The organism is Microvirga mediterraneensis (genome assembly GCF_013520865.1).
GTDB classification, from domain to species: Bacteria; Pseudomonadota; Alphaproteobacteria; order Rhizobiales; family Beijerinckiaceae; genus Microvirga; species Microvirga mediterraneensis.
The window spans coordinates 1-115343 of the sequence record NZ_JACDXJ010000003.1 but is presented as its reverse complement, the minus strand read 5'-3'; the positions used below and the strand labels follow the sequence as shown (position 1 = coordinate 115343).

Below are 115343 nucleotides of genomic sequence, written 5' to 3'. Positions count from 1 at the left end.
CGCCGAACGCGCGGCGAGCTCATCCAGGGTAGAGCGATAACGCTCGATGTCCTCGGTAGACGGTAGCGGAGCGGCGGCAAGCGCCTCCAGATTGTCAATCGAAGGCCTCAGACGAGCCGCTTCCTCGCGGAGGGTACGGATATCCCTTGCAAGCGTCTCGGCCGCTGCCCTACCGCTCTCGACCTTCTTGAGGTCGGGTTTCAGGGCGGCCATGCGACTGCGGAATGGAGCCGGATCGACGGGCGCATCAGTTTGGGCGCGGCGTCCGGCGTGGGCCTTAAGTGTGGCTTCCTCCGCGCTCAAAGTGTCTCGAGTTGTGGTCAGCCGTTCCAGCAAGGAGCGGCCTTGATCCATGAGTTCCTGGACCCGGGCCAGCCCGGCATCCGTTGGACGCCCTTCAGCGAGGTCCTTCGCAGGTCCGCAGCCGAGCCTCGCGCCTAGATCAGCGAGATCCGCTTCCAGCCTAGACGCCTCGGCCTGGACCCTCGGGCGGTCGCGCAGCGCCAGGCGATAGGCCTCGATGCGGGAATACAAACCGTCGATCCTGGCTGATTGGGCAACAAGCGCGTCATCGACGCGAATGCTGTCGTGCTCCAGCTCGATCTCCCGCTCTTCAAGGCGTGACTTCTCCAAGTCTCGGATCGCCTCGTCATGCTGGTCGAGAGCCGTCTCGAGCTCCCTCAAGGTGACATTGCTGATCTGCGGGAGTGCTCTGAAGCCCTCCAAACGCTCGATCTCAGTATCAATCTGGCGGATAAGGGGTTGTGCAGCCTTGAGCCGCTTGAGCCGAGCGAGCTCCGCGATGCCGTTGGCCTTTAGCTCACTGATTTCGTGCAGGCGCGCCTCGGCGCTGGCAATTTCCGAGAGGATCGCCTTGTAGTCGCTGCTGCGAAGCTCCTTGTCCTTGATCGTCTTGCGGGCAGCCTCATACTGACCAAGCGCTTGGTGCAGGCGACGGTCCCTGGCGCGAGGGGCGAACAATTTGGCCGCATCTGCGTCCAATTGGGAGCGAATGTCGGAAAATCCGCGCAGGCCGGAAGCCGCTGTAAACAATGCCGTCGCGAGGTCGCCATCGCTGTCGCCCAGTTCCTTCGCGCTTGCGCGGAGGGTCGCCGCGTTTAGGCCGAAAGCGCGCAGGAAGACCTCACGGCCGATGCCTCCAAGGAACGGGGCAAGTGCATCGTCTGCAAGTTCCTCGCCGTGTGCATCAATGAGTGTGCGCTTGTATCCCTTGCGGCGCCTGAACGGCAGCGCAGCACCATCCTCCCGCGCCACGGTGGCGCCGATGAGAAGGTCCTTGCTGTCGTGCAGGAAGCCGAAGGCGGTACTCTTCTGGAAACCAAACAGCAGGTCCGCGATAGCGGACAGGCACGTGCTCTTGCCTGCCTCATTCGGTCCGTAGACGACATGCAGGAGTGCGTCGGTCCTAAAGGTCAAGCGCTTGCTGGTGAAGGAGCCGTAGCGTTCGAGATCAAGACTACGCAGTCGCATCGATCAAGCTGCCTTTCCAGCCATGGCCCGTGCCACGACGAGGCTTTGCGCCTCAGCTATCAGTATGTCCAAGTCGTTCAGTTCCGGAGTCCCCGCGAACGACTGCGGAAGCTTTTCCAGCAATGCGCCCACAATCTCGTGAGCTGACTGCCGCAGTTCCGCGTCATCGGAGAGGCCTGCGAGCATCGCGACGGGGTCCAGACCACCCAACTGGTCCCTCTTCGGCACCGCCGGAGCCGAGGTCCGGATCTCCAGCTTCTCGAACCATATATCCTCGTGAATGTGATGGAGCACCGCCTGCAACTCGTCGCGCAACGTGCCGCCCGCAGCCCTCAGATGGTCATGCAAGGGGGTTTCACCCGTGAGTGTGATGCGCAAGGCGAGAAGGCGCTCACCGAGGTCAGCGGTAGCGCTCTCGGCTTCCCTGCGGATGGCAGCTGCAATTTCGGCATCAGTTGCAAGGCTCGAAACATCGACAGCGATTGCTGCCCACCGGGCGCTGTCCACAATGACCCTTTCGACCGTGCGGACCTCCCCATCCCTGACTTCCACAATCACCGCGCCCTTCGCCCCGCATTCACGGACACTCCTGCCTTGCAGATTCCCCGGGTAGACCATCCAAGGGTTCTGGCTGAGCACTCTGTGCTCATGAATGTGACCGAGCGCCCAGTACTGGTATTCATGGGCCGCCAGTTCCTGAACCGTGCACGGAGCGTAGGTGGCATGCGCCGACTTGCCCTCGCACGAGGAGTGCAGGACACCGATGTTGAACCAGCCCGGCACCGGGGCCGGGTATCTGAGGCTAAAGTCGGCCGCGGTCGCGCGGTCCTCATAGCTCCAGCCATGAACTGCGACCTTCAGGTGCTCAATGCGGTGGGTCTCCGCCTTCCTGGTGCCGAAGACGGTCACCCCCTCGGGTTTCGGCATCGTCTTGGTGACGACACTTTCCGCATCGTGGTTGCCTTTGACGACGTAGACTGGAATCCCTTCGCGGGTCAGCCGGGAGATCTCCCGGTTAAAGAACAGCCCGACAGTATTGTCCTTCCACTCGCCATCGTAGATGTCCCCCGCAATGACGGCGAAAGCCACCTTCGCGCTGATTGCTTGGTCGATCAGGGAACGGAACGCCTCCCGGCTGGCAGAGGCGAAGCGCCGTGCAATCTCGGGATCCTTGACCGAAAGGCCAAGCAGAGGGCTGCCGAGGTGAAGGTCAGCAGCATGCAGAAAGGAGAAGTTCACGCTGGACTCGTGTTGCTCCGGACGGGAGCCAACCTTGGCCGTTCAGCATTCCGCCGAGCAACCCGGGCGCATACTTTTCCCCGGTTTTCACACCCCCGGCCTTAGTCGGGTACATACCCGCCCCGGTCATGCCGACCTCCAAACCGGATTATTCGCTTACGCACTCAGGGTTGAATGTTCTCGGATCAGGTCAGCCAGACATGCTGGCGCCGTTATCGGGATAAGCGACAACGGCGCCAGAACTCTGAATCTTCCTGGACGTTTCACCCCAGCGATTACCCGGGGACAAGTTGTTCGGCTGCTCGCGGGGCTCCCACTTCTGTTGCGGACGACGCCAGGGTCAGCATAACTCCGTCTCGAACCAGCTTCCCCTCAATAAGAAGTCCATCAACCACTTGGCCGATGATCGCTTTGAGTTGTGCGCTAGTCGCTTTGAAGCCGAGAAGGCGCGAGATGCTCAGGGCAATCTCCTCATCGGTCGCTCCGAGGTTCGTCGTCACAACCTGAACGACACCGACAGCAATCTCACTTGGTGAGATCATCTCGGGCTTGCGCAACCCAGGTGACATCACGTTCCGTCGGTCGCGAAGTCTCGTGTCCGCTTCCGGGAGGAACAGGAATGGTCCCTTCCGCTCGATACGTCCCCGTGAGACGGCCAGTTTCACACCCTCTTCGACAGCAGCCTGGATCCTTGCTCCAGCCCGTTGCAGGTTCCAGGCGCCTCTCAGTCGCGTGACCACCTCGTCGATGTGGACAGGAGTTTCCACCTTGACCACCTGATCGACCAGGTCAGCCATGATCCCGACAGGCGTCTCGTGCAGTTCGTATGTCCCGGGTCGGGAAGGCGTTGCCTCGACGTAGAGTCGCTCGGCGAGCCCATCCTCTACAACATCGACCAGACCGATTTCGGTTACGTCTGCCCGCTCGACTGTCACAACCTCCACGGGTACCGCGCGATGGCGACGGGCGCCGAGTTCAATGCGTTCGTCGAGTTCGACTTTGGCAGCCTCGATTGCCGCGATGGTGCGCTCCAACTGCTCCTGTGGCCGCTGGAACCAGTCGGTGCTCCAGATCCGGTGAATGATCCACCCGTGATCCTCCAGGACCGCCTGACGCAATCTGTCGCGGTCCCGGGCCGACCTCGAACTGTGGTAGGCCGCACCATCACATTCGATGCCAATGAGGTATCTGCCGGGACGCTCCGGGTCCGCGATTGCGAGGTCGATGAAGAAGCCGGCAATGCCAACCTGCGGATGGACTTGGTAACCGCGCGCCTGGAGCGCGCTCGCGACCTGCTCCTCGAAGACGCTGTCCGCCTCTCGCCCGCTCGTCTGCGCCACCGAGAGACGGCCGGTACGGGCGTAATGCAGGAAGAGCTTGAACGCGAAGACGCCCTTGCCCTTTGCCCGTTCAAGATCGATGTCCTCGTCCGTAATGGAGGAGAACACCTCGCAGCGCCGCTTCGCACGGCTGATCAGGACGTTCAGCCGGCGCTCGCCTCCGTCGGCACCCAATGGACCGAAGCGCATGGCCATGTAGCCCTGGGCATTCCTGGCATAGCCCACCGAGATCATGATCACATCGCGCTCATCACCCTGCACGTTTTCGAGATTCTTCACGAAGAACGGCTCGCTCGGATGGGCGTGGAAGAAGTCTTCGGTGTCGGGATTGAGCCGCCTGAGGATCTCGAGTTCATCCTGAATGGCTCGGCGCTGAGACACCGAGAAGGTCGCCACGCCGAGGGAAAGGCCGGGATGGCTCTTGGCATGCCGGATGATCGCCTCGGCTACGGTCCGCGCCTCGATCGCATTCGTCCCGGTCCCTCCAGAGTCAAAAATGCCGTTGGGAACGTGGTGGAACCGCAATCCCATCCCAGCTTCCTGGGTGTAGGGGCTGGGCACGATGAAGAGTTTGTTCTCGTAGAACTGGCTGTTTGAGACCGCGATCAGAGACTGATGCCGGCTGCGGTAGTGCCAGCGCAGCATGCGCTGGGGAAGACCTCTTGCCGAGAATAGTCCAAGGATGCTCTCGATGTCCGCGACCTGAGCGCCCTCGCCGTCATCATCCTCAGCCTGCCCCCCGGTCATCTTCGCGAAGAACTTCGTTGGTGGGAGCTGCCGCTCGTCCCCGACGACAACGACTTGCCGGCACCGCGCGATCGCACCGAGTGCGTCGACGGGCTGAATCTGACTGGCCTCGTCCATGACGAGGAGGTCGAAAGTCATGCGCCCGGGTGTCAGGAATTGCGCGACGGACAACGGGCTCATCATCAGGACGGGCTTCAAAGCCTGAACAGCGGGACCGGCCCTTTGCATGAGCTGGCGGATCGGCATGTGGCCGCGCCGGCGGGCCATCTCCGCCCGAAGGACCCCGACGGGGCCTACTCCACCGTCACGCGATGGGATCCGGCGATGATGGGCACGCACGACTTCCAAGCTCGCCGCCTTGATGCGCTCCCGATCGAGGTTCGCGAACTCCCGGGCGAGCCGGCCATGGAGGTTGCCGTCGAACCGGCCGAGATCCGGCTCCTTCGCCACGAACTCCGCCAGTATGGCCTCATAGTACGCCATCTCGAAAGTCGCATGTGCGGCAGCGGTCTCAAGCCTGCCGTCGGCGAGATGGTCGATGATGTTGCCGAGACCCAATGCGTGGCCGCGATCCGCGCGCTCGCGATACGACACCCACTTGGAAAGCTGCTCGGTATTTGCAAGCCAGAGCCCGAGCCGGTCCGATAGGCCCGACAGAGGCATGGCACCGTCGGAAGCCACTCCGAACAGCGGGGTCGGTCCGCTCTTCAAGGAAGAGAGGAGCTCGCGAAGGTCCGACGAGATACTGTTTGCATCCTTCTCGGCGCGCTGGCTCCGATCAGCGATCTCCTGTCGTTCCGGGAGCCGCGCCGCGAGGAAGCGCAGCGATCCGTGCCGAGTGATCCAGTCCACAGCAGCTGATAAGCGCTCCCAATCTGAGAAGATCCCATTCCATGCCTCTCCGAACGCAGAGCGTCCCAAATCACCGCGCTCGGCGAGCGCGCGAGCCACCTGCTGCCAGGCAAACAGCGAGCGGATCAACTCGAGGCGTTCCGGCAACCGCTCGGGCATGGTGCGCAGAACCTGCCGGCTCAGGTCATCGGCCGCCACGAGCGCCCGGACGCGACCATCGACGATCCCGAGGTTCACGTGCTCGATCGATGCCGCACCGTCGAAGGCAGCCGGCGCGACGGACCCGAGATCGGACCAGAGCGACTTCAGCAGGGGCGAGATCTCATCGAGTACCCGCTGAAGCTGAGCCGAGCGCTCCCGCACCTCGGATCGCTCCGCGAGCCGGCCTGCGATCAGACGCGGTTCGGCGCCGAGACCGCGCAGTGTCCTCATCCATGCCACGAGGGCTCCCAAGGGCGCTGACGCCGAACGCTCCCCACGCCAGTCGGCGCCGAAGGCCGAACGGCCGAATGCATCCCCGTCCCTGATGGCTTTCGCTGCGGCTTGGCCCTTCATGAGCTGATCGAGCAGTTCAATCAGTTCAGGCGCTGGCATGTCTGGGGTTCGGACGATCGTCCGGACTAACGCCTTGGCCTTGCGCCAATCGCCGCTGAAGTACCGGAACAGCCCGGTGTGCATCGCGAGCGCCTGCCGTGCGGCAGCGACGTCGGTGTTCCAGGCCACGTCAAGGAGACGGTCACCGACTTGGGCACGAACGGTCTCGAGAACCGCAACAGCGTCAGTAAGATCGCCAGCCTGCTCGACACCCTGATCCCAAATGGCTGCCGCGAAAGCCTCGGGACTGGCGTCCGGCGCAGCGGCAACCCGCTCGCCCATCGACACGAGACGCGAGACCGCAGCGAAGGTGTCGACCTCGCCTGTTGCTCCCAATTCCCGCTTCAGCCGCTCCGCATCGGTCCACAGGCGCGGCAACAGGTCCGCCAGTCTGCGCATCCGGTCAAAGGCGCTAGCCGGAAAATCCTGGGGCAGCCATGCGAGCTGCGCCTCCAAGCCATCGACTGAGGTTTGGAGGGCTTCGGCGGGAACGGATGGCGCAAGCTCTCTTGACCTCCGCTCAAAATCGAAGCCCAAGGCGACGAGCCCTCGAATTCCATCCGCATGTTCGTCCCAGACAGAAGCCGCGAGGGCATCGGCGGACAGGGTTGGTGCGGCCGCCAGGACATCCGCCAGCTCGCGAAGCGGCACGATGTCGTCGAAGGTGCCGGGGTCCGGGTGCTCGAGTGTGCGGGCAAGCTCGCCGATTTCGACGCGCAGTGCATCGGTGCGTGCCTTCAGCCCTTCGATCCGGGGAACCAGCCGCTCGAGCGTGGTCGGGAGGATCATGTCGAGGCCAACCCCGTGCCAGGGATGACGAGCCGGTAACCCGATGTCCTCGACCCGCTGAACCAGCTCATGCAGGATGCGACGACGCTCGCTAAGATCGTCCGGCGACCACGTTGTTGGTCCATCCAGTGTCAGGTCGACGGGACGCTGGCCTGCCTGTCTCAAGCGGACGAGATGCCCAAGCACTTGGTAAGGGCTGAGCTCCGAGGGAGCGTGACGACGGTGCAGCCGCGTGGCGTGTCCGTTCAGTACATCCCGGGCCTCGACCAATCTGCCCGTCAACGATCCGGGGAACTCTCCCCGTGGCGAGCCGAGATCCCATGTCCGGCGCAGCTCCTCAAGGAGGATTCGTTTGTTTGCTTTGTTGCTATGGAGTTCAAGGCATGCGTCGCCGACACCCGCCTGGTCGAGGCGTCGTTTCACGACCTCCAAGGCCGCCATCTTCTCGGCAACGAAGAGGACCGTCTTTCCATCCGCGACGGCGGATGCTATCACGTTCGCGATGGTCTGTGACTTGCCCGTCCCGGGCGGGCCTTGGATGACAAGGTTGCGGCCCTTGCGCACATCGTGGACGGCGAGCGTCTGCGAGCCATCGCTGTCAACAATGTGCAGCATCTCCGATGGTGAGATGTGAGCATCGATGTTCACATCCTCGGAGAGCAGCTCATCGCGCGCTGAGAAACCGTCCGCAAGCAGTCCGCGGATGAGGGGCTGCTCCGTCAGCTTGCTGTCCGCCGGCCAGCTTTCGGGATCAAGATCCCGGTACATCAGGAACTTGGCGAAGGAGAAGAAGCCGAGGACGACATCATCAGGGTTTACTGACCATTCCCGCTTCGTCGAGACCGCATCGGCAACCTCGGCTATGTACGCTGCCGGGTCGAGGTCATCTCCTGGCTCAAACTCCGGGAGCTTCAGGGCGTGCACCCGGTCGAGATAGGCTTCTAGGGAGAGGTTTGAGGCCGGATCCTCCTGCCTCCACCGCAGGCGAAATTTCTCGCCCGCCGTGCCGCGATCAAGGCTGACGGGGAGCAGGATCAGCGGGGCGTACCGGATATTGTCCTTGTTGTTGGGATCTATCCACTTCAGCGTTCCCAGCGCGAGGAAGAGGATATTGACGCCCTGCTCCTCCTCGAGCGTGCGCGCATCGTAGTAGAGATCGAGCAGGCGCTTCTGAAGTCCCTTCGGGGTCATCCGCGTCTGAAGTTTCGTGTCAGCATGGCGCCGCGATACCCCGCGCTCGTCGATCTCGTCTGTCTCTTCCGGCTGCGTCAGCTCGACTGAGGATGGATCCTCCTCCTCCGCTCCGTCGCGATCCTCGCGCCCTGGGACAAAAGTGAAGGCCTTTCCGTCCCGCACCAGCAGCCGGAAAATCTCAGAGGACTTCTCGTCGACGATCTCGATCGTCTTTGCGCTCTTGGAAAACCTCGGAATATTCAAAAGGCGGTTCCTGGCCGAGAGGTCCAGGAGCTCCATCCTTGCCCGATCAAGTTTCGTCTCAAGTGGCAGATTGCTCTGAAAGACGGAAGCCTCTTCTACAAGTGACATTGGAAACCATAATCAGGAGAGAAATCTCCTGAACTAAATCTCAACTTAAGACACCCATCAACTGGAGGCTGCCCTCATAGTGGCAGGAATTCGCTTAGCGTAGATTGTAGGCAACACAGAACGCTTTGCCATTAAGACTGGCTACTTGCCATTGGCCCGATATTCTCGATCCAAGCACTGAGCAGGTTAACGCTCCGCAGCTCGGCGCCACTTCCATGGCGGTCATCTCGCCTTCAGTCGGCTTCTACGAACGCAATAATCTGAATTGAGACAGGGCTTTAACAGCCGATTTCGCTCTTGATTCGCTCGACTTCCGAGCGTGAACTACAGACGTTCTCGCAAGGGATGCCGTCATTGTCGCCATCGGCCCGTCGGTAGCCACCACACCACATCTGGACAGCTTCCCGGCACGTGCTGGCTGCCTTGCAGGATCTGGCTTGAGCGACCTGGAAGGGTCGCAGGTTCTCCAGCCTTTCGAGAAGAGGCGACGAGCCAGGTTGATCGAAGGCGAGCGCGGATCCAAGTTGGCTTCCTACCAACATCAGCCCAAAGATAAGCGACTTCAGCATTGCGTTCTCCCCCTACCCTCTTGGCGCCCGCCAACCGGCGGCCTTGGCTTCATCTTCAGCGCAAAACCAGCGCTCGCCCTTGGCTTCATCGATGGTTGTGCGGGCATAGTGGCGGCTGCCAGGCAAATGGTAGATCCGCTCCGAGCCTGAGATGTTGCCCTTGATGGCGCACTTGCGATCCGATCCTGTTGAGGCCTCGTTGGGCAGCCTCTCACCGCGGCGCCAGTCCCATGGCTTGACGAAGGTGCCCGCCCACAGACCGCGCTTGGCGCGCTGGGCTTCCTTCTCCTCGTCGGAATAGCGGCCGTCGGAATATTGAGTGTACTCGACCGCCCAGCCCTGCCGGATCAACTCACCGGCAATGTCCCGGCCATTGGCCTCGCAGGTGGCGACGATGCGGCCGTAACGATCCCGGTCCTGCTCCTTGCAGGCTACCCGCCCGTTACGGCCGATGATCGACGCAAGCGCATCAGCGGCTTTTGACCCGCAGAGATACCGGGCTCCAGAACCGTCATTGCAGGTCTGCTGGCTTTCCGGACCGTCAACGCCATACAGCCGGATGCGGGTTTTCTCGCCTCGGATGGCAACGGTGTCCACATCGACAACGTCAGCTTGGCCCGAGAGGGGCTGAGCCAAAACCGGCGATGTCAAAGCGATGAAGGCAAGAGCGAGGACAGCGGAATGCAAGCTCATTTCTCCATATGGCATCTTTGAATTGTCAGGAAACGTCGGCTGATCTTCTGCTTCTGATTACTCGCACCGTATCAGCACGCTGACCTGCTTGGCCTGGTCAGCGAGGTCGGCAGGGGCCATGGCCTGGCCCGCCGTGCCCTGCTCAACGACGACCTGATTGCTCTCCAGGAAGCTGACTGCCAATGAACCCTTGATGGCGAAGTTGACGTTCTGAGGAATGTCCCCGTTCGTCGCGACCATGACATTGAGAGCGTTGAGTTTGGCCGAGACAACACCCACGACATTGCCGTTCTGATCAAAGAGCGGACCGCCCGAGTTCCCCGGCTGCACCGGGGCGGAGACCTGGAGGTATCGGCTGTCATCCTTGAGCCCGGAAAGGGCCGTGACATTCCCAAGGGTGAAGTTGCCTGAGCTGGAGAGAAGCGTGGTCAGCGGGAAGCCAAAGGCCGCTACTCCTTCGCCGAGCCGGATACCCAGCCGAACACCGGCGACCTTGCTGGGCCTCAAAGCCGTTCTGAGGAGAGCAAGGTCATTGGTGGTGTCCTTGGCGAGAACCCTCCCGGAGACCACGTCACCGTTTTCAGCCTTGACATTGATGGATGAGCAGCGATCCACGACATGGGCGTTCGTCAGCACATGTCCGTCCCGGGACACGAAGAAGCCGGTACCGGAGGATGGGCCCTTTTCGTCAGGCTCCGACTTCGGAGTTGGCGCGGGAGCTTTGGGCTCTGCGGGACGAGCGACCGCAACTGTCTCTTGGGGCGGGGTCATCGTCGGGGCCTCGGTGAAGGGAGCTCCTGTCATGGTTGCCCAGAAGGACCCGGAGATGAGGGTTGCCACCCGCTCCATGTGGAGGTGGGATTCGCTGCCTTTCCAGAACAGGAAGAAGCCCAGCACCCCACGCCCATCCTCATGGAACCGGATATAGGCGTCGAGACCATTGGCGGTTGACATCGAGACGACGAAGAAGCCCGGCTTCAAGATCTTGTAGTGAACCCTGCCGCCCTCGGACAGGACCTTGTCGAGGACACTCTGGTAGTTTGCGACGAGCGTCGTGCCGCCGAAATACGAGTAGGCCAAGGATGCCCTGCCCTGGGGGTCCGACCAGGCAATGCCGTTCTCGTCTCTCTTGGCAACCAGTCCGAGGCCGAGCGGCACCCAGATCGGACGGCCGCGGGTCGGGTGCGGAATGGCGCGCAAGTTCCACGTCTGCAACAGAGGCATTGCGCTGTTGAGCACCTGCCCGAACAGGTCCGCATCAACGGCCCCGTTCGGGATGCGTCCGTAGTCCCGCTGGTAGTTGGTAATGGCCTCGAAGAGCCGGTTGCTGAAGTTCACGTTCGGAACGGCCGGCCAGTAGCCGTTAGCCGTCAGCAGGATCTGAAGCTTGATCCGCTCGTCGACGGTCAGCTGGGAAAAGCTCTGCTCGGCCTGCTGGTATCCAGGAGGGCGGCGTTGAGCAACCGCTGGTTCCGCCATGGTAAAGAAGGCGATTACCAGAAGAACCCAACGCATCATGAAACTTCCTTGCCCGGCAGAACTTGCCACCAGATTGCCATATTTCGGCTTCGAGGCGCTATAGCTTAAGTGGCACACTCGCTTGTTAGCTTGCAGCCGTAGCGCGATTTGAAGCCTCCTAATTAACTTGGGCATCGCAGCACTTGGAATTTTGCTTACCGAGGATGCGGCACACCCCGTTTATGTTATTTAATTTCGATGGCCGCTTTGGGCTTAATTCAGCCCGAAGCCGATCATCAATCGGGTTGTGCGCTCATTGAAGTGGAGCATCGGGAACCTAAGAAGACTGTATTCACCTGCGAGAGAGGTGCCTCGATGAGCAAGGACAACCCGCTGAGGCCGCGCTCACGCCGGATTCCAAAGCGAATCCTGAGCGAGGCCGAGTTGAAGCGCTACGGGCTTCGCCGGATCCCTGACTCCAGGCGGGGCGTCCCTCCGGGACAGAGGGGTGGAGACAGCAATGCTCTCAAAAAGCATGCTTTGCTGGTGTGGAATGGACCGGCGATGCTCCTGTCCAGACTTGCTCGCTTCATGAGGCCACTGTGAGACTGCCCAACCCCTTTCCTGCCCTTGTTCTCGTGGTGGCTCTCGTCGTCTCCGACGCCGCAGCGGCAGCTTGCCCTCAGCATTTCTTCGGCGGGACCGCTCCTGTTCTCGCCAATCCGAAGCTTACGCCCAAGACCCGGCAAATCTGTTACACGGAGTTTGCGTTGCTCCACTCCGGGCTTACCCGGACACCCCTTTGGGTAGCCGAGCACCTCACCCCCAGGCGAGCAAGCGGCGCTCGTGCCCTGAACCGGGTCAACAACTTCCACGCAGATCCCAATCTTCCTCCCGACGAGAGAGCTGAACTGTCCGACTATGTCCGGAGCGGTTTCGATCGCGGCCACATGGCACCAGCGGGAGACATGACCATCCCTCAAGGAATGGATGAGTCCTTTTCCTTGGCCAACATGGTGCCGCAGAACTCCGACAACAATCGCAATCTATGGGAGAGCATAGAACGCGCCGTGCGCGATTACTCGGAGCGGCAGGAAATCTACGTGGTGACTGGCCCTCTCTTCCAGGGCGAGAACCTTCAGGCTCTTAAGGGACGTGTGCTGGTACCAACCCACATCGCGAAAGCCGTCTTTGATCCGACGCTGAACGCTGGAGCGGCTTATCTCACGCCCAACCAGGAGGGTGACGAGTACAGGATTATCTCGCTTGCTGAGTTGCAGCAGCTGTCTGGCATAGACCCATTCCCTCAGCTGCAACCGGACATCAAGCAAAGCATCCTGAACCTGCCAGCTCCCCAGCTCCGAAGATCAAAAGGACCCGGAAGAAACACCCGTAGACCTCCGCCTCAAGCAGACGCTCAGGAACAGAGCCCTGCCCCATCACAGGACGGGTTCATTGGAGGCATCCTTGAGGCCATTGATCAGTTTGGACGCCGCCCATGACAAAGAAGTTTCAGCCGTTCTCAGATGACAGCGCCTCTCTCAGTATAGGCGAGTTCACCATCGAGAACGGCACCGACAAAGTCGCCCTCTATGGCTCGCTCGATGTGATGCGGGATAAGAACGGCCTCAAGCAAGCGAAGGCACTGAAGACAGCTGTCGACGCTATCGTGAAAGCCCTGGAGCAGGATAAAGCCCTGCCTGATGAAAGTGGTCCCACAGAGGCACCACAGCAGGTCAAGAACCCGTTCGCATAGGTCGATCAAACCGGCATGAAAGAAGGGCTCCAATTTGGAAGAAGACCGATGAACTCAACGTCGCCGGGTTACTCTTGTCCCTACCCGCTTCGCAGCAGGTAGCCGCGGCGTTGCTTTCGCTGGAGCCAGGTCTCGAGGGCTTCTACAGCACGTGACTGGTTTTCGTAGAGCTCGATCCTCCTCTGCCCCGGCTGGCCGAGACGACCCCACTCGCGGATCAAAGTGGCATCACCGAACAGGCTGGGTTCGAGCGACAGGACGTAGTAGCGAGCCATGTTGCGGGTGGGGTCACACCTGTCGAGCACCAGGTACTGGATCGTGTCTTGAAACATGCCTCCATGTTGCGCAACCCATGTGCTGCGGTCCAATCAAAGTCTTGAATCAGTTCAGCAGTACTGATTCACAACAGTGATGCCCGGCCTTTGAAATGTCAGCGTAGTAACTCACAGGTCCAAATCGCTTGTCCAGGAGCTACGTCTCTCCTACCCTCATCCACGTAGTTACTATCTCCCCTGAGGGAGATTCCGTGCAGCCTTTTCGAGCGCCATTAGACGCTCCTCAAGAGCGTCGGTTGCTGTCAGCGCGTAGGCTAGGCTGCCCGCCGCCAGCACCATGGCAGCAATCGCGATCACCAGCGTGCCAATCTCGATAGCTTTGCGCTGGTCATGCGTCCGATGCAGAGCTTTTTTCAGGTGCCGCTCGAAAATCACGTAGAGGAAGAGCCCGCCCACGACGGTTGAAATCAACACCATACCTTTCACTCCTCGTTCTCCATTCCCGCCCTCTCTGACACCCGGCACGCTGACTAGTCGTCATCTCGACGCGCACGGCTCGTTCCTATGACATCCGTCGCCTCCTCATGGCGAGGAGCTCGACGGCGAGGTCGATCTTGCCGGCTTTGACCATGCGCGTGAGGGCGCGGAAGTAGCCGCCTGGGTTCTTGATCCGGCTCTCGCCGCCGTTCTTGGCTACGTCATCCTCGTAGAGCTGCAGCACGTAGATCACCGCAATGGCCGCCCTGACAGTGCCGATGTCCTCCACCGCCTCGGCCCAGGCGCTTTCATGGGCCCCGAGCGCGGCCCGCAGGTAGCGGCCAGCCGAAACGATGTCGGCCAGATCCCGCACGGGCTGGCCGTAGTCGCTCAAGGTGGGGCAGGCCTCCAGGATCAATTCCGGTGATAGCTGCTCCGAGGTTTGTTCGGTTGAACGAACCGCTTCAGCTTTCTTCGGAAAGCCCTTGTTACAAGGCTCACTAGGAGATCCGTTGTTGTTATTAGTGTGACGGACTCCGAGTCCGGCTTTGCCCGCTTCATAGAAGACTTCTTCAACGTCAGTTCTCAACAGCTGCCACGCATCCAGAAGATCGGCCGGCAGCGTAACCCTGGACCGGGTCGGCGTACGTGCCTGGAGCGCTTTCAGCCGGGTCTCGATCTCGGAGCGGTCCACATCCGGGAAGTGCTCGGCCAGGGCACTCAGGGCCTCCTCGGTTGCGCGGCGGCAGATGGTGACCTCGTCGAAGGCCCGCTTCTGCACCTCGCGCAGCTGCTTCTGTTCGATGAGCATCGCCGCCCAATCGCCCCGGCGGGCATAGATCGGGGTCAGGTCGAACCCGAAGGCATCCACCACCTGCCCAGCCAGATCCTTGACGGCATAGCGCTTGCCGTTGGGCGAGTCCTTGGGGGCCAGCAGCTGCAGGTCGACCAGCTGGCGCAGGATGCGCCGGATTGCCCGCTCGGTCAGGCCAGTGCGGCTCATGAGGTAGTCGTTGGAGGGCCAGACCAGCAGCCGCTCCCACTCCTGCTCGCCCCAGCAGGCCACCAGTTCCGAGAGCACCGCCCGCTGGGCTGGCCTGAGGTCAAGCGCCTTGCCGGCGTCCCGGGCAGCGGCCGAGAGTTCTTTACGTGTAACTGTACGCTCGGCTTCGAGCGCAAGTTTTCTTGCGGCCAGAGCGGCATGTCTCAGCCGCCGGCCTCCTGACGATGCAAGCTGCATCAGTCCCTCCATGTTGAGGGCAAAGCGGGAGCGTTCACCGAAAACGATGCTCTTGACAGTCAGTTTGTTGGGATGGCATAAGAATGTTGCGATACAATCTATGCCCACCCCTCGGTGGACTCCAAAGGCCCTCGAAGTTCCCAGCTTCGTGGGCCTTTTGCTTTGCCTAGGTTACGTCACCGTGTTTGGCTCCTTCCGAACAAAGGTGGTCTCAAGGGCGTGGTTGATGGCGTCCTGGCGTGTCTTGAAGCGGCCGCTCTCAACAGCTTGGTCGATTGCAGCCCCAATCAACTGTGGAACCCAGACGTTCATCTCCCGGTCACCCCGCTGGCGGCGGGCTTTCCTGAGGCGCTGAACACGCTCGATCCCTTTCACGTCAGGCATGGCACTCCACCCCATCGCACTTGTGACAGTTACGAGAAATGCCCGATTCTGAGTTGGCTGTGGAGTCGCGCGTCAAGAATCCATTCACAATAGATCGATTCAGCGGTGGGAAACTTCTTTAGCTAGAATCATTTAGCTGAAAAGGCCGAGTCAATTCGCATGTAAAAGTCAGGTTCCGAGTGATTCTGAGTTACGCACTTGATTCGATGCTGCGCAGTAATCGAGCCGAGCTTCGACCTGCAATCCAGCATCACGATTCAGGTATGTGCCGGATGGAAAGGTGGATAACTGCTAACGGAACCTCCGCCAGACCCGGATACTTGAATTAGATTCTCCGGCGCCGGCTGACTGTGGACATTGCGGGTGAGGACCTATCCCTGGTGAACATCCTCGCGAAGGGAGCAGGTGTCACCCGAGCCGAGATGATCATGCGCCTGGCGCTTGCCTCATTGAAGGATGGTGTCGCCGAAGCTCGCCTCCGCCTGGGGAAAGATGCCAAGCCGAAGCGCAAATACAAGTACGCACCCCGGGCCCGCAAAGCTCAGAAGCTGTCTGGTCCATCCGGTGAGGGAGCTTGATTGACGGAGCACCCGTCAATACAGCCTCCCTATGCAATGATGCCTTGGGGGTTGGAAGTGGATCAGTGGGCTGCAACCAAGTTCTGGGGGGTTCTCTGTGCGGCCGCATTGATCCTGGGAGCTGTCGCCATCTACAGCGGCGCGACTGCCTTTTGTTCGGGTGGGGCGGGAGCGGCCGCGATAAAGCAGAGTGGTGCGGCAGGCTGCTTCGAGTACTGGCTCAATCGATACCAAACGCTCCTTACGGGCTTGGCTGCCTTGGCTGCCGCTTGGCTCGCATCTGTCCCGGTTAGGAGACAGCTGACCGAAATGGCTCGGCAGACCGCCGCATCGTCCAGGCCTGCACTCTTGGAAATTTCCCAATCTTATGAAGAGGAAGCGGAGCGTATCGGCGCCGCAGCTGGGCTCGATTATGCAATCCGCTCGGTCGTTAGCCTGTATGACGACCGACACGACTGGCCGAATACTTATACCATGTGGGAAGAGAAGTGCTGGGACACCATTCGAGATCTGAAATCTCTCAACGAGTTCCTGACTGCTATCTCGAACCGACATCCGGAGTATTCCGAACTTAACTCCCGTAGGAATGAGGCTACTGAGGCTCTCAGCCAGCTCATCCACGCTATGGAGGAGTTGGGTCGTGCCTTCAGACTCCAGACTACCGGCCCCGACTATGAAGAAGGGGAAGACGACATCACAGCTGAAGAAGATGCATCGATACGTGCGAATATGACCCCAGCACGGATCCGCTGGGACGGGGCTCGAGCAGCTTTGCGAGAAAGCCTTACGACTGAAATCCGAGAAGCATGGCGAATGCTTAGGCAAACGGAGCAGTTCGCTACAGGGCCACACAAGCACTTCCACGACTAACGAAAACCCCCTGATCATTCCGCAGCCACTACAATAGGTGCAACACCGAAGATCCGCCGCTCAGCGATAGCGGCATATTCCGAGTTCGGTTCGATGAGGGTGGAGTCGAGCCTGAGTTCCTGAGCTGTGCGCCCTTATGGTCGCTCATCTGACCTTCCGATAAAAGCCGGATGATCGGCTTGCCGGCACTATCGCAGACGGCATGGAGCTTGGAGTTCAGCCCGCCTTTGGTGCGCCCGATACGACAGGGAACATCCCCTTTTTGAGCAGGCTCGCCGCGGTGCGGTGCGCCTTCAGGTGGGTAGCATCGATCATGATCCGCTCGGGCTTGGGACCTTCACCGGCCAGAGCGGCGAAGATCCGGTCGAAGACACCCAGCCGGCTCCATCGCATGAACCTGTTGTACAATGTCTTGTGTAGCCCATACGCTTTGGGCGCATCCTTCCACTGCAAGCTGTTGCGGATGACATACACGATCCCGCTGACCACGCGCCGGTCATCCACACGCGGCACGCCATGAGCCAGCGGGAAATGCGGAGAAATCCGCGCCATCTGGTGCTCACTGAGCAAAAACAAATCACCTATTCAGAGCCTCCTCAAACGAGGCTCTGGATCACACCTCAGCCCAAATTAATAGGTCCTGAGCCTAGCTCAGGTCTGACTGAGTTACAGAGCTGGTGGGCCCGGAGGGACTTGCCCCCCAACCAGACCATTATGGGCGGCCCGCTCTAACCTCGAGCTACGGACCCCACCTCTGGCCATTGTGCCCACCCTCGGCCGATTGGCTGTGCCTTCGACGGCACAGCCTGTGAAAAGCGAGGACACGTGAGCATGGTTAACGCTTCTAGCCTTGTTGCTCGCTCTGTCTCTGCGAGGATGTTCCTGCCACCCACAAGGAGAATCGATTGGCGAACAACCTCCACATTACTTATGACCTACAGAGGTATGGTCAAAACTATCCGAAGGTTTCTGAGAGAATTAAGCAACTTGGCAACTGGGCCAAAGTAACTGAATCCTTTTGGTACGTGCAATCGAACTACACGGCTGAGCAGGCTGCTCAATACGTTTGGGGCGCCATGGACGCCAACGATAAGCTCTATGTCGTCGACTCCAAGAACAACACGGCCTTCTGGTACAACATAGATCCAGTCGCCTCCGAAGCGATAAAAGCAAGATGGCAGTATTAGGCACACCAGCCTCTCGGCCGGGCTTATTCACCCAGCCGGCAGATGCCGGTCCAGCGAGTACCGGCTGAGGATAGCCCCCGACCTAGCGGGCCTTGCCGCACACCCCTCCAGCCGTGAAAATGCCACGGTACGCAATCCTACTGTGGTCTCGGAAGGATTCGATCCATGCGCGCTATCCTTGCACTCCTCTGCCTGTTCGGGGGCACTCCAGGCGATGTGACAGCGGAAGGCTTTGACGCGACGCAGGAGCCAAAGCTAGAGAAGTACCAGGCGCTGCTCTCGGAGCTGGGAGCGTCGAGCGGCAATCTTGCCGATACGGCACCAATCGACTTGCCTGCAGGTTTGAGGGAAGCGATCGAGAACTGGACGCGTAACGAAGGCTGATCAACGTAGCCGATCGTGGCGGCCACTCAGCCCTACCACCATCCTGTCACACTCGCCCGGCATCATTCCCGCTCGTGGCAGGGAGAGCACAAATGGCGCCTGAGCGCTTCACGGAAGAGGAGATCACGGCACGGGCCCGGCAGCTCGCCAATGGGCACTTTGGCATGCCCTCACAAGCCTGGTGACCTGCGGCAGAGCAAGCACCGTCGGTCAGGCGGAGCATTCACCGGCTAAGGGTGTCCTCCACGATCCGTGGGTTGCGATCGAGCAGGGCCAGCAGAACCCGCGCCGGTCCTTGAGGGAGCCGCCGGCCCTGCTCCCAATTCCGGATTGTTGCCACGGGGACGCTGGTCCGGCGTGCGAAATCGGCTTGAGACAGACCAGTTTTTTTGCGGATTGCGGCTACGTCAGTGGCGGAGGGCAGCCTCAGGCCACCTCCCAGGCTCTGGCTGTTGTCCGTGCAGGCGAGAACCTCGCCCAAGCTGGCGATCAACTGCTCGAAATCATCATCGTTCATGAGGTGCTTCTCGGAAGCGAGCAGGCTCTTGCGTCATGGGTCGACTGCGCCAGTGGCGGAGGCAGAGATGATATTCGAGCGACAGGCTTTGGGACGGGCGAATGAGCAGGAAGCTTTGCAAGCTCCTATCCCGTTGTTCGTCGGCAATCCTATGCCCTCTCCTTCAAGACCCCCTACCCTCCTTATCGAGCAACTTGCGCACGGTGGCCAGCGACAGACCGAAGTGCTTGGCTACTTGAGTCGGTGCTACGCCGGCGAGAAGGGCGGCTCTGACTGCCTTGCGCTGCCCTTCCTGCAGCACCGAAGAGGTCTTTCGGGAGCGCGAGGAGTTGGTGTGCTTTGCAGGTTCTGGCACAAGCCGACTTAAGGACACTTTGGCCTGTGTTACCGCCGCCTCGAGCTCCGGGCGGTTGCCCCTGCCCTTCTCCAGTCGGCGCGGCACTTCACTGACGACATGGCTCAACTGCTGGGCCAGTTGAGCATCGGACAGGCTGACCAGCCTTGGTGGGTCAGCCGGAACAGGAGCCGGTTCAGCCGAGGGCGTCGGGATGGTCAGAGTGACCTCGAACAGGTCGAGGGTGCGTGGTGAAGAACCCTTGGGCGGCATGAACCATATATGGGCATCAGGCGGGGCCTTCCCAAGGCTCAGCCCCTCGCCCAGCTGCCGGCTTCTAGCGGGCCCCTTGCTCCTGGAGCGAGACACCCGCCGACACCTTCAGGGTCCCCTCCTCTCCATCCAGATCGATGAAGCGGCTGTCTCTGGGGATCACCAACCCCTCCCCGATCTTTGGCAATCTGGATAAGGCCGTGCACGCCGCAGCAGACCCTCCTCCTGGCGAGGTTTCGGTGCCGGTGAGCCGCGCAGCAGGCTGTCCAGGTCCTCGGACGCTCCCCTCAATCCGCATGTCCTGATCCGGAAACGCCCGGGTGAAGCGATGGCCTGTCTGTTCCCACTTGCCTGGCCACTCCCCGGGCTTGGTACGGGAGGCATCGAAGATGTAGGGGCTTACCTCCTCATCCTGCAGTTCGCCGCCGCCTACTCCTCCGCCGGGGTAGAAGGTGATCACGAACTGAGACTGGTCCGAGGCTCGGGTGCATTGCCAGAGGGAGCCGGCGAGACTTGTGCCGTCCGCCGCCGCTCCCATGGACAGGAGAACGAGCATGGTGCTGATGCCAACGAGTGCTCTCATGATCCGAATCTCGCCTGCACCAATGGCAGAGCCAATAGCCGTAGCGGACAGATCTTACCGACCCGCTGTTGCCGATCCCAGATCAGATCGCGGTGCAGGGATCCATCACAATCGATGCCCGGCCGCTGGTGATGTCCATGATCATGTGGACGATCTGCGGGGCACTCGCTTCGGGGAGGCCCACCGTCAGCGTTGCACCTGTCTCGGTGAAGCTCTCCTGGCGGATCTGAACACCGGCACTGCTGGCGAGCCGCGCCTGCACAAGCGCCAGATCGGAAAAGGTTACGGTGATGGTGGCTTCGTGAACGGCTACGATCGCGACCAGCTTGCCTGCCCGCAGACAGGTGGCCGCGGTCCCGCCGTAAGCCCGGATCAGGCCACCGCTGCCGAGAAGAACCCCTCCAAACCAGCGGGTCACGACAACAGCGACATTGTCGAGGGATAGCCGATCAATCGCCTGCAGGATTGGCTTGCCGGCGGTGCCGCTGGGCTCGCCATCATCGCTGCTGCGATAGCTCTGCCCCACCCGCCAAGCCCAGCAGTTGTGATTGGCTCCTGGATCGGCGTGAGCGGCGATGAAGTCCTTGGCGGCCTGCTCGCCCGCAACCGGGCCGCCTGTCGCGACGAACCGGCTCTTCTTGATGATCTGTTCGAGCGAGGTAGGGCGTTCCAAGGTCAACATGGCGTACGCGGGCCTAATCGGCTGAAAGTCGTGTCCTTGAAGAGTGTCTTCGAGAAGCGCCAAAGAACGATCCTCAAGCACGGCTTGTGGGCTGATGCTTGTTCAAGCATCCATCTCCTGATTGCCCTGCCCTATACAGCACAGTGGGATTGGTCGAACAAGGATACCTCAGCCCTCGCCCTGATGCCGGGAAGTCATCGCGAGATGGTGGCCTACGGTGCTTATGGTGGCGTGACAGTGCCGGAGGAGCGGTCTGGCCGCTGGGTCTCCACGGCCGCGAGGAAGTCCTCCACCGCCGCCATCCCGCCCTGCTCGAGATTGCGGCTATGGCTCCCGCCCTCGATGCGGACGAAGTGCTTCGGCTCGGGAGCGGCCGCATACAGCCGCCCGCCGAAGGCAAAGGGAATGGTGCGATCATCCGTGCCGTGCAGGATCAGGATCGGCGCCTTCACCTGCTGGATGATGTCGAGCGAGCGGAACTGGTCCAGCATCAGCCAGGAGACGGGCACATACCAGTAGGTGAGGCTGGCCCCATCGGCGGTGGAGGTGTAGGGCGCGTCGAGGATGAGACCGGCCAGCGGCTGCTCACTCGCCAGGCGCACCGCCACCCCGGTGCCGAGGGACTCGCCATAGGCGACCAGCCGCGAGGCCTCGTAGGATTGCCGCACCCAGTCATAGGCAGTGCGGGCGTCCGTGTGGAGCCCCATTTCCGTGGGCGAGCCGGTCGAGCCGGAGTAGCCGCGATAGCTAACCATGAGCAGCCCGCGGCCGGAGGCCGTCAGCGCCTGAGCGCGCAGGCGTCCGTTCCAGAGACTGCCGCCGTTGCCATGGAAGTACAGGATCAGCGCCTTGCCGGGCTGCGCCGGTTTCCACCATGCGACAAGCCGTTCGCCATCTGGCGTCTGGAGGATCAGATCCTGGAAGTCGGAAAGCCCCGCTTCGGCGGCGGTGCTGCGCCGGTCGGAAGCTGGATAGAGCAGGTTGTGCAGATTCCGACGCAATCCGTCCATGTGTACCGACTTGAAGTCGTCCACGGTTCCGATTTGATCCCGTCCACCCTTCCGAACTGAAGCCGTCCACCCTTCCGATTTGATCCCGTCCAGGGATCAGGCGGAAGAACCGTGCTGCACCGGGTCATCCGATTGGGGCATTTCGACCTCTCCACAGAGAGGAACGCGATGCCGGCAAACAGAGAGATGACCATGCGACAGATGCGGCAAGTTCTGCGTCTTCATGCGAGCGGGACCAGCGATCGGGAGATCGGCCGGACCGTTGGCGCGGCGCGCTCCACCGTGCGAGACGCGATCAAGCGGGCCAAGGCGGCCGGGCTGGCCTGGCCGCTGCCAGAGGACCTGACCGACGCGGCCCTGGAGGAGACGCTGTTCGCCCGGGCGGGCGCCCGGATCGGCACGCGACGTCGTCCCGAGCCGGATTGGGCAAGTCTGGTGCAGGAGTTGAAGCGGCCGGGCGTCAGCATCGCTATCCTGCACGAGGAGTACCTGGCGGACTATCCCAGCGGCTACGGCTACTCGCGGTTCTGCGACCTGTTCCGCTCCTTCGAGCGCCGCCTGACGCCGACCATGCGCCAGCATCACGTCGCCGGCGACAAGGTGTTCGTGGATTACTCGGGCAAGAAGCTGCCCATCGTCGATCCGCTCACCGGCGAGATCCGCCACGCCGAGATCTTCGTCGCCGTGCTCGGCGCCTCCAACCTGACCTATGCCGAAGCCACCTGGACCCAGACCCTGCCGGATTGGATTGAGGCCCATGTGCGGATGTTCCGGTTTCATGGCGGCGTGACCAAGCTCATCGTCCCGGACAACCTGAAGAGCGGCGTCCACAAGGCCTCGTTCTACGATCCCGAGATCAACCGCAGCTACGGCAAGATGGCGGCCCATTACGAGGTCGGAATTCTGCCAGCCCGACCACGTCGCCCGAAGGATAAGGCAAAAGTTGAGTCCGGAGTCCGCTTTGCCCAATTCTACATTCTCGGCCGCCTGCGTAACCGCACCTTCTTCTCGCTCCAGGAAGCCAACGCGGCGATCGCTGAGGCTGTCGAGCGCATGAACAGCGTGCCCATGCGTCGTCTCGGCGTCAGCCGGCGACAGTTGTTCGAGACCATCGAGAAGCCGGTTCTCGCACCACTGCCGGCGGAGGACTACGTCTTCGCGCAATGGCAGCTCGCCCGGGTCGGGCTCGACTATCACATCGAGGTCGAGGGTTTCTTCTATTCGGTGCCGTTTGGCCTCATCGGCCAGCAGGTCGACGTGCGGGTGACCCAGCGCACCGTCGAAGCCTTTCACAAGGGTGGACGCGTCGCTGCCCACGCGCGGCGTTACGCAGGACGGGCGCATGGCACAAGTGCCGAGCACATGCCGAGTTCGCATCGCCGCTATGCCGCCTGGTCGCCCGAGCGCTTCCGCTCCTGGGCCGCCGCGATCGGCCCGAACACCGAGATGCTGATTGCGGCGATCCTGGCCGCGCGGCGTCACCCTGAGCAGGGCTTTCGCACCTGCATTGGCGTGCTCCAGCACATGCGCGGCATCCCGAAGGAGCGCGTCGAGGCAGTCGCCGAACGGGCTCTGACGATCCGGGCGCTAACCTACAAGAGCATCGTCTCGCTCCTCGACACCTACCGCGACCGCGCTCCCGCCAAGGCCGCCGACACTCCCGTCATCACCCACCCCAATGTCCGCGGACCGGGGTATTTCCACTAACAGGAGACCGACCATGTTGACCCATCCCACCCTCGACCAGCTCCATGACCTTGGCCTGCACGGTATGGCCAAGGGGTTCAAGGCGCTCAGCGCCACCCCTGAGGCCGATGCGCTCGGCCATGCGGAATGGCTCGGCCTGATCCTCGATCACGAGGTGACGCAACGCCGGCAGAAGCGCTTCGAGGCTCGCGCCAAGGCGGCCAAACTGCGTCATCCCGCCAGTGTCGAGGATGTCGACTTCCGGACCGCCCGCGGTCTCGACCGAGCGCTCTTTCTCAAGCTGGCATCCTGCGACTGGATCCGGGAGCGGCGCAATCTTCTGATCACCGGACCGTGCGGGGTCGGCAAGAGTTGGCTCGCCTGCGCCCTCGCACACCGCGCCTGTCGGGATGATCTCTCGGTTCTGTATCACCGCGTTCCGCGCCTGTTTGCGGCGCTCGATCTCGCCCGCAACCACGGCCGCTACTCTCGCCTGTTGCGCACGATTGCTCGGGCCAAACTGCTCGTGCTGGACGATTGGGGCCCTGAGCCGCTCACCGGCGAGCAGCAGCGCGACCTGCTCGAGATCGTTGAGGACCGTTACGATGCCGGCTCGCTCCTGATCACCAGTCAGGTGCCGGTCGAGAAATGGTACGAGATGATCGGTAGCATTCCGACCCTTGCCGACGCCATCCTCGACCGGGTCGTCCACAACGCCTATCGCATCAATCTCACAGGCGAGAGCCTGCGAAAGACCCACCGCGCCGAATTCGACGCTTGACCAGGACAAACCCCTAAACCACCATCCATCACCGACCCGGATATCGGCACCAAGGTGGACGACTTCACCTCGGAACCATGGACGGCTTGAAATCGGAATGCCTGGGCGGCTTCAGATTGGAGGAAGTGGACGGCTTCGTCGGAATCCGCAGGTTGCGCTGGTTCACGAACAGCACGGCAAGCGCGCAGACATACAGAGCGAGCACAACGAAGGCGAACAAGCGAAGACGGCGGACCATGGAACGAGCGCGATGTCCTGCTGGAGAAGCTGCCAGAGTGTGCCCTTGAAGAGAGCGGTATGTAATCCTTACACGATGCCCCAGGCTCTGTAGCGGGTTCGGCCGGTGAGCTCCCTTGGCAGGGCGCCGCCGAGCTGGGCCAGCATCAGGTCGACGGCTTTGGGCGTGACCTTGAGCAGCTTGGCCCCGAGCGGCACCGTCACCAGCGGCCGCGACAGGAACAGCTCGACCAGTTCCGGCAGCTTCGAGTTGGAGCGGCAGGTCTTTGTCACCCTGTTCATCAGCTCGCGGGCGAGGATGAGCCGGTCGAGATCCTTGTGGGCGAGAACAAGTGCCTCCTCCAGCACCTGGCAGAAGCCCTCGAGCTTCTCCAGGGCACCTTCCCTGCCCTGCGGCCGGAACTTCGACTGCTTGAAGCCGGCGGCCAGCGGCAGCAGGTGGTGGGTGAGCCCCCTCGCCCGCAGGATGGATGCTGCCATGATCAGGCCGAGCCACGGCAAGCGGGCGTAAAGGTTGAGATCGAGCCACGCGTTCCACGCCACCGCGGCTGCGGCAATCGCCGGCCAGCCGCTGGTGCGCTTGACCACATCGAGCCATAGGTCCTCGGCTTCAGCTTCGTCCTGATCGGGGTCATAGACCAGGTGCGAGCGGCTCTTCGGCAGCGGGGTCTCGCCGGCGAGCACCTTGCTGGTGCGGTCCAAGAGAGCATCGATCTCGGCAAAGTGCGCCTTCCAGGGATCGGCATCATGGGCATAGGGCGGGTAGGCGTCCTCATCCTTCGGATCCGCCTTCTTGCTCTTGGCCCGGGTGGGCCTGTCCTCGGCCACGGGGCCGATGCCGCGCAGGGCCGCGAGGCCGTCGATCGACAGCGGCCAGGGCGCCTTGCGGGCCAGGGCGGTGCGGCGGGCGCGCAGGGCGGCTGCGGCGCGGGTGGGTTCGTGGGGGGGGTGGCGCACGTCCATGCCGGCATCGTGCAGGACGAGATCACCGACATCCACGAGATGGCCATCCAGCAGCAGGGCCCGCACCGCCTCGGTCATATCGCAGCGCGACTGCCAGCCAGCGGCAAGCCCGGAGGCCTCCAGACGGGCGTCAAACCGGAGGATGCGGATCGTGATCGGCTCGAGCCGGCCGGCAATCGCCTCCCATGGCAACTCCGGCAGGGCATAGGTGCGCGGAACCAAAGGCTCCTCGTCGTAGTCCCCTACCCTGCTGCCGAAAGCCATGCCTGCACCCTCAAGCTAAGCTGTTGATGTCGTAAGCACTAGCTTAGCTAATGGAAGCGAAGCAAGGTATAGCTACAATGAAGGAGTACGCTACCAAGCCGTCTTCGCAGTGGCATCCGCAGAGCTCGCAACTGCTGCGACAGGGAAATAGCTCTGGGTGGGGCTGCAGCACGCTGCCAAGGCGCGAAGCGGCTCCACAATCTGTATTCTAAGCCATTTTCGCCACCCTGAGAGAAGCTCTCCTCCGTCCCGTTGATTAACAAACTGCCCTGAGAAACGTTTTAAAACAATCGATCAAACACAACTTCTAACTATGTACAGAATATCATTTGCGAATAACAGTTCTTAAGAGCTCGCGTCCCCTACCCGACCTCTGCTGCTATTTGGTGCCCTTGGTCCGGCGTACATGAGACGGAGGCTGCTCAATTCATTGCAGCAACTGCCGGATAGTCACTAGTTTTTTGATGGAGCATCGCCTCAATCTCGCTGTGAGCGGTGACCGAAGCGATGCTGGATCGAAGTGGCGAAGAAATCTCACTCTTTGTCTGCGGCCTGAAACTCGTTGTAGAGTTGCTCCAAGCGGCTGACGAGGAACTTGCCGAAGCGCGGCGATAGTTTGCGGTCAATCGTCAGTGTGAATTTCTCGTCGGTCTCGGTGTACCTCGCGAAGCGGGCACCGTCGGGAGCCGTCCAGACTTCAGGCCGGGCGATGTCAGCTTTGGTGGTAAGCGCCTTGTAGGCTGCCTCAAACTTTGCATCACTGTCGCGACCCGAATTCTCGGCGCGCTCAATTGCGTGCCGAGCTTTATCGACATTGCCCTTCGTGATCAGCGCAGCAAAATCCTCCCACTTTCTCCGTCCGATACCTGGTGCTGGCCCAATGGCATTAATCAGTTCTATTGGAATGCTCGATGCGAACTTGATCATTTGTGAGACCCTCGGGCGATCAACGCAAAGAGCCTGCATGATGACGTCGCGGCGGAAGCCGCGCTGCTCTAGTTGCATTGCGAAGCGAGCTTTCTCGATGAAACTGAGGTTCGTTCGGGCGTTATTCTCCTGACCCTGCGCGACAACCAACTGCTCATCGGTAAGTTCACGTACAACCGCGCGAACCTTCATGCCGAGTTCGGTTACAGCCCGGAGGCGCCTGTGCCCGTAGGCAACCTGGTAGCGCCCCTGCTCCACCGGATGGGGACGAACTAGAATGGGTACGATCTGTCCGTCTGCCTTGATCGCCTGAACAAGCTCCCTATGGGCTTCTTCCGAGGGGGCCATGCGATCTGGAACGAACGAGGCGTCAATCACAGCAGGGTCAAGGTCGACAATTGCATGACCTGACCGGAGTTGCTCCTCAAGTTCATCAACACGGTTCACCGCGTTGAGCGTATCGGCCATGACTCTCTGTTGGGAGGTCATAACAGGAGCAGCCTGTCGAGAAATTGTCGGAATATCACTGCCAGATGGACCGCCTTGCTCTCCCCCAGCGACAGGGCTCTTGACGTGAGGACGGTTTGCGAAAGGACGATTCGGCCGTGGGGCAACCGGCGCGCCGCCGTGTCCAGTGATGGCCTCAACAAGGGCCGCTTGTTGATCCGCAACCGGATTAGGTGCAGGGGCGGACGTTGTTCCGAGGTCTTTAGCGGCAGGATTCAGTACGTTGCGGGCCATTATTGCCTCCCCCAGGCGCGACGGATGTTGGCTTCGATTTCGCCATTCACGAGATCGAGCGACTCGAGCGCTCGGTCGTACGTGCTCTTGGTAAATTTGGTTCGGTCCACTTCGTAAAGGGTCTGCTTCGTAAGGCCAGAGTCCGCGATCGCAGTGCTTTTCAGAACTGGGTTTTGTAGGACCCGATGCTCGAAGAGCGAACGCATCCACGTGACCATTTGGTTTTGAGGACCGTCGTTGGGCTCATGACGTGTGATAAGGTAGCGAAGCCAGTCATAGTCGGGGCGTCTATTTCCGAACAGGTTTACAGTGTCGCCAACCATTTTCAGGAACTGAGCCATCGACAGCACGTCGAGCATCTGGGGATGAACGGTTACGAGAAGCGAGGTGGCAGCAGAGAGCGCCGCCATTGTGAGATATCCAAGGTTCGGGGGACAATCCATCACGACAATGTCGTACTCGGACTCTACCGGCTGTAATGCCTCGGTAATGCGTAGGAAGAATGTTCGCACTTCTTTAGCAACGGGGGTGGTTGTCTCAAACTCCATGAGTTCAAGGTTGCCAGGGATGAAGTGCAGACCTGGAAGATAGGTCGCGCGAATGATCTCCTCGATAGACGTGCGATAGCTGTCATAGCGTAGCGCCCCATAGAGAGTCTCGTTAGGCAATACATCAAGTTCCGGCTGTTGGCCAAATAAGGTCGAAAGGCTTGCCTGCGGGTCGAGGTCAATTGCGAGAACACGGTAGCCTCGTAGGGCCAGATACTGAGAGAGGTGGGCAGCAGTCGTGGTTTTCGCGCTACCGCCTTTGAAATTGATGACCGAGATCACCTGGAGTTTTTCGCCGGCCGTACGATGAGGGATATAGCGCCGGTTTGACTGATTGCTGTCGAGGAATTCGCGAACCGCGTTGATCTCTTCAACCGAGAATGTGCGCTTCCCGTTCGGCTGAATATCAGGAAGGGGCGCCTTCCCATCAACGGCCAGTTGACGAAGATAGCCTTCATGAATGCCCAAGAAATTGGCTGCTTCGGCGGAGGAGAATCGACGGATTGCCTTCTGGGCAACGGGCGGGAAGATGCGTTGCGTGTGCTTCTGGAGTTCGGTCGCTAGCAGTTCGGCATCGAGGGAGATCTGCGCACGGTTGTTTTCTTCGATAGGCGCGACCACTGGATCGACAGTAGATTGCTCGAGTGCTGACATTGAGGGCTCCTAGCATTGCCGCTCGGAATTGGCCGAGATCAGCAAATTTTGCGCTGATCGCTAGTTCGCCTGCACTGCGTTAACGGTGAGTTAAAGAGATCGCCAGAAACCGAAAAGACGCGCAAATTTTTCAGAATCCGTCGTTTTTGCGCTGCATCTGGCCTATCCTGCCCTCCCATACTGTCCCGTGCAAGGAGAGCATTGCCCGCGGGCAATGGGCCAAGTTTCCGTGCCGCGGCCGTTGGAGCGATGCCGAGGTGGTCACTTTCGATGGCCATTGCTCATAGGCAACGGGCAGATTGGTATGGTTAACGGGGCCCTGCTCTGCGCTTAGCGAGGTATATTGCCCGCGGGCAATGGGTCTCGACACTGACGGATCACCAAGTCGCCAGGAGTTCAGCGGCCTCGATCGGGACAGAGATTGCCCACGGGCAACAGGGTTGGTCGGCTCTCCAGCGATTTTGATCATCCTCCCCTGTCCTGAGAAGAGCTTGATTGCCCGCGGGCAACGGGTCTGATCGGAACTGGGTGTGGAAAGTCGGACATGATTCAGGCCCATATCGGATGGACATTGCCCGCAGGCAATGGGTCAAAAGCGCCACTGGGCAAGGGCATATCGATCGCTCCAAAATTGCCAAGCCCGACGTTCAAATGCATATGCGGACAGAGTTACTCTGGGCATGTTCCTGCTCGTCGTATTAGCCCCCCGCCTGTTGAACCGATTTGTGACCAAGCTGCCGCATGTCATCTACGAGTGGGATCCCATTCCGTCCGGCCTGAGTCATAAGGCCAGATCGCAGTCCATGGACACTGAAGTCGGCTGGATCAAGCCCGGCCAAGTGGCACACCTTTTCAGAATCAAGGCGACCGACTGCGGGGGCAGCGGGGTCTCACCAACAGAGCCATCTTTCCGCGCTACCCAGAAGACTGGTTCAGATGTGATCTCCGCAAATCGAACCCATTCATATAGCGCCAGCGCCGCGGGGACAGCTGCAAACACGAAGGCACTCTGCCCTGCGGTTTTGGTTTTTGTCCGGCCGAGCGCGATGCGAATACAGAACACTGTAGGCGATGCAGGATCGGTCGGCCGCAGCTTGATCGGTTCCACTATACTGATCCGGGAATGCTGCAGGCTCGCGACCTCACTGCGCTGCCGTCCGCCGGCGGCAAACGCAATCAGGAGGATTGCCCGATCACTTGGGTCTATGGCTCTTGTTCAACCAGAAGAGGCCAAAGGTCGTTTCAGAATGTCGCGGGCGACGGGTTTGATGCTCTTGCGCCGGGGCTCCCGAGTGGAGGCATTCATGGCCAGACAGAGAGCCTTCTTGATGCTGGGATCATCGAACGGCGCCCCACCGCCTTTCCCTTGATACAGGGTCGATCAATTCGACAGACGCCAGGACAGGGTTTTGGGAGCATGGGGTTCTCTGACCTTGAGGATCGTGCGGTCCAAGCGGCGGTGGGCAATGAACTTCAAGACGAGTTCGGGATCTGCCAGCCACGCCAGCGGGCGTCCGGTCGCGGCGCGGCACTAGCCTCAAGATAAGGCGAGGTCGGAGGCGAGAGCGGAGCGTGTTTGCGCTCATTCCGTTATTAGCGAGAGGCTTGAGGGTGGCCACATCGGCATTGGTCAGGACTTCGACATAGCGATCGGCTGACGCCATGGGAAGCCCGGTCGACAGAGCGTTGAGTTGCTTTGCGGGCCAAATTTGAAATGCGGAACTGGCGACCGGTGTCCGTCCCGGCTGATCGCAATGACTTGGCGGGACTATGGTGGAAACAGAACGATCTGCAGGCGGGCTCACGGTACCCGATCTGTCGGAACATCCGGGCGAGAGCCACTTTGTTACAGGTCAGCTTCGGTAGGTACGGCGGCGAGATTGCTCTGGACAGGTCCACAACCAAGTATGGTTAACGAAGCGAGATGAGGCTGGAGGTGGCATGGCGCGAAACCTGGTCCACGATGAGCGACAGGGAGACCTGTTCGGGGCACCTCCGCCACCCTCCAAACCGACACGACGGACTGCCCCGCCGAAGCCAGTGCTTGAGGAGACCGAGGCGCAGGAGCCGGTGTCGTTGGGCACGCTCGGCGCGAAGGCAACAAGGCACGAGATCGATGAGCTCCTGGATAGCATGAGCGATCAGGAACTGGCCTATCTCGTGGTAGAGGCTACGCGGCTCGTGAACCGCAGGCTCGCTCGAGGGCAGGGGAGGGGGCTCCGGCCAAAAGGCACCGGCAGAGGCGGGTCGCCTCTTGGTGATGCCCCTCCTCGGGTTGCCGGCGGGCTGGTGGCATCTATGGGCTCGGGGGAAACGTGGGGAGCGGCTGGGGGCAGGCAGGACCCTTGCAGCGGCATGAGTCGGCGAGTGCGGCGGGATCGGGAGGCCCCTCCACCAACGTGTAGAGATCTACGAAAATCAGGGGAGGGCGCTCGCAGCTCTGGAGAGCCGGTTCGAGTGGAAGCGCAGTCGCGGCTATCGAAACAGTGGCTTGTAGGTCAGTTTGACCTGCCGGCGACCTGTCCACGACCTGCTGGCAGGTCGTCATGATCTACCAAGGGTGGCACAAGCTATCCAGGTGTCGCGCTTCGCACGCAAAATCTGGTGACCGCAGCGCGATCACTGGATGTCAGGGACTGCGAGGCCCATTTTGCGGGCCCGGTCGAGTTGGAATTTGACCGAGCTGGCCTTCCATTCTCTCCCGCCTCGTGGCGTCCGTTCTCGCATCCCTTCCAGCTGAGCGCCGATCTCACGCAGGGTGAGGGTCGGATTGGAGATCGCGATGCCGGCAATCAGGGTCATGATGCGATCGTCCGGCGGCCGTCTTCCGGCTTTCCGTAACAACTCCGGCTCAGCCATCCGCTCGGCGACCAATCGCTTGACTGCCCTCCGGAGGCTTTGATCCGTCCACCGCTGGCCTCGTGCATTCAGCACCTGGACGACATCTCGCCAGCTATGGTCCGGCCGCATCTGACGGACAACGGGAAGGAAGGAATTGGCCGCCGTCAAAAGGTCGCCCAGATAAACCCGATCGCGGGCGAGGGCAGTCTTGCGGATCGCCTCCGGCCGTCCCTCACGCAATCCAGGGTTTCCCGGCCTCTTCCCCTTGGCCACTGCCGCCTTCATCCCAGCCTTTGTGCGCTCCGAGATGAGTGATCGCTCCAGCTGAGCAACGGCGCCCAGGACCTGCAGAGAGAACATGCCTTGCGGGGTCGACGTGTCGATCGGATCTCGGAGGGATTTGAAGTGGGCACCTTTCTCCTCAAGCGTCTCGATCACTTCGAGCAGATGGCTGACCGACCGGGCCAAACGATCAAGCCGAACAACCACGAGGACTTCGCCCTTTAAGATCCCGCGGATGAGCCGGGAGAGAACTGGCCGGGTTCGGGAGGCGCCGGATCCGTGCTCCTGGTGGATGACTGCGCAGCCGGCAGCCTTGAGTTCGTCGAGCTGGGCGTCGGTTGCCTGCTCCTCAGTTGAGACGCGGGCGTAACCAATCAGGCGTTGCCGAGTAGGGGAGGGAGCCATGTGTCAATTCTAGACAGATTTAGGGTCTTTGTACATACTTTGTGATCATGAGAAAAGGATCGTTTGAAGACGTCTTTTAATCCAATTCGCTAACCAGTGCACATGGGAAGGGCTTCCCCACGACGGGCGAAAATGCTTTGAAAACAAAGGTTTTAGCGGAGCGGCGGATGACAAGAGGCCGACACAAGTCTCCGCGATCAGATCCCTATCGAAGCCACTTACGATACCGTTCGAGAAAATAGCGCGCGCCCTAAGGCCACGCCGTAGTCAATTCCGGTTTAGCTTCCTCTGTTGTAAGCCAACCTAGCTATATCAAATGCTTAGCTGTCGTGACGGCGCGTAGCTTTCGGAATACGTGAGGTTCGGAGAACTTGAGTGAGAGAAGCCTTGCTGAGATCGATGTGGCTTCTGCTGTGATGGTGAGGGTAGGGCAGGGGACCGATAACTGCTCGCTGGATATTGACGAACAGTCGGAGGGGGAGGGCAGGTCAGGAACGAAGAGCGGACCTTCACAAGGCCAAGCTGAAGGGCAGTTCGTGACCCTGGTTGTGTAAAAACGCTGGCGGCGGGACAGGGCAGGGAGTGGTAGGATAGCCCAGCCTTGTTTGGGGGATCCGATGAGACGCTTTGTTGAAGGCGTGGATCGCAGCCAGACCACCCTGTTTCCCGAAAGTCTGGAAGACTGGGTTGATGAGAACAACCCGGTGCGCGTCATCGACGCGTTTGTCGATGCGCTCGATCTGCGAGCGCTTGGCTTTGACGGTGTTATGCCCGAAGCCACCGGACGCCCGTCGTACCATCCGGCCATCCTGCTCAAGCTGTACATCTACGGCTATCTCAACCGGGTGCAGTCAAGCCGGCGCCTGGAGCGGGAGGCTGGTCGCAATGTCGAGCTGATGTGGCTCACCGGCCGGCTGATGCCCGATCACAAGACCATCGCCAATTTCCGCAAGGACAGTGGCCGGGCGATCCGTCAGGTCTGCGCCCAGTTTGTCACCCTGTGCCGCAAGCTGGGGCTGTTGAACACCGCCAGCGTGGCCATTGATGGCTCCAAGTTCAAGGCCGTCAACAATCGCGATAAGAACTTCACGCGAGCCAAGGTCGAGCGCCGCCGGGCCCAAATTGAGGAGAGCGTAGCGCGTTATCTCCGGCAACTCGACACCGCTGACCGGCACGACCCAACAGAAGCGCTGGCGGCCAGAACGACCCGCCTCAAGGAGAAGATTGCCCGGCTTGAGCAGGAGATGCAGCGTCTGACCGAGTTGGAGGCGCAGATGCTGGCCTCTCCCGATCAGCAGATCTCGCTCACCGATCCGGATGCCCGCTCGATGGCCACCAGCGGGCGCGGCTCCGGCGTGGTCGGCTACAATGTGCAGGTGGCGGTCGAGACTGAGCATCATCTCATTGTGGCGCATGAGGTGACAAACGACGGCTGCGACCGTGCTCAGCTTTCCGCGATGGGCAAGGAGGCCAAGGCTGTGCTCGAGGTGGAGACGCTCGAAGCGGTGGCCGACCGGGGCTACTGGGACAGCGAGGAGATCCTGGCGTGCGACCAGGCGGGCGTGACCGTCACCTTGCCCAAGCCGATGACCTCCGGCTCGAAAGCGGATGGCCGGTTCGGCAAGCAGGACTTCGTCTATCTGCCTGACGAGGACGCCTACCGCTGCCCGGCGGGCGAGACGCTCAAGTACTACTTCAGCACCGTCGAGCGCGGGCTGACGCTGCGGCGCTACTGGACTACCGCCTGTCACACCTGCCCGCTGAAGAGCTGCTGCACGACAGCCAAGGAGCGACGGATCGTGCGCTGGGAGCATGAAGACGTGCTGGAGGCGGTCCAGAGCCGCCTTGATTTGAACCCAGGCGCGATGCGCCAGCGGCGCGAGGTGGTCGAGCATCCGTTTGGCACGATCAAGATGCGCATGGGCGCCACCCACTTCCTGCTGAAGCGGCTGCCGAAGGTGAGGGGCGAGATGGCCTTGCACGTGCTGGCCTACAATCTCACCCGGGTGTTGAACATCCTGGGCATCCAGCCGCTGATGGCCGCCCTCAGGGCCTAGGGGCCGGGCTGTGCTCCTGTCATCAAGCCTGTGACGCGCCGAATCCTGACTTCAGAGACAATGGAAGCCTCATCCCATGGACGATCAGCCAATCCGCGCTTGCCGGTGATGGTGAAGGGATTTGGAGCCCGAAGGCTGCAAGCTGTCTTCTGCCAAAGCGTTTTGACACGACCAAGACCCAGAGCCGACTCTAGCTCGCCCGCGATGATATGGATCATCACAACGGGGTTTTGGGGGTGATGTCACGGTAACTCTTGGTCAGCAGCTTGTGGCCTAATAGCTGCGGCATGACCAAGCCCGTCAGCTACAAGCGCCATCGCTTTCCGCCCCAGATCATCGCCCATGCTGTTTGGTTGTACTTCCGGTTTCCTCTGAGCCTCAGGCTCGTCGAGGAGATGCTGCTCGAGCGCGGCATCGTCGTCTCCTATGAGACGATCCGGCGCTGGGGTAAGAAGTTCGGACCGGAGTATGCCCGGCGCCTCCGCCGTAAGCCGCCACGCCCGACTGACATTTGGCATCTGGATGAAGTAGTTGTCAGCATCGCCGGCAGGAAACACTGGCTCTGGCGGGCTGTCGACCAGGACGGCTATGTGCTCGATGAGATCGTCCAGGGTCGACGCGATACCAAGGCGGCCAAGCGCCTGCTGACCCGGCTAATGAAGAAGCAAGGCTTGGTGCCAAAGCGCATCATCACCGACAAGCTGTCCTCATACGGAGCCGCCAGGCGCCAAGTCATGCCAGGTGTCGAGCACCGGTCCCACAAGGGCTTAAACAACAGAGCTGAGAATTCGCATCTCCCGTTGCGAAAGCGGGAGAGCATTATGCAGGGCTTCCGGTCCGCAGGAGGTCTGCAGCAGTTCACCTCAGTCTTGTCTGCCGTCAGGAACTTGTTCGTTCCGCCTCACTCATACCGGTCTGCCCTCGCCACTCACCTTCACCGCCTCCAAGCTGTTGGCCGAACTGAGAAACTGACCCCCTGACGAAACGAAGAACTGCCCCCCTCCTTGGCAGAGGAGAAATAGATGTCGACCGGGGTTTCAGTGGATCCTGCATTGTCGCGCACGATGCGGGGAGACGAGATGCTTCAGGCTGAGGAGGTGGCCGCGATGCTGCGGCTCCATGGGCTTGGCTGGGGTGCCAAGCGGCTGGCGAAGGAGTTCGGCTGTGCACGCAACACGGTGCGGCGGTATTTGCGCGAGGGCGGGGCTGTGGCGTTCCGCAAGCCTGTCCGTCGGAGCGCATTCGACGGGCTGGATGACTGGCTGCGCGAGCGCTTCTTCCGCCATAGCGGCAATGCCGACGTGGTGCGCCAGGAGCTGGCAAGCGAGCATGGGATCATCATCGGGCTGCGCTCGGTCGAGCTGCGGGTGCAGCGCTGGCGCCGGGAGCTGAAGGCGCAGATGCGCGCAACCGTGCGGTTTGAGACGGCCCCCGGCCAGCAGATGCAGATCGACTTTGGCGACACGCGGGTCTGGATCGGCGGTGAGCGGGTGCGGCTGCACCTGTTCGTGGCAACGCTGGGCTACTCACGGAGGCTGCATATCCGCCCCTCGCTACGCGAGCGCCAGGCGGACTGGTTCGAGGGGATGGAGGGCGCCTTTCTGCGCTTTGGCGGGGTTCCGGCCGAGGTGCTGTTCGACAATCCCAAGGCGCTTGTCGAGCATCACGATGCGGCCACCCGGGAGGTGCGGTTCAACGGGCGGCTGCATGCCTTTGCCCGCTACTGGGGCTTCACCCCGCGCGCCTGTGCGCCTTACCGGGCGCGCACCAAGGGCAAGGACGAGCGCGGGGTCGGCTACGTCAAGAAGAATGCCATTGCCGGCCGCCGCTTCGAGAGCTGGGCGGCTCTCGAGGCGCATCTAGACCGGTGGACGCGCGAGATCGCCGATCAGCGGGTCCATGGCACCACCGGCGTGGCTCCGGCGGAGCGCTTTGCGGACGAGGCCGGGGCGCTGCGCCCCCTCGGCGGACGAGCCCCGTTCGGGCAGCTGCGGGATCTGGTGCGCAAGGTTCAGGCCGACTGCGCCATCGATCTGGACACGAACAGCTACTCGGTGCCCTGGCGGCTGATCGGGGAGAGCGTCCAGGTGGTGGTGCTGGGCGGGCGCGTGATCGTGCGCCATGCCGGCGAGGTGGTGGCCGATCATGCCCTGTGCCGGGGCCGCCGCCAACGGATTGTCGAGCGTGCGCATCTGGCCGGTGTGGTTGGCGCTGCCGGACCGGTGCGATCGGCGCCGACGGAGATCGGTCCGCCTCCCGCCCTGTTGCGGCCGCTGGCCGAGTATGAGGCGCTGGTGGGCGGAGGCTGGTGATGACGGGTGTTGATCACGAAGCCCTGGTGGCGATGCTCGACCGGCTCAAGCTGACGGCGATCCGTGACCAGCTCGACACGCTGCTGGACGAAGCAGCCCGCTCCGACATGACCCTGCGTGAGGCTCTGGCATTCCTGGTCGGGCGCGAGATCGCACGGCGTGACGAGCGGCGGATTGCCATGGCGAGCAAGATCGCCCAGTTCCCGTTCGTGCGGGAACTCGACGGCTTTGACTTTGACGCGCAGCCGTCGCTGGATCCGCGGCAGATCCGGGAGTTGGCGACCTGCCGCTGGATTGCGCATGGTGACGCGGTCTTGCTCTTAGGGCCTCCGGGCACCGGCAAGACGCATCTGGCGGTGGCGCTCGGGCGCGAGGCGATCCGGCAGACCTACAGCGTGCAGTTCGTCACGGCCGCGACGCTGGTGGCGATGCTGGCCAAAGCCCATGACGACGGCGTGCTCGACAAGCAGCTGACGATCCTGGCACGGCCGAAACTGCTGATCATTGACGAGCTCGGCTACCTGCCGTTTGAGGCCAATGCGGCGCACCTGTTCTTCCAGCTGGTGTCGCGCCGCTACGAGCGGGGCTCGATCCTGATTACCTCCAATCGCTCCGTGGGCGAATGGGGGTCGGTTTTTGGGGACGCCGTGGTGGCGACGGCAATTTTGGATCGCCTGCTTCATCATTCGACGGTGATCACCATCCGCGGCGATAGCTATCGGCTGCGCGAAAAGCGCCGATCCGGCCTGCTGCAGAAGGCCGGATCGGCCCTCGAAACTGAGGCAGCCACAAAGCAATGAGGGGGGTCAAATCTTCAGTTCGCCCAAGGGGTCAATTCTTCGGTTCGCTTGACACCAAGCTATGGCGGCATGGAAAGGAGCTATGGCGGGAACTGGGTGATGACGGTGTGAGAAAGGCGGCGTATCGAGGCGGGTGATCAAGCCTTGCCAGAACCTCTACGAGAGAGCGATACGCCTATGACCGAGACTAGCAATGTTTTACGCCTACGTCAGCCCGATGCGGTTGACGATCCCCTGACCGATATTCTACGAGCCGGTGCCCGCAAATTGTTGGCCCAGGCCATCGAGATCGAGGCCGAGGCCTATCTGTCCAGCATGCGAGACCTGAAGCTGCCGGATGGACGTGAACGCCTGGTCCGGCACGGCCATGGCCCCGAGCGCATGATCCAGACCGGCATCGGCCCGGTGGAGGTCTGCCGGGTCAAGATCCGCGACCGCGGTGCCAGCAGCGCGGCCGACCGGATCCGCTTCACCTCGGCGATCCTGCCGAAATGGGCCCGGCGAACGAAGAGCTTGGATGCGCTGCTGCCGATCCTCTACCTGCGCGGCCTCTCGACCGGCGATTTCCAGGAGGCGCTCTCAGCCCTGCTCGGCAAGGACGCGCCCAACCTCTCGCCCCCTGTGATCGCCCGGCTCACCGGCGAATGGCAGGGCGAGTACGAGCGCTGGCAAGCACGGGATCTCTCAGCGCGTCGGTACGTCTATGTCTGGGCCGATGGCGTCTACCTTCAGGCTCGCATGGAGGATCAGGCTGAATGCATCCTGGTGCTGATCGGCGCGACACCGGAAGGTAAGAAGGAGCTCGTCGGCTTCCAGGCCGGCGTGCGCGAGAGCGCCCAGAGCTGGAGAGAACTGCTGGTCGAGATCAAGCGGCGGGGCCTGACCATCGCGCCCCGGATTGCCGTTGGGGATGGAGCTCTCGGCTTCTGGAAGGCGCTCGACGAGCTCTTCCCCGGCACGCATCATCAGCGGTGCTGGCTGCACAAGACCGCCAACGTGCTCAACAAGGTACCGAAATCGGTACAGCCGGGCATGAAGACAGCCCTGCGCGAGATCTATCTTGCACCGACCCGTGCCCAGGCCGAGGTCGCTGTCGATCTGTTCGAGGATGCCTATGGAGCCCGCTATCCCAAGGCCGTGGAGTGCGTGCGCAAGGACCAGCGGGCATTACTGGCTTTCTATGATTGGCCCGCTGAGCATTGGATCCATCTGCGGACCACGAACCCCATCGAAAGTGTGTTCGCTACCGTGCGGCACCGGACCGTGCGCACCAAGGGCTCGTTGTCGCCCACCACTGCCCGGCTGATGGTGTTCAAGCTGGTGATGGCAGCCGCGAAAAGCTGGCGTCGGTTGATGGGCGAAAACCAGTTGCCGAAGGTCATCGCCGGTGTCAGGTTTAAGGACGGCACCGAGGTCATTCCGATGCCGACAAACAGCGCCGCCTGACGGGCCCCGTCACCTAAATTCCGTCATAGCTCCATGGAAAGCCACGGCGGGCGTACTCGCGTGAAACCCGCGAAGTGGGCCCTATTGCGGCCTCTTCAGGTTACCGTGACATCACCCGCCGCGTCCTTGGTGGAGGATCTGATGCACTCCCTTCATCCGCAAGCCCGCACCACTCCAGCCGTTCGCCAGGAGATCGCCCGCTCGTCTGAGCCCACCGGCGTGCTGGCCCAGCGCTTCAGCGTCAGCCCCGAGACCATCCGCAAGTGGCGCAAGCGTGGGGCCAAGGACTGCGAGGACCACAGCAGCCGGCCGCACAAGCTGCCCTGGAAAGCCACCGACGAGGAGCGCGCCATCGTCTGTGCCCTGCGCCAGGCCACCGGCTTTCCGCTCGATGACCTGACCTTCATCGTCACGCACTTCCTGCCGCATCTCAACCGCGATGCCGTCTACCGCATCCTCAAGGCTGAGGGGCTGGGCCGCCTGCCGCCGGCGCAGCAGCGCAAACGCAAGAGCGGCACGTTCAAGGATTACGATCTCGGCTTCATCCACATCGACATCAAGCACTTACCCAAGCTGCGGACCGCCAATGGCGAGAGACGCAAGCGCTTTCTGTATGTGGCCATCGACCGCTGCTCGCGCTGGGTGCACCTGGCAGTCAAGGACGACGAGCTGGCCACCAGCGCGGTCGCTTTCCTGACCGAGGCGGTGCGCGCCTTCCACTTCAGGGTCACGCACGTGCTGACCGATCGCGGCTCGTGCTTCACCGCCGATGGCTTTGAGGATGCCTGCCGGAAGCTGAAGGTGGAGCATCGCAAGACCAAACCCTACACGCCGCAAACCAACGGTCTCGTCGAACGCTTCAACGGACGGGTACAGCGCGAGGTGCTGGGTATCACCATCTACAGTCACCGGGATCTGGAGACGCTGCTCAAGGGCTTCAACCAAGCCTACAACCGGAGACGTCAGCGCGTGCTCAAGGGCGTCTCACCTGAACAGGTCGTGCAACGGCGACTGACCGCCGAGCCGAAGCTGGCCAACCGCCGCTACAAGCCGCCCGATTCAGATGCTTTGCCGCCAGCCCTCCAGGTCGTCGCTCACGCCAAGGAGGTCTCGCATCCAGACAACTAAATTAGCACGTGGTCAGGCTCGCTCACGTTTGAGGTTTTTTGAATCCGACAAACCACCCCGCAGAGACATGCCCTTCGGTCCGAAGCATTCCCGGAAGCGCGGGCTTCTACATCTTGGCAGGATGAAGGAGGAAAGCATGCGAGCCTTGGTTTAGCACGGCAAGGAAGATATCCGCTGCGACACCGTCACGAACCCTGAGATCGAGCAACCGCGCGACGCCATCGTCAAGGTGACGAGCTGCGCCATCTGCGGCTCGGACCTGCACCTGTTCCACAACCTCATCCCAGCGATGCTGCCCGGCGACGTCCTGGGGCACGAGATGATTGGGGGAGGTCGTCGAGGTCGGGCCTGAGGCCAAGCACAAGCTCAACGACCGGGTGGTGGGTCCGTTCACAATTATCTGCGGCGTGGTTCTAATTCCGCTTCAGTTACCCATACCATTCGGTGTCCCCTCCACGCTGGTCGCATCGGACACGGTGGGCCTGATCAAGAGCGCCCTGGATGATCAAAAGTACCGCTGGCTGAAGGAGGCAGGAGCCGTCGCGCAGCTGTGGGAAGCGTCAATGATGCTGGTCACCACCTTGGAGAACACCTTCCTCCCCATGGAGCACTGGACCGGGAGGCTCAACCAGATCAGCAGACCCGAGACCGCTGGCGAGCACGCTACCACGCTGCCCTTCTTCGGCTGCGGCAGGCGGGGATCGAGATCCCGGCTGACGGGCAGGCCGGTGCCGAGGCCTACATCTCCTGCCGGATGCAATGGGATCATCACATCACGAACCTGACCCTGTCGCTGCGCATCATTCGCCTCATTGCCGACTTGGCTGAAGATTGGCGTCAGCTCGACGAGCGCATTGGTGCCGTGTCAGCCGAGATCGAAGCGCTGGCGGTGCAAGACGAGCACTGCCATCGCCTCATGAGTGTGCCGGGCGTGGGGCCGATCATCTCGTCTGCCGTCGTGGCGGCGGTTGGCACCGGGGCTGGGTTCAAGCAGGGGCGGGACTTCGGCGCCTGGCTCGGGCTGGTGCCGAAGCAGGAGTCGACCGGTGACCGCACGATCCTGGGCAAGATCTCCAAACGCGGCAACAAGTACCTGCGGACCCTGTTCGTGCAGGCCGCCCACATCGTGCTGGTGCGCCGTCCGCATGGGGCGAGGCTCGGCCTGTGGCCCTGGATCGAGGCCGCGGGACGACGGCTGCACCGCAACATGCTGGTGATTGCCTTGGCCAACAAGCTCGCCCGCATTGCCTGGGCGGTGCTGGCTCGTGGTCATGGCTATAAGCCCCGGAGCGCCTCTCATGCGATGTGAGACGACCTTGCGCGTGAGCGTTTCCGGGACCGGCTCGGATGAACCATCAACACTGAGGATGTGGTGATGACGTCAGTCAGGTAACCAGCAGTTTCCCGCCGAGGTCTGCGAGATGACGAAGGAGATGGACGAACGGTCTGCCCGGCGCCACCACAAGACTGGAGTTGCTTCGCTTAAGATACTGCTGGCGAACTCCTCATGCCGGAGTGGGAGCCATCATGTGCTTGGTAAATGCGGATTGCCGCGTTCGTGCGAGCAGAGTGCCAGCGAGTGCGGCTCCTAGTCGGATGAGGTTCATGGAGGCCGCCGTCAGCACATGCTGGAGATGCGTCTTGGCGAGACCGATGTAGCGTGAGCGCCGTAGATGCAGGACCCGGACGCCCGCCGAAATCGTTCCCTCAATGCCGGCGCGCTGTCGATACTCTTTTGAGAAGGCAAGCTGCTCCTCGCGCTGGCGAGCCGCCTCCAGTGTCTCGTGTTCCTCGCGTGGTCGTAGCGTGAGCAGCCGCCGCCCACTTCGGGTACACTGTGCTTTCAAGGGACAGGGGCGACAATCTGTTGTCGAGAAGCGAACTTTGAACGCGGTCCGTCTTTGGTGATAATCAGGGCTCCAACTCTTGCTCTCGTGCCCGGCCGGGCAGGTCGCCACCTCCCGGTCCCAGTCGAGGACAAAGTCCTGCACCGTGAAGCCCTCACCTGAACGGGCCTGCCACTGATAATCCTTGGGAGCCGGCCCTAAAAGCGTGACGCCCTTCTTCCGGCTGGCGACAAGTTGGTCGGCCGCAACATAACCGGCGTCGACAAGATGAGTATCGGGCAGCAGGCCCTTGGCCTCGAGTGCCGCATGGATGTCGTCGAGAGCGTCGAGATCGACAACAGGTGCCGACGTGGCCTCCACATGCGTGATCAAGTGTGGTCCGCCCTCGTCGCAAGCCTCGGTGAGATGCACCTTGTAGCCGATCCAGGCTGTCGTTCCCTTCTTGGCATAATGGACCTCTGGATCGTAGGGTGATCCGGCCATCAGCAGGGAGGGTGGAAATCCCTCATGCTCGGTCCGCCACCGCACCCGGGGAGTGGCCTCGGAGAATGCACCGACCCCAGGCTCTACGGTTTGAGCCTGGTCGGTGAGATAGAAATTCTGGACCCAGACCTGCCGCAGCAGCTCAACAGCCGGGATCTCGCGCAACCATGCTGGTGCGTCAGGGGCTGTGATCGCCGCGAGCAACTGATGGCCATCGTGCCCGATCTGTTCAGCGTGGACCTGCCGCTTCGCTTCGCCCTGTGGGACATCATAGTCGTCAGCCGGCTTGCTATACCGCTGGATCCAGATGGGATTGGCATGAGCGCGCAACCACGCGGGTGCGGCGGAGGCCAAAGCATTCAGGGCCGCCCGCATGGTCTCGGTCACGCAGGCGAGACGGTTCAGGGAACGGACGGCTCCGAGCACATGCGTGGAGTCGGTACGCTGGCGGCCTCGGGCGGTCAGCAGCTTGTGCTCACGGCACAGGACCAGAAGCGTATCGAGGAGATGCTCTTCCAACCCTCCTGCCACCAGGCGACTGCGGAATTCGCTCAGAACAGAGGCATCGAAGCCAGGGTCGGTCAATTCCAGTCCTAGAAGGTACTTCCAATCGATGCGGCTGCGGACCGCATCGGCTGCCCGGCGGTCGGACAGGTTATCGGCGAACTGCAGCAAGGTCACCAGCGCCAGTCGCCACGGGCATTCGGCTGGCCGTCCGCAAGGGGCGAAGAGAGGCGCGAACTGGGCGTCGGTGAAAATTGTCCCGAGGCGGTCGCGTAAGAGCAGATAAGGATTGCCACGGGGAAAGGCTGCACGGGCAACGCTTGCGGTCGAGGTTGGAACATCACCGCTCACGGTCGGACGGAGCGACATGGGAACCCTCCCGGTCTAAATCCAAGCCCCCTACAGCCTGAACGCCGACCCCGCTTCAACCGCTCCAACCCATTCGCCAGCAGTATCTAAACTGAAGCACGTCCAGGCGCGAGTTGCGCGAGCTTCCCGTAGAGCGCCTGCTTGATCTCCAGCACTTCGGGCACTGCCTCGACTACCAGATCGGCTTCCGCCACGCTCGCGGCGAGATCGGCGGATAGCGAAATACGCTTCAGGGCATCGTCCGCCTTGCCGCCGGCCGCCCCAACAACCTCCTTTCGATAGGTCTCAACGAGACCTGCCAGCCGCAGACGCGCTTGAGCCAGCGCCTCTTCACTGATGTCGTAGGCAACGACATCGAAACCGCTATAGGCGGTCTGGAACGCGATCTGGCTACCGAGCACGCCAGTGCCGAGCACCGTAACTTTGCTGATGTCAGTCATGAGTGCTCTTCTCGCTGCGTTCGTCCGTCTTCAGAATTCGTCCGTCTTCAGAAATGGCGCGGCGATCTCGGCGGACACACGGGCCGACTTGCCGGTCAGCCGGTCGATCAGAGGCCACTCCGACCGGGAGGCCACCAGCACCTTCCCGTCGGCGCCGGTAAACTCGACCCGAAGCGCGTAGCGCGCGCCGCGCGGGGCACCGTCCACCCAGGTGACAGCGATCGCCTCATCGCCAGCCCGTATGTTGCCGCGATAGTCGACCTCGTGGCGCAATACCGCGGTCACGAAGCAGTCGCGGTCCCCTGACCGCGCGGCGGCCAGCCAGTGGGCGACGGACGCATCCTGTATCCAGACGACCCGGGTCGCGTTGTTGACGTGCCCAAGCTCGTCGATGTCGTCCTCTTCGGCCTTGAATGCCATGTGGAAGCGGCGCTCTGCGTTGACCTTCCCGGGCAGCGGCGTTCCCGCAGCGTCGCAGCCGATCCGTCGGCGCTTGGAACCGACTTGGTTCATGACAGAGCCGGCTCCCGAGCTTTCAGCCCCGCCATCGCGCGGAAAAAGCCGACCAGCATCTCGTCGCGGGGGATGGCACCCTCGACATCACCCTGGACAGCCAGCCCCATCCAAAGCGCGTAGAGGCCGATGCTGGTTTGCTCCGCCAGCAAGGCAGGCCGCAGCGAGAAACGCCTGACGAGGTCGGCCACAAGCTCTCCGAACATCCGATAGCAAGCCGCCTTGCCCTCCCGGTGTCGCTCCGCAAAAGCCGGATCCCGTCGCGCATGAAGTTGCAGCTCGATCGAAAGCAGCGCCCATTGAGGCTCTTCGGCGAGCTTTGCAAGCCGGTTGGCGAGCACCTCGAGCGTCGCCTCGATATCGTCCCCGACGCATTGCGCGACGACATCGCGCAAGATCGTCACTTCATCCTGTATGTGGCTCTGCAGGATGTCGACCAGCAAGTCATCCTTGCTGGCGAAGTTCGAATAGAACGCCCCCTGCGAATGACCGGCAGCGCTGCAGATGTTGCGGATCGACATCGCAGCCACACCTTCTTCGACGATCGACGCATGTGCCGCCGCAATGAGCCGATCCCGGGTCTGGCGCTGTGTTTCCTTGCGCGTAGGCCGCATGCCCGCTGGTCCTTAAATAACCGCCACGCCGCTGAAACCTTTGTCATCAATCAGCGTTGATCCGAAAACCAGATATCATCTGATATTCTGAACGGGTGACGATTTCAAGGCTAAATTGTTCATTCGCCATCAAATCCATGCGCAAAGGAGTGGCCTTGGCTGAAACCTATATTTCCTACTCCCCTGATGTGGAGATCGTTGGCGATGACGAAGACCGGCTCACCGCCGAAATTCTCGAAGTCATGGCTTCGACAAATCGCCGGGCCTTCGAGCGACATCGGCATGCAGTGCGCGACGCGCATGCCAAGAGCCATGGGTTTTTGAAGGGCGAGCTGATCGTGCCGGAACTGCCGGCCCATCTGCGGCAGGGGCTATTCGGGCGCCCCGCAACCTATCCGGTGATCATCCGCCTCTCCTCGGCGCCCGGCGACATTCACTCCGACGTGATTCCCGCGCCGCGCGGCATGGCGATCAAGGTGCTCGGGGTCAAGGGCGAACGGCTCTTGCCCGCAGACGATGGACGCAATCAGGATTTCCTGCTGGTCAATATCCCGGTCCTGAGCTTCGGAACGATCGGCAAGTACCGCCAACTCATCGGTCTCCTCGAAAAGAATGCGCAGAATCCGGCCTTCCTTCAGCGCGCCATGGCCGGCGTTGCGCGCGGCGTCGAGGCGGCGGTCGAGGCGGTCGGCGTCGAGCCGGGCGCGACACTGCGGGGCCTCGCCCGAGACAATGTTCATCTCCTGGGTGAGACCTACCACTCGATGGCGGCGATCCGCTTTGGCGACTACATTGCCAAGATCAGCGCGGCGCCCCTGTCCGAGAATGTGCGGGCGCTCGCGGGACAGAATGTCGGAGCCGTCGAGGATTCCACGATGCGCGACCTGGTGGTCGAGCATTTTCGCGAGCATGGAGCCGAGTATCAACTCCGGGCACAGCTCTGTGCCGATCTCGAGAAGATGCCGGTCGAGGACGCGGCCGTGCTCTGGCCGGAGGACCTGTCGCCGCACCAGCCGATCGCAACGCTGTGCATTCCGCCCCAGGACGCCTATTCGCCCGCGCGCCGCGTCTATGGCGACGACGTCCTGTCCTTCAACCCTTGGCACGGCATTCGCGAGCATCAGCCGCTAGGCTCGATCATGCGCGTGCGGATCGCCGCCTATGAGCGTTCCACGCGATATCGCCACGAGATGAACGCCCAGCCGCGGGTCGAGCCGACCAGCATCGCCGCCATTCCGGACTGAGCCTGCGCGAACCCGCCAAATTTCGAGAAAGGAGGCCTGCCATGGCCGATACCGAAGAAATCCCTCAGATCGACGAAACCCGCCTTCAGGCCATCCGGCGCAGGATCGAGGAGGTTGTCGGCGATGCGCCGCAACTTGCCAAGCTCGCCCTCGAGCAGATGGTCACCAAACATAATCCCGATCTCAAGGGTACGGCGGGCTCCGCTGGCCGCGTCGGCGCGCAGTCGGGCAACGTCTCCGAACTGACCGCTATTGCCGCCCTGAAGCCGGGTGGCGCGGACCGGCTGCGGCGCATCTTTGGGCTGGTCAGCGGCAACTTCGACGGCGCGCAGAAGGTCGGCACGTTGCACGACATGCGCTTTGTCTTCTTTGATAATGACACGCGCATCCTCTTTGCCACGACCTATGATGGCGATTGGGATACCTACATCAACGATTTTGCGACCAAGATCCCTGACCTTATGGATCTCATTTTCAGTTCGGTTGAGGGATGGCCGGGTATCGCCAGCCCCAAGGTCAAGGATTTTATTGCTTCACACCAGATCACTGCGGCGGGCTGGTTCGTCGCCAATCCCCAGGTAACCGTGGTGGATGTCCGGCGCCTACAGCGCATGGAGCGCGCCGTCGACGAATTTCTCGACAAGGTGGGCTGAAGCGATGGCGATCCTGCAGAAAATGAAAGAGCGCTTCCGCCGCGACAGCGTCACGCTCGAACTTCATGACATCCAGGCGCTGATCCTGCGCAGCCGGCCCGAGCCCTATGTCGGCGTCCATGCGATGCTCCACTTCGACGAGGCCGACGGCGCGCGGGATCTGCTCGGCCGCCTTGCGCCGCATATCGCGTCAGCCGACAATTGGAGCGAGGATCTCGATTTCTGGATCGGCGCGGCGTTGAGCTTCGAAGGCCTCAAGGCGCTCGGCGTCCCCGATGACCAACTCAAGACCTTTCCTCTCCCCTTCCAGCAGGGCATGGCCGCACGGCGCGAACAGTTGCGCGATTTCGGCCCGAACGCGCCAGAGCATTGGGAAGACGTTTTCAAGCCGGGTAACTGCCATCTGGCGCTAACCATCTACGCCGTGGACGACTTAGCCCTCGACAAGGCGCTGACGACGGCGCGCGCCGAGCTCGACCAGAGCACCGGCGTGACGCTGCTAGGCGAGCATCGTTTCGGTGCGCCGGATGGTGCCAAGAACCCCTTCGGTTTCCGGGACTCGATCTCGCAACCCACGGTCGAAGGCAGCGGCGTCGATCCCATTCCCGGCGAGGAACGTCCGATCAAGGCCGGCGAGTTCATCCTGGGCTATGAAAGCGAAAACGGTCATGCGCTTGGCATGCCCGAACCCGCCGCGCTCGGGAAGAACGGCACCTTCGTCGTGCTGCGCAAGTTTCAGAGCCGGGTCGGCTGCTTTAATGCCTTCCTCAAGGCCCATGGTGAGACGGCCGAGGAGCGCGAGCTTCTCGCGGCCAAGATGTTCGGCCGCTGGCGCTCCGGCGCTCCGCTGACGTTGTCACCGGATCATGACGACCCGGAACTCGGCGCTGATCCGCAGCGCAATAACGACTTCAATTTCAAGGACGATCCCAAGGGACGGATCGTGCCGCTTGGCTGCCATATGCGCCGCCTCAATCCGCGCGACTCCGAGCTCACCCTGCTGACCGACATCAACATCCATCGGATCATACGCCGGTCCTCGACTTTCGGTCCGGTCTATTCTGAGGACGTCGCGCCCGAGGACGATGCCAAGGGTGATCGCGGTATCTTCTTCATCTTCATCAGCGCGCGCGCCTATGACACGATCGAGTTCATGCAGCAGGAATGGATCAATCGTGGCAATTTCGTCGATCTCGGCGAGGAGCGCGACCCGATCGTGGGCCTGCATGAGGAGGATGGTCGCTTTACGATCCCCCAAGCGCCGGCACGCAAACGCATTGATGGGGTGCAGACGTTCAACGTCATGAAGGGCGGCGAGTACCTGTTCATGCCGAGCCTGTCGGCGCTCAAATGGTTAGCGCTCAAAGGCTGGACTTAAGGGTCGCCTCACATGATGCCAAAGATTAGGGATCTGATGGGGTGGACGCCCCCCAACGGCCTTGGTGTGCCAAAGTGGAGGTGTTGATGAGCACCACTTGAGGGAGGCGTCCATGGGAGAGGTTAGCACAATCGGTTTGGATCTTGCGAAGAATGTCTTTCAAGCGCACGGAGCTGATGCCTCCGGAGCGGTCCTGTTCCGCAATAAGCTGCGGCGGCATCAGGTTCTGGCGTTCTTCGCAGCGCAGCCGTCCTGCACCGTGGCGATGGAGGCCTGCGGCAGCTCACATCATTGGGCGCGCGAGATCGGCAGGCTGGGTCACACGGTCCGGCTGATCCCGCCGGCTTACGTGAAGCCTTTCGTCAAGCGCCAGAAGAACGATGCGGCGGATGCGGAAGCGATCTGCGAGGCGGCCCAGCGCCCGACCATGCGCTTTGTAGCGCCTAAGAGCGAGCAGGCCCAAGCCGCCACCCTCGTGTTCCGGGCCCGCGATCTCCTGGTCAGGCAGCGAACCCAGATCATCAACGCCCTACGTGGGCACCTGACCGAGTTCGGCATCGTGGTGGCCAAAGGCCCGGCTCATGTGCATCAGCTCGTGCGGGCTGTTGAGGATCCGGACGAACCCATCCCTGAGATTGCCCGACCGATCCTCCAGATGCTGATCGAGACGCTCCATCGCCTGGATGAGAAGATTGCAGGCTTGGACCAAGAGGTCGCCCGACGAGCGAAAGAGAACGAGACAGCGCGGCGGCTGATGACTATCCCGGGCGTCGGTCCAGTGACCGCGGTGGCTCTGGCGGCGCTGGCACCACCGGCTGAGACCTTCAAGCGCGGGCGGGACTTTGCCGCCTGGGTGGGGCTCACACCCTTGCAGCATTCGACCGGCGGCAAGCAGAAGCTGGGCGCGACCTCCAAGATGGGCGAGCGGACCTTGCGTCGCCTGCTGATCATCGGCGCCGGTGCCGTCGTCCGGTGGGTGGCTCGCAACGGGGCTCCCGCGGGCTCGTGGATGGCGCGCATGGTCGCGCGTAAGCCGCCGATGCTGGTGCGGGTGGCGTTGGCCAACAAGATGGCCCGCATTATCTGGGCTCTCATGGCGAGAGGCGGGGTTTATCAGGCTCCAGTCGCGGCGGCATAAGTCATCGCGGCGGGGGGGCTGCTGGGGCGTGGGAAGATCGAAGGAGAGAGATGGCGCAACGGTCAACGAGACGGGATCAGGAAAACCAGCTTTGCGACAGGTGCTTCAAGCACGTGGTTCTGATTTGGACCTGATCCGCGAACTCCCATCCGGGCCCGCGGCATGTGAGCCGCATCAAAGGCCGAACACATGTCAGCCCTGACCACGCGCTGCACCGATCCAAAGATTCTTCTTGCGTCACACGGGGCGTCCACACATGTCGCAAACTTTTTGTTCCAGAGTTTCAGCTACTGTTCCCTGGGATTAATGACGGAGCATGGCGTGTTCAAAGGCAGGTGTCGCTTTGCCCCTAAAGGCGAGATAAGGAACTCAACAAAATCAATGGTAGTCCTTTGCCGCTAAATGTGAGATTTTGCCTTTAAAAGGGAAATTTTCCCCCTAAAGGTGAGACAGAGTTTACAGGGGCGTACGGCTGGCTGCGATGGAGAGGGAACGGGATCTGACAGAGACGGCTGGCGTCGAAGCGTTGCGGAGGGCCGCCGTCCTGCGTCCGCTTGTTCAGGCATATCTTGCGGGCACAGGCAGTCTGGAAGCCGGCATTCGCGATGCGGTTTGGGAGCTCGGTGCCAGTAGGGCGACGGTCTGGCGTTGGATACGGCGCCTTGCCGAGGAAGGCGGGCGAACCAGTGCGTTGGTGCCGCAGAAGCGCGGCCGCCGCGCCGGCACCACGGTGATATCCAGCGCGGTCGAAGAGCTTATCGAAGAGCATCTTCGCCGCTATTTCCTGAGGCGGGAGCGTCCGAGCTTGTCGCGGGTTGTGTTGGAGATCCGCATTGCTTGTGGTGAACGTAGTTGGCAAGCGCCGACACGGCGAACCATTCAGCGACGGCTTGATGCGATGGATGAGCGCGAGGTCATGAAGGCGCGAGAGGGCGCAAGGGCGGCACGTCAAAAGTTTGGACCCGTGCCGGGCACGAATCGGGCTAACCTTCCGCTCGATGTCGTGCAGATCGACCATACGCCTGCGGACATTATTCTTGTCGACAGTTTCGAGCGCAAACCCATTGGCCGACCTTGGGTGACCCTTGCAATCGATATCGCGACGCGGATGGTGGCCGGTTACTACGTCAGCTTCGAGGCGCCCTCTCGCCTGTCAATCGCTCTCTGTCTTACGAGGGCGGTCGCACCAAAGGCAGAACTGCTACCTGAGTTAGACAGCAATGTCCCTTGGCCAGCACAGGGCAGACCACGCAGCATCCATGTTGACAACGGTCGTGACTTCCGATCACGGGCGTTTCAGACGGCCTGCGCGGAATGGGGGATCGGTCTCGTGTACAGGCCGCCGGGAAGCCCGCATTTCGGCGGTCACATCGAGCGTCTGATCGGGACAATGATGGGAGCCGTTCATCTCTTACCTGGGACCACGCAATCGTCTGTCGCCGCCAAAGGCAGCTACAACGCCGAAGCCATAGCCACGATGACCCTGAGTGAGTTCGATCGCTGGTTCGCCTTGGAAATCTGCCGTTACAACAACAGCATTCACTCGAGCCTTGGGTGCACTCCCGTTGCCAAATGGGAGGCGCTGTCTGGAGAAATGTCGGGCGACATTCCCGTCGACATGGATGCGTTTCGAGTGAGCTTCCTACCAAGTGAACAGCGGCAGGTTCGGCGTGACGGCATCCATCTGTTCGGCATCCGCTATTGGGCGGATGCCCTGGCGGGGCATGTCAGCCGTAAGGATGGAAAAGTGGTCGTGCGGTACGATCCCCGCGACCTCTCTGCGATATGGGTCGAACTGGAAGGCGGACGTTGTGTCGAAGCGCGGTACCGCAACCTGGAAATCCCGCCGGTGTCGCTTTGGGAATATCGCGAAGCCATGCAGAAGGGTCGTGCTTTGGGCAAGAAGGGGTCCAATGAGACGGTGCTTGCCCAGTTGATCCATCAGCAACGCCAGATCGCGGATGAAAGCCGACGGCTGACCAAGGCTGAACGGCGATCCCGCGAAAGACGAGGTACGCTGAAAGATTCAATCCGGTCCGATCCACCGCCCGAGGGGCTGCGCCCTGTCGACACTGGTGATACCTCGCGGCCCCTGTTCAAGGTGGAGAGATGGTGACTTGAGAGCAGACGGAACTGGGGAAGACGGTCGTATCGCCCTCATTCAATCGGACATCTGGATCGGCTTTCCACGCGCAGAGCAGGTTCTGGACAGGTTGCAGAGCCTGATAGAAGCGCCACGGCAAACCCGGATGCCTGGCCTTCTGGTTCATGGTGCGTCGGGCATTGGCAAGACGATGATCGCCCGAAACCTGTCGCGCAGATACGCACCGGAGTATGATCCGGTCGCAGGCATAACCCACACACCGCTGCTCTTGTTGCAGGCGCCTCCGGCCCCAGACGAGCGGCGGTTCTATCTGCACATTCTCGCAGCCGTTGGCGCGCCGGCAACGTCGCTGGGCTTACGCGCACAAAGCGTCGCCTCTCTTGAGGTTCGTGTCATAGCCCTCCTGCGCGACCTCGGCCTGCGGATGATCATGATCGACGAAGTCCACAACCTATTGGCCGGGACCCATCGCGAGCAGCGCCGCTTCCTGAATGTCCTGCGTTACCTCAGCAATGAACTTGAAGCGTCGCTGGTCTGTTTGGGGGTCAGTGAGGCCGTAGATGCCATTCGCGGGGATGTCCAGCTTGCCCGAAGGCTGGATGAGCATCACCTGCCGAACTGGCGCGACGACGCCGAGTTCTCGGACATGATCCAGACCCTCATCGCTGCCATGCCGTTGCAGAAGAAGTCCAATCTGAGGGTCAAGTCCCTCAAGCAGATGCTGGCGCTGACCGGTGGGGTGACATCGCGCATCTTCGCGTTGGTCAAGGATCTTTCCATCGATGCCATTCGCTCGGGCGAGGAATGCATCACTGATGACGTAATCACCAAATGGACGCCAGTCTGGTCACGCCATGCACCGGTTCAGCGGCGGCTCGAAAAGTCTGGAGCCTGACGCTGCGCCCGCTGCCGAAGACTGTCTCGCCCCACCCTGACGAATTGCTTTCCGGCTGGCTCGCGCGGCTTGCCGCTGCCAACTACTGCAATTTGGTCGATCTTCTTGCGCACGTCGGCATCGACCGTCGTCATACCATCATGCTCGACTTCGCGCTTGAGACAGAAGCTGCTGAAAGGATCGCTGCGTTTGCTCGTACTGATGTCGACCGCGTGCAGTCACTTCTGTTTCCTCTCCTGACCCAGACCGAAGCCGCACTGACAGCGCAAGTACCGCTCCATACGTGTCCAAACTGTTCGCGACAGGGTCTGGCGCTCAAACATTGGCGACGGGCATGGGCAGTCGACTGCCAGGTCTGCGGAGCATTACTGACCCCGATACTCGGCAAGCCTGGCATCGGCTTGCTTTCGGATCAGTTGCTTCATCGTGCCCGCGTGGGTGCTGCCCTGCTTGGATCTGCAGTGACGCTAAACAGCGTTAGTCAAATCCGACGGGCAATGCGCGGCGTTGCCTTTGCCATGGCACTCAAGAATGCTCGCGGAACCCCTACTGCGGCACTGCAAAGCTATAATCCAGAAGTCCGGCTCTTCTGCCTCGCCGCGATTGCCGCAGTCCAGAAGCGTCCGCTGCTCAAGGCGGCGTTGTTCACCATTGGTATCGATGACTTCGCCAGGGTCGCCTTGCTCCGGACCTATCACAGGGAGGCCCGATTGCTCGCCACCGTCGATCGTATTGCGTGCCGGATACAGCACCGAGTTCGCACCTTGAGATCAAGGAGCAGCGAACAATCCTGATCGGCATCTCACCTTTAAGGGCAAAGAATATCGCTTTTCGTCACCCAACGCGACGAATCTCAGAGTTAAAGGCAAAGCGACACCTGCGCGGCGCCGGGCTTGACGGAGGCGCAGTTCGCCACACGGGAGATTCTCCCGATCGAGCCCTATGCGCCGCTCGATGAGATCCGGCGGCGCGAATGCGACGAAGCGATTGCCGTTCTAGGCCATGGTAGCGCGCTTGCTTCAGTTACAGGTTTTGAACCGACGACGTGGACACGGGTCCGGTTCAGGCTTTGGAGTGCGGCATCGGAGATAGAGCAGGGCCCCAACATCCGGGCTTACCGCGTCGGGCACCTCTCGATGGGCGATGGGGCTGAAGGAATACGGCGCTGGTAGGCTCCGCCGCCCTTCGCTGTGGAGCAGCGATCTCGGCGGCGGAACTGTCATTCCGATGACTGGGAATGTAATCCGCGAGAGGCGGAGCTTAGCCTCAGCGACCGGCGCTTAGTCACCGCCTCTGGTCTTGACCGCGCGGGGCTGGACGCAAGGATAGCCCGGTGGGCCGTCACAAAAGATCCGGGAGCAGTCGGCCGGCTGAGCTCCGCAAGGGAGCCGATACAAGGGCTGATATCGTTTACCGATACACGATGCCGCCATCGATTAGGATTGCCTGTCCCGTGATGTAATCGGAATCCGGGCCAGCCAAATAGGAAACCAAAGCTGCGACATCGTCCGGAGTCTCGGCCCTTCCGAGCGCGATGCCCTCAACATACTTCTTGTAGGTCGCGCCGACCTCAGCGCCGGTGAGCTCGGCGAAGCGCTTGTCGATCTCGACCCACATGTCGGTCCCGACAATGCCGGGGCAGTAGGCGTTGACCGTAATCCCATCGCCAGCGAACTCCTTCGCCGCAGCCTGGGTCAATGCCCGGACAGCAAACTTGGTAGCCGAATAGATCCCGAGCATGGCGAAGCCATCATGCCCGGCAATCGAGGATGCATTGATAATCTTGCCTTTTTGCTTGCGCTGCCTAAACTTCTTCGCTGCGGCTTGGATTCCCCAGAGCACACCCTGAACGTTGATGTTCAGGATCCGATCGACCTCTTCCGGCGTGACATCGCTAAGAGGCTGGACCTGGGCGATTCCAGCATTGTTGACCATGATGTCAAAGCCGCCAAGTTCCTTTTGGGCATGCTCAACCGCGGCGTAGACATCGTCACGATTCGCGACATCTGCCCGGAAGATCGTTGCCTTGCGTCCGATCTGCGCCACCTCGCTTGCGACAGCTGCCATCTTTTCCTGGTTGACATCGACGATAGCGATGTCGGCGCCGTCTTTCGCCAGGCGTAATGCAATGCCGCGGCCGATGCCTTGGCCTGCCCCCGTCACGAGAGCCACTTTTCCATTGATGCTCATATTGATTCTCTTATCCTTGATTGCGTCGCTTACGCGCGCTTTCGTTCGGGGAGCTGCTCGACAGCCGGATCGGGACCCGACAATCGATGTCGACGTACTATCCAAATGTGGCAGATGCGCCGGAGCGCCACGGCCTCCGGCACATCCCCATAATGGCCCCGCTCAAGCGGCAGCCTTGACCTCGATCTGCTTCGCCGATGGCTCCGCCTCCGGCGGCTTGGGCAAGGTCACGGTCAGTACCCCGTTGACCAGATAGGCTTTGATGTCGTCGGAGTTGATGCCCTCGGGCAGTTCGATCGAGCGCGAGAAGGCTCCATAGCTGCGCTCGAGGACATAACGTTTGTCGTCCTTGGTCTCGTTCTCGATCTTCTTCTCACCGCTGATCGTCAGGAGATTGTCGACGAGCTCGACCTTCACGTCCTTCTCCTGGAGCCCGGGAAGTTCGGCCGTGATGGCGATCTCGTTCCCGCGCTCGGTCACGTCCATGCGCGGAGTTAGATCGGGCTGGTGCAGCCTCGGCCATCCCTGGGCGAAGTCGGAGAAGACACGGTCGATCTCGCGCTGAAGTGAGGTGAACGGGCTTGTCTCGGTGCTGGCGATCTCATTGCCCTTGTTGCCAAGCGACAGGAGGGATTTCAGGTTCATGATCTTAGTCCAGTTGTGACGCGCCACCGTGGCTTGTCGGCGGCGGGAAAAGAACATGCAGCGAGCCGAGACACTTTGCGTAAAATCAAACATTGGAAAGCCGCGTCGAAATCCTCGAGCGACCATGCTCAGGTGATCCTCAGTTGATCCTGCGCAAAGAAGCAAATTGACCGATGTGCAAGGTGCGACATGACAAACGTCCCGTTAGGAGAACTACATCATGAAACGTCTCGCACTCGTGACCGGCGGCGTAACGGGAATCGGCGCCGCGATCTGTCAGGCCCTGAAGGTTGCGGGCTATTCCGTTGTCGCCAATTATTACGGGAATGACGCGCAGGCCACCGATTTCAGCCACACCCACGACGTGCCCGTATATGCATGGGACGTTTCCGACCTCGATGCCTGCACCAAGGCCGCCGCCGAAATCGTCAGTCGGCATGGACCTATCGACATTCTGGTCAACAATGCGGGGATCACGCGGGACGCCATGCTCCATAAGATGACTGCGGAGCAGTGGCGCATGGTCATCGATGTCGATCTCGGTGGATGCTTCAACATGTGCCGGACCGTGATCGAAACGATGCGAGAACGGCAGTTCGGCCGCATCGTGAACATCAGTTCCGTGAATGCGCTCTCTGGCCAGGCCGGACAGACCAACTATGCGGCGGCGAAGGCCGGCGTGATCGGCTTCACGAAGGCTTTGGCACTGGAGGGAGCATCGCGCGGCATCACGGTCAACGCGATTGCACCGGGCTACACGGACACAGCAATGGTCGCCGCGGTCAGGCCGGACATCCTGAAATCCATCATCGATGGTGTGCCCGCAAAGCGACTCGCCACACCCGAGGAGATCGCTCGCGGCGTTGTCTTCCTCGTCTCGGACGATGCGGGCTTCATTACCGGCGAGACGCTGTCGATCAATGGGGGCAAGTACCTCCAATAGCCGATCCTAACCGTTGGCGGACGCTCGGCGACTGCTGGGCGTCCGCCGGTTGGCCGCGGATTTAGCTGAAGCTTTTTCGGTTTGAGAGGCCAATTCTACCGCCTCTGCGGATGCTGGCATCAGCGTCTCCCCATCAGCCCTGAATCAGGGAACATCGGACGTCACAACGTAGGTCTCGCAGACGCCGTGTAGGGAGGCGGGATCGGAGCAAGGCGCTGACGGGTTTTGCGGTTACCGGATTCGCCCCGTGAAAACATATCCCACGCCCCGCACCGACTTGACGAGCGCAGGGTTCCTGGGATCAGCCTCAATCTTGCGGCGCAGACGTGCCACCTGAGCGTCGATCGAGCGGTCAATCGCTTCCCACTGCCGCCCCCGCGTCAGATCCATCAGTTGATCGCGGCTGAGGACTCGGACTGGATGCTTGACGAAGGTCACGAGCAGATCGAACTCGCCGGTCGTGAGAAGGACTTCGGAGCCGTCGCGCGCCCGCAGTTCCCGGCGTCCCAAGTCGAGCCGCCAGCCATCGAACTCGATTACCTCGCTATCAACGGTCCGGTCGTCCGAGGGCGACTCCGCCGGGGTGGCAGGCCGCAACCGGCGTAGGACGCTCTTGATCCGGGCGAGGACCTCCCGCAGGTGGAACGGCTTGGCGATGTAGTCGTCCGCGCCTACCTCGAGACCGACCACCATGTCGACCATGTCGGACCGGCCGGTGAGCATGATGATGCCGATCATGCCGGAGTTGGGATGGGACCGGATCTCCCGGGCCAGCTGAAGACCGTCTTCGCCCGGCAGGACGAGGTCCAGGAGAACGAGGTGAGGCGGCGTCTGCGTGAGGCATTCGCGCATGGCCATGCCGCCGTCCGCGGCGCTGACCCGAAAGCCCTCGTCGGACAGGTACCGGGAGAGCATTTGGCGGATGCGGGAATCGTCGTCAACGATGAGGATGTGAGGACCGTCGGACACGCGAAGGAAAGAGAAATCCAATTTGCGGGAATAATGAATGATGTGAATGACGTCTGATAGGAATCCAGAGGTCTAGCAGGTATGCCATGAGAGTATAGGCCAAGGTCTCTGGCCTCAAGGAGGAGAGCGACCCGCCTGTCACAAATTGTTACACACCGGTACGAGCCGATACACAGCCAAGGTTCATCTGTGACAATCGCCTGCTTTTAGTCGGGGCACCGAACGATCCCGACTGGAGCTTCTGATGTACGCCTCCCACCTTGCCCCCTCGACCAGCGGCGCGCCCCTTCCGCCCTTCGACATCCAAGCCGGGCCCTCGACCCTGGCGAGCGCGTTCGCCTCGCGGCCGATGGAGACCCTCGCAGCGGGCGAGGCGGCATTCTGGGAGGGGGATGCGGCCTCGCATGCCGTCCAGGTTGTCGACGGGTGCTTCCGCCTCTATCGCATCCTGGCCGACGGGCGCCGCGCCATCATGGGCTTCGTCTTCGCGGGCGAGACGCTCGGGCTCTCCTGCCAGGGCACCTACCGCTACACCGCCGAGGCGATCACGCGCGGGCAGGTGCGCCGGCTCGGGCGCAGCCAGCTTCAAGCGATGACCGAGGGATCGGAGCGTCTGAGATCGCTCGTGCTGGCCCACATCCTCGAGGAAATGAATGCCGCCCAGCACCACATCATCGTTCTCGGGCAAATGGGAGCCGAGGAACGGGTGGCCCATTTTCTGGTCTCGGCCGCCCACCGGACGGGGGCAGATTGCGAATGCCCGGTAGCCATTGAGGTGCCAATGACACGGCTCGACATCGCGGACTACCTTGGCCTGACCCTTGAAACCGTCAGTCGCGTGATGTCCCGGTTCAGGCGGGACGGGCTGATCGCGCTGGAGGGGCGCAGCAGGGTCGTCCTGCGGCGCATGAGCAGGGTGCAGGAACTCGCCGGTGAGGTGGAGGAGGATCTGTGCTCCACCTCGTGCATGACCGCTTGGCCGCACTGAAAGCGCGCATTCGTCGCACGAATCTCTCCGAGGAGTTGATCTCATGATGCCAAGGCAGCGCGCCCAAGGACGGCGCGTTATGGTCCTCGCTATCGTCATTGGGGTAACGCTTGCCCCAGCCCCGATTGCGCCACCAGCGCGGGCCCAGGGCTACGGAAGCTCCCGCAAAGCCCTCGGTCCCTCTCAGCCATCAGGCAGAGCCGGCCGCTCCCAAGAAAGATACGGGCTGCCCCCGGGTTCGGAAGCGGCTCTGGACCGACCGGGACGGGTGGATCGTCCGGCGTGTTGCGATCTGCACCGGATCCGAAACGAATTCATAAGCGACAAAGTCAGGAACCGCAGACAATGACCCGAGCAGCAATCGAGCGGGCGCTTGAAACAAACTTCAATGTGTTCCGGCATAAGACGGCACAGGATCTGTGTTGCGCCGTCCCAGAGAGTCAACCGGTTCCGGGATTCCTCGACGGGAGCGTTTGGGCGTACGCCACGACCTTCAGGGGGGACGCGGCACTCCCTCCAACCTTTGATCGCTCGGCGGCTCATCTCGGAGCCAGGCTCAACAGCTACCATCTGTTTCACATGCCGGAGGATTCGTTGATCAGCCTGTCGTCTCGAACTCGACCGAACGCGATTGATCAGGATCAGGGCCGCGCCGAAGCCATCATGCTACAAGCCCCCGTCTTACACCCCCAAAAGGATTGGGTGGGCACGGCAGGCACACAGATTGTGGAATGTTCCACGACGGCCGGCCTTTGGGCCCGATGCCAGGAGGAAAGGTCAGGGCAGGCAAGGTTTGCCATCTCCCGCCAAGCTTCGGCAGGCCAACGGTGAGTGCTAAGAAACAGTTCAGTTTCCGTCCCTGGGAGGGGCGACTTTTGTACGAAAGGACGCATGACATGCGTCAAGATCAGGACGAGCCGCTTCAGTCGATCACAGGTGGCTCGACAGCCTCCAGCGGAGCGGTCGAAGAGTCCTCCGCCGTGGATCGGTTCCAAGTCGTCTTCGATCAGGCTGCGATTGGGATCAAACTGGTGGATGGCGATGGCCGCCTTCTCGACGTCAACGAAGCCGTCTGCGGCATTCTCGGGTATGAGCGCCAAGAGTTGATCGGGCGGAATTTCGTCGATCTCATCGATCCGGAGGATCGGCCTCAGGCGCAGGCTCTCGCCAGTCGGCTCCTGGCCGGCGAGATGCCGCGTTGCCAGATCGAGAAACGTTACCGGCGCAAGGACGGCACCCTTGTCTGGGTTCGTGTGACGTCCTCGCTCGCGGGGGCGGGGACCTCCCAGCCTTATCGCATCTCGGTGGTTGAGGACATCAGCGAGCGCAAGCAGGCCGAGGAAGCGCTACAGGCAGGTGAGGCCCGCCTCAGGACCATTCTCGATGCCATTCCGATCGGGGCTGTCGTTGGAGATGAGAGTGGCCGGATCGTCGAGGCCAACAAGGCCTACCTTGATCTGATCGGGCGCACGAGGGACGACCTCCTCTCAGGGCACGTGCGTTGGGACGAGATCACGCCACCCGAGTGGCTTGCGGCAGACGAGCGGGCCGTCGCTGAGGCGCGCACCCGCGGCGTCTCGACCTTGTACGAGAAGGAGTATCTGCGCAACGGCGAGCGGATTCCGGTGCTGGTCGGCTTGGCCAAGCTGGGCGGCGGCGAGACCATGGCTGCCTTCACTCTCGATATCAGGGAGCGCAAGGCAGCCGAGGCTGCCCTCCGGGCCAGGACCCTGGAATGGGAGGCCCTCGTCGAGACCGCTCCCGTGGCGACATGGTTCACCTATGATCCTGACCTGCAGGAGGTGAAGGCCAACCGCTTTGCGGCCAAGCTGCTCGACGTGCCTCTCATTTCCAAATTTGCGCCATCCGGGTTCAGCGCGACCGCTTATCCGCCTCGCCGCATTTATCGGAATGATGTGGAGCCTCCAGTCACCGAGTACCCGCTGGCGCGGGCCATCCGGGGCGAGGAGGTCCGCAACGAGGAGTGGGAGGTCCGCTTCGACGATGGCCGCTCGATAGCCCTCCTCTATAATGCCACGGCACTTCGCGATACGACGGGAGCAGTGATCGGCGCCATGTCGACCGCAGTCGACATCACGGAACGCAAGCGGTCCGAGGCAGCCCTGCGCGAGCGGGAGGCCCGGCTTCAATCCATCCTCGACACGGTGCCGGAGGCTCTCATTACGATTAACAATCGTGGGCTGATCGAGTCCTTCAGCCGATCCGCCGAGACCCTCTTCGGCTATCGCGCCGAGGAGGCAATCGGGCGTAACGTCAGCATGCTCATGCCTTCGCCCCACCGGGAAGAGCACGACGGCTATATCGCACGCTACGTGCGCACCGGCGAGCGACGGATCATCGGTACTGGCCGGGTCGTGCAGGCCCAGCGCAAGGACGGGAGCCAATTCCCGGTCGAACTGGCGGTCGGAGAGGTGAAGGTGGGCGAGAGACTCCTGTTCACGGGCTTCATCCGCGATCTTACCGCCAACCAGAAGATCGAGCAGGAGCTGCGGCAGGCGCAGAAAATGGAGGCCGTCGGCCAATTGACCGGCGGTATCGCGCATGACTTCAACAACCTGCTCACCGTCATTCTCGGCAATCTCGAGATGCTCGAGATGCGGCTGACGGACGGACATCCGACGGATCCCGTCCAAGCGGAACTGGCCAGGGAGGCGCGCGAGACGGCCGAGCATGGCGCCCGGCTCACCGAGAGCCTGCTGGCCTTCGGGCGTCGGCAGCCGCTGCAGCCCAGGCTCACGGATGTCGGGATGCTGGTCGGGGAGATGACCCCGCTGCTGCGGCGGACCTTGGGCGAGACGGTGAGGGTGACAGGCCGGTCCGACAACGACCTCTGGCCGGTCCTGGTCGATCCGAGCCAGCTGCAGAACGCGCTCCTGAACCTGGCCATCAACGCCCGCGATGCCATGCCGGGCGGCGGGCGCTTGACGATCACGGCCGAGAACACCGAACTTGATGCGGACTACGCCCGCATGCATCCGGAGGTGCGAGCGGGACGCTACGTCCTGATCGCCATCACCGACACCGGCACGGGCATGCCCCGGGACGTGCAGGAGCGGGCTTTCGAGCCCTTTTTCACCACCAAGGAGGTCGGCGCGGGCAGCGGGCTCGGCCTGTCGATGGTCTACGGCTTCGTCAAGCAGTCGGGCGGGCATGTGGCGATCTACAGCGAGCCCGGCCATGGCACGACGATCCGCATGTATCTGCCACGGGCCGCTGTGATGGACGAGGCTTTGGAGGACCATGAGCCCCAGGCGACGGCCGAGGCCTATCAGGGCCGGGGGGAGACCGTGTTGCTGGTCGAGGACGAGCCGCGGGTGCGGCGCATGACCCTGATGCGGATGCAAGCCCTTGGATACCGGGTGCTGGAAGCAGCCAATGGCCCGGCGGCGCTGGCGGTCCTCGACCAGCATCCCGAGATCGACTTGCTGTTCACCGACATGGTAATGCCGGGCGGGATGACCGGATCAGAGCTGGCGGACGCCGTGCGGGCGATGCGGCCCGAGATCAAGGTACTGTTCACCTCGGGCTATGCCGAGCCTGATGTGGTCAGGCGCGGGCAGGTCGTGGAGACGAGATTGCTCAAGAAGCCCTATACCACCCTGGAGCTGGCTCGAACCCTTCGGGAGGTGGTCGGAGGCTAGCCATCCGATGCAGGGCAGGTCCACCGGGGATCACCTCGCCTTGCAGCCGAGAAATGCCACATTTTCCCGTCGACGGTTACGAACTGTCATGGACCAGCACACACTATTACCCACGCGCTGTTCGGACGTCACACAGGCAGGCTCTTATGTTCTCGTTACCGAAGATTGAGAGTCAGCCATGAGCATCAGCCATCCCATCCAGCTTCTGAATGCAGGCAGGCGGGCGGTACTCGTGCTCCTGATCCTTGTTGGAGCAGCGGACCTTGCGATGCGATTGGCATTCACTCCAAGCATGATTCAGTTCCGGGTGGACAGAGCTATCCGCACCGCATCCAGTCCAGCCTTTTTGATAACGCCATAGCCAATTGTCCGTGCGGATGAAGAGCCTGGCCATCACCTACATGACGATCCGAAATGACAACCGATTACATTGACCGCTGCTGCGAGCAGACCGCTGCGGACATCGCCCGCTTGCAGGTCCTGAATCGGCGGCAGGCCGACTTGGCAGGGGCGCTCGCCAGCATGTTCGATGAGCAGGAGCTTCCTGCATTCCGGACCCTAGCCGGCATCGAGCGCACCACGAGGCTGCAGTGGCAAACACATGGTCGGCCCGAAGTTTCGCGCGCTTTCCAGACGATACACGGGCGCTCCGCCGCCGGTGGTCATCGCTTCACCTGACATTCTCATACGGAGCAGCTGCCATGACTGCCTCGATTCTCATGGCGATGCCGCTCGTGCTCGCAGTCGTTCTGACCGCCCTCGCGCTTGCTCAAATGGAAGCCGCGAGGGTCAAGGCCACCGGGACCCAACGGTGGTATTTCTAGGCGACCGTTCAAGACGTACGGACTTACCGCATATCGAACAACTCCTGGTGAAACCGGTCGGCGGGCAGGCCTCGCGCGGTCATTGCATCGCGCAGGGCCCGGCCAAAACCGAGAGGGCCGCAGAACCAGAGATCGGCCTCCTTCCACTCGGGCACCATCTCCTCGAGACGCTCGAGCGTGAGCCGGTCATCCTTCTGCGTCACCATCAGGAGGAACCGGACACCGGCCCGCTCGGCAAGCCGCCGGATATTGGCGATGAAGGCCTCTGAGGGCGCGCTCGTCGAATAGATCAGGTCCACGGGCTGGTTGCTCCGCTGGTCCTCGAGCGCCTGCAGGCCGGCAATGAAGGGGGTGATGCCGATCCCGCCTCCGATCCAGATCTGGCGCCCACGCTCACCGCGGAAATCAAACCGTCCGTATGGCCCTTCAACCGTCACGGCCTGACCGACGAAAAGCTGCTCCGGCAGGGAGCGGGTGTAGTCCCCGAGTCCCTTGATGCTGAACATCAGGCGCCCGTCCTTGCGCCAGGCGGACGCGATCGTGAAAGGGTGGGCGCCTTCGCCGCCGCCGAAATTCACGAAGGCGAACTGTCCGGCATGGTGCCCCGGCCAGGCCGTGGTGAGCTGGACGCCAACATCCAGAACGGCATTGTCGGTATGGTGATCGAGCGACGTGATCGATCCGACGGCGCGGCGGGACTTGCCGATGCGCCGGACCAGCGACGTGACCGCGGCGGCGGAACCGGCCGCCATGAGGAGGCCCATGACCGGTCCGACCGGCGCGGCCCAGTAGCCCGGCCCCATCAGGATGACCGAATGGAACACCAGCGCAAGATACACCGCCGCCAGCAGCCGGTGGGTGTTGAAGAAGTAGCGGTACGGAAAGCCTTTCCAGAGCGCCAGCGCCACAAGGATAAGGACGAGGTAAAGCCCCGGTTCGCCCAGCCCGGCGGCCACCTCATGCAAGTCGCGGAAGGGATCGAACCCGGAGGCGACTTCCGCCGCTCGGGCCGGGCGTTGGGGGCGCTCGAGCCAGCCCTGTCCCACCATCCAGCGCGGCGTGATCTCGAGAAGCCAGTGGACAACGCCCATGACGGCCGCGGCGATGCCAAGCCACTTGTGCAGGCGGTAGAACTTGTCGAGGCCACCAAGCAACCCTTCAATCTGAATGGGACGCGCCGCCAGGATCACCGCCGCCGACATGAAGCCGATCGCCAGGAAGCCGGTGAGGTACACCAGCGCGTTTCGGAGCGGCCAAAAGCCCCCTGTCAGGGTCGCCTCTGACAGGCTCAGCAGCCAGAGCCCCGTGATGACAACGGCGAGACCGGCGAAAGCGATCTTGATTCTGGCAACGTTCATGTCAGGCCCTGGCGCATGGTGAGGGTAGGTGGTGATCGAGGCGCCCCCCACTTAGGTAGCCGCGATTCCGCCATCGTACAGCGGCGTCGCCGTCCTAGCATCTTCGCTGTATCGAACCTTGACCAAGCGCAAAGTGCCTCGGCTGCCGTGGGCTTAGAAAGCGCGCCAGCGCATTCACCTTTGAGACTCCCGATGCCGAACGTTTCCCCGGTCAACCTGTATTTCCCAACGCAAGAACCGTCGTCTCCCGATGATACCCGCATGCTTCTGGCCCAGCAGGTGGGCGACGTTGGCATCTGGGAGTGGGACATCTCAACGGGCCGGGTGTGGTGGTCGGATCAGAATTATCGCCTGTTCGGAGTTGATGTGGGCGAACCCGTCACCCACGATGTGTTCGTCAGCTGTCTGCATCCGGACGATGTCACCTCGATCATCGCCGACACAAGGAAAGTTCTGGATGGGGCGCTGCCTTACGAAACTGAGTTCCGCGTCGTTCATCCCGATGGGGCGGTCAGGTGGATTCTCGCCCGCGCCAAGGTCGAGCACGATGCCCATGGTCTCCCCAGAAGGATCGTTGGCGTCAATTTCGACCTCACGGAGCGCAGGGTTCGGGAACTCAGCCAATGCGAGATGCAGGAGCGCCTGTGCCTTGCGGTCGAGACTGAAGATTTGGGGCTCTGGGACTGGAACATCACCACGGGCGAAGTCTGGAGCAGCGAACGTCTTCAGACCATGCTGGGCTATGAACCCGGCGAGATGAGGTCTCATATCCAATCATGGGAAAAGCTGATTCATCCGGACGATAAGGGAGAAGTGCTGCGCGGATTGGCTGCTTCTCTGGAAGGCCGGGCAACCGCTTGGAGCCAGGATTGCCGCTTGCGTGCCAAGGACGGTTCCTGGCCGTGGGTCGCGATCCATGGCCGGGTCCGGGAACATGACGGGAATGGCGCGCCTGTGCGGGCCGTCGGCACCATTGCCAATGTGACGGATCGAAAGTCGAGAGAGGCACAGCGGGAGGTGCTTGTCGGCGAACTCAACCATCGGCTCAAGAACACATTCGCGATCGTTCAGGCACTCGCCAATCTCACGGCCCGCTTCGCCGAAAGCGTGCCGGACTACCAGCAGCGATTTTCGCAGCGCCTGGCAACAGTGGCGCGCATGCAAAACCTTCGGATGGATCGAAACCACGGCACCGACCTGCGTCAGCTCCTTCGCAGTGAGCTCGAGGTCTATGACGACGCGGGTGTCAAAAGGGTAGAGCTCGAGGGACCTGACCTCGTTCTCCCGGCGCGGGTCAGTGTCTCAATCGCACTGATGGCTCACGAGCTGACGACCAACGCCATCAAGCATGGATCATTGTCGGTACCGGAGGGGCGCGTCAGCGTGACCTGGTCCATTGAACGGACCACGGGCTCTGATCGGTTGCAGCTCGCGTGGACCGAGGCTGGCGGGCCCTGCGTCGGACCACCGAAACGGAAGGGCTTCGGATCCATGCTCATCCAGAGGGCACTGACCGACGAAACCGGCGGCGACATTCGCGTCGAGTATGACCCTGAGGGCTTACGCCTTCTCCTGTCCATGCCATTGCAGGGCGCAACAGGCTGACTGATGGAACAGCAGGCCGGATCAACTCGCCCCTTCATGAAGTCGACGGCTAGCATATTGACAAGGCGAGCAAGCACGAGATCGACTCAATCCTCGAGCGCTGCATCACCGATCCGGTCCCGCACTCCGTCATGGCCCCGCCCAAGAAATGGCCCTGATCCGGAACAGAAGGCAATTCTTCCATGAGACACATCCACCCAGAAAACCATCTGATCCGGCGCATCGGTTGGCTTCGAGCCGCTGTACTGGGGGCGAACGACGGGATCACCTCGACCGCGAGCCTGATCCTGGGCATGGCTTCCGCTACGGCCTCACCTGGGAGCGTGCTGCTTGCCGGCGTGGCCGGTCTGGTCGCCGGCGCCATGTCCATGGCGGCAGGCGAGTATGTCTCGGTCAGCTCGCAGTCCGATACGGAACAGGCAGATCTCGCGCGGGAGAAGCGCGAGCTCAGGGACGATCCGACTTACGAGAAGGACGAGCTGGCCCAAATCTTTGTCGCCCGTGGCGTAGAGCCGGGCTTGGCGCGTCAGGTTGCGGAGCAGCTGATGGCCAAGGATGCACTGGCCGTGCATGCGCGCGAGGAACTGGGGATCTCGGCGCTCACCACCGCCCGCCCGGTGCAGGCCGCCTTGGCGTCAGCGGCCACGTTTTCGGTCGGGGCGGCCGCGCCCCTGCTTCTGGTGCTGGTCGCCCCGGCGGAGTGGCTGGTGCCGGTCGTATCGGCCGGATCACTGGTGTTCCTGGCCTTGTTGGGGGTTCTAGGGGCACGGACGGGAGGCGCGGGCATCGTTAGACCAACCCTGCGTGTGACCTTCTGGGGTGCTTTTGCCATGGCCTTAACAGCGGGAATAGGAGCCCTGTTCGGTACCGCCATATGAGGGAGGAAGCCTCCTCGCGGTGTCGGAGGTCGAGGCGCGGCGTTTCTCGAACGGGGCGGACCAGATGGCTTTAAGGAACTGATGCTCCGGCGACTAAGCGAGCCGAAGGCCAGGCCTTAATAATCCACGAGCGCCATCGCCGTCCCCTTGGTCCCAGCTTGGCGCCGATCATGAACCGGATCGGCTGGCGCGGGAGCGGTTCGTCCATGAACGGCACGCACTCCCCTCGGGATCACCCGGGTAATTGGGGGACCGGCACAGGGCCCGCCTGTTTGGCCAGCGCGGCGTGAAGCCGAAAAGGGTTTCTCTCTCGCGGCAAGGTCATTTGATTGAGACGAAGCGGTTCAGGGGGACTGCAAATCAGTAAGGAATTCTTGATCGTCGTCACCCAGGATGCTCCTGAAGGAAGCCAGTGATGACATCAGAGCGACGATTTCTCGAAAAAGGGCGCTGTGAAAGACTCTCCTTCAGGGATCGCTCTCTGAAGTCACGCTCGCGTATCGCAGGTTTCATGGGAGCCCTGACCATCTTATTGGCCCCAGGCCACCCAACGCGATCGGATGAGTTCGACCCGCTTGCTGTCCACCAGGAGGCAAGGCCTCTGAATGACCGATGGCAGGCCTGCGCCGCGTTATTCGTTAAAGGAAGGCTTCAGGGCCCGCGGACGCCCGAAGCGTTGGCTGAGAAAGCTCTCGATCACTGTCGGGCACAGCAGGCCGCCTTGGACCGTTTTTTCGTCGCAAAGATCGGGAAGAGGGCGGCAGAGAACGTGATGATGATCCTGCGCGACAAGTATCGGTCTGACCTGACGGCGGCCATTGAGGAGCTTCGGACGCGCGACAAGGACCGGGAGTAAGGGCGATCTCAAGGGAATTCCCATGCGCCACCCCACCCTCGTGCGATTATCAGAGCGTTGAAGGGGTGGCTCAGGAGCGTCATCTAGGACCGGGTCCCAGAGAAATTAGGCCCCGCAAGCAGCTCATTGGTCCGCAGGGCCGCGATCCATTCCTCGTTCGTAGGCTCGACCGCGACCAGGACCGGGCTGGCCTCGGCGGAGATGATCGGCCCATTGGATTGATTAGCCGAAGGGTCGAGCGCGACGCCCATGAACGCCAGATCCCGGCAGATGCGTTCCCGCAGAACCGCATTGTGTTCACCGATCCCCGCCGTGAACACGAGAAGGTCGAGCCCGCCGAGGGCGGCGGTCATCGCGCCGATCTCGCGCACGATGCGGCGGACGTAGAGCGCGAGGGCATCGCGGGCGCGGGGCTCCTCAGCCTCCCGGTCGAGCAGGACACGCGGGTCTGATGAAATTCCGGACAGGCCGAGAAGACCGGACTTGTGGTAGAGAAGCTGTCCGACGTCATGGAGCGAGATCTTCTCGATCTCCATCAGATACAGCAGGGCGCCGGGATCGAGGGCGCCGGTGCGGGTTCCCATCATGAGCCCGTCGAGGGCGGAAAAGCCCATCGTGGTCGCCACGCTCTGGAGATCGCGCATGCCGCAGAGGCTCGCGCCGCTCCCGAGATGGGCGACAATGGTCCGCCCCCGGGCGCGGCCGCCGTAGCGCTCGGCCAGCACAATCGACTGGTATTCGTATGACAGGCCGTGGAATCCGTAGCGGCGGATTCCCCGCTCCCAGGCCTCCCAGGAGAGCGGCAGCATCTGCTCGACATGGGGCAGGGTGTGGTGGAACCCCGTATCGAAGCAGGCGACCTGGGGAAGTTCGGGCTGCTCCTCCAGGAGCCGCTCCATGGCCTCAAGCGCGAACGGCTGATGCAGGGGGGCCAAGGGGATGTAGCTGCGCAGGTCCGCCAAAACCTCGGCATTCACGAGGGTCGGCTCGAAATAGCGGCTTCCGCCATGGACGACGCGGTGCGCGATGGCGCGGATCCTGTGATCGCCACGCCGCGCCTGGACCCGTCCGGCAATGTGAGTGAGGGCGGCATGGTAGGGATCCAACGGGTCGAGAGCAATCGGGGAGGGAACAACGCCGGTCTCGCCGAAGGTTGGGCTGGGTCCGGTGATGCCGTCGACCTTGCCGTTCCAGACCGGTTTACGGTTGTGTTGGACGCCATTGGTGTCGAACAGCGCAAACTTGATGCTCGAGGAGCCGCAGTTGAGGACGAGGATCAGGTCGGTCATGGAGGGCTCACTCGGTAGTGATGGGCCAGCAGCACGGCGAGGGCGCAGGACGCCAAGCGGGAATCGCGCCCGTCGGCGCGGCTGGTCAGAATGATCGGCACCTTGGCGCCGAGAGCGATGCCGGCAGAATCGGCATTCCCGAGATACTCGAGCTGCTTGGCGAGCATGTTGCCGCTTTCGAGATCGGGCACGACCAGGATGTCGGCTTGGCCCGCCACGGGCGAGACGATGCCTTTGATCTTTGCCGCAGCGGCGGAGACGGCATTGTCGAAAGCCAGCGGTCCGTCCACCACGCCGCCCGTGATCTGGCCGCGATCCGCCATCTTGCACAGGGCCGCCGCGTCGAGCGTCGCCTGCATCCGGGGGGAGACGGTCTCCACGGCGGCCAGGATGGCGACGCGGGGCTGCTTCACGCCGAGAACATGCGCCAACTCGATGGCGTTCTGGACGATATCCATCTTCTCCGGCAGCGACGGGGCGATGTTGACGGCGGCATCGGTAACGATGAACGGGCGCGGATAGGCCGGGGTCTGCATGACGAAGCAGTGGCTGACGCGCCGCTTGGTGCGAAGCCCGCTGCCCGAGGCCACCACGGCTCCCATCAGCTCGTCGGTATGGAGGCTCCCCTTCATGAGAGCTTCGACAGTACCGGACGAGGCCAGTTCGACCGCCCGTTGGGCTGCGGCATGGCTATGCGGCACGTCCTCGATGCTCATGCCGGAGAGGTCGATGCCTGCCGACGTGGCGACGCTCTCGAGGCGGGACCGCGGCGCCACGAGGACCGGGTCGATCAGGCCGGCGGCGCGGGCCTCGATCACAGCGGAGAGGCTCACCTCGTCGCACGGATGGACGATGGCGACCTTTATGGTCCCCAGCAGGCGAGCATGATCCAGAAGCCGCCCCATGCCTGAACTCTGAATCGTGAGCTTGACTTCGGGTAGGGCGCTGCGGGACCAGGTGACCTTCTCTGCCGGGGCGATGACGTCGACCGAGCCCTCGATCACGCGATCGCCGTTCTGGTTCGTGCAGTGACAGGCGAGCCGAAGTTGCCGGGTCCTGGGATCACGTGCCGTCACCTCGACCTTGAGGGCCAGGGTATCGCCGGACTGGACCGGCGAGAGAAACTGAAGCGTCTCGCCCAGATAGGTCGTTCCGGGTCCTGGCAAGCGCGTCCCCACGACGGCCGACAGGAGGGCGCCGCCCCACATGCCGTGGGCGACCATGCCATGGAGAAACGCGGCAGTAGGTTGATCGGCGTCCTGCCGGAGCGGGTCGGTTACGCCGGAAAGCAGGGCAAGAGCCCGGATGTCGTCAGCGGTGAGGGTGCGCTCGATCACGGCGGTGTCGCCGATCGCGATTTCGTCGAACGTCCTGTTGCTCAGCGTGTCCACGGGCTCGCCGGCAGGGGAGGTATCATTCATCGGTTTGTCTTTTCGGATTGGTGAGGCCTGATCTTCCAATGATCGGGCCAGAAGGCGATCACGGCGATGATCAAGGTCAGCAACAGGAGCGCCACCATCATTTGAATGACGCCGAAGTTCGTCGCGTCCTTGGCGACGAACCATCCCGTGACCACGCCGGCTACGATCAACAATCCCCGGACAACCCAGTTGAGCATTCGATCCTCTAAGTTTGTTCTGATGATAGGTCCGCAGCGAAGCGTGCAATCCTGAACCGCTACTGCGGGCGGCCCTTGGTCCAGGTCGCCTGCACGCTGTAGAGCGGCACAGTCGAGATCGACATCTTGGCACTGCCCTGCTGCACCTGACGGGTATGGGCGAGATAGACCAGAGTATTGTTCTGCCGGTCGTAGATGCGGTTGACGACCAGCTTCTTGAAAATCAGGCTTCGACCCTCGTTGAAGACCTCCTCGCCGTTGCGGTCGAGATCGATCTCGCCGATGGTGACGGGACCGGTCGTCTGGCAAGCAATCGCCGAGTTCGAGGGGTCCTCGAACCAGTTCCCCTGTTGCAATCTGTCAATCAGACTGCGTTCGAAATAGGTCAGGTGGCAGGTCACGCCTTGCACCTTGGGGTCCTGGATGGCTTCGATAACGATGTCATTCCCGACCCAGTCGGTTCTCACCTTCCCGACGACCTCGGCCTGGGCCGGAATGCTGATCATGCCCGCAACCGTGAGGACTGCCGCAGAAAGAACTCGATTCATCTTCGCAAAACTCGCTTTTCGTTCTCCGCCGGTGCCAGACTGGCGCTACAGGGCAATCAAACCCCACGAAGACCCAGATATCGATCCTTCTCCGCGGCAACCTTGATGTATATCAACGTCGGTTGACTTCCAGACCATGTAAGGGAGACTTCCGTTGTCGTGGCGGCATTACGAGGTGTCCCTGGTGGCCCTCGCCCGAAACAGGATGGACTTGAGGTATGATGAAGAAACCGAACCGTTGGCTGTTCAGGATCGGGGCCGTTATGGTTGCCGCCGCTGTTTTGTACGCGCTGTGGCAGTTCCTCCAGCCAGAAGGCTTGCCTGACGGCTTGGCCAGCGGCAACGGCCGGATCGAGGCGGTCGAGATCGACGTCGCCACCAAGACGGCGGGCCGGATCGAGGACATCCTGGTCAACGAAGGCGATTTCATCACGGCAGGCCAGATCCTCGCTCGGATGGACACCGAAGTGCTTCAGGCCCAGCTCAAGCAGGCCGAGGCGCAGAAGCAGCAGGCGGTCGTCAGCATCGAGACCGCCCGCCATCAGGTGGTCCAGCGCCAAGCCGAGCGGCAGGCGGCCACCTCCCTTGTCGCCCAGCGCGAGGCCGAGCGGGACGCTGCCCAGAAACAGTTCGCCCGATCCGAGGAGCTCGCGTCGCGAGGAACGACGTCGCAACAGGTTCTCGACACCGACCGGGCCAAGTTCGAGAGCGCAAACGCGGCTGTCAGCGCGGCGCAAGCCCAGGTCGCGGCGGCCGATGCGGCCATCGCCACGGCGGAGGCGCAGGTGATCAATGCCCAGGCGGCGGTCGATGCCGCCGCGGCCACCATCGAGAGCATCCAGGCTAACATCAGGGACAGCACCCTCCGGTCGCCCCGGGACGGGCGCGTGCAGTTCCGGGTGGCGCAGCCTGGCGAGGTGCTCGGGGCAGGCGGACGTGTGCTGAACATGGTCGACCTCAGCGACGTCTACATGACCTTCTTCCTGCCCACGGAGAGTGCGGGCAGAGTCAGGATCGGAAGCGAGGTGCGGCTCGTTCTCGACGCCGTGCCTCAATACGTCATTCCGGCCAAAGCCTCGTTCGTGGCCGATGTCGCCCAGTTCACGCCCAAGACGGTCGAAACGGCCAGCGAGCGGCAGAAGCTGATGTTCCGGGTCAAGGCACAGATCCCGCCCGAGTTGCTGAAGAAATACATCCGTGACGTGAAGACCGGCCTGCCAGGTGTGGCTTATGTGAGGATTGAAGAAGGAATGGAATGGCCGTCCAGCCTGCAGAACCTCGTGCCATGGCAGAACCAATGAACCGCGCCGCACCGATCAGTGCCGCGCCGACGTCCGTCGCCCATCTGCGGGCCATCAGCCTGGTCTACGGCAAGACACGGGCTCTCGACGACGTGAATCTCGACATCCCGGCTGGCTGCATGGTGGGCCTGATCGGCCCCGATGGCGTCGGCAAATCCAGCCTCCTTTCCTTGATCGCAGGCGCGCGGGCGCTCCAGACAGGCAGTGTCGAGGTGCTCGGCGGCGACATGGCCAAGGCGCTGCATCGGCAGGATGTCTGCCCCCGCATCGCCTACATGCCGCAGGGCCTCGGCAAAAACCTCTATCCGACGCTCTCGGTTTTCGAGAACCTCGAGTTCTTCGGCCGTCTCTTCGGCCAGGACCGGGCGGAGCGGAAACGCCGTATCGCCGATCTGGTCGAGAGCACCGGTCTGGCGCCCTTCGTCGACCGGCCCGCCGGCAAGCTGTCCGGCGGCATGAAGCAGAAGCTCGGTCTCTGCTGTGCGCTCATTCACGATCCGGACCTGCTGATCCTCGATGAGCCGACGACGGGCGTGGACCCGCTCTCGCGGCGCCAGTTCTGGGAGCTGATCGACCGCATCCGGGCGGGCCGGCCCGGCATGAGCGTGGTGGTCGCCACCGCCTACATGGAGGAGGCCGCCCGCTTCGACTGGCTCGTGGCCATGGACGAGGGACGGGTGCTCGCCACCGGCACCCCAGGGGATCTGCTCAAGCGCACCGGGACCACGGCGCTCGAGGAGGCTTTCATTGCCCTGATGCCCGAGGAGAAGCGCCAGGGTCACAGGGCCGTGACGATCGTTCCGCGCTCGGGCAGCGAGACCGAGATCGCCATCAGGGCCAAGGATCTGACCATGCGCTTCGGCGACTTCGTGGCCGTCGATCATGTCAGCTTCGAAATCCCGCGCGGCGAGATCTTTGGCTTTCTCGGGTCGAATGGCTGCGGCAAGACCACGACCATGAAGATGCTGACGGGCCTGCTGCCGGCGAGCGAGGGAGAGGCTTGGCTGTTCGGGCAGCCCGTCAACGCTCAGGACATCGAATCCAGGCGGCATGTCGGCTACATGTCGCAGGCGTTCTCCCTCTACACGGAGCTGACCGTCCGCCAGAACCTGGAGCTGCACGCCCGCCTGTTCCAGGTGCCCGAGGAGGTCATTCCCGGCCGGATCGAGAGGATGGCGGGCCGCTTCGATCTCGGCGACGTCATGGACCTGCTGCCGGACAGGCTCCCGCTCGGGCAGCGCCAGAGGCTGTCCCTCGCGGTCGCGATGATTCACGAGCCCGCGATGCTGATCCTGGACGAGCCGACCTCCGGCGTCGACCCGATCGCCCGCGACGCCTTCTGGCAGATCATGATCGACCTTGCCCGCAGGGACAGCGTGACGATCTTCATCTCGACGCACTTCATGAACGAGGCCGAGCGTTGCGACCGGATCTCGCTGATGCATGCCGGACGCGTTCTCGTCAGCGAGACGCCTCAAGCCTTGGTCGAGAAGCGTGGGGTGAGGACGCTGGAGGAGGCGTTCATCAGCTACCTTGAGGATGCCGTCGCCGAAACTCAGGCAGGCGCTGCGCCGATGGCGCAGGAAAAGGCCCTGCCGAGGCAACCGGAACCGGTCGTCCCAGTCGGCCACTCCGGCCAGAAGGCGGCAGGGCGGTTTTTCAATCCCCGCCGCATGTTCAGCTACATGATGCTCGAGGCGCTTGAGCTCCGCCGTGATCCGATCCGGGCCACGCTGGCGCTTCTCGGCAGCATCCTTCTCATGTTCATCATGGGCTACGGCATCAGCATGGACGTCGAGGATCTCTCCTTCGCCGTTCTGGACCGGGACCAGACCACGGTCAGCCGCGACTACACGCTCAATCTCGCCGGATCTCGCTACTTCATCGAGCATGCGCCGATTACGGATTACGACGATCTCGATCGGCGCATGCGCGCAGGCGAACTCACCCTGGCTCTCGAGATCCCGCCCGGCTTCGGACGCGACATCGCGCGGGGACGGCAGGTTCAGATTGGAGCCTGGATCGACGGCGCCATGCCGATGCGAGCCGAAACCGTCAGTGGATACGTGCAGGGCATGCATAGCCAATGGCTGGCCTCGAAGATCGAAGCGGCAAGTCCCGTGACCATCGAGACCCGCTTCCGCTACAACCCCGATGTTGAGAGTTTGAAGGCCATGGTGCCGGCGGTCATCCCGATCCTGTTACTGTTGATCCCGGCCATGCTCGCTGCCCTCAGCGTCGTGAGGGAGAAGGAGCTCGGCTCGGTCGTGAACCTCTACGTCACGCCCGTCACCAAGCTGGAATTCCTGCTCGGCAAGCAGCTGCCCTATGTCGGGCTGGCCATGCTCAACTTCCTGCTGCTGACCGTGCTGGCGGTCACGGCCTTCGGCGTGCCGCTCACCGGCAGCGTCCTGACGCTCGCGCTGGGGGCCGTGGCCTATACGTATGCGGCGACCGCCATGGGCCTGCTCATGTCGTCCTTCATGCGCAGCCAGATCGCGGCGATCTTCGGTACCGCCATCGCGACTCTCATCCCAGCGGCACAGTATTCTGGCATGATTGATCCGGTTTCCTCGCTAGAGGGAGTGGGGGCGTTCATCGGACGGATCTATCCGACCACCCATTTCCTGACCATCTCGCGTGGCACCTTCTCGAAGGGCTTGGGGTTCTGGGATCTGCAGGCCTCCTTCTGGCCTCTGCTGATCGCCATGCCGGTGCTCATCGGGGCAAGCGTGATGCTCCTGAGGAAGCAGGAGACCTGACCGATGCGGTGGGCCAATATCTTCAATCTCGGCATCAAGGAACTGCGCAGTCTCGCCCGCGATCCGATGATGCTGTTTCTTGTCGTCTATTCCTTCACCGCAGCCGTCTACACCGCCGCCACCGCGATGCCCGAGACACTCAACCGGGCGCCGATCGCCATCGTCGACGAGGATCGCTCACCGCTCTCGGCCCGCCTCGTCGGGGCGTTCTACCCGCCGTCTTTCGTCGCGCCGAAACTGATCACCGCGGCCGAGATGGACGCCCGGATGGACGCGGGGCTGGATACCTTCGCGCTCGACATTCCGCCCAACTTCCAGCGGGACGTCCTGGCCGGCCGCCAACCCACGATTCAGCTCAATGTGGATGCGACCCGCATGAGCCAGGCCTTCACCGGAAGCGGCTATATCCAGCAGATCGTCGGCGGCGAGGTGAATGCGTTCGCTCAACGCTATCGCGCGGCGCAGGTCCTGCCGGTCGATCTCGCGCTGCGGGCACGGTTCAACCCCGAGCTGAACAAGGGCTGGTTCGGCGCGGTGATCCAGGTCATCAACCAGGTCACGATGCTGTCGATCATCCTGACCGGGGCGGCGCTGATCCGCGAGCGGGAGCACGGCACCATCGAGCATCTGCTGGTGATGCCGGTCACGCCAGCCGAGATCATGACCGGGAAAATCTGGTCCATGGCCCTGGTGGTTCTCGCCGCCTGCGCCTTCTCCCTCGCGTTTGTCGTCCAAGGGCTGCTGTCAGTTCCGATCGAAGGCTCGGTCGCGCTGTTCCTGGCTGGTGCGGCCCTGCACCTGTTCGCCACTACGTCTATGGGCATCTTCATGGGAACGGTGGCCCGCTCCATGCCGCAGTTCGGCATGCTGCTGATTCTGGTCCTGATTCCGATGCAGATGCTCTCGGGCGGCATGACGCCGCGCGAGAGCATGCCGGAGCTGGTTCAGTATGTGATGCTCGCGGCGCCGACAACACACTTCATCTCGTTGGCCCAAGGAATCCTGTACCGCGGGGCGGGTCTGGACGTGGTCTGGCCGCAGTTTCTCGCGTTGGCGGCCATTGGGGCTGTCCTGTTCAGCCTCTCATTGGCAAGGTTCCGGACGACCATCACCGACATGGCTTAACCCATGAGCCATCAGGGCAGCGACGAGCCCGTCTTGTTTCCAATCCAGGTCATCTCATCGCCCGGGGCATATCAGGACCATTCAAAGAAGGAAAAACACATGACCACGATGATGAAGGCAGCCCTGGTTAGGGAGTTCGGACGACCGCTGGCGATCGAGGAGGTGCCGGTGCCCGAGCCACGCCCCGATCAGATCCTCGTTCGCATCGCGGCCACCGGTGTGTGCCACACCGATCTTCATGCGGCCCGCGGCGACTGGCCGGTCAAGCCCAAACCGCCGTTCATTCCAGGTCATGAGGGCGTCGGCATCGTGGCGGCGGTCGGTCGTGACGTGAAGCGCGTCCGGGAAGGGGATCGGGTCGGTATTCCATGGCTGCATACGGCCTGCGGCTACTGCCCCCATTGCCGCACTGGGTGGGAAACCCTGTGTGGTTCGCAGCAGAACACGGGCTATTCCGTCAACGGCAGCTTCGCCGAATACGCGGTGGCCGACCCGAACTATGTCGGCCGCCTGCCGGACACCCTCGACTTCGGCCCGGCGGCGCCCGTGCTCTGCGCCGGGGTCACCGTTTACAAGGGCCTGAAGGAGACCGAAGTGAAGCCCGGCGAATGGGTGGTGATCTCTGGCATCGGCGGCCTTGGCCACATGGCCGTGCAATATGCCAAAGCCATGGGCATGCGGGTGGCGGCCATTGATGTTCATCCCGAGAAGCTCAAGCTCGCCAGGACGCTCGGGGCCGAGATCGCGATCAACGCTCGTGAGGCGGATCCGGTGCACGAGCTACAGAAGACCATTGGCGGAGCCCATGGCGTGCTCGTCACCGCCGTGTCGCCCGCGGCCTTCGAGCAGGCCTTCGGTGTGTTGCGCCCCCACGGCACCATGGCGCTGGTCGGCCTACCACCCGGCAAGTTCGCCATGCCGATCTTCGACACGGTCTTGAAGCGCATCACGGTGCGCGGGTCCATTGTCGGCACGCGTCAGGACCTCGAAGAAGCGCTGGATTTTGCCGGTCAGGGTGCGGTCGCGGCCCACTTCTCGTGGGACAAGCTCGAGAACATCAATCAGATCTTCGAGCGCATGGAAGCCGGCCAGATCGACGGGCGGATCGTCCTGCAAATGCAATGACTCCGGAAAGGTGCGCGGCCCCATTGGCGTCTTCCGCAGATTGTGTCGAGGGTTGAACCGTCGACACAAATCCACGGCAGAGAATGCGAATGACCAGGTCCGAACCAGCATCGCCCCTGGGGTCGGCACTGAACCGAGATTGCGATACGCCGACAGCCGAAAGTTTGGATGGTCGGTTCTGGGTTCGCTCCGTGGAGGGGCGCTTGGCTCACCTCTCAAACGGGGCGCCAGGGGTCTCCAGTCAGGAAACCGCCCGGCGGTTGGCTGACATGGGTCGGAACATCGCCGTCGAGCCCATGCGCCGCAGGCTTCTCGTCAAAATTGGCAAACGCCTCGCTATGCCCGCGGCATAGAAGCCGCGGGCTGAAGGCCCTCTTCACTCCTGGCTCCTGTTCCGCGGCGATCGGATTGAGCCACTCTGTCGGGAGTGGATTCATCAGGTTGCCGGAGCGCCGGGAAATCGTCAACCGTGATGGTTTCCTTCTTCAGGAGCAGCATTGCCCCGGCCTCCAGATCGCTCATCCGGTCGCGAAGAATGGCCAGGGCGCGCTCGAACGCCTGATCGACAAGATTACGGCTTTCGACGTCGATCTCGCGCAGGGTTTCCTCGGACGCGTTCGGCCTCTCGATCGATGGCGCGCCTAAGAAGGGCTGTTGCGGGGGGAGGTAGGTGCGCTGCCCGGTGGCGCCCGCCATGCCGTAGCGCGTCACCATCTCGAAGGCGACCGCCGTCGCCCGCTGCAGGTCATCTGCGGCTCCGGTCGAGATTTCGCCTGCGAAGATCAGGGACTCGGCGGCGCGCCCGCCCATGAGCACGGCGATGCGGTTCTGCAGATCGCTCTGCGAGAGGAGAAAGCGGTCCTCCGTCGGGCGCTGGATGGTGTAGCCAAGCGCCCCGACGCCGCGCGGGATGATCGAGACCTTGAGCACGGGGTCGACTCCGGAGAGGCTCGCAGCGACCAGGGCATGGCCCATCTCGTGATAGGCCACCCGGCGCTTCTCCTCCGGATTGAGAACGCGGCTCTTCTTCTCCAGGCCGGCGACGATGCGCTCGATGGCGGCGGTGAAGTCGTCGAAGGAGACATCCTGGGCGTTGCGGCGGGTTGCGATGATCGCCGCCTCGTTGACGAGGTTGGCCAAGTCGGCGCCGGTGAAGCCCGTTGTCAGGCCAGCGATGTCGTCGAGGTTCACACTCGGTGAGAGTTGAATTTTGCGCACGTGAACCTTCAGAATATCCACGCGGCCCTTGCGGTCGGGCCTGTCAATGAGAACCTGCCGGTCGAAGCGACCTGGCCGGAGGAGGGCGGGATCGAGCACCTCGGGCCGGTTCGTCGCCGCGAGCAGGATCACGCCGCTCGACGGATCGAAGCCGTCGAGCTCGGCCAGGAGCTGATTGAGCGTCTGCTCCTTCTCGTCGTACCCACCCGTGATGTTGCCGGCGGCGCGGCTGCGGCCGAGCGCATCGAGCTCATCGATGAAGATGATGCAGGGCGAAGCCTTCCGAGCCTGCTCGAACAGGTCCCGGACCCGCGCCGCTCCGACGCCGACGAACATCTCGACGAACTCCGAGCCGGAGATCGAGAAGAACGCAACGCCAGCCTCGCCAGCAACGGCGCGGGCCATCAGGGTCTTGCCAGTGCCGGGAGGGCCCACCAGGAGGATGCCCTTGGGCAACCGGGCCCCGAGACGGCCGTAGGACTTCGGGTTCTTGAGGAAGTTGACCACCTCCTGCAGCTCGAACTTGGCTTCATCGGCCCCGGCGACATCCGCGAAGGTCACCTTGGTGTCGGTCTCGACATAGACCTTGGCCTTCGACTTGCCGATCGACATGAGGCCGCCGAGCCCCTGGCGCTCGGCCACCCGGCGGAACAGGAACGACCACAGGAGATAGAAGGCAAAGGCCGGCAGAATCCACGACAGGATCGTCGAGATGATGCCGCCGGAGGGAGCACCCGTAACCGTGACGCCCTTGGCGGCGAGCTTCTCGGCCAGCGTCGGGTCGACCCGGGCCGCCGCAAAGTAGGAGCGGCCTTCCGCCGTTGGCTCCTTGAGGGCGCCCGTGATGGTGTCCTGCCCGATCGTGACCTGGGCGACCTTGCCGTCGGCAACAAGCTGCTCGAACTGGCTGTAGGGGATGGTCTCGACCTGCCGGTACGTCGTCCAGAACTGCTGGATCAGCAGGACACCGAGAAACGCCGCGAAGATATACCAGAGGGTCCACTGCTGCTTGCGCGCGTTCGGCTCCATCACCTTGTCTCCCTACGATCCGTTCGGAACATGGCCCATGTTGGCCCCATCTCAAGTGTTATGGCGGCCGAGATCTTTCCTTGATCCAGAACAATATTGGCTCAAAAGCGGCTCGCCGGCCCGCACCAAGCCTTTGAGTTCACGGAAGCGGTTGGACGGTCGCCCGGATGTGCGTCGACGTCTCAGTACGCCCCCGTCCGGGCGATAATTGAAGACATGCCCGCGGAAACACCTCCTGCCCCCTCCGATATGTCATGCACGTTAGCGGCAAGCACCAGCTGGTCTGGTGTTGCTGCATGCATCACGCATAGCCGTCGCACGCCTCCCCAAAGTCTCCCAATCGTATTCGAAAATACTGTTCGCCGCCGAGCCGAGAAGATTGCTCCTGTACCAGAGAAAGCGTCCCAAGAACGAGCTCGAATTTCTGCAAGAGCTGTCACGAGAGGCGCTTTGGCCAATGTATTAGACATGGCTGGTGCGCGAGACTTGCAAGGGAGGCTGCGGATCCGGAAGCGGGGGGACCCGTTCGCTACGCCCTTACTCCGGAAGGGCTGAGCGCCCTCGCACAGGCCTCGTCATGGAAGCTTCTTTCCCAGGCAGGTTCCGCTTCCACACCGTCTGCGACAAAGCCTGATCGTAGCCATAAGCGTAGATCCGCCGCATGTACTCCCTGTCGAAGCCCATCGATCCACCTTCGGGCATGTCCGCCTCGATGTAAGCGAGGTTGAACCCGAAGCCGTTGCGGCGTGCGAAATCATGGGTCGCCTGCAATGTCGACCAGCTCTGGACCTGGGTCATTGTCGTCACGGCACGGCCGACGATCTCTGTCGCCCTGTTGCCCACGACAGTGAAGGACGGCTCGATCTTTCCGTTCATGACAACGTAGAAGCTGACCCGCATGCCAGGCCCAGGGCGGACGTTTTGCGTGACGATGTCTTGCGGCAGGATGAAAACGTTTGCCGTCACACCTCCGTCGACATGCATCTCCTGGAACAGGCGTCCATCAGCCAGCGCAGTGATCAGGGTCGGCGTGAACACGCCCGGGATGCTGGCCGAGGCCGTCATCACGGAACGGAACAGCTCGACGGCATCGGGCGACCCGCTCGCGGCGATCGCTCCCATGTTCCAGATCACGGGACGTTGGGCATCCAGGTTTGTCGTGACGATGAGAAGACGACGGCCCTTGAGGTACTCGCGCGCAACCTCCGCGACCACCTCCGGCGTCACGAACCGCTGGACCAGGGATCTCAGGCGGTTGTTGTCAAACACCCCGGATCCGAAGATGGCGTTGATGAGGCTGGGTGACTCCAGAAGGGTACTGCCGTAGCCGCCCGTGTAAATCTCGCGCAGGGTGTCGTCGTATGCACTTCCCAGGAAGGCGAAGGGTGCGATCAGGGCTCCGGTGCTGACGCCCGAGACAATCGCGAATTCCGGACGGGTGCCGGTCCGCGTCCATCCGTTCAGCAACCCCGCCCCGAACGCACCGTCGCCTCCGCCGCCGGAAAGGGCGAGATAGTTCAAGTCTCTCAAAGACCGCGGGTTGAACTGCGCCGCCTGGCGGGCGGAACTCCCGGCAGTTGCCCAGAACCGGACGTCCGGCATGCCAGGCACGTTCGCCTCCGCTTGGTCCGCGGCAGTGAAGTGGTTGCGGGGCAAGGCCCCGCAGCCCGCGAGGATGGCAGACATGCCGATGGCGGCCAGACCACCAAGGGGTGTGCGTCTCGACCGGGTAGCCGAGGACCTGTCCGTCAAGCGAAATCTGAGAGGCTGGTACAGGGGCGGTCCCTCCGGTGGCGATTCTTGGCATGACTTGACCGTTCTAGGGCACACGGCCAGCGGTTGCGAGATGCATCAGCCTTTTCAACCGGTTCGCCGGTCAGGATCGGTTTGCCGCCGGCGCCTCCATCGAATCTGCCGCCTTTCCAGTCGCATCAGTGCCCGTCCTGTGGAGATTTTGAGGCCGAGCACGGAGAGGAAACCCCGAGACGATGGTGAGCCCCTATTGGGATTCGGATCCAGCATGGTGACGCCTTTCTAAACCACCCGTCGCGCAACCTGCAGGCTCGTGCAACTCCTTCTCCAGGTGCTGGTCTCGTCGATCATGCCTGCAGGACCATCCTGGCCCTTGCTCCTGGATATCAGGACCACCGTGGCACGGGCCTCAAGCGCAATCGCGCCGCTGACAACCTCCTTGACCCGCAGAGCAGGATCAGCCGTATCGATTGCGATATGCCAGCGTCGGGTTGATGACGGGATTATGAACCGACAGGGAGCACGTGCCGCGTTGAAGAGAAGGCACAGGGCTCCACCCTCGTACTCATGAACCACACAGCCGACCTGGTTGTCGGGACCGTCCCAATCCACCGGCCCGCCATTCGCACCAAACCACTCGATCTCCTCAGACCTGTAGAAGCGATCCGCGCCGAGAACCGGATGCGCCTTCCGGAGTGCGATCAGATCGCTGACGAAATCCACCAGATGTGCGTTCCGATCGGCAAGCGTCCAGTCATACCAGGAGGTCTCATTATCCTGGCAATAGGCATTGTTGTTGCCGGCCTGCGTCCGCCGGAACTCGTCACCGCCAAGCAGCATCGGCACACCCCGCGAGAGGAACAGGGACGCGAGCATGTTCTTGATCTGGCGCAGACGCATCGCCTCGGCTGCGGGATCCTCCGTGGGCCCCTCGATGCCATTGTTTTCACTGTAATTCTCGGTCAGACCATCGAGGTTGCCCTCGCCGTTGGCTTGGTTGTGCTTCGCCGCATAGGAGACGAGGTCGTTCAGCGTGAAGCCGTCATGGCACGTGACGAAATTGATGCTCTTGATAGGGGAGCCGTTGCCACTCTGGTGGTAGAGGTCGGCGCTACCGCAGAGGCGGGTGGCGAAGCGGCCGGTCATGCCCGCATCGCCGCGCCAGAACCGCCGGACGTCGTCGCGGTAATGGCAGTTCCATTCCGCCCAGCGCGTGCCGGGGAACTCACCCACCTGGAATGCGCCCCCGGCGTCCCATGCCTCGGCAATGAGTTTCACGTCCCGCAGCAGCGGGTCCTCGGCAATCTGCTCCAGCAGAGGCGGGTTCGGCAGGATGTTTCCCTCGGCGTCCCGGCCCAGGATCGAGGCGAGATCGAATCTGAACCCGTCCACGTGCATCTGCACCACCCAGTGCCGGAGGCAGTCGATGATCATGCTGCGCACGACCGGGTGGTTGCAGTTCAGTGTGTTGCCGCAGCCGGTGAAGTCGAGATAGCGGCGGCGATCCGGCGAGAGGATATAGTAGATCGCGTTGTCGAGGCCGCGGAAGCTGTAGGTTCGACCGTCCTCGCCGCCTTCGGCCGTGTGGTTGAACACGACGTCGAGGATGACCTCGATGCCGGCCCTGTGGAGTTCGCGGACCATCGTCTTGAATTCCGTCACCGCCGCTTGGGGCGATGAGCCCGATGCATAGCCTGGCATCGGTGCGAACAGGGCCATAGGATCGTAGCCCCAGTAGTCCGGCATCGGCGCCCCGGTGCGCGGATCGCGTTTCTGCCTTGCATGAGGATCGAAGGCCTGAACCGGCATCAGTTCGACCGCCGTGATGCCGAGACGCTTGAGGTAAGGGATCTTCTCGACGAGGCCCAGGTATTGGCCGGGGTGCCTGGCGCCCGACGAGGGATGCACCGTCAACCCGCGCACGTGGGTCTCATAGATGATCGTCTCGTTCCACAGGTGACGGGGGCGGACCTCGTCCTGCCAGTCGAACCAATGGTCGGGGATGACGCATCGGTGCGTCCATGCTGCAGGCTCCGAGGGTGATGTGGCAGGTAGGCTCCAGCCATTGCCCACGACCGAGGCCGCATAGGGCTCCAGCAGCGGCCGATCCGGCTGAAACCGGAGCCCCTGATCGGGCTCCCCGGGTCCGTCAGCCTGCAGGGCGTACAGCATCCCCTGGAGGTCTCCATGGAGCCGGACGTGCCAGACGTCGCCGGTCCGGTGGCGATCCGGTTCGAGATCGATCCTGAGGGATGGCAGGGCTGCATCAACACTGTCGTACAGCAGTAGCGCCATGCTGGTGGCATGGCGGCTGAAGACGGCGAGATTCGTGCCGTCCTGGTAGTCCTGCAAGCCGAGCGGCAGGGGCTCGCCGCGCCCCATCTGGATCGGGCCTGCCGGTATGTTCAGGATACCGTGTAACGATGACGCGCGGTCCATCGACTGTCCTTCGTTGCCGCAGCGACCATCGGAGCCTGCCTGACCATGAATGTGCCACGGCCGGTGCCGTCCGGTCTTGATCGGAGACTACTCCTCAGGGCCAAGTGTTGCGTTGACGCGCATCAAGGCAACCTGGAGGATGATGGATAGTTTTCCCTCGTCCAAGCTCATGGTCGAGCTATCAGCAGGAATATCACCGTGGCCGCCATCCTCCCGTTTCTCCAGCGCACGAGCATCGCGTACTTCTCGATGGAGATCGCCCTGCGGCCGGAGATCCACAGCTACAGCGGCGGCCTCGGCATTCTGGCCGGCGACACCGCCCGGTCGTGCGCGGATCTCGAACTGCCGGTCGTGTTCGTGACCCTGGCGAGCCGGGCCGGCTACCTGCGCCAGGAGATCGCCGCCGACGGCTCCCAAGTGGCGCACGACGATCCCTGGAACCCGGCGGAGTGGGCCACGCCGCTGGACGCCATGATCGCCGTCGGGATCGAGGGCCGGTCCGTCTGGATTCGGCCCTGGCTCTACGTCGTCACATGTCCCATCGGCCATGAGATCCCGGTGCTGCTGCTCGACACCGACCTCGACCAGAACGCTCCCGAGGATCGCAGGATCACGGATCGCCTGTACGGGGGCGATGACGTCTACCGCCTCAAGCAGGAGATCGTGCTCGGCATCGGCGGCGTCCGCCTGCTCCAGGCCCTCGGGTTCAGCATCGGGACCTACCACCTCAACGAGGGGCATGCGGCCTTCCTGACCCTGGAGCTGCTGCGGCGGAGGCAACGTTCCGATCCTGGCGCCAATCGGCTGGCCCATGAGGTCGACCACGTCCGCGACATGTGCGTGTTCACCACCCACACGCCCGTCGAGGCCGGACATGACCGCTTCTCCTATGACGACGTCAGACGTGTCCTGGGGGCGGATTTCGTCCCTCTCGACGAACTCAAGCCCTTGGCGGGCGAAGACCGGCTCAACATGACACGGCTGGCCCTCAACCTCAGCGGCTATGTGAACGGCGTCGCGCGCCGCCATGCGGAGACGACCAAGCGGATGTTCCCCGGCTACAGGATCGCGGCCGTCACGAACGGCGTGCATCCAGTAACCTGGACTCATGAAGCCTTCGCCCGGCTTTATCAACAGATCCTGCCGAACTGGGGTCACGAGCCGGAGGTGCTGATCCGGGCCGAGCACCTTCGGGACGAGGATGTCTGGGCCGCGCACAAGGCGGCCAAGCACGACCTCCTGGAGGCGATCCGGCGAAGCACGGGCGTGGCCATGGATCCGGATGTGCCTCTGCTGGGCTTCGCCCGCCGCATGACAGGCTACAAGCGTCCCGACCTCCTGTTCTCAGATCTGCAGCGGATTCGTTCGATCAACGGCCGGTTTCCCTTCCAGGTGGTCATGGCAGGCAAGGCTCATCCGCGGGATGAAGAGGGCAAGCAGCTCATCCGGGAGATCCACGACTGGATGCGCGCGCTCGCCCCCGGCATCCGCATGGCGTTCCTGCCGAACTACGACATAGCCCTTGCCAAGACCCTGGTCGCCGGAACGGACGTGTGGCTGAACACGCCGCAACCGCCGCTTGAGGCGTCGGGAACGAGCGGCATGAAGGCGGCCCTGAACGGAGTCCTGAACTTGAGCGTTCTCGACGGCTGGTGGGTCGAAGCCTGTGTCGATGGCATCACCGGCTGGTCCATCGGCCGGGACGGAGCCGAGGAGGCCGGGCAGCATGCCGACGCGCTCTATGCCAAGCTCGAAGGACAGGTCCTGCCTCTCTACCATCAGGACCGTGCCCGCTGGGTCTGGATGATGAAGCAGGGTATCGCCAAGATCCCGTCCTACTTCAACAGCCAGCGCATGATGCGCCGCTACACGACCGAGGCCTATGTCCGGCCTTGAGGTACGTCTTCGGGAAGAGTGCTCATGAATCCATCGCAACATCCGCTGAGCCCTGACGAGCTGGACCGGATCGACGCCTACTGGCGGGCCGCGAACTACCTGTCCGTCGGCCAGATCTACCTCCTGGACAACCCGTTGCTGCGGGAGGAGCCGAAGCCCGAGCACGTGAAGCCGCGCCTGCTCGGGCATTGGGGCACGACACCGGGGCTGAACCTGATCTATGCCCACCTCAACCGGGTCATCCGGGCGCGGGACCTCAACGTCCTCTACGTCTGCGGACCCGGCCACGGTGGCCCCGGCATGGTTGCCAACACCTACCTGGAGGGCACCTACAGCGAGATCTATCCGGACATCTCGCAGGATGCTGAGGGCTTGCGAAAGCTCTTCCGCCAGTTCTCGTTCCCGGGCGGCATCCCAAGTCACGCCGCACCGGAGACACCCGGCTCGATCCATGAGGGCGGAGAGCTGGGATATGCGCTCCTGCATGCCTATGGGGCCGCCTTCGACAATCCGGACCTGATCGTCGCCTGCGTGATCGGCGACGGCGAGGCCGAGACCGGGCCGCTGGCCGCCTCGTGGCACTCCAACAAGTTCCTCAACCCCGCCCACGACGGCGCGGTTCTTCCGATCCTCCATCTCAACGGATACAAGATCGCCAATCCCACCATCCTGGCCCGGATGGACCGCGACGAGCTCGAAAGCCTTCTCATCGGTTACGGACACGAGCCTTTCTTCGTCGAGGGGAGCGAGCCCGAGGCAGTCCATCAGGCTCTGGCGGCTACGATAGACGCGGCTCTCGATCGGATCGCCGCAATCCAGAACGCGGCGAGGGCAGGCGGGCAGATCCAGCGCCCCCGCTGGCCGATGATCGTCCTGCGGACGCCCAAGGGCTGGACCGGGCCGAAAGAGGTTGACGGTCTCAAAACCGAAGGCTTCTGGCGCTCCCACCAGGTGCCGCTCGCTGAGACCCGCCGCAATCCCGCCCACCGGAAGCAACTTGAGGAGTGGCTGCGCAGCTACCGGCCGGAGGAACTGTTCGACGAGGCCGGAAGGCTGCGTCCGGAGATTGCCGCGCTGGCACCTGTTGGCGAGCGCCGGATGGGCGCTAACCCACACGCTAATGGTGGCCTGCTGATGCGCCCCCTGCGTCTGCCGGAGTTCCGGGAATATGCGGTCCAAGTCGATGGGCCGGGAAAGGTGGTCGGCGAAGCCACCCGTGTTCTCGGGACCTACCTCCGGGATGTGGTCGCCCTCAACGCTACGTCCCGCAACTTCCGGGTGGTCGGTCCGGACGAGACCGCCTCCAACCGCCTCGATGCCGTGTTCGAGAAGACCGACCGCGCCTGGATGGAGCCGATCCTGCCCGAGGACGTTCACCTCGCGCCGGAGGGACGGGTGCTGGAGGTGCTGAGCGAGCATCTTTGCCAGGGCTGGCTCGAAGGCTATCTGCTGACCGGCCGCCACGGCTTCTTCTCGTGCTACGAGGCGTTCATCCACATCGTGGATTCGATGTTCAACCAGCACGCCAAGTGGCTCAAGGTCGCCCGCGAGCTGCCATGGCGTCGGCCCATCCCGTCGCTCAACTACCTGCTGACGTCCCATGTCTGGCGCCAGGACCACAACGGCTTCAGCCATCAGGATCCCGGCTTCATGGACGTGGTCGCGAACAAGAAGGCCGAGATCGTCCGCATCTACCTTCCGCCGGATGCGAACTGCCTTGTGAATGTCGCCGATCATTGCCTTCAGACCTACAACCGCATCAACGTGATCGTGGCCGGCAAGCAGCCGGCGCCGCAATGGCTGACGATGGATCAGGCCGTCGCCCATTGCAGCACCGGGATCGGGATTTGGGAATGGGCGAGCACGGATCGCGGCGTGGAACCGGATGTCGTCATGGCCTGCGCCGGCGACGTGCCGACGCTCGAAACCCTTGCGGCCGTCAGCCTGCTGCGCGAGCACGCGCCCGACCTGAAGGTGAGAGTGGTGAACGTCGTCGACCTGATGACCCTGCAATCCCCGGATGAGCATCCGCATGGATTGAGCGATAGCGCGTTCGATCTGCTCTTCACGAAGGACAAGCCGGTCATCTTCGCGTTCCACGGCTACCCGCATCTGATCCACCGGCTCACCTACAAGCGGACGAACCACGGCAACTTCCATGTGCACGGCTTCCGCGAGGAGGGCACGACGACCACGCCCTTCGACATGGTCGTCCTGAACCGCCTCGACCGGTTCCACCTCGTCGAGGCTGCCGCCCGGCATGTGCCGAAGCTGGCGCCGATGGCGGCCTACGTGGTGCAGGCAGTCCGTGATAAGCTGATCGAGCACAAGGACTACATCGCGCAACACGGCGAGGACATGCCCGAGATCCGCGACTGGGGCTGGCAGTACCGGACCGCTGCGGAGGCGGGCGACTGAGTGCCTCCTGATGGTTCAGGGCTCATTTGATCCAGGCAAGCGTTGATGCACATCAACGCTCGAGAGGATCGAAGGTGTTGTTGTGCACTTTAAAACGGCTGATCGCCTTGGAACCAATTCGGATGTCGTCATCGAAGAAGATCCATCAACAGTCTCAGTCGACCCGGGAGCGGATCCTCGCCGCCGCCGCCGTCCGGTTTTCGATGCACTCCTACGAGCATGTCGGCCTGCGCGACATCGCGGCTGACATCGGGGTTGATGTCGCGCTGGTCCACCGGGCCTTCGGTTCGAAGGAGCAACTCTTCGCGGCGACGCTCAAGCAGACGTTTCACGGGGAGGCCCTGCTGGCTGCCGGCGACCGAACGCTGAGCGAACATCTGACGACTGAACTTCTCAAGGAGCCCGTGGGAAAGAAAGCAGATCAACCAGACCCTCTGCAGATGCTCGTCCGCTCGATCTCTCACCCCCAGGCCGGAGCCATCATACGCCGACACATGCAGGAGGATCTCCTTGGCCCGTTGTCAGCCCTCCTGAATGATCCTGCGGATCAGCGGGCTGCCTTGGCAGCCGGATGCATGCTCGGAATCGGTATGATGCGGTACGTCCTGCAGAGCGATGCCCTCAAGGATGTGCGGCAGGAGGTCCTCTCTCCATTGGTTGCCCGGATCATGGACAGCTGCCTTGGGGAGATGGGCCCGGTTGGGTCCGTCAATCTTGCTCGACCGGCTGGCTCGCCGGATGTCCCAGGCCCTTCGCCTTCGAGGGGGAGCGGCAGGAAGGAGCCGACAAGATGCGACCGAAGCAAGCAACCCTGTGAAGCACGAGGCAAATCCCGGACCAGAAGCAGGACCAGGCAATGATCGGTCGGACCAGGTATCGTGCCGAGGGTTACTGATGCCCGCCGACGCTGTGCTGAGCTGAAATCACCGCGCCATGGGAGCTGTGGCCTCGGGATCGAGATCCATGCCCACAAAGCAGATCCCGGCAGACGCGCCCACGTAGGACGGTTTTGTGTTCACCGCCGCGTGTCGTGCACACGAGAACGTCGATCCAATCTCCTGCGTGCTAGACCCTTGATCCATATCAACGATTGTTGACTAATGGCAGATATATGGATGATGCCTCATTCATTTCCTGCAGCAACAAGCAGCGAAGGATAAACCGGTATGGCGACGCTTGGACAAGTTCGTGCGACTCAGTTGCAATCCTCTTCGAGGGCACCGAGTTCAGGCCAGATCGCAATCCCGCATTCCGTCAACGAGAATACTGTTCCAGCGCCGACGAAACTTCCGTGCAAGGCCCCTGCCTCTACCGAGGTTCCAGACGCATGGCCTGAGGGCTTCGCCGAAATCCTGGACCGCTCTGTTCACGCCTTGGCGGCCCGGTTGACTTCCGGGCTCTCGCCCGCGGCGCTGGTGGGAGCCTACATGGACTGGGCGGTCCATCTCGCCTCGTCCCCCGGCAAGCAGCTCGAACTGGCTGTGAAGGGGGCCCGCAAAGTTGCCCGCCTTGGTGATCAGACTCTCAAGCAGGCGGCGACCACGGGATCCTGCGAACCCTGCATCACGCCGCTGCCGCAGGACCGGCGTTTTTCCGCGCCGGAATGGGGCAGGTATCCCTACAACCTGATCTACCAGTCCTTCCTGTTGCAGCAGCAGTGGTGGCACAACGCCACGACCGGGGTTGGCGGCGTCACAAGGCAGCACGAGAACGTGGTCGAGTTCGCCACACGGCAGATGCTCGACGTCTTCTCGCCTTCGAATTTCATCCTGACGAATCCCGTCGTGACTCGGCGGACCTTGGAAACTGGCGGCCAGAACCTCGTTCAAGGCTTCCAGAACTACTTGGAAGATTGGATGCGCCTGATCCGCAACAAGCCTGCGGTGGGAACGGAGGCCTTCAAGGTTGGCCAGAACGTCGCCGTCACGCCGGGCCGGGTCGTCTACCGGAACGATTTGATCGAGCTCATCCAGTACGAACCGACGACGGAGAAGGTGCGGCCCGAACCCGTGCTGATCGTGCCCGCCTGGATCATGAAGTACTACATCCTCGACCTCTCTCCGGAGAACTCCCTTGTCCGGTTTCTCGTGAACCAGGGCTTCACGGTGTTTATGGTCTCGTGGAAGAACCCCACGCGCGAAGACCGGGACCGCGGCATGGAGGATTACCGCAGGCTGGGCGTGCTCGCGGCGCTTGATGCGGTCAATGCCATCGTGCCGAACCAGAAGGTCCATGCCACCGGCTACTGCCTGGGCGGCACGCTGTTGACGATTGCCGCAGCCGCGATGGCGTGGGATGGCGACGACCGTCTGAAGTCGGTCACGCTATTCGCGGCCCAGGCGGATTTCAGGGAAGCGGGCGAGTTGACACTGTTCATCAACGAAAGCCAGGTCCGGTTCCTGGAGGACATGATGTGGAGCCAAGGCTATCTCGACGCCAAGCAGATGGCAGGAGCCTTCCAGCTGCTGCGCTCGAACGATCTCATCTGGTCCTACATCGTCCACAACTACCTGATGGGCGAGCGTGAGCCGATGATCGACTTGATGGCGTGGAATGCCGATGCGACTCGGATGCCCTACAGAATGCACTCGGAATACCTGCGCCAGCTCTTCCTCCAGAACGATCTCGCCGAGGGGCGCTTCAAGGTCGAAGGCCGCCCAATCTCTCTTGGCGACATCCGCGTTCCCATTTTTGCGGTGGGCACTGAGCGCGATCATGTCGCGCCATGGCGCTCCGTGTTCAAGATCCACACCCTGACCGACACGGACGTCACCTTCCTGCTCACCACAGGCGGCCACAATGCCGGCATCGTTTCGGAACCTGGCCGGCCTCATCGCAGCTATCGGGTGCTGACAAAGACCGAAAGGGATCGTCACCTCGATCCCGAAACCTGGCAAATCATGGCGCAGCCTCACGACGGATCGTGGTGGCCGGAATGGGTCAATTGGCTGGCGTCCGAATCCGGCGAGCCGGTGCTCCCTCCGGCCCTTGGGGCTCCGCCAGCCTATCCGGTTCTCGGCGAGGCACCGGGGTCTTATGTGCGCGAGCCGTGATGGGCTCTGGCCACTGAGCCCAGAAGGCAAGGGGGCCCGTTCCGCGGACGCCTCGCGTGGCAGCGAAGCTTACAAAGACAGGGATGCTGAGGACATGGAAGAAGGTTTGTACAAGGTGCTGTTTCAGACCCAGTTGGGGCAAGGAACCGGGGTTGTCACAGTGCGGGAGGGACGTCTCACAGGGGGAGACTCCGTGATGTATTACACGGGGGAGTACACTATCGCTCAGGGCGGGATCGATGCCCGGCTCGTGGCCGATACGCACTCGGTCATGCCAGGGATCATGTCGGTGCTCGGCCTCCCCAAGGCCCGTCTGCATCTCAAGGGAGTGGCTGAGGGGCAGTCGGCGCACCTGTCGGGGACCTCACCGGACCACCCAGGCCTGAGCTTCGAGGCGACCCTCACGCGTCTTGCCGACTGAAGCGCCTCCTGTTCGCCTAGCACATGATGGCCACGGCGACCGAGAACCTCACGTGCCCACTTCAAAGCAGTTAGGACCGTCCCTCGACATTGCCGATGTCGGTCACCAGATCGGCGTGACCAAAGCCCTTGCGGTAATCGAGAATGGAGATCACCTCCGGCACGATCCGAAACAGGGCGATGCCCTTCAAGCCGCTCGGGGCGTACTCCGCCACTCCCTCGGGAAACTTTTGCATGGTCTGCCCCCTGCAAAGTGATCCTCCCTGAAGTATGGCTTTTAAGCCGAAGGAGGACTGAAGATGGGCAAGAAGCGGCATACAGCCGAAGAGATCGTTTCCAAGTTGCGGCAGGTTGACGTGCTGACGGCACAAGGCCGGACAGTCGCGGAGGCGATCCGGCAGATTGGTGTGACGGAGGTCACGTACTACAGGTGGCGCTCCGAGTACGGCGGCCTCAAATCCGACCAGGTCAAGCGGCTCAAGGAACTCGAGATGGAGAACGCCCGGTTGCGTCGAGCGGTCTCGGATCTCACCCTGGAGAAGCTCATCCTCAAGGAGGCCGCCTCGGGAAACTACTGAGCCCCGCCCGCCGTCGCGCCTGTGTGGAGCATGTGATCGCCAGGTACGGCGTCTCAGAACGGCTGGCCTGCCGGGTCCTGGGCCAGCACCGTTCCACCCAGCGCAAGATCCCCAAGCAGCCGGAAGATGAGGCGGCCCTGACCGCCGACATCATTGCCTTGGCCACCCAGTACGGCCGCTATGGCTACCGGCGCATCACGGCCCTGCTGCGGGACGCCGGCTGGCTGGTGAACAAGAAGCGGGTCGAGCGGATCTGGCGACGGGAGGGGCTCAAAGTGCCGCAAAAGCAACCGAAGAAGGGGCGGCTCTGGCTCAACGACGGATCCTGCATCCGGCTGAGGCCGGAGTATCCCAACCACGTCTGGAGCTACGACTTTGTCGAGGATCGCACCCATGACGGGCGCAAGTTCCGCATGCTCAACATCATTGACGAGTTCACGCGTGAATGCCTGGCCATCCGAGTGAACCGGAAGCTGAAAGCCGTCGATGTCATCGACGTGCTCTCGGACCTGTTCATCCTGCGCGGTATTCCGGGCCATATTCGTTCCGACAACGGCAGCGAATTCGTGGCCCAAGCGGTTCGGGCCTGGATCGGTGCGGTTGGGGCGAAGACGGCTTACATTGAGCCGGGTAGTCCCTGGGAGAACGGCTATTGCGAGAGCTTCAACTCGAAGCTTCGCGATGAACTGCTGAAAGGAGAGATCTTCTACACCCTGCAGGAGGCAAAGGTGGTGATCGAAAATTGGCGCCGCCATTACAACACGGTGCGCCCGCACTCATCCTTGGGCTACCGACCGCCCGCACCAGAGGTCCTGGTCCTGGCTTCCAAGCTGGCGTCCAGACCAACGCTGAATTAACATCACACACGGATCACCTACATGGGGCAGGCCACACGGCATAAGCCGCAGCCGGTATGCAAGCAGGGCTGACACTATAACTCACATACACGCGCGTCCATAGATTATTGACATTCGTGTATGTCAATAATAGCGGTGGGCTAGATTGGCCCGCGACCTTTGTCCCGTCCGCGGAGTTTCCCGATCTGGCGAAATGGAAGAAGTCTCAATGAAGGATCGTCGCGCACGTTGCGGTTCAGCCTGGCTCATCGGCGCCCTGGCGATGATCGGATTGGCCGCCTGCCAGCAGCAGGAGGCCGTGCCCGAGAAGCCCCCGGCCATGGTCCACGCCCAGATGGTCGAGCTCACCGATGATGCACCGACGATCACGCTCACCGGGGAGATCCGAGCCCAAGTTGAGACGGATCTCGCTTTCCGGGCGGGCGGGCGCATCACCGAGCGCAGCGCCGACGTTGGCATGCATGTCTCGGCCGATCAGGTGCTGGCGAAGATCGACCCGGAGGAGCAGCAGGCCAACGTGACCGCCGCCGAGGCCGCCGTCCGGGCCGCCGAGGCCCAGCTCCGGCAGGCCTCCTCCGCCTTCGAGCGCCAGAAGACCCTGCTCTCGCGCGGTTACACTACACGCCGGGAGTATGACCAGGCGGAGGAGGCCTTCCGCACGGCGCAGGGATCCCTCGCCGCCGCCAAGGCGCAATTGGGCACAGCCCGCGAGCAGCTCGCCCAGACGACGCTGCGTGCCGGCGTTGCCGGCGTGATCACCGCCCGCAACGCCGAGGTCGGCCAAGTGGTGCAGGCCGCCCAACCGGTGTTCACTCTCGCCCCTGACGGGCCCCGCGATGCGGTGTTCAACGTGCACGAGTCTGTCTTCATCCAGGAACCCGCTGGCCGGACCGCCGAGATCCGGTTGGTGTCTGATCCCACCGTCAGGGCGACCGGCACCGTGCGGGAGGTCTCGCCAACCGTCGACCCGGCCAGCGGCACCGTCCGGGTCAAGTTCGGCATCGCGCGCCCGCCGGTGGCCATGACCCTCGGGGCCGCCGTGAGCGGCGAGGGCCGGTTCAAGCCCCGCAAGACGATCGTGCTGCCCTGGAGCGCGCTGTTCTCGCAGGAGGGCCGGCCAGCCGTATGGATCGTCGATCCATCCTCTAAGGCAGTGTCGCTGAGGGCGATTGTGGTTGAGCGCTACGACACCGGCCGCATTGTCGTGCGGGAGGGCCTCCAACCAGGCGAGATGGTCGTCACCGCCGGGGCGCAGCTCCTGCGCCCGAACCAGACCGTCACTCTGGCCGAGGGGGCTCCCCGATGAAAGCTTTCCGCATGAGCCTCGCCCTTGGCGCCACGCTGGCACTTGCCGCCTGCCAGGAGCAACCGGCCGAGCCACCTCCGCCGGTCCGCCCCGTCCTGTCGGTGGTTGCCGCCCCGCAGGCCAGCCAGGAGCTGGGCTTTGCCGGGACCGTCGAGCCCCAGATCCAGTCCAGCCTCGGCTTCCGCGTGCTCGGCCGGATGGTCGCCCGCACCGTCAACGTCGGCGACACCGTAAAGAAGGGGGGGCAGCTGGCCGCCCTCGATCCGATGACGTTCGAGCTCGCCATGCGGTCGTCCCAGGCCGAGGTGTCGAATGCCCAGGCGCAACTGGAGAACGCAACCGCGACCGAGACCCGCCAGCGGACGCTTCTTGAGCAGGGGACCACGACGCAGGCGCAGTTCGAGGCCGCCCAGCAGGCCCGCGAGGCCGCGGCCGCGGCCGTCGCCCGCGCCCGCGCCAACCTAGCCAAGGTCCAGGAGCAGCTCGGCTACACCCAGCTGCGGGCCGACTTCGACGGGGTGGTCACGGCCGTCGAGGCGGAGGTTGGCCAGGTGGTGCAGCCCGGCCAGACGGTCGTGACCCTTGCCCGCCCGGACATCCGCGAGGCCGTCGTCGATGTGCCCGAGGATATCAACGGCAGCCTGCGGTCCGGAGCCCGCTTCGAGGTTGCCCTGCAGCTGGATCCGTCCGTGCGGGCCACCGGCCGGGTGCGCGAGATCGCGCCGCAGGCCGATCCAGCGACCCGCACCCGGCGGGTTCGGATCACGCTCGATAATCCTCCGGCCAGCTTTCGGCTCGGCCCCACAGTGACCGCGGTTCTGGGTACGACGAACACCCCCCGCATCCAGCTGCCGGCATCCGCGCTCCTGGAGCGCGACGGTAAGACCATGGTCTGGGTGATCGATCCAGCCACCAAGACAGTCTCCCCTCAGGACGTAAAGGTCGCGGCGCGCGATGAGCGATCGTTCCGGGTCGCGGAGGGGATCGCCCCGGGCACCCGCGTGGTCACGGCGGGCGTGAACAGCCTCACGCCCGGGCAACAGGTCAAGATTTCAGACGAGGCATCGCAGTGAAGAACGGCTTCAACCTCTCGGACTGGGCGCTGCGCCACAGCTCCCTCGTCTGGTACTTCATGATCGTGTCCACCATCGCGGGTGTCATGGCCTACATGAACCTGGGGCGCGAGGAGGACCCGTCGTTCACGATCAAGACCATGGTGATCAGCGCGCAGTGGCCGGGCGCCTCGGTCGAGGACACCATCAGCCAGGTCACCGACCGGATCGAGAGGAAGCTCGAAGAGCTCCCGTCCCTCGACTTCACGCGCAGCATGACCTCGCCGGGCCAGACCACGATCTTCGTCAACCTGAGGGATACGACCAAGGGCCGCGACGTGCCCGGCATTTGGGTGCAGGTGCGCAACATGGTCAACGACATTCGCGGCCAGTTCCCGCAGGGTGTGGCCGGGCCCTTCTTCAACGACCGCTTCGGTGACGTCTACGGCAACATCTACGCCTTCACAGCGGACGGGCTGAGCCGGCGGCAGGTGCGCGACTATGTCGAGGACGTGCGGGCCAAGATCCTCACAGTCCCGAACGCCGGCAAGGTCGACCTGATCGGCGCCCAGGACGAGGTGATCTTCCTGGAGTTCTCGACGCGCCAGATCGCGGCGCTCGGGATTGACCAGCAAGCGGTAATCCAATCCCTGCAGGCGCAGAACACCATTGCGCCGTCCGGCGTCATCCAGGCCGGCCCTGAGCGTATCAGCGTGCGCGTCGGCGGGCAGTTCACCTCCGAGGAAAGCCTGCGGGCCATCAACCTGCGCGTCAACGACCGCTTCTTCCGCCTCAGCGATGTCGCTACGATCACCCGCGGCTACACCGACCCGCCGCAGTCGCTGTTCCGCGTCAACGGCCAGCCGGCGATTGGCTTGGCCATCGGCATGAAGCCTGGCGCCAACCTGCTGGAGTTCGGCGAGGCGCTGAAGGAACGGATGCAGACGATCATCGGCGAGCTGCCCATCGGCGTCGGCGTGCACCTCGTCTCCGACCAGCCGATCGTGGTCGAGCACGCGGTGGGCGGGTTCACTAAGGCTCTGTTTGAGGCCGTGGCGATCGTGCTGGTGGTGAGCTTCATCAGCCTGGGGCTACGCGCCGGCCTTGTGGTGGCGCTGTCGATCCCGCTCGTGCTCGCCATGACCTTCGTGGCGATGCAGTATCTCGGTATCTCGCTGCAACGCATCTCGCTCGGCGCCCTGATCATCGCGCTCGGGCTTCTTGTCGACGACGCGATGATCGCGGTTGAGATGATGGTGGCGCGCCTGGAGGCCGGCGACACCCTGAAGAAGGCCGCCACGGCCGTCTACACCTCGACCGCGTTCCCGATGCTGACCGGAACGCTGGTCACGGTGGCGGGCTTCATCCCCATCGGGCTCAACAACAGCAACGCTGGCGAGTTCACCTTCACGCTGTTTGTCGTGATCGCCGTCTCGCTGCTGCTGTCGTGGATTGTCGCGGTGCTGTTCGCCCCACTTCTCGGCGTGACGCTCTTGCCGAAGACGATGAAGAAGCATCATGACAAGCCGGGCCGGCTCATGGCGGCGTTCTCGCGCTTTCTGGTGGTGGCCATGCGTTGGCGCTGGATCACCATTCTGGTCACGCTCGGGCTCTTTGGTGCATCGGTCTATGGGATGCAGTTCGTCCAGCAGCAGTTCTTCCCATCGTCGGACCGCCCGGAGCTCATCGTCGACTGGACCCTGCCGCAGAACGCGACCATCACCGAGACGAAGACCCAGATGGACCGGTTCGAGACGAAGCTCGCGGGCGATCCGGACATCGATCACTGGTCGTCCTATGTCGGCCAGAGCGCGGTGCGCTTCGTGCTGGCCTTCGACGTCCAGCCGCCCAGCCCCAATGTCGGCCAGATGGTCATCGTCACAAAGGATCTGGAGGCGCGCGAGCGCGTCCGGGCCCGGCTGCAGCAGGTTGCCCGCCAGGAGTTCGTCGGCCTCGACGTGCAGGTGAATCTGCTGCCGCTGGGGCCGCCGGCGGGCCGCCCGGTGCAGTACCGCGTCAGCGGGCCGGACATTCAGAAGGTACGGGAGCTGGCTCAGAGGTTCGCCACCGCCATCGGCGACCATCCGCTGCTGGTCGACATCGGGTACGACTGGAACGAGCCTGCCCGGGTGGTCAAGGTCGACGTGCTGCAGGACAAGGCGCGCCAGCTCGGGGTCACCTCCGAGGACATCGCCCAGACACTGAACGGGGTTGTCGGAGGCACGGCCCTGACGCAGGTGCGGGATGGGATTTATCTCGTCAACGTGGTCGCCCGCGCCAACGCGGCCGAGCGGGGCTCCATCGAGACGCTCCAGAACCTGCAGCTGCCGGGGAAGAGTGGGCAGTCGGTTCCTCTGGCCGCCGTCGCCACGTTCCGATACGAGCTGGAACAGCCCATCGTATGGCGTCGCAGCCGGACCCCGACGATTACGCTCAAGGCCGGCATCCTGGGTGAGACCTTGCCCGCCACCGTGGTCCAGCAGCTTGAGCCGCGGGTGCAGGAGTTCAGGCAGGGACTGCCGGCGGGCTATGCGGTCACGGTTGCCGGTCCGGTCGAAGAGAGCGCCAAGGCGCAGGGACCCATTGCGGCGGTCGTTCCGCTGATGCTATTCGTGATGGCGACCATCCTGATGATCCAGCTCCAGAGTTTCCAGCGGCTGTTCCTGGTGGTGGCGGTGGCGCCGCTCGGCCTGATCGGCGTTGTGGCGGCGATGATTCCCAGCGGGGCGCCGCTGGGCTTCGTAGCGATCCTGGGCGTGCTGGCGCTGATCGGCATCCTGATCCGCAACTCCGTGATCCTGATCGTGCAGATCGAGGACCACCGGCGAGAGGGCTGGGACCCGTGGGACGCGGTGGTCGACGCCACCACCCACCGCACACGGCCGATCATGCTGACGGCCGCGGCGGCGAGCCTGGCGCTCATCCCGATCTCCCGCGAGGTGTTCTGGGGACCAATGGCCTACGCGATGATGGGCGGCATCATCGTGGGCACCCTGCTGACCCTCCTGTTCCTGCCGGCGCTGTACGTGGCCTGGTTCCGGATCAAGCCGCCGTCCCGGTCCGAAATTGAGCAGGAGGCGACAGACGCAGCCCATCAACCGGCATAAGCCGCACTCGCTTAACCACTGAGGCTCGTGCGGCCTGTGCTCCCTCCACACAGGCCGCACGAGCATCGGGCCTCGGCGACAGCAGCCGGGGCCCGTTACCAACCCCTCACAGATGAAGATGCAAGATGTCCCGATGGCTCCCGCTCATCATTGCCCTGTCGATCTCGGGGGGCACGCTTTACATCGCGTTCTTCCGATAACCAGACGGGTGGGTTGACCATGGACGTCAACCCGCAATCGATCACCCTGATCTCGGCCACCATGGCAATGGTCGCGTCGATTGCCAGCCCGTTCGTCAGCACGCGGGTCGCCAGTTTGCAGTTCAAGACGAACGTCCTGTCAGTGAACTGGCAGAAGTGGATCGAGACCCTGCGCGACCTCGTGTTCAGCCTCAACTCTCAGCTTCTCGCGGCGGCGGTGCGGCAGTTCATCGAAGATCCCGCCAGCCTCCTCATCGCCCCTGACCCCAAGCTGTTCAGGCGCGTGAAGGACCTCCTGCGGACAATGGCGAAAATCGAGCTGATGCTCAACCCGCTTGAGCGTGAGCATCAGCAGCTCAATGCCGTGATGAAGCAGGGGATCAACCAGCTTCGGCCACCGTCGCTGGGGCACGACATCGGGGGAGCATCGAGCATGTCTGCCGCGACATCATCCAGGTCACTCAAGGAACCGGGAGTGGAACAAACCTGGGGGTAACGATTGCACCCGATCATGAGCGCTTGGACGGAATAACCGGAAAGGGCGCGCAATGACTGTGACGGAGTGGGCGATCTGTATCGAGACGAGGCGACCCGATGGAACGCGCGAGCGCTGCGACATCGGTGCTATCCGCCGTGATCTGTCAGCCCCTGCTCCGGACGACCTCGGTCTTCGACTTGCGGAAGCAAAAGATCTGCTGCAGCGGCTCCAGCTGCGGATGATCGAGGGCCAGATCGAGCAGAGTGCCGCCCTGGATCGCTGGTGCAGGCACTGTGGTTTGACACGCCCGCTGCATGATCATCGGCGGCGGGTCATCCAAACTCTGTTCGGTACGGTGCCCGTCCGGCAGCCGCGAATCCGTCCTTGCCCTTGCCGCCGCCTTGAGGCCGGGCCCACCGGATCCGGTGAGCGATCCAACCGTGTATCGATGCTCCTGAAGGGGCGCGCCACACCCGAACTCGTCCGCATTCAGGCCGAGCTTGGCGCACGGTTGTCGTTTCGCGAGGCCGCCCATGTCATCGCCTTGTTCCTTCCAAGCGGCACCGGCGCCAACCATATGACGGTGCGCCGCCGCCTCGCCGAGATCGCCGATCGTGTCGAGGCACGCGACCATGCCAGCCCGCATCGCATGAGCCTGTCCCAGGGCGGACCGCTGATCGCTGCCCTCGACGGAGCTGTCGCTTTGCCCCTAAAGGCGAGATAAGGAACTCAACAAAATCAAGGGCAAGCCTTTGCCGGTAAATGTGAGATTTTGCCGATAAAATCGAGATTTTTCCCCCTAAAAGTGAGACAGCGTTTACAGGGGTGTGCGGCTGGCTGCGATGGAGATGAAACGGGACCTGACAGAGTTCGCCAAGATCGCCTTGCTCCGGACCTATCACAAGGAAGCCCGTTGGCTCGCCACCGTCGATCGTATCGCGCCAGATACAGCACCGCTTTCACACGCAGGATCAAAGAGCACCGAACAAACCTGATCGGCATCTCGTCTTTAAGGGCAAAGAATCTTGCTTTTCGGCACCCAACGCGACGAATCTCAAAGTTAAAGGCAAAGTGACAGCTCGCTTGGCACGGTGATCGGCTTCATGACCTGGACCTGGACCTGGACGTGGATCTCGAGCATCGTCGTGCTGCTCGGGGCCGAGATCAGTCTTGAGATGGAGCACCAAACTGCCCGGGGCACGACCATTGGCCCGGACCGCCCGATGGGACAGCGCGGCGCCACCATGGCCGACTCCGTCGGGGCCACGAAGGCCTGACGGACCAAACCCGGGCCACGACAGGGCCAACGACTGTTACCCCATGCTGGTAGACTGGCACCATGCCGTCGGCGACGGGAACCGGCCACGTCGCTCAACCGGGCTTCCGCGGATCACGCACGCGAGGGTTTGGGGTCTTCATTTTCTGCGGCTCAGTTTCACATGGGTTAGAGCGGACCCGTCAGGGCCGGTGCAGGCTGACCTTTGGAACGGGGTGGCTTTTACCGTGGGTTCCTCAAGCTACCCCGATCACATGCCGCCTGAACCGCGCACCCGCCGCCGCTTGGGCTGAAAGGGAGGCCGAAATCGACAATCCGCCTGGGCTGCGACCGTCTCCCACGTCTTTCCGTCGGGAGGTGCCTGTCTCAGCTTCACAATGTGAGCCTTTTTGACCGGATCCTCCGGAACAACATCAGTGATGTGTGACCTGCGTGTCACCCCGGGCCCGTCGCCCCGCGACAGGGCCCGTTCCTTGTCGGCTTTCCGTCCAAAGTGACGCGAGGGTGCCGGGGCCGGTTAAGCCTCCGCGCAAAATGTGGTTCTGTCATCGAACAAGGTGCGGTGTCCCGAGGTTGTAGCCTCCCGTCGCCGCCGCCCAATCCGTGATCACAGAGGGGATGCCAATGCCCCGCTACGCCTTCCACCTGCGCTCCAAGGACCGGTTTGACTGGGACGAGGATGGAGTGGATCTGCCCGATCCGACGAACGCCCGGGGAGCTGCCGACAAGGTCGGGGCGGAACTCCGCGGCGGTCACCCGTGGGTCCTGTCTGCACTCTGGTGGCCCACTGGCTGAACGAGGCTTTCTGCAAAGAGAGAACATGTGTTACCGCCAAGATCGTGCCATCAGGGTTCAAGGCTCGCTTGGAAGCCGTCAGGAATTGAGGACCGGATCGGAGGCACTCTAGCTCGACAATTCCATGAGGGTCTTCAGCACGACCCTCAGTAGATCGCGGTAAGCTGTCGGAGTTTCCATTCGCGGCTCCCTCTGGAGCCTGGTCGGCACTTCCTGGCCCTGGGAACACCCGGAGTAGATGACAAGCGGAATGCCGCGTCTGTCGAACTCGCCTGCGAACTCCGTCATGGGACGGTCCTGGAGCATGAGATCGACAACAGCGATGTGAGCGGTATTCTTTTCCAGCCAGGCTCGTGCATCGACAAGGGTCGCCACCGTCTGCACGGGGATGCCTGCATTTGCGAGGGACATCTCGATGGACGCGGCAACGAGCGTCCGATCCTCGACGACAAGGCAGCACGGACACGCACTCATTCCCCACTCATCGCATCACCATTGGTGAGGGCCGGCAACCTGTACCCTTCAGGTGGCTCTCAGTTGCTTCAGGATGGCGCGCACATGCACCCTGATTTCCATGTCAGATGCTGGGAATCGGCCGCTGTCTTCCAGCCATTGCTCCACCGTCAGATGGAACAGATAGAAGCCGTTGAACCGCACAGCCTCGGACGCTGCCTTCGTGAGGAAGCCAGGTGGTAGACAATCCATAGGGTGAAGGGAAAGGGCGAAAAGCCACCTCTGCCCTGACACGAAGACCGGCACCGGCCGGTCGATAGGTATGGCACAGATCAGGCTTGCACATTCCGCTCTACGGAACAGGTTGTATGTGCAGTCCAGCCTCGCGGGCGCGAGATCGCCACCATTAAGTCTTCGTCCGATCATTCGATGCTTGCGTCATGCTCGTGCGGAACACATGGGCTCGCTCGCGACGGGACGTACCGAGCCTTGACCCAAACCGCCCATCTGCAAGGGCCAAGGCACGAGGTGGCCCGACCCGCGGGCCACCTCCTCACCTCAGGCTCGCCCTCGATCGTTGGACGAACCGGTCGTGCTGGTCCGGGTCTCCGATACGCCACGCTCGTCGTCGACGTCGACCTCGGTCCGGCGCACCGTGTCCGACACCGTTTCGGTTCGTTCCTCGACGTCCTTACGGATCACCAGCTCTTCCTTTACCCGTGCCTCCTTGGACACGACGGCTTCCTCGGCACGCTCCTCGGCTTCGATGGTGCGCTCCTGGAACAGGTTCTCGTTACCCGTCAGGGCGCGGTCGGCAGGCCGACGCTCGACATGGACGCGCTCCTCGCGCAGGCTGACCTGCTCGCTGACAGGCGTCTCGACGACGTACGAGCGGATGCGCACCCGCCCTTGGTTTACCTGGCGCTTGCCGACCCGCAGCTGCTCCTCGGCGATCGGGATCACCTCGGTATCGCCGGTGCTTGCCCGGGTATCGGCTGTCACGCCGGTTGCCGCCGATGCGTCGGTCTGCATGCTGGCGGTCCCTGAACCCGTCGCGCCTGCCGTGTAGCCGGTCCAGCCCTCGCTGCGCCAGGTGCTCTCGCGCTCGTCCATGTCAACGGCGCCATAGCGCTCGACAATGTCGGCAGCGCGCTCGGCTTGCGCCTCCTCGACCGTGACCGACAGCGTCGTGCCGCCGCGGCTCATTCCCTCCGCGTAAGAGTAGCGATCCTCCTCCGGTAGGAAGAAGTCGCTGAGCGAGGACCAGAAGCCACCTTCGTCGCTCGTGCGGTCATAGGATAAGCGCTGATCCGTGCGCTGGTAGCCGGACGTCTCCGTCTCGGGAACCAGGCGAATCGCGGACCGGCTGATCCCGGCCTCGGTGAGGGCTTCCACGGCCTGCTGCGCGTCGGAGCGGCTGTCGAATTGCGCGATGATCGTCTGCTGCGTCATGATCAATCTCCTGATGATGGTAAGGTTAGGGACGCGGGGTGCGGCTATCGGTTGGGGAACTGGTCTTCGTCGGTTGCGCGGCATTGTGGGTGCGGCCCACGATGGTGTTCGTGCTCGCCGAACCCAGGCCCATCCGGGCCGTGATCGTCGGCTCGACGGCACCCATGCGTCCGCCGAACCAGGCCGCCACGGCGCCGAGGATCAAGCCGAGCGCGCCGAACAAGGCACCGCGCGACACGGCCGAGGCCGCTGCATCCGCTGCCTGCACGGCCTGCTGCTTGGCCTGGTCGATGCTCTGACGATACTGCTGTTCGTACTGCTGCACCTGAGTGCGGGCCTGGTCGACGGGAACGTTCTGTGCTCGGGCAAGGGCATCCGTCGCGCGGTTGCGAGCATCCGCGGCCTGCTGCTGGTTACCGGTCAGCGCCGCTCGGACAGCCGCCACGGCGGCGTCACGCAAAGCTGCCGGATCGTTGCCGCCGGTCGCGCCGCGGATCGACTGTTCGATGGCAGCGAACGGATCAGTGACATGAGACAGGTTGGGGGCGGCCACCTGGGCTGCCGTCTGGGCGGTCGTGCCCACTGCTTGGGTGACGTTGCCGAGGGCGCTTGTCACCGTGCGGTAGGCGCCGCCGAGAATGCCGCCAACCGTGGTGGTCAGGAGATAGAAAATCACCAGCGTCGTCAGCGCCCAAGCGGTCAGGCCGTGCCAGCCGGCCGTCGACTCCTTGGGTTTGCCGGCAAGACGGCCTGCCGCGTAGCCACCGGCGAGAGACGCGATGATGCCAGCCAGGGCGAACCAGATGCCGGCGCCGATCGAGAAGGTCGACGCCGACGGGTTTTCGCCGGCTCCGGCTGCAGGATCAAGTGTCGCGGCGCCGAAGCCGAGCCCGAGCAGGTTGAGGATGAGTTGCGTTACCAGCGCCACAACGACGCCGGCGAGCACGGCGCCCCAGGACACCTTGTTCAGCATGATGGTGCGGGCATCCTCTGATGGCGTCACCGGGCTCATATGGGGAGCGTCATGGTCGCCGCGGTTGCGCGGCGTGTCGGGATGATGCATGTCGGCCATGTTCTTGATCCTTCGATCGTGCCCGCAGGCGCCCTGATGGATGCTTCGGACTGAGACGCCTGCGAGACTGCCGCAGCTGCGGGTGGTCAGCGGGGCTTGAGGGCGTCGCGTACGCTGTCCTTCGCGCCGCCGACCGCGTTCTGTGCCCGGCCGGCCTTCTTCTCGAGGGCGCCTTCGGCTTCAGTCTTCGTGTCGCCCGTAGCCTTGCCGATGGTCTTCTTGACGGCGCCCTTGGTCTGTTTCTCGGCACCTTCGATGCGGTCCTTGTCCATGATAACCTCCGATCGGCCTGCTCGTGCGCGGCCCGGCACACGACCGTGCTGCCACGACCGCCTAACCCGTCAAAATCATGAAGGTTCAGAATTATTTCGGCTGGTTATTTCGCGCTACTTGCCTTGGTTCTCTTGAACCGGTGTTTCGCCCGCGCGGAAGCTTTGCTGTGACCCCGTCGCTGCCAATGCCGCGCTCCCGGGCCCAAACGATCAGGGCGCTGCGCCGGTTGACTCCGATCTTCTGATACAACGAGGCGAGGTGGTTGCGCACCGTGTTGCGGGCGAGCTTGAGCTCGGCTGCAATCTCAGCGTCGCTCTGGCCCTGGCACACACGAGCGAGAACCTCACGCTCGCGCGCCGTCAGGTCCGCCACACTGGCAGCGGCCTGGGCTGGCGACTGACCCGGCCGCGGCGGGTGGCGAAGGGCAGCCAGCTTCTCGACGACCCCACGGCTGAACCAGGACGCATCCGCCATCACCGCCTCAATGGCTGTGACGAGTTCCTCCTCCGAGCGTCGCCGGGCGGTGATGTCCTGGAAGCAGCACAGGATGCACGCCCGCTCGCTCAAGGTAATGGTGTCGGCCGAGATCAGGCACGCGATGTCGTCGCCCCCCTTCACCCGCAGGCAAGCCTCGAAGTCCCTGACCGTGCCTTTCCGGCGGAGTTCCGTCTCGAAGCGCTGCCGTTCCGCATCGTCGGCCCAGAGGCCGAGATCCTGGGCCGGATGGCCGACCACGTCTTGCGCCTCGTAGCCTAGAACCTTGCTGAAGGCCTCGTTGACCTCGATCAGCCGTTGATCATCGGCTGTGGCGATGGTGGTGGGTACGGGGGCCAAGCGGAATGCCTTGGCGAACCGCTCCTCGGAGTGACGCAGAGCCGTCTCGGCTTTACGCCGCGGCTCCAGGTCGGCGAAGGTGAACAGCATGCATGGCTCGTCGCCGAGTTCGATCGGCTGGCCCGCCGCCACCACTTGACGCCCACCAGGGTCACTTGGCACCGTGAGGCACGCCTCCATCTGCGGGATGGTCTCGCCGGCACACAGCCGCTCGAGGGCGAGTTCCCTACGCTCGGCGCGTTCGAGCACGTCGATCTCGTAGACTGTGTGGCCGAGCACGTCTTCACGCTTGTAGCCTGTGAGCTCCAGGAAGCCTTCGTTCACCTTGATGAAGCGCAGGTCAGTCAGACGGCAGATGATGGCTGGGGCAGGATTGGCCGCGAACGCGCGCTCGAAGCGATCCTCGGCCTCCACTTGTCCGCTGACGTCATGAACGATGAGCACGAGGCAATCCGGATCACCGTGGCGGTCGGTGATGACGAGGCTGCGGATGCGGTGGGCCCAATCCTTGTCCGGGTTGTCCTTGTGCGCCACCACGACCACAACCTCGTCGAAGACCTCGCCTGCGATGACGCGGTCGATGGGATAGCGGCCGGGATCGAGGGGACGCCTGTTGCGGTAGCGCAGAACGAAGTTCTTCCGGTATTCGGCGACGGTCGGGCCGAGCGCGTCGAGGCTCGTGACCCCATGCATCTCCAGCGCCGCCTCATTGGCGTAAATGATGGTCTGGTCCGGCTCAATCAGGATCACGCCTTCGGTCAGCCCAGCGATGATCTGTTCCAGTTGTGATCGGTCGGGAGCCTGGTTGCCCATGGGGTTGTCCATCCGGTTGTAAGCCAGACCGAAGTTCCGCGCGACAGCCTAACGTACCCTTCAGTCAGACCCAGCGGAAGCTTCCTGTTCCGTCGGCAGGCGACCGTCCGGCGTGAACTGGTCGACCGCGTCGGGCAACTCCTCTGAGAGCTCTGACAGGAGCTGCTGGCGCGGCAGCCCGGTCTGTTGCACTAGCTCGTCGAGCGTGTCCGTCCCCAATGCCTGTGAGAGCTCATCGGGTGCCAACCGCCGGTTCTGACCTGTACCGACACAGGAATCGACCTGATCGCCGTCGCCGTTCTGGCAGAACTGATCCAGCAAACCTCTTAGGCCACCCTCGGTGGGACCGCTGGGACCACCGAACAGGCCTCCCAGCAAGCCACCCAATCCTCCTAGGAAGGCACCGCCAAGACCACCCGGCATTCCACTGCCGAGGCCTCCGCCCTGGCCACCCAGGATGTCCCCGAGCCCGCCGCCTGAGGCCGCGCCGCCTTGCGAACCGGAGCGGTATTGCTGGAAGGCCTTGGCCGCCAGCAACATCAGGAGCGTCTGGAGAATTCGCGAGGTCGATCCGCCTCGCCCTGCGTCGAGGCCCCCCCGGAGTCTATCATGTTGACTAAGATCGAATCGAGCAGTCCCATCGCAATCTCCTGTTTCGTCGTGTCTCACGGCGCAACGTGATCTTCCAGGCGAACAGCCTGGAGCGAGAGGAGAAGCCCGGCCATGGGCCGGGCTTCTTCAGGGTCATGAGCGGTTTTGTTCTCTCGGATCACCTGTGGTGCCGGTGCGCGAGGTCTGGTTCGCACGCTCGTCCTCGATGTCGACCTCGGTGCGGCGCACGGTGTCGGAGATCGTCTCGGTGCGTTGCTCGGCTTCCTTGCGCACCACCACTTCTTCCACGACGCGGGCCTCCTTGGAGACCACCGCCTCCTCGGCCCGCTCCTCGACCTCGATGGTGCGCTCCTGGAAGGGATCACCGGCGAGCGTGCCAGCCTGCGCGGTGCCGGACACCGGACGGCGCTCCACGGCGACGCGCTCCTCGCGCAGGGTGACCTGCTCCTGCACCGGACGCTCAATCACACGCGAGTGCAGGCGCACGCGGCCGCGGTTCACCTCGCGCTTGCCAACATGCAGCTCCTCCTCGGCAATGGGGATTACCTCGTCGGCACGACCGGAGGTGGTGGAGGCGCGACCCGTCAGGCCGGTCGCGGTGACGGCGCTCCCGGTCGTGGTGCTGACGCCCGGCCAGCCCTCGGAGCGCCAGGTGGTCTCGCGCTCGTCGAAGTCCACGGTACCCTCATCATCGAGGATGTCGACAATCCGGTCGACCTCGGCATCGGAGGCCCGTACGGTCACCAGGGCACCGCCCCGGCGGATGCCCTCGGCGTAGGCATGAGCGTCGTTCTCGTCCACACCCGCATCGACCAGAGCGCCCGCTATGCCGCCCACGGCCGCACCAGCCCCGGCACCCACGAGCGTGGTTACCAGCCATCCGGCCGCTACCACCGGGCCGAGGCCTGGAATGGCCAGCATGCCGAGGCCGGCGAGAAGGCCTGCGCCGCCGCCCGCCAAGGTGCCGACCGTAGCGCCCGTGCCGGCGCCGTCACTGACATCGTCATCGTGATAGTTCGTGCTGTCGAAGGTGCGCGTGGCGTGAGACGAGTAGCGCTCGCCCTCGTTGCTGGCGATGAGACTGATGTCGCGCTGCGGAATTCCTGTGGCTTCGAGGCGGCGGACAGCCTCGGACGCATCCTCATAACTGTCGAAGAAAGCCGTGATGGTCTTGCTGGTCATGATCGTTTCACTTCCTTGGATTGAGCTCTGCTGTTCGGCGGCGTCTTGTTTGTTGGATGGGAGGCACATCTGGCTTACTGCGCCTGCACGGTGCCCTTGTAGTCGATGGCGACGCTGACGGACTTGCCATCGCGCTCTGCCTGGCCGCGCCAGATGCCCTGATCGTCCTTGCGCAGCTCCGCGACGTTCCTGAAGCCCTGAGCTTCGATGCGGGAGCGCGCCTGTGCTTCCGTGAAGCTGTTGGCGCCAGGCTCGACCGTACCGGTGGTCTGCGGGCTGTCCGCGGGCTTGTGGGTGACGGCCGGGTTGGACGCACCGCTGTTTGTCGGTTGCGCGGCTAAGGATCCAGCGCCTTCAGAGTTCGTGGATTGGGCAATGGCAGCCGTAGCAAGTGTCGAGATGACGGCGAGTGTTGCGAAACCGAGACGTAACAAGGTGCTTCTCCTATGTGTCAAACACGTAGGGGCTCAATGTGCGACCACGGCGACGGTTCCCATTGTCAGGCTTACGGGCGAAAGCTGTTTCTGCGGGCGGGCCGCTCCAAGAGCCTCTTCAGCGCCGGGAACTCCCGCTCCGGGCATCCGTTGGTTGTCGCTTGCCCTGAGAGGATCGATGGCTGACCCAGTCCCAAACCCGAACACGACGGATGACCAAGAGCCGATGCCTGTCCTTAATGATGTTCTGAAGAGCAGCGCACGCACCGTAGCCGAGGACGTCATCCCGCTGGTTGAGGAGACCGCCACCATCAGCAAGCGGCAGGTCGTCCCCGGACGTGTGCGCGTGCGGACGATCACCGACACTGTTGAGGAACTCGCTCACGCGGACGTGCAGCGCGAGGACGTGGAGGTCACGCGGGTGCCGATCGACAGGATGGTTGAGACAGCCCCGGAGATCCGAACCGAGGGCGACGTGACCATCGTGCCGGTGCTGGAGGAGGTGCTCGTGGTGGAGAAGCGCCTTGTGCTGAAGGAGGAATTGCACATCCGGCGCCGCGTTGCCGCTGAGACCGTCGAGGTCCCGGTCACCTTGCGCAAGCAACGCGCGATCGTCGAGCGTGAGGCTCCGGATGGCACCAGCATCGCTGAAGGAGGGTCAAAACCGGAGACCGATCGCTACGTTCCGGATTGATCAGCCGTAGCAGTCCGCAAGCGGAAGTGTTCGCTCTTGTGGGACAAAGGCCCGCAGGAGGCGCATACAGCGCCTGGGTCATGATGGAGACACGATTGGGGCCGCCAACCATCCTGGTTCCCGGATCTGGAGCAGCGCGGGGCATTCGGCGCGTCTCTCCGGCGACAGAAGGAACGCGGGCAGAGAGGGACGGCTTCGCAGAGACGCTGGCCTTCGGACCGCTGTCTGTGGCCATGCGCATGCCTTGGGGGCTCGCGCGCCTCACGCTGCTTCGAGCGGTGATCCACGGCCATAAGCCGAAGCAGGTCGCCCGACCGTGATGCTGCTATATTCTCCAGGTTCAAGGTTTGCCGGAGTAGACTACAAAGCTGTGACCCTGGTAGGTGGCATAAACCTTCGGAGCTCCTTGAGCGTCATACCAGTGCAGCGTAACAGGGAGGCCCAAAGTCATGGCAAGCGAAGCCTCCCATCTTTCCCGTTCGAACCAATACAGGGTCAGCGGATCGCCCACGTCAAACCCGCCGAGGGTCAGCGCCAGATCGACGCCGGCTGGATCGTGCTCGCCACTGGAGCCTGTGAACAGCCGCACCTCCTGCACGCCCGGGGTTTGGCGGGCCCATTCCACAAGGTCATCCGTTTGATCCGGGCTCAGGCGCATCTTGCCTCGCTTTCCTGGATTCGATAGGCGAAGTGCCCCAACTCGACCCTTTCCATCGGCTAGTTCTCCTCCAGGAACGCTGATTGCCCGCCTAACTACGGATGACACCTAGTGCTGCCGTTCCGGGTCGATCCAATTGTCGTAGGGCGCATTGGCACGCTTTCCAGGAGGTCCTCCTCATCCGTCCCCGAGATCGCAGCAACTTGGGCCGATCGTCGGTCCGGAACCTTCGCCGTGGCAGACCGGTTACATCAACAGCCAAGCCTGATGGACTGGGCTTGTGTTTCAGGGTTCGTCGCGTGTCATGACTGCTAAGCCCCCTCGCCGAGATCCGCAGGAGCGTTCCGCTCCCTCGATCGCTTCGACCGTTCTGGCCATCGGCGCTGGATGGGCACTGCTCCAGCTGGTGGCCGGCGGGCGCAGGACTGTCGTGCCGCGGGCTTCGGGCCTTCCGGCCCAGGCGGGGCGTCAAAGCCAGCCAGTTCCCGAGGCCGCCGACGAGCAGCATGCGCCAGCCTCGGCCGCAGCGGAGCCGGGCAGGGGACGGCAGGCTGACACACCTGCCGCCATTCCAGCCAAGGGTTGGAAGGACATCCTGTGGCGCACCTACGAGGAGTTTGGCCAGGACCGTCTCATGTCGGTCGCCGCAGGCGTGACCTACTACGCCCTCCTGGCGCTGTTCCCCGCTCTGGCGGCCTTGGTGTCGCTCTATGGCCTGTTTGCCGATCCCGCGACGATCCGGGACAATCTCGTCACATTGTCGAGCGTGCTTCCGGGCGGGGCAATCGACCTCATCGGCGAGCAGGTCTCCCGGATCGCTTCGGCCAGCGGGGGCGCCCTCGGCCTCAGCTTCTTTGTCGGTCTCGCGGTGTCGCTGTGGAGCGCCAATGCCGGCATGAAGGCGATCTTCGACGCTCTCAACATCGTCTACGACGAGGAGGAGAAGCGCAGCTTTTTGTGGCTGAATGTCCAGTCCCTGACCTTCACGCTCGGCGCGATCGCGTTCCTCCTGCTGGCCCTGGCCGGGATCGTCATCCTGCCGGTGGTACTCGATTTCGTGGGGCTGCGCAGCAGCGTCGAATGGCTGCTGTCGCTGATGCGGTGGCCCATTCTCCTGGCCGCAGTGATCCTCGGCCTGGCGGTTCTCTACCGCTACGGACCGAGCCGCGACAAGGCGCGGTGGACCTGGGTGACGCCCGGCAGCCTCGTGGCCGCTGTGCTGTGGCTCGTTGCCTCAATGCTGTTCTCCTGGTACGTGGCGAACTTCGGCAGCTACAATGAAACCTACGGTTCGCTCGGCGCCGTCATCGGCTTCATGACCTGGATCTGGATCTCGGGCGTCGTCGTGCTCCTCGGCGCCGAGATCAACGCCGAGATGGAACACCAGACAGCCAAGGACACGACCACTGGCCCGGATCGGCCGATGGGCCAGCGCGGCGCCACCATGGCCGACACCTTGGGACAGGCCAAGGCATGACGGCATTCGACCGGACAATGCCGTGGTGGCAACCGCTCCCGGCCGGTGACAAGAAAGGAGGCCAGAGGTAGCTTAATTGCTGTTCTTTGCGCCAAACTCGCTATGGCGCTTCCGTTCTGGCTCAGGTTGAAGCGTGCCGCTGGCCCGGTTTGGCGCCACTCAGGCACCGCTTCTCGTCGATTGAGCACCTGACGCTCGATCTGAAGTCGCTCAGGGGTCCTAGGGTGGAGACCAGGTGATCTCTCAAACCAAGGCGGGCGTTGGGGCTCGCCGGATAGAGAACCGGACCGACCTCGATGCGTTAATCGCTCAACGTAAACTGTTCCTCCGGTAGAGTTGCCGTGCCAAGCCAAGACAGTCGTGCTTTCGCGGGGGGCGGGCACACCGCTAACCTTCTCCTCGCCGCCCTCCCCGAGAATGTCCTTGAGGCGCTCACGGAGCAGGCGAGCATCATCTCTTTGAGCCGCGGCCGGGTGCTTCAGGAGCTCGGAGAGCCGGTACGGGAGGCGCTGTTTCCACACGGCAGCGTCATCGCCCTCGTGTCTCCGATGAGCGATCAGAAGGTGGTTGAAACCGCGACGGTCGGAGCAGAGGGGTATCTCGGCTTCTGGGCCGTGCTCGGCGATGACCAGCGCGCCTTGTGCCGCGCCGTCGTTCACAGTTCGGGAACCGCAACCCGCGTTTCAATTGATGGGTTGCTCAGGCTCAGCCGGACGCATCCAATCCTGAACGATCTACTGCTCCGCTTCAGCAAGGTGCTGCTGAAACAGTCGATCCAATCGGCCGCCTGCAGCAGCGTCCACACGCTGGAGGCGCGCTGTGCCCGGTGCCTGCTCGAGGCTCACGACAGGACCGGTTCTGGCGCGAGCATCATGCTGTCCCGGACGTTATTGGCCGCCATGCTCGGCGTCCGGAGGCAGAGCTTGGCGGCGGTGATCCGATCCTTCGAGGCCCATGGAATTGTTCGACTGGATTCCTCCAGTGTGATTGTGCTCGATCGGGCTCGGCTTGAAGCATTGTCCTGCCGCTGTTATGGCGTGCTGCGCGAGACCTACCAGACCATCCTTCCGCTCCCCTGATGAATTCCAGCTCGGCCATGCGGGTGGCCATTGCTGTTGCAGCCGCTACCGGCCCAGGTATTCGATCGGCATTGTCAAACATACCGTGAGGCCGTCCGGCGACCAATCCTGCTCGATGTGGGCTCCGAGCTGACCCGTCGCGCCGCGGTACGCCAGTAAGGTACCGAAACCCTGACGGCCAGGCGGTCCTGCGACGGGCGGTCCGCCGCGTTCCTGCCAGGTGAGGCGGAACTGCTGCTCCGGCAAGGCCTCCCCCCTGATGGCGACGCTCCCGTCGGGGCGCGAGAGGCTGCCATACTTGATGGCATTGGTCGCGAGTTCATGAACGATCAGGACCAACGCCGTTCCGGCCGCTGCTCCGATCGGTGCATCATCGCCAGAGATGCTCACCCGCTCCTCCAGTCGCCGGACCCCCGGCCCGGGCGCTCCTTCCTTGTCGTGCTGGTACGGCCGAACCAAGATGCCGAGGAGGCCGAGGGCCGTGCGGCTTGCCGGCTCGGCTTCCTCCCAGGGCACGTTCGGCTGGATGTAGCCATGGACGTGCGCGAGGCTGCTCAAGCGCTGCACCAAGCCGATGGCAAAGGATTGCGCCCCCGGGTCACCGCGCGATGTCAGCGTCACGAGGCTCGTGACCACCGCAAAGATGTTCTTGATCCGATGCGAGAGTTCGCGGGCAATCAGCTCGCGCTGCTCCTCCGACAGCTTGAGGTCGTGGATGTCGGTGCAGGTGCCGAACCAGCGCTCGATCGTCCCATCCGAACTGCGGATCGGCAGAGCTCGCCCGAGGGTCCAGCGATACGCGCCGTCATGCCGGCGCAGCCGGTATTCGATCTCGTACGGCTCACCCGTCGTACGGGAGCGATGCCACCGTGCCCTGGCGCGGGGCTGATCATCAGGGTGGAACATGCCGCTCCACCTCTCTCCGTCGGTGGACCCATGCGGCATGCCAGTGAATTCATACCAGCGGTCGTTGTAGTAGTCGTGGAAGCCGTCCGGCCGCGTCGACCAGACCATCTGCGGCATGGTGTTGAGGATCGCGTTCAGGCGCGGTTCGTCCGGATGCGATCCGGTGTCAATCGGCTCTGAGGGCGCGACGATCTGAAGGGTGCCGACGAGACAGGGGCTGCGAGGCTGCGCCGTGCCAGTGCTCGGCACCGCAACCTGACCGTTGACCCGTACATGCAAGCTTGTCTCGGAGCCAGGATGCAGGACGCGGGCGGTAGCCTCAAAGCGCGCTCCGATCCCGGCTTTGAGGGCTTGGGCGGCTTCAGCGCGCACACGGCCCTGATCGTCCGGATGCAGAAGAGTGATGGCAGCCGCTCCCGTCAAAGGCAGATGAACCTTGGTGAAGACCTGAAAGAACGACGGACAAAAACATGACGCAACCTCAATAGTGGACCAGCCACGCGCGAAGGCGCTGCGTGCTGGCAGCGGGGAAAAGGCCACTCGATGGGAGTAGCAGGGTTTAAGAAGGAAACTCGCCGCGGGAGCACCGCGGCGGAGGAGGGGTCATCTACAGCGCGTCCGGCGTGAGACAAACCTGAAAGTGGTCGGTCCTGCCATGCTGAATGAGCATGGAACGGATGTGGAGCGTTTACCCCTCACTAAGTTTTAAGATGCCTCAGACCGGCACCTTGCGGGCAATCGTAGTCGCGGCTTCGGGGCTGAACCCGACCTCCATCAACTCACCTTCAAGGTCATCGAGACTGTAGGGTTCCAGAGTAACGAAACGCGCTGTCTCCTGCCGCTGGACCAGGAGAGTGTTGCCGTCGTCTTCCGGCCCGCCCGGAAACTCGTCGATCGAGGTGGTCGTGACCCGCACAGCCGGACCTTCATCATCCTCTTGGTCGGCCTCAATGCTGCTCCGGTAGACCTTCACCGCGACTTGGCGTCCCTCAACCTCGCCGTCAAAGATCGTGTTCCATTCACCCATGTTCCCCTCCCGAATGACAGGTCAGACCACCCCAGCCGCAGTCAATCCTGAACACATGAGCCCAAGCCGCGACAGAGCGAGAGCCGGATCGCGCGACGGGGCGGTGAGTCTAATTCAGCCGCTCCACGACCGTACGCCTTCAGTGAAGACGGTCAAGCCAAGCTTGAACCTTTGCCTTGCTTGGCGGTTTCCCAGATCTCGTTCCAGATCATGAGGAGATGAGAGCAATGAACACCTCACGACGCGGCTTCGCCTCCATGGACCCCGAGAGGCAGCGCGAGATCGCCAGCCGGGGCGGCAAGAGCGTTCCCGCGGACAAGCGGTCGTTCTCACAGAACCGGGATCTTGCCTCGGCAGCAGGCCGTAAGGGCGGCCAGTCTTCACGCGATGGACAGAACGCTTCAGTGGGAGTGGCTTAGTTCAGCCTCCGATCAGTCATCTCTTATCTCTGCGGTCCCATCAGCGCGAACGCATGCTCGGCGCAGAACACGTGGCTGTGCAGGTTCGCGACCCACTGCCGGCCGGCCGCCGTCACGTTCAGATGCCCAACAGCCTCTTCCAGGTGCGGCGAGACGCTGGTCCAGTAGAAGTCGGGATAGCGCTCGACCATGTCGGCCGGAGAGGCGTAGCCGAGCTGGCGGTTGAGGCCGATCTCCTCGAACTCGTAGAACAGTGCGTTGGCCTTCTTCAGGTACAAGGGATCACCGAGCTGACCGATCAGGTCGGCTGCCTGGACAAGCCGCCCTTCCCGATCATCCGGAGCATTGTCGCCGGTTTGGCCCGCGGGGAAGCGGGTGAACTCGATCGCTCGTGCCACCCGTTCGGCATCCAGCGTCGGCGAGGCTCCGAACCGCTCCATGACAAAGAGCTTGGAGCGGTCGACGTGGTAGGGGGTGAGCGCCGCATCCGATGCCCCACGCTCCAATGTGACGGTCCGGCCCTCCGCGTCGACGACAAAATGATCATGGCTGTCGCCCTTGAGGATGCCGCGGACATAGCCGATGTCGTGCAGCAGGCAGGCGACGATCAGGTGCGAGTAGTCCTCAGGCTCGAGACGCTCGGTCAGCATGCGGCCGCGCAGGATGTCGCGTCCGACCAGGGTGACGAGGAAGGTGTGCTCGACATTGTGGTAGAGGGCGTCGCTCCTGCCGAGGCACTCGAGCGCGACGCGTGCGATGCCGTCGAGCCGCTCGGCCTCGTCCTGGTGCGAGGATCCGAACAGGCGCCGGAAGTCGTCGGCAAGGTGCTTGCCGAGTTCGTCCGCCACGAGCGCCGGCATCGTCATCATGTGGGACACCCTGAATAGGATTCGACGTTAGCCGACGACTATAGCTGAGGCCCTCCCGAGACCGCGACAGGAAATACCTAGGGGTCTTCGTTGAGACCCGCGAGGCGCTCCTGATGATCGGCTGTGCCCTTACGTCAATCCGGGAGAACGCCGTTCACCGCCTTAGGCAACGATGCGGATCAAACACGGCAGACCCCTTCGCTGAGGTGGTGGTTCTCAAATCACGAACGATAGGGCATGTCTTGGCTTCTGCTCCCCGGACCTTAGCCGAAATGCCGCAAGACGAAATCCCGGCTCTCCTTCCCCGTGCGCGCGGCCACCAGTTCGTCCTCTATGGCGACGCCTGCTCCGGCGTGCCGGGTGCCCTGCATGAGACGACCTTCGCCTCTGTCAACGCGGTAATTCAAC

At 62.8% G+C, this 115343-nt stretch carries 97 protein-coding genes, 1 tRNA gene and 4 pseudogenes (1 of these 102 running past the window's edge); 52 read left to right on the top strand and 50 right to left on the bottom strand.

Annotated features, from left to right (window positions below; all coding sequences use genetic code 11):
* The 5 genes from H0S73_RS24305 to H0S73_RS24285 form a co-directional block, all read right to left on the bottom strand.
* A protein-coding gene (locus H0S73_RS24305; protein WP_181054799.1) for a YhaN family protein crosses the window boundary here: on the bottom strand, positions 1–1491 show its 5' end (the start). Its footprint begins 2031 nt before the window's first position; 1491 of the gene's 3522 nt are visible here — the first part of the coding sequence; it begins with the start codon at positions 1489–1491; the stop codon falls past the left edge of the window.
* 3 nt (positions 1492–1494) lie between these two features.
* The gene (locus tag H0S73_RS24300) at positions 1495–2730 is read right to left on the bottom strand and encodes a metallophosphoesterase (protein WP_181054798.1); all 1236 of its coding nucleotides are present in this window, start codon (positions 2728–2730) and stop codon (positions 1495–1497) included.
* A 275-nt stretch (positions 2731–3005) separates the two neighbouring features.
* Positions 3006–8597, bottom strand: coding sequence for a DUF3320 domain-containing protein (locus H0S73_RS24295; protein WP_181054797.1), 5592 nt, complete (start codon positions 8595–8597; stop codon positions 3006–3008).
* A 581-nt stretch (positions 8598–9178) separates the two neighbouring features.
* Positions 9179–9853 (bottom strand): thermonuclease family protein, encoded by a 675-nt coding sequence (locus tag H0S73_RS24290; RefSeq protein ID WP_425488246.1) that lies wholly within the window; start codon positions 9851–9853, stop codon positions 9179–9181.
* Between the two features lie 63 nt (positions 9854–9916).
* Positions 9917–11377: a serine protease gene (locus tag H0S73_RS24285; protein WP_181054795.1), complete on the bottom strand. Its 1461-nt coding sequence runs from the start codon at positions 11375–11377 to the stop codon at positions 9917–9919.
* A gap of 542 nt (positions 11378–11919) precedes the next feature.
* Here H0S73_RS24285 and H0S73_RS24280 point away from each other — a divergent pair.
* Both H0S73_RS24280 and H0S73_RS24275 read left to right on the top strand, forming a co-directional pair.
* The gene (locus H0S73_RS24280) at positions 11920–12819 is read left to right on the top strand and encodes a DNA/RNA non-specific endonuclease (protein ID WP_181054794.1); all 900 of its coding nucleotides are present in this window, start codon (positions 11920–11922) and stop codon (positions 12817–12819) included.
* Positions 12816–13073 carry a hypothetical protein gene (locus H0S73_RS24275; protein WP_181054793.1) on the top strand — a complete coding sequence of 86 codons (258 nt, stop codon included), beginning with the start codon at positions 12816–12818 and terminating at the stop codon, positions 13071–13073. The genes H0S73_RS24280 and H0S73_RS24275 overlap by 4 nt, the downstream gene beginning before the upstream one ends.
* 80 nt (positions 13074–13153) lie before the next feature.
* Here H0S73_RS24275 and H0S73_RS24270 read toward each other — a convergent pair whose 3' ends face one another.
* The 4 genes from H0S73_RS24270 to H0S73_RS24255 form a co-directional block, all read right to left on the bottom strand.
* On the bottom strand, positions 13154–13405 hold the full coding sequence (locus tag H0S73_RS24270; protein ID WP_181054792.1) for a WGR domain-containing protein: 252 nt from the start codon (positions 13403–13405) through the stop codon (positions 13154–13156).
* 171 nt (positions 13406–13576) lie between these two features.
* Positions 13577–13834, bottom strand: coding sequence for a hypothetical protein (locus H0S73_RS24265; RefSeq protein ID WP_181054791.1), 258 nt, complete (start codon positions 13832–13834; stop codon positions 13577–13579).
* Positions 13835–13910: 76 nt separating this feature from the next.
* Complete coding sequence (gene repC / locus H0S73_RS24260) at positions 13911–15065, bottom strand: plasmid replication protein RepC (protein ID WP_181054790.1); 1155 nt, start codon at positions 15063–15065, stop codon at positions 13911–13913.
* A gap of 171 nt (positions 15066–15236) precedes the next feature.
* Positions 15237–15449 carry a hypothetical protein gene (locus H0S73_RS24255; RefSeq protein WP_181054924.1) on the bottom strand — a complete coding sequence of 71 codons (213 nt, stop codon included), beginning with the start codon at positions 15447–15449 and terminating at the stop codon, positions 15237–15239.
* Positions 15450–16336: 887 nt separating this feature from the next.
* Between H0S73_RS24255 and H0S73_RS24250 the strand changes: the two genes are divergently transcribed.
* Positions 16337–16897: a hypothetical protein gene (locus H0S73_RS24250; RefSeq protein ID WP_181054789.1), complete on the top strand. Its 561-nt coding sequence runs from the start codon at positions 16337–16339 to the stop codon at positions 16895–16897.
* A 127-nt stretch (positions 16898–17024) separates the two neighbouring features.
* Here H0S73_RS24250 and H0S73_RS24245 read toward each other — a convergent pair.
* Positions 17025–17482: pseudogene (locus tag H0S73_RS24245) on the bottom strand (IS5 family transposase); the annotation flags it as partial.
* Between the two features lie 90 nt (positions 17483–17572).
* Positions 17573–17646, bottom strand: a tRNA-Met gene (locus H0S73_RS24240).
* Positions 17647–17802: 156 nt separating this feature from the next.
* Between H0S73_RS24240 and H0S73_RS24235 the strand changes: the two genes are divergently transcribed.
* On the top strand, positions 17803–18084 hold the full coding sequence (locus tag H0S73_RS24235; RefSeq protein WP_181054788.1) for a hypothetical protein: 282 nt from the start codon (positions 17803–17805) through the stop codon (positions 18082–18084).
* 165 nt (positions 18085–18249) lie between these two features.
* Complete coding sequence (locus tag H0S73_RS24230) at positions 18250–18468, top strand: hypothetical protein (RefSeq protein ID WP_181054787.1); 219 nt, start codon at positions 18250–18252, stop codon at positions 18466–18468.
* A 223-nt stretch (positions 18469–18691) separates the two neighbouring features.
* Here the strand turns inward: H0S73_RS24230 and H0S73_RS24225 are convergent, their stop codons facing one another.
* From H0S73_RS24225 to H0S73_RS24205, 5 genes are all read right to left on the bottom strand, one after another.
* Positions 18692–18985, bottom strand: coding sequence for a helix-turn-helix domain-containing protein (locus tag H0S73_RS24225; RefSeq protein WP_181054786.1), 294 nt, complete (start codon positions 18983–18985; stop codon positions 18692–18694).
* 163 nt (positions 18986–19148) lie between these two features.
* Positions 19149–19592, bottom strand: a complete 444-nt coding sequence (locus tag H0S73_RS24220) for a hypothetical protein (protein ID WP_181054785.1) — start codon at positions 19590–19592, stop codon at positions 19149–19151.
* Between the two features lie 64 nt (positions 19593–19656).
* Complete coding sequence (locus H0S73_RS24215; protein WP_181054784.1) at positions 19657–20175, bottom strand: hypothetical protein; 519 nt, start codon at positions 20173–20175, stop codon at positions 19657–19659.
* Between the two features lie 82 nt (positions 20176–20257).
* Positions 20258–20857: an IMPACT family protein gene (locus H0S73_RS24210; protein ID WP_181054914.1), complete on the bottom strand. Its 600-nt coding sequence runs from the start codon at positions 20855–20857 to the stop codon at positions 20258–20260.
* Between the two features lie 221 nt (positions 20858–21078).
* On the bottom strand, positions 21079–21891 hold the full coding sequence (locus H0S73_RS24205; protein WP_181054783.1) for an alpha/beta fold hydrolase: 813 nt from the start codon (positions 21889–21891) through the stop codon (positions 21079–21081).
* A gap of 144 nt (positions 21892–22035) precedes the next feature.
* On the opposite strand from H0S73_RS24205, the gene istA (H0S73_RS24200) reads away from it, so the two are divergent.
* On the top strand, positions 22036–23574 hold the full coding sequence (gene istA / locus H0S73_RS24200; protein ID WP_181054782.1) for an IS21 family transposase: 1539 nt from the start codon (positions 22036–22038) through the stop codon (positions 23572–23574).
* 13 nt (positions 23575–23587) lie between these two features.
* On the top strand, positions 23588–24334 hold the full coding sequence (gene istB, locus H0S73_RS24195) for an IS21-like element helper ATPase IstB (protein WP_181054781.1): 747 nt from the start codon (positions 23588–23590) through the stop codon (positions 24332–24334).
* A 306-nt stretch (positions 24335–24640) separates the two neighbouring features.
* Here istB (H0S73_RS24195) and H0S73_RS24190 read toward each other — a convergent pair whose 3' ends face one another.
* The 5 genes from H0S73_RS24190 to H0S73_RS24170 form a co-directional block, all read right to left on the bottom strand.
* Positions 24641–25798 (bottom strand): RHE_PE00001 family protein, encoded by a 1158-nt coding sequence (locus tag H0S73_RS24190; RefSeq protein WP_246389435.1) that lies wholly within the window; start codon positions 25796–25798, stop codon positions 24641–24643.
* A gap of 534 nt (positions 25799–26332) precedes the next feature.
* Entirely contained in the window at positions 26333–27466 is a 1134-nt protein-coding gene (gene repB, locus H0S73_RS24185) for a plasmid partitioning protein RepB (protein ID WP_281369216.1), read from the bottom strand.
* A complete protein-coding gene (gene repA, locus H0S73_RS24180) occupies positions 27466–28668 on the bottom strand; it encodes a plasmid partitioning protein RepA (protein ID WP_181054779.1) in 1203 nt (400 codons plus the stop codon). The genes repB and repA overlap by 1 nt, the downstream gene beginning before the upstream one ends.
* 781 nt (positions 28669–29449) lie before the next feature.
* On the bottom strand, positions 29450–29776 hold the full coding sequence (locus tag H0S73_RS24175) for a site-specific integrase (protein ID WP_181054778.1): 327 nt from the start codon (positions 29774–29776) through the stop codon (positions 29450–29452).
* A gap of 1511 nt (positions 29777–31287) precedes the next feature.
* Positions 31288–32196, bottom strand: a complete 909-nt coding sequence (locus H0S73_RS24170) for a recombinase family protein (RefSeq protein WP_181054777.1) — start codon at positions 32194–32196, stop codon at positions 31288–31290.
* A gap of 617 nt (positions 32197–32813) precedes the next feature.
* Here H0S73_RS24170 and H0S73_RS24165 point away from each other — a divergent pair.
* The 8 genes and pseudogenes from H0S73_RS24165 (at position 32814) to H0S73_RS24130 (ending at position 41248) form a co-directional block, all read left to right on the top strand.
* A complete protein-coding gene (locus H0S73_RS24165; RefSeq protein ID WP_181054776.1) occupies positions 32814–34253 on the top strand; it encodes an IS1182 family transposase in 1440 nt (479 codons plus the stop codon).
* A gap of 287 nt (positions 34254–34540) precedes the next feature.
* On the top strand, positions 34541–35233 hold the full coding sequence (locus H0S73_RS24160) for an IS6 family transposase (protein WP_181054775.1): 693 nt from the start codon (positions 34541–34543) through the stop codon (positions 35231–35233).
* 42 nt (positions 35234–35275) lie between these two features.
* On the top strand, positions 35276–36565 hold the full coding sequence (gene istA / locus H0S73_RS24155) for an IS21 family transposase (protein ID WP_181054774.1): 1290 nt from the start codon (positions 35276–35278) through the stop codon (positions 36563–36565).
* Positions 36565–37365, top strand: coding sequence for an IS21-like element helper ATPase IstB (istB, locus tag H0S73_RS24150; RefSeq protein ID WP_181054773.1), 801 nt, complete (start codon positions 36565–36567; stop codon positions 37363–37365). The genes istA (H0S73_RS24155) and istB (H0S73_RS24150) overlap by 1 nt, the downstream gene beginning before the upstream one ends.
* A 177-nt stretch (positions 37366–37542) precedes the next feature.
* Positions 37543–38811 (top strand): IS256 family transposase, encoded by a 1269-nt coding sequence (locus tag H0S73_RS24145; RefSeq protein WP_181054772.1) that lies wholly within the window; start codon positions 37543–37545, stop codon positions 38809–38811.
* Between the two features lie 141 nt (positions 38812–38952).
* Complete coding sequence (locus H0S73_RS24140; protein WP_181054912.1) at positions 38953–39939, top strand: IS481 family transposase; 987 nt, start codon at positions 38953–38955, stop codon at positions 39937–39939.
* Between the two features lie 169 nt (positions 39940–40108).
* Positions 40109–40346, top strand: a pseudogene (locus tag H0S73_RS24135) (alcohol dehydrogenase catalytic domain-containing protein); the annotation flags it as partial.
* 143 nt (positions 40347–40489) lie between these two features.
* Positions 40490–41248 (top strand): IS110 family RNA-guided transposase, encoded by a 759-nt coding sequence (locus H0S73_RS24130; protein ID WP_181054771.1) that lies wholly within the window; start codon positions 40490–40492, stop codon positions 41246–41248.
* A 196-nt stretch (positions 41249–41444) separates the two neighbouring features.
* Here the strand turns inward: H0S73_RS24130 and H0S73_RS24125 are convergent, their stop codons facing one another.
* The 4 genes from H0S73_RS24125 to H0S73_RS24110 all read right to left on the bottom strand — a co-directional run bounded on the left by H0S73_RS24125 (position 41445) and on the right by H0S73_RS24110 (position 44709).
* Complete coding sequence (locus tag H0S73_RS24125) at positions 41445–43142, bottom strand: IS1182 family transposase (RefSeq protein WP_181054770.1); 1698 nt, start codon at positions 43140–43142, stop codon at positions 41445–41447.
* Between the two features lie 86 nt (positions 43143–43228).
* A complete protein-coding gene (locus tag H0S73_RS24120; protein ID WP_246389433.1) occupies positions 43229–43582 on the bottom strand; it encodes a 3-hydroxyacyl-CoA dehydrogenase NAD-binding domain-containing protein in 354 nt (117 codons plus the stop codon).
* A 30-nt stretch (positions 43583–43612) separates the two neighbouring features.
* Complete coding sequence (locus H0S73_RS24115) at positions 43613–44095, bottom strand: acyl-CoA thioesterase (protein ID WP_202050058.1); 483 nt, start codon at positions 44093–44095, stop codon at positions 43613–43615.
* Positions 44092–44709, bottom strand: a complete 618-nt coding sequence (locus H0S73_RS24110; RefSeq protein WP_181054769.1) for a TetR/AcrR family transcriptional regulator — start codon at positions 44707–44709, stop codon at positions 44092–44094. The genes H0S73_RS24115 and H0S73_RS24110 overlap by 4 nt, the downstream gene beginning before the upstream one ends.
* Before the next feature lie 155 nt (positions 44710–44864).
* Here H0S73_RS24110 and H0S73_RS24105 point away from each other — a divergent pair, with 155 nt between their 5' ends.
* The 8 genes and pseudogenes from H0S73_RS24105 to H0S73_RS24070 form a co-directional block, all read left to right on the top strand.
* Positions 44865–45953, top strand: a complete 1089-nt coding sequence (locus H0S73_RS24105; RefSeq protein WP_246389432.1) for a catalase family protein — start codon at positions 44865–44867, stop codon at positions 45951–45953.
* A gap of 41 nt (positions 45954–45994) precedes the next feature.
* Entirely contained in the window at positions 45995–46606 is a 612-nt protein-coding gene (locus tag H0S73_RS24100) for a hypothetical protein (RefSeq protein WP_181054768.1), read from the top strand.
* A complete protein-coding gene (locus H0S73_RS24095) occupies positions 46545–47984 on the top strand; it encodes a Dyp-type peroxidase (protein ID WP_246389430.1) in 1440 nt (479 codons plus the stop codon). The genes H0S73_RS24100 and H0S73_RS24095 overlap by 62 nt, the downstream gene beginning before the upstream one ends.
* Before the next feature lie 112 nt (positions 47985–48096).
* On the top strand, positions 48097–49122 hold the full coding sequence (locus H0S73_RS24090) for an IS110 family RNA-guided transposase (protein WP_181054767.1): 1026 nt from the start codon (positions 48097–48099) through the stop codon (positions 49120–49122).
* 481 nt (positions 49123–49603) lie between these two features.
* On the top strand, positions 49604–51238 hold the full coding sequence (locus tag H0S73_RS24085; RefSeq protein ID WP_181054766.1) for a Mu transposase C-terminal domain-containing protein: 1635 nt from the start codon (positions 49604–49606) through the stop codon (positions 51236–51238).
* A gap of 1 nt (position 51239) precedes the next feature.
* On the top strand, positions 51240–52121 hold the full coding sequence (locus H0S73_RS24080; RefSeq protein WP_181054765.1) for a TniB family NTP-binding protein: 882 nt from the start codon (positions 51240–51242) through the stop codon (positions 52119–52121).
* A complete protein-coding gene (locus tag H0S73_RS24075) occupies positions 52058–52915 on the top strand; it encodes a TniQ family protein (protein ID WP_246389428.1) in 858 nt (285 codons plus the stop codon). Before H0S73_RS24080 ends, H0S73_RS24075 begins: the two co-directional genes overlap by 64 nt.
* 99 nt (positions 52916–53014) lie before the next feature.
* Positions 53015–53293 (top strand): annotated as a pseudogene (locus tag H0S73_RS24070) (DUF4865 family protein); the annotation flags it as partial.
* A 238-nt stretch (positions 53294–53531) separates the two neighbouring features.
* Here H0S73_RS24070 and H0S73_RS24065 read toward each other — a convergent pair.
* Together H0S73_RS24065 and H0S73_RS24060 are read right to left on the bottom strand one after the other, a co-directional pair.
* A complete protein-coding gene (locus H0S73_RS24065; protein ID WP_181054763.1) occupies positions 53532–54311 on the bottom strand; it encodes an acetoin reductase in 780 nt (259 codons plus the stop codon).
* Positions 54312–54473: 162 nt separating this feature from the next.
* A complete protein-coding gene (locus H0S73_RS24060) occupies positions 54474–54956 on the bottom strand; it encodes an Hsp20/alpha crystallin family protein (protein ID WP_181054762.1) in 483 nt (160 codons plus the stop codon).
* 220 nt (positions 54957–55176) lie between these two features.
* Between H0S73_RS24060 and phbB the strand changes: the two genes are divergently transcribed.
* Complete coding sequence (gene phbB / locus H0S73_RS24055; protein WP_181054761.1) at positions 55177–55899, top strand: acetoacetyl-CoA reductase; 723 nt, start codon at positions 55177–55179, stop codon at positions 55897–55899.
* 231 nt (positions 55900–56130) lie between these two features.
* Here phbB and H0S73_RS24050 read toward each other — a convergent pair whose 3' ends face one another.
* Positions 56131–56868, bottom strand: a complete 738-nt coding sequence (locus H0S73_RS24050; RefSeq protein WP_181054760.1) for a response regulator — start codon at positions 56866–56868, stop codon at positions 56131–56133.
* Between the two features lie 244 nt (positions 56869–57112).
* Between H0S73_RS24050 and H0S73_RS24045 the strand changes: the two genes are divergently transcribed.
* The 4 genes from H0S73_RS24045 (at position 57113) to H0S73_RS26195 (ending at position 62342) form a co-directional block, all read left to right on the top strand.
* Complete coding sequence (locus tag H0S73_RS24045; RefSeq protein ID WP_181054759.1) at positions 57113–57856, top strand: helix-turn-helix domain-containing protein; 744 nt, start codon at positions 57113–57115, stop codon at positions 57854–57856.
* Positions 57857–58752: 896 nt separating this feature from the next.
* Positions 58753–61518, top strand: coding sequence for a hybrid sensor histidine kinase/response regulator (locus tag H0S73_RS24040; RefSeq protein WP_181054758.1), 2766 nt, complete (start codon positions 58753–58755; stop codon positions 61516–61518).
* 414 nt (positions 61519–61932) lie between these two features.
* Positions 61933–62196 carry a hypothetical protein gene (locus H0S73_RS24035; protein ID WP_181054757.1) on the top strand — a complete coding sequence of 88 codons (264 nt, stop codon included), beginning with the start codon at positions 61933–61935 and terminating at the stop codon, positions 62194–62196.
* 23 nt (positions 62197–62219) lie between these two features.
* On the top strand, positions 62220–62342 hold the full coding sequence (locus H0S73_RS26195; protein WP_262031851.1) for a hypothetical protein: 123 nt from the start codon (positions 62220–62222) through the stop codon (positions 62340–62342).
* 23 nt (positions 62343–62365) lie between these two features.
* On the opposite strand, the gene H0S73_RS24030 is transcribed toward H0S73_RS26195, so the two are convergent.
* Complete coding sequence (locus H0S73_RS24030) at positions 62366–63700, bottom strand: ferredoxin reductase family protein (protein ID WP_181054756.1); 1335 nt, start codon at positions 63698–63700, stop codon at positions 62366–62368.
* Positions 63701–63715: 15 nt separating this feature from the next.
* Between H0S73_RS24030 and H0S73_RS24025 the strand changes: the two genes are divergently transcribed.
* The 3 genes from H0S73_RS24025 (at position 63716) to H0S73_RS26190 (ending at position 67039) form a co-directional block, all read left to right on the top strand.
* Positions 63716–65305, top strand: a complete 1590-nt coding sequence (locus tag H0S73_RS24025) for a sensor histidine kinase (RefSeq protein ID WP_181054755.1) — start codon at positions 63716–63718, stop codon at positions 65303–65305.
* 182 nt (positions 65306–65487) lie between these two features.
* Complete coding sequence (locus H0S73_RS24020; RefSeq protein WP_181054754.1) at positions 65488–66183, top strand: VIT1/CCC1 transporter family protein; 696 nt, start codon at positions 65488–65490, stop codon at positions 66181–66183.
* A 721-nt stretch (positions 66184–66904) separates the two neighbouring features.
* Entirely contained in the window at positions 66905–67039 is a 135-nt protein-coding gene (locus tag H0S73_RS26190) for a hypothetical protein (protein ID WP_262031849.1), read from the top strand.
* Between the two features lie 83 nt (positions 67040–67122).
* Here the strand turns inward: H0S73_RS26190 and H0S73_RS24015 are convergent, their stop codons facing one another.
* The 4 genes from H0S73_RS24015 to H0S73_RS24000 are packed head-to-tail and all read right to left on the bottom strand — an operon-like array spanning position 67123 to position 70494.
* Positions 67123–68328, bottom strand: coding sequence for an acetate/propionate family kinase (locus tag H0S73_RS24015; protein ID WP_181054753.1), 1206 nt, complete (start codon positions 68326–68328; stop codon positions 67123–67125).
* Complete coding sequence (locus H0S73_RS24010; protein WP_181054752.1) at positions 68325–69749, bottom strand: bifunctional enoyl-CoA hydratase/phosphate acetyltransferase; 1425 nt, start codon at positions 69747–69749, stop codon at positions 68325–68327. Before H0S73_RS24010 ends, H0S73_RS24015 begins: the two co-directional genes overlap by 4 nt.
* A complete protein-coding gene (locus H0S73_RS24005; protein WP_181054751.1) occupies positions 69746–69946 on the bottom strand; it encodes a hypothetical protein in 201 nt (66 codons plus the stop codon). The genes H0S73_RS24010 and H0S73_RS24005 overlap by 4 nt, the downstream gene beginning before the upstream one ends.
* Positions 69947–70005: 59 nt before the next feature.
* Positions 70006–70494 (bottom strand): CreA family protein, encoded by a 489-nt coding sequence (locus tag H0S73_RS24000; protein ID WP_181054750.1) that lies wholly within the window; start codon positions 70492–70494, stop codon positions 70006–70008.
* 221 nt (positions 70495–70715) lie between these two features.
* On the opposite strand from H0S73_RS24000, the gene H0S73_RS23995 reads away from it, so the two are divergent.
* The 4 genes from H0S73_RS23995 (at position 70716) to adhP (ending at position 76807) form a co-directional block, all read left to right on the top strand.
* Entirely contained in the window at positions 70716–71795 is a 1080-nt protein-coding gene (locus H0S73_RS23995; protein ID WP_425488249.1) for an HlyD family secretion protein, read from the top strand.
* Entirely contained in the window at positions 71780–74557 is a 2778-nt protein-coding gene (rbbA, locus tag H0S73_RS23990) for a ribosome-associated ATPase/putative transporter RbbA (protein ID WP_410055141.1), read from the top strand. Before H0S73_RS23995 ends, rbbA begins: the two co-directional genes overlap by 16 nt.
* A 3-nt stretch (positions 74558–74560) precedes the next feature.
* Entirely contained in the window at positions 74561–75682 is a 1122-nt protein-coding gene (locus tag H0S73_RS23985) for an ABC transporter permease (RefSeq protein WP_181054748.1), read from the top strand.
* A gap of 99 nt (positions 75683–75781) precedes the next feature.
* Positions 75782–76807 carry an alcohol dehydrogenase AdhP gene (gene adhP / locus H0S73_RS23980; protein ID WP_181054747.1) on the top strand — a complete coding sequence of 342 codons (1026 nt, stop codon included), beginning with the start codon at positions 75782–75784 and terminating at the stop codon, positions 76805–76807.
* Positions 76808–77143: 336 nt separating this feature from the next.
* On the opposite strand, the gene ftsH is transcribed toward adhP, so the two are convergent.
* The 3 genes from ftsH to glgX all read right to left on the bottom strand — a co-directional run bounded on the left by ftsH (position 77144) and on the right by glgX (position 83245).
* Positions 77144–79054 carry an ATP-dependent zinc metalloprotease FtsH gene (gene ftsH, locus H0S73_RS23975; protein WP_181054906.1) on the bottom strand — a complete coding sequence of 637 codons (1911 nt, stop codon included), beginning with the start codon at positions 79052–79054 and terminating at the stop codon, positions 77144–77146.
* Between the two features lie 537 nt (positions 79055–79591).
* Positions 79592–80740, bottom strand: a complete 1149-nt coding sequence (locus H0S73_RS23970; RefSeq protein ID WP_181054746.1) for a patatin-like phospholipase family protein — start codon at positions 80738–80740, stop codon at positions 79592–79594.
* 348 nt (positions 80741–81088) lie between these two features.
* Positions 81089–83245: a glycogen debranching protein GlgX gene (gene glgX, locus H0S73_RS23965; RefSeq protein ID WP_181054745.1), complete on the bottom strand. Its 2157-nt coding sequence runs from the start codon at positions 83243–83245 to the stop codon at positions 81089–81091.
* Positions 83246–83443: 198 nt separating this feature from the next.
* Between glgX and glgP the strand changes: the two genes are divergently transcribed.
* The 5 genes from glgP to H0S73_RS26445 all read left to right on the top strand — a co-directional run bounded on the left by glgP (position 83444) and on the right by H0S73_RS26445 (position 91033).
* Positions 83444–85141: an alpha-glucan family phosphorylase gene (gene glgP / locus H0S73_RS23960; RefSeq protein WP_343058493.1), complete on the top strand. Its 1698-nt coding sequence runs from the start codon at positions 83444–83446 to the stop codon at positions 85139–85141.
* A gap of 24 nt (positions 85142–85165) precedes the next feature.
* Entirely contained in the window at positions 85166–87559 is a 2394-nt protein-coding gene (locus tag H0S73_RS23955) for a phosphoketolase family protein (protein WP_181054744.1), read from the top strand.
* A gap of 122 nt (positions 87560–87681) precedes the next feature.
* Positions 87682–88419: a TetR/AcrR family transcriptional regulator gene (locus H0S73_RS26450; RefSeq protein WP_181054743.1), complete on the top strand. Its 738-nt coding sequence runs from the start codon at positions 87682–87684 to the stop codon at positions 88417–88419.
* 306 nt (positions 88420–88725) lie between these two features.
* On the top strand, positions 88726–90612 hold the full coding sequence (locus H0S73_RS23945; RefSeq protein WP_181054742.1) for a PHA/PHB synthase family protein: 1887 nt from the start codon (positions 88726–88728) through the stop codon (positions 90610–90612).
* A gap of 193 nt (positions 90613–90805) precedes the next feature.
* On the top strand, positions 90806–91033 hold the full coding sequence (locus H0S73_RS26445) for a hypothetical protein (protein WP_425488245.1): 228 nt from the start codon (positions 90806–90808) through the stop codon (positions 91031–91033).
* Positions 91034–91103: 70 nt separating this feature from the next.
* Here the strand turns inward: H0S73_RS26445 and H0S73_RS23935 are convergent, their stop codons facing one another.
* Positions 91104–91268 carry a hypothetical protein gene (locus H0S73_RS23935; protein WP_181054740.1) on the bottom strand — a complete coding sequence of 55 codons (165 nt, stop codon included), beginning with the start codon at positions 91266–91268 and terminating at the stop codon, positions 91104–91106.
* Positions 91269–91331: 63 nt separating this feature from the next.
* Here H0S73_RS23935 and H0S73_RS23930 point away from each other — a divergent pair.
* The 5 genes from H0S73_RS23930 to H0S73_RS23910 all read left to right on the top strand — a co-directional run bounded on the left by H0S73_RS23930 (position 91332) and on the right by H0S73_RS23910 (position 98628).
* Positions 91332–92467, top strand: a protein-coding gene (locus H0S73_RS23930) for an IS3 family transposase (RefSeq protein ID WP_181054527.1) whose coding sequence is annotated in 2 segments (ribosomal slippage) — positions 91332–91596 and positions 91596–92467 — 1137 coding nt in all. Because the reading frame shifts where the segments join, the coding sequence is not laid out codon by codon here.
* A gap of 208 nt (positions 92468–92675) precedes the next feature.
* Positions 92676–93773, top strand: a complete 1098-nt coding sequence (locus tag H0S73_RS23925; protein ID WP_181054739.1) for an efflux RND transporter periplasmic adaptor subunit — start codon at positions 92676–92678, stop codon at positions 93771–93773.
* Positions 93770–94846 carry an efflux RND transporter periplasmic adaptor subunit gene (locus H0S73_RS23920; RefSeq protein ID WP_181054738.1) on the top strand — a complete coding sequence of 359 codons (1077 nt, stop codon included), beginning with the start codon at positions 93770–93772 and terminating at the stop codon, positions 94844–94846. The genes H0S73_RS23925 and H0S73_RS23920 overlap by 4 nt, the downstream gene beginning before the upstream one ends.
* The gene (locus H0S73_RS23915; RefSeq protein WP_181054737.1) at positions 94843–97932 is read left to right on the top strand and encodes an efflux RND transporter permease subunit; all 3090 of its coding nucleotides are present in this window, start codon (positions 94843–94845) and stop codon (positions 97930–97932) included. The genes H0S73_RS23920 and H0S73_RS23915 overlap by 4 nt, the downstream gene beginning before the upstream one ends.
* 219 nt (positions 97933–98151) lie before the next feature.
* Complete coding sequence (locus H0S73_RS23910) at positions 98152–98628, top strand: hypothetical protein (protein WP_181054736.1); 477 nt, start codon at positions 98152–98154, stop codon at positions 98626–98628.
* 145 nt (positions 98629–98773) lie between these two features.
* On the opposite strand, the gene H0S73_RS23905 is transcribed toward H0S73_RS23910, so the two are convergent.
* The gene (locus tag H0S73_RS23905; protein ID WP_181054735.1) at positions 98774–99244 is read right to left on the bottom strand and encodes a hypothetical protein; all 471 of its coding nucleotides are present in this window, start codon (positions 99242–99244) and stop codon (positions 98774–98776) included.
* A gap of 445 nt (positions 99245–99689) precedes the next feature.
* Here H0S73_RS23905 and H0S73_RS23900 point away from each other — a divergent pair.
* A pseudogene (locus H0S73_RS23900) lies at positions 99690–99887 on the top strand (hypothetical protein); the annotation flags it as partial.
* A 623-nt stretch (positions 99888–100510) separates the two neighbouring features.
* Complete coding sequence (locus H0S73_RS23895; RefSeq protein WP_181054733.1) at positions 100511–100681, top strand: DUF6894 family protein; 171 nt, start codon at positions 100511–100513, stop codon at positions 100679–100681.
* Between the two features lie 108 nt (positions 100682–100789).
* On the opposite strand, the gene H0S73_RS23890 is transcribed toward H0S73_RS23895, so the two are convergent.
* The 8 genes from H0S73_RS23890 to H0S73_RS23855 form a co-directional block, all read right to left on the bottom strand.
* Positions 100790–101155, bottom strand: a complete 366-nt coding sequence (locus H0S73_RS23890) for a response regulator (protein WP_181054732.1) — start codon at positions 101153–101155, stop codon at positions 100790–100792.
* A 537-nt stretch (positions 101156–101692) separates the two neighbouring features.
* Positions 101693–102586, bottom strand: a complete 894-nt coding sequence (locus tag H0S73_RS23885) for a YsnF/AvaK domain-containing protein (RefSeq protein WP_181054731.1) — start codon at positions 102584–102586, stop codon at positions 101693–101695.
* Positions 102587–102611: 25 nt separating this feature from the next.
* Positions 102612–103658, bottom strand: coding sequence for a PhnA-like protein (locus tag H0S73_RS23880; RefSeq protein ID WP_246389423.1), 1047 nt, complete (start codon positions 103656–103658; stop codon positions 102612–102614).
* A gap of 86 nt (positions 103659–103744) precedes the next feature.
* Entirely contained in the window at positions 103745–103930 is a 186-nt protein-coding gene (locus H0S73_RS23875) for a CsbD family protein (RefSeq protein ID WP_181054730.1), read from the bottom strand.
* A gap of 91 nt (positions 103931–104021) precedes the next feature.
* On the bottom strand, positions 104022–105578 hold the full coding sequence (locus tag H0S73_RS23870; protein WP_202050056.1) for a helix-turn-helix transcriptional regulator: 1557 nt from the start codon (positions 105576–105578) through the stop codon (positions 104022–104024).
* 60 nt (positions 105579–105638) lie between these two features.
* On the bottom strand, positions 105639–106118 hold the full coding sequence (locus tag H0S73_RS23865) for a YidB family protein (protein WP_181054728.1): 480 nt from the start codon (positions 106116–106118) through the stop codon (positions 105639–105641).
* Positions 106119–106322: 204 nt separating this feature from the next.
* Positions 106323–107372, bottom strand: a complete 1050-nt coding sequence (locus tag H0S73_RS23860) for a YsnF/AvaK domain-containing protein (protein ID WP_246389421.1) — start codon at positions 107370–107372, stop codon at positions 106323–106325.
* A 74-nt stretch (positions 107373–107446) separates the two neighbouring features.
* Positions 107447–107806 (bottom strand): PepSY domain-containing protein, encoded by a 360-nt coding sequence (locus H0S73_RS23855; RefSeq protein ID WP_181054727.1) that lies wholly within the window; start codon positions 107804–107806, stop codon positions 107447–107449.
* 226 nt (positions 107807–108032) lie between these two features.
* Here H0S73_RS23855 and H0S73_RS23850 point away from each other — a divergent pair, with 226 nt between their 5' ends.
* Positions 108033–108500 carry a YsnF/AvaK domain-containing protein gene (locus H0S73_RS23850; RefSeq protein WP_246389420.1) on the top strand — a complete coding sequence of 156 codons (468 nt, stop codon included), beginning with the start codon at positions 108033–108035 and terminating at the stop codon, positions 108498–108500.
* A gap of 340 nt (positions 108501–108840) precedes the next feature.
* Here H0S73_RS23850 and H0S73_RS23845 read toward each other — a convergent pair whose 3' ends face one another.
* Entirely contained in the window at positions 108841–109158 is a 318-nt protein-coding gene (locus tag H0S73_RS23845; protein WP_181054725.1) for a hypothetical protein, read from the bottom strand.
* Positions 109159–109462: 304 nt separating this feature from the next.
* Between H0S73_RS23845 and H0S73_RS23840 the strand changes: the two genes are divergently transcribed.
* On the top strand, positions 109463–110635 hold the full coding sequence (locus H0S73_RS23840) for a YihY/virulence factor BrkB family protein (RefSeq protein WP_181054724.1): 1173 nt from the start codon (positions 109463–109465) through the stop codon (positions 110633–110635).
* A gap of 341 nt (positions 110636–110976) precedes the next feature.
* Positions 110977–111714, top strand: coding sequence for a helix-turn-helix domain-containing protein (locus H0S73_RS26185; RefSeq protein WP_181054723.1), 738 nt, complete (start codon positions 110977–110979; stop codon positions 111712–111714).
* 45 nt (positions 111715–111759) lie between these two features.
* On the opposite strand, the gene H0S73_RS23830 is transcribed toward H0S73_RS26185, so the two are convergent.
* Positions 111760–112899 (bottom strand): sensor histidine kinase, encoded by a 1140-nt coding sequence (locus H0S73_RS23830; protein WP_181054722.1) that lies wholly within the window; start codon positions 112897–112899, stop codon positions 111760–111762.
* Positions 112900–112917: 18 nt separating this feature from the next.
* Here H0S73_RS23830 and H0S73_RS23825 point away from each other — a divergent pair, with 18 nt between their 5' ends.
* On the top strand, positions 112918–113094 hold the full coding sequence (locus tag H0S73_RS23825; RefSeq protein ID WP_181054721.1) for a hypothetical protein: 177 nt from the start codon (positions 112918–112920) through the stop codon (positions 113092–113094).
* 241 nt (positions 113095–113335) lie between these two features.
* Here the strand turns inward: H0S73_RS23825 and H0S73_RS23820 are convergent, their stop codons facing one another.
* Positions 113336–113647 carry a hypothetical protein gene (locus H0S73_RS23820; RefSeq protein ID WP_181054720.1) on the bottom strand — a complete coding sequence of 104 codons (312 nt, stop codon included), beginning with the start codon at positions 113645–113647 and terminating at the stop codon, positions 113336–113338.
* A 227-nt stretch (positions 113648–113874) separates the two neighbouring features.
* On the opposite strand from H0S73_RS23820, the gene H0S73_RS23815 reads away from it, so the two are divergent.
* Positions 113875–114066, top strand: coding sequence for a con-10 family general stress protein (locus H0S73_RS23815; protein ID WP_246389418.1), 192 nt, complete (start codon positions 113875–113877; stop codon positions 114064–114066).
* 23 nt (positions 114067–114089) lie between these two features.
* Here H0S73_RS23815 and H0S73_RS23810 read toward each other — a convergent pair whose 3' ends face one another.
* Positions 114090–114935, bottom strand: coding sequence for an HD domain-containing protein (locus tag H0S73_RS23810; protein WP_181054718.1), 846 nt, complete (start codon positions 114933–114935; stop codon positions 114090–114092).
* Positions 114936–115343: the final 408 nt, after the last annotated feature.

Excerpts from the sequence above, each read along its gene's own strand:
- H0S73_RS24295 (WP_181054797.1), bottom strand. The coding sequence starts at position 8,597 with ATGTCACTTGTAGAAGAGGCTTCCGTCTTTCAGAGCAATCTGCCACTT.
- H0S73_RS24285 (WP_181054795.1), bottom strand. The coding sequence starts at position 11,377 with ATGATGCGTTGGGTTCTTCTGGTAATCGCCTTCTTTACCATGGCGGAA.
- H0S73_RS24275 (WP_181054793.1), top strand. The coding sequence starts at position 12,816 with ATGACAAAGAAGTTTCAGCCGTTCTCAGATGACAGCGCCTCTCTCAGT.
- H0S73_RS24270 (WP_181054792.1), bottom strand. The coding sequence starts at position 13,405 with ATGTTTCAAGACACGATCCAGTACCTGGTGCTCGACAGGTGTGACCCC.
- repC (WP_181054790.1), bottom strand. The coding sequence starts at position 15,065 with ATGCAGCTTGCATCGTCAGGAGGCCGGCGGCTGAGACATGCCGCTCTG.
- H0S73_RS24255 (WP_181054924.1), bottom strand. The coding sequence starts at position 15,449 with ATGCCTGACGTGAAAGGGATCGAGCGTGTTCAGCGCCTCAGGAAAGCC.
- H0S73_RS24250 (WP_181054789.1), top strand. The coding sequence starts at position 16,337 with ATGGCTCGGCAGACCGCCGCATCGTCCAGGCCTGCACTCTTGGAAATT.
- H0S73_RS24230 (WP_181054787.1), top strand. The coding sequence starts at position 18,250 with ATGCGCGCTATCCTTGCACTCCTCTGCCTGTTCGGGGGCACTCCAGGC.
- H0S73_RS24225 (WP_181054786.1), bottom strand. The coding sequence starts at position 18,985 with ATGAACGATGATGATTTCGAGCAGTTGATCGCCAGCTTGGGCGAGGTT.
- H0S73_RS24220 (WP_181054785.1), bottom strand. The coding sequence starts at position 19,592 with ATGCCGCCCAAGGGTTCTTCACCACGCACCCTCGACCTGTTCGAGGTC.
- H0S73_RS24215 (WP_181054784.1), bottom strand. The coding sequence starts at position 20,175 with ATGAGAGCACTCGTTGGCATCAGCACCATGCTCGTTCTCCTGTCCATG.
- H0S73_RS24210 (WP_181054914.1), bottom strand. The coding sequence starts at position 20,857 with ATGTTGACCTTGGAACGCCCTACCTCGCTCGAACAGATCATCAAGAAG.
- istA (WP_181054782.1), top strand. The coding sequence starts at position 22,036 with ATGCCGGCAAACAGAGAGATGACCATGCGACAGATGCGGCAAGTTCTG.
- istB (WP_181054781.1), top strand. The coding sequence starts at position 23,588 with ATGTTGACCCATCCCACCCTCGACCAGCTCCATGACCTTGGCCTGCAC.
- H0S73_RS24190 (WP_246389435.1), bottom strand. The coding sequence starts at position 25,798 with ATGGCTTTCGGCAGCAGGGTAGGGGACTACGACGAGGAGCCTTTGGTT.
- repB (WP_281369216.1), bottom strand. The coding sequence starts at position 27,466 with ATGGCCCGCAACGTACTGAATCCTGCCGCTAAAGACCTCGGAACAACG.
- repA (WP_181054779.1), bottom strand. The coding sequence starts at position 28,668 with ATGTCAGCACTCGAGCAATCTACTGTCGATCCAGTGGTCGCGCCTATC.
- H0S73_RS24170 (WP_181054777.1), bottom strand. The coding sequence starts at position 32,196 with ATGGCTCCCTCCCCTACTCGGCAACGCCTGATTGGTTACGCCCGCGTC.
- H0S73_RS24165 (WP_181054776.1), top strand. The coding sequence starts at position 32,814 with ATGAGACGCTTTGTTGAAGGCGTGGATCGCAGCCAGACCACCCTGTTT.
- H0S73_RS24160 (WP_181054775.1), top strand. The coding sequence starts at position 34,541 with ATGACCAAGCCCGTCAGCTACAAGCGCCATCGCTTTCCGCCCCAGATC.
- istA (WP_181054774.1), top strand. The coding sequence starts at position 35,276 with ATGTCGACCGGGGTTTCAGTGGATCCTGCATTGTCGCGCACGATGCGG.
- istB (WP_181054773.1), top strand. The coding sequence starts at position 36,565 with ATGACGGGTGTTGATCACGAAGCCCTGGTGGCGATGCTCGACCGGCTC.
- H0S73_RS24145 (WP_181054772.1), top strand. The coding sequence starts at position 37,543 with ATGACCGAGACTAGCAATGTTTTACGCCTACGTCAGCCCGATGCGGTT.
- H0S73_RS24140 (WP_181054912.1), top strand. The coding sequence starts at position 38,953 with ATGCACTCCCTTCATCCGCAAGCCCGCACCACTCCAGCCGTTCGCCAG.
- H0S73_RS24125 (WP_181054770.1), bottom strand. The coding sequence starts at position 43,142 with ATGTCGCTCCGTCCGACCGTGAGCGGTGATGTTCCAACCTCGACCGCA.
- H0S73_RS24120 (WP_246389433.1), bottom strand. The coding sequence starts at position 43,582 with ATGACTGACATCAGCAAAGTTACGGTGCTCGGCACTGGCGTGCTCGGT.
- H0S73_RS24115 (WP_202050058.1), bottom strand. The coding sequence starts at position 44,095 with ATGAACCAAGTCGGTTCCAAGCGCCGACGGATCGGCTGCGACGCTGCG.
- H0S73_RS24110 (WP_181054769.1), bottom strand. The coding sequence starts at position 44,709 with ATGCGGCCTACGCGCAAGGAAACACAGCGCCAGACCCGGGATCGGCTC.
- H0S73_RS24100 (WP_181054768.1), top strand. The coding sequence starts at position 45,995 with ATGGCCGATACCGAAGAAATCCCTCAGATCGACGAAACCCGCCTTCAG.
- H0S73_RS24095 (WP_246389430.1), top strand. The coding sequence starts at position 46,545 with ATGTCCGGCGCCTACAGCGCATGGAGCGCGCCGTCGACGAATTTCTCG.
- H0S73_RS24090 (WP_181054767.1), top strand. The coding sequence starts at position 48,097 with ATGGGAGAGGTTAGCACAATCGGTTTGGATCTTGCGAAGAATGTCTTT.
- H0S73_RS24085 (WP_181054766.1), top strand. The coding sequence starts at position 49,604 with ATGGAGAGGGAACGGGATCTGACAGAGACGGCTGGCGTCGAAGCGTTG.
- H0S73_RS24075 (WP_246389428.1), top strand. The coding sequence starts at position 52,058 with ATGGACGCCAGTCTGGTCACGCCATGCACCGGTTCAGCGGCGGCTCGA.
- H0S73_RS24065 (WP_181054763.1), bottom strand. The coding sequence starts at position 54,311 with ATGAGCATCAATGGAAAAGTGGCTCTCGTGACGGGGGCAGGCCAAGGC.
- H0S73_RS24060 (WP_181054762.1), bottom strand. The coding sequence starts at position 54,956 with ATGAACCTGAAATCCCTCCTGTCGCTTGGCAACAAGGGCAATGAGATC.
- phbB (WP_181054761.1), top strand. The coding sequence starts at position 55,177 with ATGAAACGTCTCGCACTCGTGACCGGCGGCGTAACGGGAATCGGCGCC.
- H0S73_RS24045 (WP_181054759.1), top strand. The coding sequence starts at position 57,113 with ATGTACGCCTCCCACCTTGCCCCCTCGACCAGCGGCGCGCCCCTTCCG.
- H0S73_RS24040 (WP_181054758.1), top strand. The coding sequence starts at position 58,753 with ATGCGTCAAGATCAGGACGAGCCGCTTCAGTCGATCACAGGTGGCTCG.
- H0S73_RS24035 (WP_181054757.1), top strand. The coding sequence starts at position 61,933 with ATGACAACCGATTACATTGACCGCTGCTGCGAGCAGACCGCTGCGGAC.
- H0S73_RS26195 (WP_262031851.1), top strand. The coding sequence starts at position 62,220 with ATGACTGCCTCGATTCTCATGGCGATGCCGCTCGTGCTCGCAGTCGTT.
- H0S73_RS24030 (WP_181054756.1), bottom strand. The coding sequence starts at position 63,700 with ATGAACGTTGCCAGAATCAAGATCGCTTTCGCCGGTCTCGCCGTTGTC.
- H0S73_RS24025 (WP_181054755.1), top strand. The coding sequence starts at position 63,716 with ATGGTGAGGGTAGGTGGTGATCGAGGCGCCCCCCACTTAGGTAGCCGC.
- H0S73_RS24020 (WP_181054754.1), top strand. The coding sequence starts at position 65,488 with ATGAGACACATCCACCCAGAAAACCATCTGATCCGGCGCATCGGTTGG.
- H0S73_RS24015 (WP_181054753.1), bottom strand. The coding sequence starts at position 68,328 with ATGACCGACCTGATCCTCGTCCTCAACTGCGGCTCCTCGAGCATCAAG.
- H0S73_RS24010 (WP_181054752.1), bottom strand. The coding sequence starts at position 69,749 with ATGAATGATACCTCCCCTGCCGGCGAGCCCGTGGACACGCTGAGCAAC.
- H0S73_RS24005 (WP_181054751.1), bottom strand. The coding sequence starts at position 69,946 with ATGCTCAACTGGGTTGTCCGGGGATTGTTGATCGTAGCCGGCGTGGTC.
- H0S73_RS24000 (WP_181054750.1), bottom strand. The coding sequence starts at position 70,494 with ATGAATCGAGTTCTTTCTGCGGCAGTCCTCACGGTTGCGGGCATGATC.
- H0S73_RS23995 (WP_425488249.1), top strand. The coding sequence starts at position 70,716 with ATGAAGAAACCGAACCGTTGGCTGTTCAGGATCGGGGCCGTTATGGTT.
- rbbA (WP_410055141.1), top strand. The coding sequence starts at position 71,780 with ATGGCAGAACCAATGAACCGCGCCGCACCGATCAGTGCCGCGCCGACG.
- H0S73_RS23985 (WP_181054748.1), top strand. The coding sequence starts at position 74,561 with ATGCGGTGGGCCAATATCTTCAATCTCGGCATCAAGGAACTGCGCAGT.
- adhP (WP_181054747.1), top strand. The coding sequence starts at position 75,782 with ATGACCACGATGATGAAGGCAGCCCTGGTTAGGGAGTTCGGACGACCG.
- ftsH (WP_181054906.1), bottom strand. The coding sequence starts at position 79,054 with ATGGAGCCGAACGCGCGCAAGCAGCAGTGGACCCTCTGGTATATCTTC.
- H0S73_RS23970 (WP_181054746.1), bottom strand. The coding sequence starts at position 80,740 with ATGTCTGCCATCCTCGCGGGCTGCGGGGCCTTGCCCCGCAACCACTTC.
- glgX (WP_181054745.1), bottom strand. The coding sequence starts at position 83,245 with ATGGACCGCGCGTCATCGTTACACGGTATCCTGAACATACCGGCAGGC.
- H0S73_RS23955 (WP_181054744.1), top strand. The coding sequence starts at position 85,166 with ATGAATCCATCGCAACATCCGCTGAGCCCTGACGAGCTGGACCGGATC.
- H0S73_RS26450 (WP_181054743.1), top strand. The coding sequence starts at position 87,682 with ATGTCGTCATCGAAGAAGATCCATCAACAGTCTCAGTCGACCCGGGAG.
- H0S73_RS23945 (WP_181054742.1), top strand. The coding sequence starts at position 88,726 with ATGGCGACGCTTGGACAAGTTCGTGCGACTCAGTTGCAATCCTCTTCG.
- H0S73_RS23935 (WP_181054740.1), bottom strand. The coding sequence starts at position 91,268 with ATGCAAAAGTTTCCCGAGGGAGTGGCGGAGTACGCCCCGAGCGGCTTG.
- H0S73_RS23925 (WP_181054739.1), top strand. The coding sequence starts at position 92,676 with ATGAAGGATCGTCGCGCACGTTGCGGTTCAGCCTGGCTCATCGGCGCC.
- H0S73_RS23920 (WP_181054738.1), top strand. The coding sequence starts at position 93,770 with ATGAAAGCTTTCCGCATGAGCCTCGCCCTTGGCGCCACGCTGGCACTT.
- H0S73_RS23910 (WP_181054736.1), top strand. The coding sequence starts at position 98,152 with ATGGACGTCAACCCGCAATCGATCACCCTGATCTCGGCCACCATGGCA.
- H0S73_RS23905 (WP_181054735.1), bottom strand. The coding sequence starts at position 99,244 with ATGGTCGCGTGCCTCGACACGATCGGCGATCTCGGCGAGGCGGCGGCG.
- H0S73_RS23895 (WP_181054733.1), top strand. The coding sequence starts at position 100,511 with ATGCCCCGCTACGCCTTCCACCTGCGCTCCAAGGACCGGTTTGACTGG.
- H0S73_RS23890 (WP_181054732.1), bottom strand. The coding sequence starts at position 101,155 with ATGAGTGCGTGTCCGTGCTGCCTTGTCGTCGAGGATCGGACGCTCGTT.
- H0S73_RS23885 (WP_181054731.1), bottom strand. The coding sequence starts at position 102,586 with ATGACGCAGCAGACGATCATCGCGCAATTCGACAGCCGCTCCGACGCG.
- H0S73_RS23880 (WP_246389423.1), bottom strand. The coding sequence starts at position 103,658 with ATGGCCGACATGCATCATCCCGACACGCCGCGCAACCGCGGCGACCAT.
- H0S73_RS23875 (WP_181054730.1), bottom strand. The coding sequence starts at position 103,930 with ATGGACAAGGACCGCATCGAAGGTGCCGAGAAACAGACCAAGGGCGCC.
- H0S73_RS23870 (WP_202050056.1), bottom strand. The coding sequence starts at position 105,578 with ATGGGCAACCAGGCTCCCGACCGATCACAACTGGAACAGATCATCGCT.
- H0S73_RS23865 (WP_181054728.1), bottom strand. The coding sequence starts at position 106,118 with ATGTTGCTGGCGGCCAAGGCCTTCCAGCAATACCGCTCCGGTTCGCAA.
- H0S73_RS23860 (WP_246389421.1), bottom strand. The coding sequence starts at position 107,372 with ATGACCAGCAAGACCATCACGGCTTTCTTCGACAGTTATGAGGATGCG.
- H0S73_RS23850 (WP_246389420.1), top strand. The coding sequence starts at position 108,033 with ATGCCTGTCCTTAATGATGTTCTGAAGAGCAGCGCACGCACCGTAGCC.
- H0S73_RS23845 (WP_181054725.1), bottom strand. The coding sequence starts at position 109,158 with ATGCGCCTGAGCCCGGATCAAACGGATGACCTTGTGGAATGGGCCCGC.
- H0S73_RS23840 (WP_181054724.1), top strand. The coding sequence starts at position 109,463 with ATGACTGCTAAGCCCCCTCGCCGAGATCCGCAGGAGCGTTCCGCTCCC.
- H0S73_RS23825 (WP_181054721.1), top strand. The coding sequence starts at position 112,918 with ATGCAGGACGCGGGCGGTAGCCTCAAAGCGCGCTCCGATCCCGGCTTT.
- H0S73_RS23820 (WP_181054720.1), bottom strand. The coding sequence starts at position 113,647 with ATGGGTGAATGGAACACGATCTTTGACGGCGAGGTTGAGGGACGCCAA.
- H0S73_RS23815 (WP_246389418.1), top strand. The coding sequence starts at position 113,875 with ATGAACACCTCACGACGCGGCTTCGCCTCCATGGACCCCGAGAGGCAG.
- H0S73_RS23810 (WP_181054718.1), bottom strand. The coding sequence starts at position 114,935 with ATGATGACGATGCCGGCGCTCGTGGCGGACGAACTCGGCAAGCACCTT.